Origin of the sequence: Brachyspira alvinipulli ATCC 51933 (assembly GCF_000518245.1) — a bacterium.
Classification (GTDB): Bacteria; Spirochaetota; Brachyspiria; order Brachyspirales; family Brachyspiraceae; genus Brachyspira; species Brachyspira alvinipulli.
Map to the genome: position 1 here is coordinate 105,568 of NZ_KI912404.1, position 115,343 is coordinate 220,910.

Genomic DNA, 115,343 nt, shown 5'->3' on the forward strand with positions numbered 1-115,343 from the left:
TATTACTCTAAAATCAGGATGAGCTTTTATTTTTATTCCCGCTATAACACTTTCTACATATCTTCTGTCATCAAGAAGAGGAGCAAGAGAAGCCCAAGTTTTCTCACTCATTCTGTTTCCTTCATCTAGTATTGCTACTCCGCCTTTAATCATAGCTGTAACTAAACTTGAAGCATGATAACTTATTTTATTATTTTCTGATATTACAGGTATAATAATTAAATCTTCCGGTCTTGTATCTACTGTACATTGAAATATATAAACATCTCTTTTAAGGAGTTCTTTAGCTACATAATATGAAAGTGTAGTTTTTCCAGCACCAGGCTTTCCTACAATTCTAGGGTTTAGAGGTATATCATCATCGGATATTACATTCCAAGAAGCCATTATTTGTCTTACTAAATCATTCTGTCCAGTCCATTTTATATTTAAATTATCAGGATGGGATAATGTTAGCTCGACATTTTCTATTTGCACTTTTTCCATTTTTACCTCTAAAATTAAAAATTATATTTGTAGTTTTTAATGATATTATTAATTTTATAAAAAGTCAAATATTTATAAATTAAAATATTTAAAGTTTAATTTATAAATATAAATTTCGCTTGCAATGTTATTTATATCATAGTATCATATAACTATAATATTATGTAAATACGGTGTTTGTTTTTAAATGTTTAATAAAAAGAAAAAAAATCAAGAAAATAACGGCATAAAAAAGAAATCTAAATTAAAAAGATTTATAGTAACTATTTTAATTATTTCACTTCTTGTTATATCAGCAGTAGGTATAGTAGGAATATACTTCGTTGGAGGGGTATATAAAGATTGGGTATCAAGAAGAACTCAAAGTATGGCTATGCTTGAGGAATATTATAATATAATAGTTATTAGAGGAAATGAGAAAAGAATAAGGTATTTTAATCCGTTAAATCCTTTCGGTGATTCTCCTCCTACAAAAATATATGATAGAAACAATATATTAATAGGGGAATATATGCCTCCTGCCTATGAGGTTGTTAATGTTGATGATATTAACCCTCTTTTAGAACAGACTTTGCTTTTGATGGAAGATCAGAAATTTTATTCGCATCATGGTATAAACTATTTCAGAACTGTATATTTGGCTATTCAAACCGTAATAACTAGAAAAATAGTTGGAGGAGGTTCTACACTTACGCAGCAGCTTGCTAAATTGCTGTTTACAAAGAGTGAAAGAACTGTTGAAAGGAAACTGTTTGAAATGTTTGCGGCAAGAGAGATAGAGGATAAGTATACCAAAAAAGAAATTCTTGCCATGTATTTTAATACTGTTTATCTTGGTGATGGGAACTACGGTTTTGAGGCAGCATCTCAGTATTATTTTAATAAACCTTTAAGACAATGCAGACTTCTTGAATATGCTATACTTGTAGGAATGCTTCCTAATCCTACATATTATTCTATAGTAAATAATCCAGACAACAGCAGAAGAAAAGTTGAGCAGATTTTATCAAGACTTGTTAAAAATAATATTATAGATAAAAATACTATGAAAGAAGAGCTTGAATTATTTGATAAACAATATACAAGCATAAGCGGTCAGGTTAAAGGTGCTCAATGGAAAATGACTGTAAACAGAACTCCTTATGTTAATGAATATGTAAGACAGGAGCTTTTAAATTATTTTAATAAAGATGAATTGGCTTTATCTGGATTAAAAATATATACAACTGTTAATGAAAGATATTACAGAGAAGCTGATGCTGTAATGAAAGAAAAAATAAGAAATTTGCAAACAACTACATCCAACCGCAGTTATCAGGGTGCTATGGTATCAATAGATCCTAAAACAGGCGGAATACTTGTTATGATAGGCGGTGACGGATATACTTTACAAAATCAGTTTAATAGAGCAGTTCAGGCAAAAAGACAAATAGGCAGTGTTATAAAGCCTTTTATATATTTGTATGCTTTTGAAGGAGGTGCTCAGCCTTTTTCATCTATGATGGATACAAATTACAGTTATCCTCAGGGACCTGGAAAACCTGCTTATTCTCCTAGAAATTTTGACAGGAGATACAGAGGAGAAATTACTTTAGAAACTGCTTTATCAAAATCAATAAATACAATAGCCGTTAAGCTTTTAAATGATATAGGATTATCATATTTTATAGAGCATTCCAGAGAGTTTTTTGGAGAAGATGCCTATATACCTAATGCATTATCTATAGGATTGGGTACTATAGAAATGAGTCCGCTTAATTTAGCATCAGCTTATGCAGCTTTAGCTAATGATGGTATAAAATACGATGCCTATATAGTGGATAAAGTTATAGATATGGATGGTAATGAACTTAGCGTAACAGCTTTAGTTGATAGAACACCTCATAAAATAAGTTCAACATCCCCTTCATCATATTACTTTTTAAATACAACACTACAAAAAGTTATAGCTCCTGGAGGAACAGCATATAGAAGTGCTAATACTTACGGATTTAATTATCCTTCATATTCTGCTAAGACAGGTACTACAAGTGAGCATAGAGACAACTGGTTTGCTGCTTATAATGATGAAATAGTTACTATAACTTGGATAGGAAGTGATAGAAATGATGTACTTCCTAATAATGTTACAGGAGGAGCTACAACTGCTTTAGCTACATTTCAATATCTTAATGCTATAACTCCTGCTTCAAAGAGAGAATTTAACTGGCCTATACCGGAAGATGTACTTATTGTAGAGATATGTGAAGATTCAGGACTTCCTAGAAATCATACATGTGTTAATACAAAGCCTTTGACTTTTGGAGGAAATGTAGATTTATCTTCTCAATGTCCTATAGATCATATAAGAAGCGGTACTACAAGAAGAGAATTAGAGACAAACGATATTATTACAGAAGAAGAGGAAAAACTTTATTATACTCCTTTAGATGAGGAAGTAGAAAACAATACTACTCAAAATAATAATGACGGCAATAATAATATATATTTACTTCAAGATGAAGAGATAAATGATCCTAGTTTAGGCAATATAAGAAATTAATTTTTTATTATTTTATTATGAAATTATGCTTCTAATTTTTTTATTTTATAAAAAATGATATTTAAAAAGTTTATTATTATTGATATAATATTTTATCTTATTAATAATATTATTGTTTTATTATATCAATATAGTTGAGGGATATTTTTTTATATTCAAGGGAGCAGCATGGTTAATTTTTTTAAAAGCCAATCTACAGAAGCAAGACGTGACTTAATACTTCATGGTTCTATTACAAATACTCTTATAATGCTGTCCATTCCAACTTTAATGATGAGTTTAGTTCAGTCATTAATACCTTTAATGGATGGGTTATTTTTAAATAATGTTACAGGTACTGTTATAGCAAGCAGTGTTAATTTTTCTGAGCCTATAATTAATATGATGACAGCATTATCTCAGGGGCTTGGTGTTGCTGCTATGGCTATAGTTGGACAGTATAATGGTCTTGGGGATTTTAAAAATGCCAAAAAAATAGCTACTCAAATAGTTGTAACAGGTGTTTTATTCGGTATTGCTATGGGACCTACTCTTTACCTTGTAAGCATATTGGTATCTATGAATTTGCAGCCTGGTGTTAAAGAAAATGTATTTCAATATTTGTCATTATATAGTTTCGTTATGCCTATGACATTTTTGGCAGCTTTGTATAATGGTATAAAAAATGCCAATGGTAAACCAGAAGCTACTTTTATAAGAAGTGTAATATTATTGCTTTTAAAAATAGTATTTAATTTTATATATGTTTATTTTATGCATTTAAAGATTGTTGGAAGTGTTCTTGCTTCATTTTCAACTTATACAATAGTTACAGCTTGGATGTATTATGATTTATTTATTAAAGATAGTGATGATAAATTATCATTAAAAGATTTTAAATTTGATGTTACTATTTTAAAAGAGCTTATGTTAATAGGAGTGCCTTCAATGCTTACAACTTTTTTAAGCAATTTAGGCTTTTTCCTAATTAATACAGAAGTTGAAAGATATGGTGCTGCTATATTAAACGGACAAGGAATAGCAAATAATATTACAACAGTATGTTTTAATTTGCCTGCGGCATTCGGTTCAGCTGTGACTACTATGGTTAGTATGAATATAGGGGCAAAATATGCTGATAAAGCAAGAAAATCATGCTATACCGGAATATTGATGAGTGCTATTACGGCTATTATACTTATAGCTGTTGTTATTCCGCTTACTCCTTATATAACTGTTCTTTTTACAAGGGAGGCAGAGGATTTAAGGGTTGCTAATGGTTCTTTACCTATATTCGCATTAGGAGTATTAGGTTTTGGGGTTACTATGGTAGTGCAGGGAGCTTTAATAGGACTTGGAAGGACTAGGGTGCCTCTTTTAATTAGTATACTTAGAATATGGTTTTTGAGATTTATATTTATAATAGTAACTACGAAATATTTATCATATTGGGCTGTATTTTGGGGCAATTTATTTTCAAATACAATGGCTGGAATAATAGCCTTGATTATAATATCAAAAACCCCTTGGCGTTCTGTTATTAATATAAGAACTCAAAACAGTATTATTTTAAGAACTAGACTATTTATAGATGAGTTGGGTGCAAAACTTTTTCCTCATAATATTGGTAAGAGAAAAGATTATATTCAAAAAATGAGAAATAAGTTAAGTAAAATTAAAGATCCTGTACAGCTTGTATTATTTAGAGAAAAAGAGTTTGAAAAAATAGAAAAAATGAAAGAACGAGAAGAGAAAGAAAAGAAAAAAGAAGAAATGAAAAGATTAGAGAGAGCTGAGTGGAGAATGCAGTTAGAAGAGATAAAAGAAAGAAGAGAAAAGATGAATAAAGAATATGAAGAATACAGAGAAGAAAGAAGAAAAGAAAAAGAAGCTCATAGAATAAAAGTAAAAGCTCAGGTTCAGGAGAGAAGAGAAGCTAGACATAGACTTAGAGAAGAGAGAAAAAGAGAGAAAGAAAAGAGAAAAGAAGAACTTAAAAATAAGAAGAATAATAAAAATAATCAGGATAGTAATGGATAAGATTATGAATACAACTTTAATAATGCTTATAGCAGGAAGTTCAAAAAGATTTGGAGGAAAAGTAAAAAAGCAGTTCATAAAAGTTGATAATAAGCCTATTTTTATACATACTCTTTGTTCAATGCTTAAATTTAATTTTAAGAATATAGTATTAGTAAGTTCTGAAGATGAAATTAATAATATAAAAAAAATAATAAAAAATTGCAATGATATAAAAAGCTCTGTGAAAAAGAATATTTATTATATATCAGGAGGAAGTGAAAGGGTTTATTCTGTATATGAAGCAATGAAATTTTTAAATAACTCTATAGAAGATATAAAAACAGATTATGTGTTTATACATGACGGTGTTAGGCCTCTTGTAAGCAAAAAAGAAATTAAGTCTTTATATGAATCTGTTTTAGAGTTTGATGCGGCTATACTTGCTTCTAAAGTTGTTGATACTATAAAAAAGGCCGATGATGATAAGAAAATAGTATCAACTATAGATAGAACTTATCTTTACAGAGCTGCTACTCCTCAGGCTTTTAAATTTGAAAATTATATGAATGCCATAGAAAAATATATGAATGATAAAAATAAGAGTTTAGCTACTGATGATGCTGAAATATACAGCAAATATTTTGGAGATGTGAGAATAGTTGAATGTTCTTCTAATAATATAAAGATTACTAATAAAGAAGATTTAAATATTTTTATTAAATTAAAGTTATAATTTGCTTTTTTTTTTATTAAATGGTAAAATTTTCTAAATAATTTATTAGGGGTTCTTATGTTGTGTGATATATGCGGTAAGGAAAACGCTGTGTTGCATATTAATGAAAAGATAGGTAATAATAGCTATCAAATACATATATGCAAAAATTGCGAAGTTAATGGTAATATTATAGAAAAATGTCTTGAACTTGAGTTTAATAATATCGATACCATATTCCCAAATTATAAATCTATACCTTCTAAAAAGAAAAGGAAGAAAGTATCTAGCTCTAATAAATTATGCAAAGTATGCGGATATTCTTTAGATGATTTCATAAAGACAGGAGTACTTTCATGTCCTAAATGTTATGAACATCTGAAATCTGATATTAATAAGGTTGTAAAGAAAATACATAAAGAAAATAAGCATATTGGAAGAGTATCTAATAAAAACCTTACATATAGAGATATAGAAATAAAAATAGAAAAATATAGAGAAGAGATAGAATTATTAATAAAAATAGAGAAATATGAAGAAGCTGCTTTGATAAGAGATAAACTTGAGAATCTGCAAAAAGATTTAATATCTAAAAAAAACAAGAGCGAAAAAAAAGATGTCCATTAATAATATAGCAAATTGGATATATGAAAAAGGTACTGATGATAATATAGTCTTATATTCAAAAGTATCCATTTATAGAAATATCGATAATATGAGATTTTTTTATAATATGGATAAGGATGATTTTGAAAAAGTAAATACTATACTTAAGCCAAATATAAATGATATTAATTTGGGATTGACATATTCTAGAATACTAGATCTTTCAGCATTAGATATACGAATATTAATAGAAAATCTTACAGTTCCAAAAGAAAGAAATCTATTAAATGCTTCTTTATATACAGATATTAATGGTTATATTTCAATATTGATTAACTCCAATCAACATTTGGAAATCCAAACTATTGCAAGAGGTCTTGAATTAGAAAGATGTTTTGATTCGGCTTATAAAATAGAAAACATGCTTGATAAAAAAGTAGACTTTGCTTATGATAAAAAATTCGGATATTTGACAAGTTCTCCTAATATAATAGGAATATCTATGAATTTGGATGTATGTATGGCCGTTCCTTGCATTATATGGAAAACTCCTGACAATATAGAACATTTGACTAATGAATGCTATAAATTAGGTTTTGATGTTACTATAAAAAATGGTTTGATTAATATTAAGAATAATATTATGCTTGGAGTTACAGAAAAGTTTATACTTGATAGTATTATTAATAAAGTCAAAGAAATATCAGAAAAAGAGAAAAAAATTAGAAATAGAATAAAAAAAATAGATAGTGTGAAAATAGAAGACAGAGTATATAGAAGCAGAGCTATATTATCAGCGGCAAGAACATTAAAATATAGAGAATTAATAAATCATAGTTTATGGCTTAGGGTAGGGCTTTATTATGGAATGTTTGATGATATAGAATTGGATTCTTTATACTATATGTTTTTCTTGGGTAAAAATAATCATTTGAAGCAATTACATAAAAAAAATAATCATTATAGAAATATAGATGAAATTAGAGCTAATACAATAAGAGATATAATGAAAATATAAAAGATAATTATAGTATTTTAACCATAATTATCTTTTATTGTTTGTTTATTGTTCTGTAAAATTTAATTCTTTAGTGTAAGGGAATTTGAAGCTCATTCCATATACAGTGAAAGTTATATTCATATTAGCTTTACATTTGAAACTTTTATTTTTAAGAGCATCAAATGCAGTTGTAAATACATCTGCGTAATTAGCTTTGAATTTTAAATTTACATCTTTTGTTTGTTTAGAAGGTATTTTTAAAGTTTCTACTGTATTTCCACTTGCAAAAACTTTTCCGGAAGTATTTACCAAATCAACTTGCAGTTTATCTACAGGAACTTCAAATGACAGATTATTTTTTACTTCTAAAGTAACATTTAAGCTTATATCTTTTAATGTTATTTCAGAAATAGAAGCACTTTTTACCTTTATATCTGGTTTGTTTTCTTCGATATAACTTCTTGTTATTTCTCTTGCACTTGATTGTAAAGTTTCACATGATATTATGAAAATTGACAAACTAATAATTGAAAATAATGGTATTAAGATTTTTTTTGACATGATATTTATCCTTATTTCTTTTTATTTAAAACATTAATATTAGTAAACAGTCAAATAAAAAGAGGTTCTAATAGAACCTCTTTTTATTTTTTCATAAACCTTTTATATTTCATCCATTAGTCATCCCATTTCTGTCCTACTAATTGTCCGTCAGAAGATATAAACAATTCCATCATATTATTAAGTTTTATTTTGTAATTTCCCCATTCTTTTTCTACATCTATCATCATAGCTTGAGGATGAGTTCTTCTTACTGTATTAGCTACAGCTTGAGGCAATACGCTTAAAGGAACTCCATTATATTCTCCGTCTATATTAACCCAGTTTCCGTTAGGTAAAAAATCTATAGTAGCACCATTTGATAATTTAACGTCAAATTTTCCATCATCTCTTTCAACTTTCCATATTTGCACACCAGGATAAACTCTCTGTATAAAACTTCTTGCTTTTTGAGGTAATGATGAAACAGGAACTACCCAATCAGCAAAAAGGCTTGAAGTAGAAATGATAGTTAATGATATTAATAAAGCAAATATTTTTTTTGTCATAGTTAATCTCCTTAATTTATTTTTTCATAAATAATCTCATGTAAATTATCTTTACAATTATGAGTATAGCAGAAAAACAATTAATGTCAATAGAATTTACTTTATTTTTACAATTTTTTTACAAAATATTGGTATTTGTACAGTTTAATAAAACCTATACAACATAACTTTTTTTGTATAGTCTAAATTATTCATTTTTTTCATAATAAATTAAAAATTACTAGGGCGTAAAATATGTTATTAATATGATAATTTGAAATGGATAGATTATCTTTATTTGAATATATACTAAAAATATTTTATATAAAATTTTATTTTTACAATTGTTTTTTATTTTCGTTTTAATAGTAAAAAAAATAAAAGAAGTTAGTGTTAGAAAAATGAAAAAGAAAATTTACTTATCAATACCAATAATAGCTGTAGCATTAATAATAGCAGTATCTTTTTATAGAAGCAGAGAAAAATATATAACAGCAACTATAGTTATAAGCGATACAATATTAAATGTAACAGCACAAACATCAGGAAAAGATATAGATATATTGACTCAGGATATAACAAATGAGATTAATAGAATAGATAATATATTAAATCCATATAATACTTCCAGTGAAATAGCTAAAATTAATTCAGAAAGTTTAAAAGGTAAAACAGAAATTGAAATATCAGATGAAATGGCACATATATTTGAAACGGGTTTAAGATATTCAAAAATTAATCCGTCATTTGATATCAGTGTAAGACCATTAATAGAGCTTTGGGGATTTGGGGTAAAAGAAAATCAAACAGTTCCTTTGAAATCTGAAATAGATAAAGCTTTGAGTAATATAGATTATTCATCTGTAAGTTTGATAACTAATAATGACAATAAAAAAATATTAAAATTATCAAAACCATTAACATTTGATTTCGGTTCTTATGGTAAAGGTTATATAATAGAAAAATTAAAAAGTATATTTAAAGAACATAATATAAATAATTATTTAATAGATTATGGCGGAGATACTTATGCTAATGGAGTTAATAGCAGAGGAAAGCCTTGGGTAATAGCTATAAGAAATCCTAGAAATGATGCTGATGGTTATTTAGGATTATTGGAATCAACAAATACTACTATAGTTACAAGCGGTGATTATGAGAGATATTTTACTCAAGATGGGACTAATTATCATCATATAATAGATGCTGAAGTCGGATATCCTACATATAATAGTATATCTGCTACAATAGTTCATACAAATGCCGAAGAAGCAGATGCCTTATCAACAACTGCATTTTTAATGGGAACTAACTTTTTTACAAATGAGGCATTTAGATATAAAGAAGCGTATATAGTAACTCCTGAAGGTGAATTATATATAGTAACTAATGAAAATTTTTAAAATATAATTTTATAATTGATTAAATTTTATTTATTAGATTTTTATAATGAAATTTGAAAGCGATAAACAAGCACTGATATTTTTAAGCAAGTTTATCGCTAACAAATAATAAGAAATTATTATTTATTTAAAACTTTATACAAAAATTCTTTAATTCTATCATGTTTAGGATGAGCAAAAAATTCTATAGGTTCTTCATCTTCTAATATTTTACCATCATTCATAAAAAGTATTCTAGTAGCAACATTTTTAGCAAACCCCATCTCATGTGTAACTATAAGCATAGTCATACCATCTTTAGCCAAATCTATCATAACATCCAAAACTTCTTTAATCATTTCTGGGTCCAAAGATGATGTAGGCTCATCAAAAAGCATTATTTCCGGCTCCATAGCCAAAGCTCTAGCTATTGCTATTCTTTGCTTCTGTCCTCCGGAAAGCTGATTCGGATATGCATTCTGTTTATCTACAAGCCCCACTTTATCAAGAAGTTCTATAGCTTTTTTCTCAGCTTTTCTTTAGGTATTTTTTTTAATTTCATAGGTGCTAAAGTGATATTTTCCATAACTGTTTTATGCGGAAATAGATTAAAATGCTGGAAAACCATACCTAATTCTTGTCTCATCAAGTTAATATCAGTAGATTTATCCATAATACTCTTTCCATTAATTAGAATATCACCTTCTGTAGGCTCTTCCAATCTATTAATACATCTTAAAAAAGTAGATTTTCCGCTTCCGGAAGGTCCTATTATAGCGATTATTTCACCTCTTGAAACATTAACATCTATACCTTTAAGAACTTTTAATTTTCCAAATTGTTTGTGTAAATTTTTTATTTTAATCACTTTCTCTTAACCCCTTTTCTACTTTTCTCATAAACATAGCAAATGCAGAAGTTAATATTAGATATATGATACCAACAGCAATTAAAGGCTCAACACCTCTGTATGTTTGACTTGTAATAATATTAGCAGATCTTAATAAATCGATACCGCCTATAAAACCAACTATTGAAGTTTCTTTAAGCAATGCTATAAATTCGCTTACAAGAGGAGGAAGTATTTTTTTACAGCCTGAGGTATTATTATTTCTTTCATAGACATAGAATAACTCATACCTAAAGCTCTTGCTGCCTCCATTTGTCCCTTATCCAAACTCTGTATACCTGCTCTTATAATTTCAGCTACATAAGCACCGGAATTTATACCAAAAGCAATACCCGCTATAATAAGTATAGGAGTATCTCTTAAGCTATCAATAAAAACAACATTTGCCCATATCATAAGCTGCACAACTACCGGAGTTCCTCTAATAATATGAACATAGGCAAATGCAAGTCTTCATATAGGATTAAAATTAGATAATTTCTTTATATTTTTAAAAGGATGGAATGATGAAAGTTCCATTAAAGCTATAAAAATTCCTAGTACAATACCAATAATAGCCGAAAAAGCTGTGGTTCCTACAGAAAATATTAACCCCTTTATCATATAAATATATCTACCGTTAGATATAAATATTTCTTTAAGAAGTTCTAAATATTCCAGCATAAAATCCCTCTATTATAAAATCCCTATATACAAAAAAATATAATATCTTCTTTTCATATTCTTAAATACAAAAAGAAGATATTATTATATATGATATTAAAAATTATTCTATATTAAAAATATTTTTCTAATAGGGCATCATAAGTTCCATTATCTTTTAAAGTTTTCAAAGCCTCATTAACTTTTGCTAATAACTCATTATCATCTTTTTTCATAGCTATAGCATATTCTTCTGTAGCAGAATCTGTTTCAACTAATTTTAATTCTGGGTTTTGAGCAGCATAATTTTTAGCAGGCTCATAATCTAAAACAACAGCATCAACTTTTTGAGCTTTTAATGCTATAACTGTTTCTGAAGCAGCATTAAATTTTTGAATATCTACGTTAGGAAGTTCGCTTACTAAAAGATCTCCAGTATAACCTAATACAACTCCTACTTTTTTTCCAGATAAATTAGTAAAATAAGTAATATCTTGATTATTGCTGTAAACTAACATAGCTTGTTTAGAATTATAATAAGGATCTGAGAAATTAACAAATTTTCTTCTTTCATCAGTTGCAGTCATTCCAGCTACTATTATGTCTATTTTTTTTGATTCTAATGCAGGCAATAAACCGTCAAATTTCATATCTACAAATTCTATTTCAACACCTATCAATTTAGATATTTCTGTGATTAAATCAACATCGAAACCTACTATTTTGTCTCCTTCTCTATATTCAAAAGGTTCAAATTCTGCATTTGTACCTATGTATAATTTATTCTTTTCTGCTTGCTTTTTTTGACATCCTATAACTGCTAAAATAATAATCGATGCTGCTATAAGTACTTTAATAAAATTATTTTTAAACATATTATTCACCCAGTTTTGTACAATTACAATACAAAAAAATATAATTTTTATGTTCCTTCTATTCTATATAATAATTGAAAAAAGTCAAGATAAAGATATATAGATTATTTTTATAATACTTAAACTAGATTTAAAAACAAATGATTTTTATTTGATAATAATTATTATAAAAATATTCAATTTGTATATTAACAAAATATGGTACATAATATATAATTTTTACTTAATTATTGATATTTATGTTAATAGTTTATAGGAGTGCTAATGAAAGGTTCTGCGGTAGCAATAATATTTATAATTATTAATTTAATAGCTATCAGCATATTTATGATAGTATCTACTAAATCCATAAGAGAATCTATACTAGAAGAAGAAAGATTATCTAGGGAGTCATTGAATAATATAATAGAAATATATTATAGAAAAAATATGGCATCTCAAAACTATTATAATGCTGTTTCTGTCATACCTAGAATAGATATATATACATTGCATGCTTTAAGTAATTATATAGAAAGGATAAAAACTATAGAATCAGATTCTACATTAATAGAAAAGCCATTAACTTTTCAGGAATATCAGTACATTCAAGCTAGAATAACAGAAAATATAAATAAAATAAATTATACAGCAAGAAATTATCCTGTACTTAGAACAAATGAAAACTATGTATCTGCTTTAAATGAAATGAAGCCTATAATAGAAGATGAAAAAAAAGCCATCGCATTATATAATGATTATGTTATTGAATATAATAAATTAACTACCACTCCGCCTTCTAGTATAGTAGCTGGTATAATGGGAAAGTTTCCTTTTTTAATATTTGAAACTGGTACAAATATTATATCTCAAACAGCACATATTTTTCAATAAGAATAATAAGTTTTACCATTGTTGATTTGAAAGGACTATGTAAAATATCATGGAAAATAATATTAAAGATTTAGAAAATATAAAAAGAGTTACACAAAAAGAAATAGCAAAAAGACTTGGAATAAGCAGAACAACAGTTGCCCGTGCTATCAATGGAAGTGAATTTATTAAAGAGGAAACTAAAACAAAAATATTGGAGTTAGCATCTCAATTAAATTATGAAAAAAATTATATAGGAAGTTCTTTAGCCAATAAAAAAGAAAAAATAGTATATTGTTTGGTTGCCGATTCATTTAATGAGTTTTATACAAGTGAAATAATAAGAGGCTTGAATGAGGTATCCAAAGAATACCACATGTACAACTATAATTTAAAAATAATAGCAACAGAAATACATTCCCCTAACAAGCAGGTAGATGTATTAAATGATATATTAAAAAATGATGATAATATAGATGGATTGATCATTACTCCTTTAAATAGAGAAATTATATACGACATTCTGAAACCTTATTTTAATAAAATAAATATAATATCAATAGGCAATAGGTTAAGTGAAAATATACCTCATGTTGGTCCGGATCATATAAAGCAAGGTATGATAGTTGCTGGTATATTATCTAATCTTTTGAGAGATAGTGAAAAGATTCTTGTAATAGATAATGGAGATGATAAAATATCTTCTGGAATGTATTTAGAAGGGTTTTTAAAAAAAATAATGGAATATAATTTAGAAATTGTAGGTCCTATATTCTGCGGAAATATAGAAGATAGTGTTCATACGATAAAAGAAATTTGTTCTAAAGAAGATATAAAAGGTATATATATAAACAGATATGCTCAAGAAATATTTGATATTATAGATAAAGATGTATTAAAAAATAAAAAGATAGTGTCTCATGGTATGGCAAGTAGTATAAAATCTTTAATAAAATCTGGTATAATATCTTTTACAGTTATGGAAGAGGTTTTTTTAGAAGGGTATAATGCCGGCAAGATTATGTTTGAAATGATTTATAAAAACAATATAGAGGCTAATTGGAAAGTTTCAGATTCTAAAATAATATTCTTAGAAAATTTATTATAATTATAAAATTCACTTGATAAAATTAACATATTATGATAGAATAATGCAATTAATATTTTATAATGTTATATTTGTTTATTTTTCAAGTATAAATGAAATTAATTAAAATTAAGATAAATAAAAATTAGGAGATTGCCACAATGGACCAACAGATAAGATTAGTAGAAGCAAAACATAAAAAAGAAGCTATTTTGCCTTTTGAAATAGGTGATACAGTAAAAGTATGGGTTAAAATCATAGAAGGTGACAGAGAAAGATTACAGGCTTATGAAGGTACTGTTATATCTATACGCGGTAAAGGAATTAGCAAAAGTTTCATAGTAAGAAAAATATCTTATGGAGTAGGAGTTGAAAGAATATTTTTATTGAATTCTCCTAGAATAGATCATGTTGATATCATACGTAAAGCTAAAGTAAGAAGAGCTAAGTTGTATTATTTGAGAAATAAAGTAGGTAAGAAAGCACGCTTAGTAGAAAGATTAGGAGTTAAAATCCCTAAACATTCAGATTTGATTAAAAATACTGCTGAAGAAAGTAAAACAGAAGTAAGTAGTTCTTCAGAAGAATAATATTTTTTAATAAATATTTATTGAATTTTTTAATTATTAAAGGAGAAATTTATGGGTTATAAAATAGTTGCCAAAGAGCAATGGTCAGAAAAAGTCTTTATGATGAAAGTTGTAGCTCCGGATATAGCTAAGCATCGTAAAGCAGGTAATTTTATTATTTTTAGATTAGATGAAAAAGGTGAGAGAGTACCTCTTACTATAGCAGATGCTGATCCAGAGGCAGGAACTATTACTATAGTAACTCAAAGTATTGGATACTCTACTACTAAACTTATGGGACTTAAAGTTGGTGATGAAATAATGGACGTTATAGGGCCATTAGGACAGCCTACTCATATTGAGAAAAAAGATGGTATAGTATTAGGTGTCGGCGGCGGTGTTGGTATTGCTCCTTTACATCCTATAGTTGAGGCACATCATAGTGCAGGAAATAAGGTTATTTCTATTTTAGGTGCAAGAGATAAATCACTTATTATTATGGAAGATATGATGAGAAAAATCTCAGATGAAGTTCTTATTTGTACTGATAATGGAAGTTATGGTGAAAAAGGCCTTGTAACTGATATGATTACTAGAATATATGAAAGAGGAGATAAAATATCTGAAGTTATAGCTATTGGTCCTGCTATCATGATGAAATTTGTTACTATACTTACTAAAAAATATAATCTTCCTACTGTTGTTAGTTTGAACCCTATTATGATTGATGGTACTGGTATGTGCGGATGCTGTAGAGTAAAAGTAGGAGATCAAACTAAATTTGCATGCGTTGAAGGTCCTGAATTTGATGGTCATTTAATAGATTTTGATCTTCTTATGAAAAGACAGGCTATGTACAAGAAAGAAGAGCATGAATGTAATTTGAAATTAAGCTAATTTAAATAAATATTAATTTATTTTAAAAAGTTATAATCTATTCTAAAGAATAGGTTATAACTTTTTTATTTAACTAAAATTAAGGTAGTTATCAATTTTTTTGTATTGAAAATTAAAAATTATATGATAATCTTAATATCTAATTATTAAGGATGAAATTATGAAGTTTAGTATAACGCCTAGTTTGAAGAAGGTTGATTTAAAAAATTTTGATTGGGAATGTCCAAATTTGCAGGTTACTTTAGATATTAAAAATGATAATTTTTTTAAAATTAAGATAAAGGAACTAAAAGTTAATATTATTAATGATAAAAACAGAAAAAAAACAGAAAATATTTGGGTACATTAATTCCAGCGATATAGTGGTTAATGCCAAAAGCAATACTATGATAATTTTAGATTTAATTTTGTACAATAAGGAATTATTATCATTTTTAACAGCATCATTGTATAATAAAGACCCTTATGTAAAAGTTGATATTGTCTATCGTTTATCTCCTATACCTTTTAAATTAAAAATGGAAAAGCAAATTAATATATTTGATTTTTTCAAAATTTAGTTTATATATTATAATTGAAAAAAAAGAAAATTATAATATACTAAAAACATCTTTATTATTTTAAGGAAATTAATTATGGCTTTTTTTGATTTAAGTTTAGAAGAACTTTATAAATATAAAGGCAGTACTGAAGAACCTAAAGATTTTGATGAGTTTTGGGAAAATAATTTAAAAGAAAACAAACATGATGCTGAAGCACAATATACTTTAATAGATACACATTTAAAATTATTTGATGTATGGAGTGTAAGTTTCAGCGGATTTGCAAAACATAGAATAAACGGATGGTATATAGCACCAAAGTATGCAAGAGAAAAAAAAGAAAAGTTAACATGTATAATGCATTATCCAGGATACGGCGGAGGAAGAGATTATCCTAATAAGCATTTGCTTTTTCCCTCTGCTGGATACAGCATATTTGTAATGGAGGTAAGAGGTCAAGGAGCGGAGGGCGGAAACGGAGCTACTACTCCAGATCCTATAGGTTCTACACCACATGCTGACGGATTTCTTACAATGGGTATATTAGATAAAAATGATTACTATTATAAAAGAGTTTTTATTGATGCTGTTAAATCTATTGAAGCTGCAAAACAACATGAACTTACTTCAAAAATTGCTGTAAATGGTACAAGTCAGGGCGGCGGTATAGCACTTGCTGTTTTAGGACTTTCTTCTCTTACTAAAGAAAATATTGAAGCTGCTATGATAGATGTTCCTTTTTTATGTGATTATAAAAGAGCATGCACCATCACAGATACTCTTCCTTATAATGAGATAGCAAGGTTTTGCAGAACTAATAGAATGCATGAAAAAAAAGCTTTTGAAACTTTATCATATTTTGATGGGGCATTATTTGCCAAGAGAGCTAAAGTTAAAGCTTTATTCTCTGTAGGATTGATGGATTTTATATGTCCTCCTTCTACTGTATTCGCTGCTTATAATAATTATGCGGGTGATAAATCTATTAATGTTTATACATTTAACGGACATGAGGGCGGAGACAATGAGCAAAGTGAAAGAAAACTTGAATTCTTATCATCTTTATAAAAAATAAAATAGTATTTTGTTATTAAAGCGGTAAATTATGATAATAAATGAATTGGTATCTATATTAGTTCCAGTATATAACATAGAAAAAACAATAGAAAAAAACATAAATATTTTAATAGAAAAAGTTTCTCCTTTTTTTATGAATTTTGAAATAATTATTTCTGATGATGGAAGCAGCGATAATTCAAAAGAAGAAATAAAAAAAATATGTTTAAACTTTCAGAATAATAATACAAATAAAAATTTGAAAAATATAATAGGTGTTTTTGCAAGAGAAAATCAGGGTAAAGGACATGCTTTAAAAAGAGCATGCGAAGTTTCTAATGGAGAGTATATAATATTCTGTGACGGAGATATGGAAATAGATCCTTCTCAATTAGAAAATTTTTTTGTTATTATGCAAAAAGAAAATGCTGATGTTGTTATAGGCTCTAAAAGACATAAAGATTCTGTGGTTAATTATTCTAATATAAGAAAATTAATATCTTTTATATATTTCATGTTTGTAAAAATATTTTTTCATCTTCCAATACAGGATACTCAAACTGGATTAAAACTTTTTAAAAGAGATGCTATAATCAATATTTTCCCAAGAATATTAGTTAAAGCATTTGCTTATGATTTGGAAGTGTTAGTAGCATGCAATTCAAATGGAAAAAAAATAGTATCTGCTCCTGTAATAGTTAATCCTAACAGACATTTCGGATTTATTAAGTTTCCTATTCTTTGGAGAACATTTATCGATACATTAGCTATATTTTACAGACTTAATATTGTTCATTTTTATAAAGATTTATTTTCTGAATTAAAAGAAAAGCCATTAGTAAGTATTATAATACCTTTAAAAAAGATTAATGATTATGTAAAAGAAGAAACAGAATATTTGCTTGAACAGATATACACAAATTTTGAAGTTATAATATTGCCGGATAAATATACTGAAGATGAAATAAACATAGAATTATTTAAAGATGAAAGAATAAAAATAATACAAACAGGAGAGCTTCCTCCAGCTATAAAGAGGTCTATGGGCGTAAAAAAATCTTCGGGTACTATACTTGCTTTTTTGGATGATGATACATATCCGGAAAAAGATTGGCTTTTGAATGCATTGAGAGCTATTGAAAGTAGTAAAGTTAATGCTTTAGGAGGACCTGCTGTTAATACACCAAAAGATAATTTTTCAAAACAGATAAGCGGCCTTATTTACAGTTCAACACTTATGAGCGGAAAGCATAAAGCAAGATATATACCTGATAAAGTTCAGTATGTTAATGATTATCCAAGCTGCAATTTTATAATAACAAGGGAGCTTTATGATAGGGTAGGTGGATTTGATAGTGAGTATTGGCCAGGAGAGGACACTATACTTTGTAATAATATAATGAAAGCGAATGAAAAAATATTATATACTCCGGAAGCATTGGTTTATCATCATAGAAGGGATTTATTTTTTGGACATTTCAAACAGTTAAAAAATTATGCTTGGCATAGAGGATATTTCGTTAAAAGATTTGGGGGAAACTCTTTAAGTTTATCATATTTTATACCGTCTATGTTTTTACTTTATACTATTTTCGTACCTTTTGCATTGTATTTTAATTTACCTCAAATATTAAATAATTATATTCCTAGTATAAATAAAAATATATTTCTAGCTTTATTATTGTTTCCACATAGTTTTTATGCTTTATGTCTTTTGGGAAGCTGGGTTAGTACACTTTCTCCCATAAGAGGTTTTTGCAAAGCTGTAGGAATATTTTTATCCCATCTGACTTACGGAGTTTTCTTTATAAAGGGATTTTTAAGAGGATTTATAAAAAATTAAATTCTATTTTTATAATGATACTGCTATTTTATCATTATTTATATTTAATTATATCATACTTAAAATATTGTATTGGCTTTTAATAATTTTATGTAATAAAATATTTTTTATATGTTAATACAAAAATAAATATATTATTGTATTAACAAATTTAATTACGTAGAAAATTAACTGCCCAATTAGCCATAAGTTCTGAAGGCATATTAAGGAAGCTTTCATCAATTTCGAATTTACTGTTATGATTAGGAATTTTTTTATCTGTTACAGTAGAAAATACGGCAAAACATCCTTTAACTTCTTTTAGATAATAAGAAAAATCTTCTCCACCCATACTAGGCTTATAATATTTATCCCAAACAGAATCTTTTGAAAATATATTCTCAGCGGTATTTCTTACGCTGTTGGTTATATCCCTATCATTAAATGTTACGCATGCATATTCTGTTATTTCAATTTCGCATTCTCCTCTCATTGATTCAGCAATAAGTTTAGATTTTTCTTTTATTCTATCAATAAAAAAATCTCTTATATTATTATCGAATGCTCTTATAGTTCCTTCTATTTCAACTTCATCAGGTATAATATTAAAAGCATTTCCTCCTTGTATTTTGCAAAGAGATAATATAACAGTATCTCCTGCATCTATTTCCCTGGTAATTATTGACTGTAAACCGTTTATTATTTCAGCAGACATAACTATAGGATCAATGCCTGACTGAGGATATGCTCCATGAGTTCCTTTTCCCTTTACTCTTATTATTATTTTATCGGTAGAAGCCATTATAGGACCTTCTTGTATTATAAAAACTCCGCTTGGCGTATTAGGAGCAAAACTTCCTACATGCACTCCGAATATGGCATCAGCATCTTTAACTGCATTCTCTTCTATCATTATTTTTGCACCAGTTCCTATTTCTTCTCCCGCCTGAAATAAAAACCTTATATTTCCTGAAATTTTATCTATATTGTCATTAAGTATTTTGCATGCACCTAAAAGTATGGCTGTATGTGCATCATGTCCGCAGGCATGCATATTGTTATTGCATGATTTATATTCAAAATCTGTTTCTTCTTTTATAGGCAAAGCATCCATATCCGCTCTTAAAGCTACAGTTTTTATATTATCTTTTTTATTATCATTATTAATATAAGCTATTATACCAGAATCTTTTTTATTTGTTGTATATTTTATATTTTTAAAATTATTCAGTTCATTTATTACAAATTCTCTTGTCTTAGGTAAATCTCCGCCTAATTCCGGTATAGTGTGCAAATATCTTCTGCATTTTACTATATAATCTAATATTTCTTTTGAGTCGTATTTAAGCATAAAAAAATCCAAATAAATTAAAATTAACGCATACTTTTATCATAAGGTATTCCTGAAGCTTTAGGAGCCTGTGAATTTTTAGATGTAAATGCAAGTACTATTATAGTTGTTATATAAGGTATCATTTTATATATACTATTAGGTATAGGTAAATTAGCAAGTATAGGTATTCCTGAATATGCTGATGCTAAAGTTTTCATAAGTCCGAAAAAGAAAGCAGCATAAAGTATTCTTATAGGCTTCCATTGTCCAAATATAAGTACAGCCAAAGCTAAAAATCCGTAACCTGCTACAGTGGCATTAAAGTTTGTAGAAGTAGGAATAACAAATACTAATCCGCCTAAACCTCCTAAAGCACCGGATATAGCAACACCAATATAACGCATTTTGTAAACATTGATGCCTACTGAATCTGCAGCTTGAGGGTGCTCTCCGCAGCTTCTAAGTCTAAGTCCGAACCTTGTTTTATATAATAAAAGCCAAGATAAAGCAAGTATTATAAATCCTATATATGTTGTTATATAAGTATTTTTGAATAACAAACTTCCTATTATTGGTATATCCCCTAATATAGGAACAGAACTTATTCTGAAATTATTTACAAAACTTATTTGCTGAACTACTTGAATAGCTCTTGTAATATATATAGCAAATGCAGGAGCAAATATATTTAAAGCTGTACCGCTTATAACTTGATCTGCTCCCATACTTATAGAAGCATAAGCATGAAGAAGAGAAAATATCATACCTGATAAAGCTGCAATGATCATAGCTATAAATAATGTAATAGTTGGAGGAAAATAACTTCCGAGTCTGCTTATAAAAAATATACTTGTGAAAGCTCCCATTATCATAATGCCTTCAAGGGCAATATTAACAACCCCACTTCTTTCTGAAAACATCCCTCCTAAAGCTACAAGTAAAAGAGGTATAGAAAAAAACATTGTCTGTTGTACTAGAAAATAAATTGTGTTCATCAAATTCTCCCTGTATAATTAATTACTCATTAGCATTTTTTTCTTTACCATTATTAAGTTTTTTATGCAAAAAACTAACTATAGATTTAAAAAGCAAAGCAAAAGCACTGAAATATATAATAGCAGAAATTATCATCTCTATAACTTCCGGAGTAAAATCATATATCTGCATATAAAATCCGCCTACAGTAATATGTGCTATAAAAAGACCAGCAATTAATATTCCTATAGGGTGTGAAAGTCCAAGTAAAGCAATAGGGATCCCCATAAATCCTTCCTCTGCCAATATATCAACAACTTCTATATGTTTACCCATAGTTGAAAGATATAAAAGTCCTCCGCCAAGTCCAGCTAAAGCTCCTGCTATAACCATAGAAAGAATAATGTTTCTTTTTTCGTTTATACCGGCATATTTACCAGCATCTTTATTGAATCCGCATGCTTTAAGCTCGAATCCGAATGTAGTTTTTGAAAGTATTATATACATAATTATAACTGCTATTACAGCAATTATAAATCCTCCGTTGGCATTTGAGCCTTTAAATATCATGTTTAGTCCCATTACAGGAATGATTGCAGATTCAGGTATATTCTGAGATTGATTTTTAAGCATATCATAAACTGTAAGTGTAACAAGATAATTAACTAAATACATACCTATATAATTCATCATAATGCTTGAAATAACTTCATTAACATTGAAATGAGCTTTTAAAAATCCTGTCAAATAAGCCCAAATACCTCCTGCTATAAATGATGCAATCAAAGCTATAACCCAATGAAGAACAGGAGGAAGAAATGTACATTTTACAGCAACTAATACTGCAGCATAAGCACCTACTATAAATTGTCCCGAAGCTCCTATATTAAAAAGTCCATTTTTAAAAGCAAATCCTACAGAAAGTCCTGTAAGTATTAAAGGTGTGGCAGTGTATACAACCTGTCCCATTCCTCTAGTTCCTCCGGAAAATCCTCCTGAAAGTATTGTCATAAAAGCGGGAAAAGCATCATGAACATTACTTATAAGAAGTATTATAAGTCCCAGAAGCAGCCCTATAACAATAGCAAGAAAAGAAGAAAATATATTAACAAATCCTTCTTTCTCTAAAATACCAGCCAATTTGTTTTTGAAATCCATTAAGTACTCCTTTTATAACAATACATTATTAATAATTAAAATTTTAAAATGTTATATTCGAACCATATACAAAATAAAAAAATTTATTATTTAATACACTAGTAATTTTATTTAATTAGTATGCTTTTTATATTTAGCAGATATCAAGTTTATTATAAACTCACTTTAATTTATGCACTTCTTTTAGAACCTGCCATGTATAAACCTAATTCATTAATAGTCAAATCTTTATTATTAACATTAGCTACAATTTCACCTTCATACATAACAAGTATTCTATCGCTTAAATTCATAACCTCATCAAGCTCCAAAGAAACAAGTAAAACAGCTTTTCCATTATCACGCTGCTTTATCAATTCTTTATGTATATATTCTATAGCTCCTACATCTAATCCTCTAGTAGGCTGAACAGCTATGAGTAAATCAGGGTTTCTGTCTATTTCTCTAGCTATTATAACTTTTTGCTGATTTCCTCCTGACATGCTTCTTGCTATAGTTTTTGCTCCTTCTGCACTTCTTATATCAAATCTTTTTATTAATTCATTTGCATAATTTTCAATTTCTTTAAATTTTAAAAATCCTTTATTTTGGAATCTTTCTGTAAAATATGTTTGCAATATAGTATTTTCACCTAAAGTATAATCGAGAACAAGCCCATGTTTATGTCTGTCTTCCGGAATATGTCCTATACCGCTTAATGTTTTTTTTCTTATAGATAGATTAGTAATATCTTTACCATTTAATGTAATAGTTCCGCTTGACATATCCATTAAACCTGTTAAAGCATATATAAGTTCACTTTGTCCGTTTCCATCAATACCGGCAATACATACTATCTCTCCGGCATGCACATCAAAAGAAACATTTTTAACTATATTTTTTTCACTTTTATTATGAACAGATTTAACATTCAAATTTTTTACAGAAAGTATTATATCTTTAGGATTAGCTTCAGTTTTTTCTACAACTAAAGATACTTTTCTTCCAACCATCATTTCTGACATTTCTTCTTTAGTAGTGCTTTTAACATCAATGGTGCCTATATATTTTCCTTTGCGAAGTACAGAACATCTGTCAGCAGCTTCTTTAATTTCATTTAATTTATGTGTAATAAAAAGAATAGATTTGCCTTCTTTTACTAATGATTTCATTATTTTTATAAGTTCTTCAATTTCTTTAGGTGTAAGTACAGCAGTAGGTTCATCAAAAATAAGTATATTATTATTTCTATAAAGCATTTTTAAAATTTCTACCCTTTGCTGCATGCCTACAGTTAAATCGCTTATCAAAGCATCAGGGTAAATTTCAAGCCCGTAAGTTTTACTTAATTCCATTACCCTTTTTCTTGCATCATCAACTTGAAGTATTCCATTTTTTACAGTTTCAACTCCAAGCATTATATTTTCCAAAGCAGTAAAATTATGAACAAGCTTAAAATGCTGATGCACCATACCAATACCTAAAGCATTAGCAGTATTAGGATTATCAATATTTACTTCTTTTCCATTAACTTTAATAATACCTTCTTCCTGTTTGTATAATCCAAAAAGTACACTCATTAAAGTAGATTTTCCAGCTCCATTTTCTCCAAGCAATGCATGTATTTCTCCACGTTTTAATTGAATAGTTATATTATCATTTGCTACTATTCCCTTAAAACGTTTAGTTATATTAAGCATTTCAACAACATATTCTGATAATTGATTTTCCATATTTAGAAGTCCTATAAAAAAATAGAGATACTGTCAAAAGCAGTATCTCTATATATAACAAATATTATTGTATAAAGTTAACTTTTACCACATCCAAAGGCAGATAAGTAACATCCTTAATTGTTTTTTCTGTAAGAACTTCTATTTCACCGCTTACAAGTTTATTATAAATTATATCATAATCATCTTGAGTAAATTTTTGAAATCTTGAAGTTGCCATAGGAAGTCCTACACCATGAACTTTTGCATCAAGTATTACAGATTTTCCTCCAGGGAATTTTCCATTATAAAAGTCATCTATAGCATTATAAACAGAATCTCCAAGCATTTTCATAGCAGAAGTAATAACAGTAGAAGATTCAGTACTTTGATCTATATCTACTCCTACAACATAAGCATTATTTTGCTCAGCAGCACTCATAACAGCGTTTCCAGCACCACCTGCAGGAGCGAATATTACTTGAACACCGCTTTGATACCAAGAATTAGCTAAAGTCTGATTTTCAGGAGTAGGGTCGAAGTTTCCTAAATAAGTATAATTTGCTACTATTCCTCCAAGAGGTAAATTTAACTCTTTAGCAGCATAATTTGCACCTTGTAAAAAACCGTATCCAAATCTCATAACAGCAGGAACAGCCATACCAGCCATAACACCTAAATTAGTAAATCCTTCTTTTACTATAGCATATCCAGCTAAAAATCCTGCCTGCTCTTCAGCATAAAGTACAGAATAAACATTTGTTTCTATTCTAAAATCACTGTAAGTACCATCTTGAGGTGTACCGTCTAAAAGTACAAAATTTACATCAGGATGAGTATCTTGAGCCTTATAAACAGCAGGTTCAAATAAATAACCAGGTGTTACTATTAATTTTGCTCCAGCAGCAACTGCTAAATCTATAGCATCAATGTATGCATCTGTGTTTTTTTGAGCAGGCTGATAATATTTATGCGATATATTTTTTTCTAGTGCATATTTAGTTAAGCCTTCCCATGAACCTTGATTGAATGCTCTGTCATCTATAGTACTAACATCTGTAATTAATGCCAGTTCATATCCTCCAGACTTTCTATTTTTTCCGCCGCATGAAATAATAAATATTATTAAAATAGCAGTTAAAATAAGATTTTTTTTCATGTTATCTCCTTTATTTAAATTAATTATTTATTTTTATTAATTATTCAATATATTCTACTTTTACAATATCAAGAGGAAGTTCATTTATATTTGTAACATCTTCACCTGTTAAAATTTTTATTTTATCTCCTACAAGCTGATTATATATATAATTATAATTATCTTCTGTAAAAACATTAAATTTTGAAGTTTTCATAGGTAAGCCTATTCCATTAACTTTTGCATCTAATATTATGTTTTGTCCACCATAAAAATTATTATTATAATATGAAGCAACAGCATTATAAACAGATTCTCTTATCATCTTCATAGCAGAAGTAATAACTGTAGGTGATTCAAAACTTTGGTCAACATCCACTCCTACAACTAAACCATTGTTGCTTTCAGCAGCACGCATAACAGAATGAGTTGCAGCACCTGCCGGAGCAAATATAACCTTTACGCCACTTTGATACCAAGAAGCAGCCAAATCTTGGTTTGCTGGTGTATCATCATAATTGCCAGTATATGTATATTTTATATTTAGCGAGCCTTTTGGAATTTCTAATTCTTTAGCAGCATAATCAGCACCTTGAATAAATCCATATCCGAATCTTATAACTGCAGGATGATCAACTCCTCCCATAACGCCTAAATTAGTATAACCTTCTTTTACAACAGCATATCCTGCTAAAAAACCTGCTTCTTCTTCAGCATAAAGAATAGCAATTGAGTTTTCTCCGGTTTTATAATTTGTATAAGTTCCGTCCTGAGGAGTACCGTCTATTAATATAAAATGCACATTAGTATATATATCCTGTGCTTTATAAACAACAGATTCAAACATATATCCTGGTGTTACTATTAATTTAGCACCTCCTGCAACCGCAAGTTCTACTGTATTCATATAAGAATTAAAATCTTTATCAGGTACTCTGTAGTATTTATGAGTTATGCCGTTTTTTTCTGCATATTCTTTGACACCTTCCCAAGAACTTTGATTAAAGGATTTATCATTTAGAGGACCTAAATCTATTAAAACTCCTATTTCAAAACCTGTTGGTGCTTCATTCTTATTATTTCCGCAAGAAAATAAAAATATTGAAGCTGCTGCAATAATAAATAAAATAATAATTTTGTTATACATTTTTTACCCCTACTTATTATATTTATATATTTTATCATTATTTATTAAAATTTTAACAGATTCAATAACAAAATTTATAGCATCTTCAATTGTATTTTCGTTATTATTTTTTTTATGTTCATGATTATGAAGAACAAACATAGCAGCACCAGTACGTACATTTTTAGCAGCCCCTACAGCAAAAAATGTTGCAGATTCCATTTCTGAAGCTAAACATCCTGTTTTTATATAGCTTTCATATTTATATATTAATTCTTTGTCTACAGCCATATTTTCAGGATTATGCTGAGCATAAAGAGCATCCTTACATTGAACAACACCTATATGTGTTTTTAATTTAGTTTTCTTAGTGGATTCTATCATAGCTTCCAATACGTCAATATTAGGTACGCATGGAAATTCTTTAGGTATATAATTATCCATAGTGCCGCCCATTTTTACAGCACCATTAACTACAATAATGTCTCCAGCATTTACATCACTATTCATTCCTCCGCAGGTACCAATTCTTATAAACGTATCTGCTCCAATTTTGATAAGTTCTTCTAAGGCTATAGCGGTAGAAGGGCCTCCAATACCATGAGAAACTACAGAAACTTTTATATCATTTATATATCCGGTATAAGTTACGTATTCTCTATAATCAGCCATTAATTTTGCATTATTTAATTTGTTTGCTATTAGAACACATCTTTTAGGATCCCCAGGCATTATAACATATTTACCTACATCTCCTTTTTTTAATTTTAAATGATGAACAAGATTATAATTTTCTTGATAATAAGCCTTTGGAAACATTATTTATCCTCTATTATTAATCATCTTTTATTATCTTTTTCATTTAATAATACTACAGCTTCTAATGCTGTTAATATCATATTTTCTATATTGTCGCTGTATTGTAAACGTGTATCCATTCTATCTATCATTGTATTTTCGACAATATGCATTATTCCTCCAGCTCTAACTTTTCTTAAAGAAGCACATGCAAATATGGAAGCACATTCCATTTCTGATGCTATTGCTCCGCATAATGTATAATATTTAAGGTTGTTTTCAAACTTTTCTCTGAAAAATGAATTTTGAGGTTCAAGTTCTCCGTAAAAACAATCTTTACTATGAACTACGCCTATATGATAATTATGCTTTCTCTTTTTTGCGGCATCTCTTAAAGCAAATACTATATCTGTATTAGCAATTGCAGGATATTCTATAGGTATATATTCTTTTGAAGTTCCTTCATCTCTTATGGCAGCCTGTGCTATAGCTAAATCATTAGGTTTTACTTTTAAGCTAAGTCCTCCGGCAGTACCTACATGTATAAATGTGTCAGCACCTACTTCTATAAGTTCTTCTACAGCTATTGAGGCAGAAGGTCCTCCTATTCCTGTAGAAGTTACAGATACATCAACATTTTTATATTTGCCTGTTGCTGTAACATATTCTCTGTAATCAGCTTTTAATTCAACATCATTTAAAAATTCTGCTATATATTTTACTCTTTTAGGATCTCCTGGAAGAAAAGTACATATTTGGCAACATCACCTTTTTTTAATTTAGTGTGATACTTAAGAAGTCCTTTTTGAAAAGCGTCTTCATCATAAAATGGCATTGGATCTTTGACTTCTTCCATAGTTTCTATAACTCCTAACAAATAATATAATTAACTTTTAATTCAGTTATTTTATTGTTTCTGCGATTTTACTATGGCAATTCCGCTGCTTGTTCCGATTCTGCTTGCACCAGCATCAATCATTTTTAAAGCATCCTCATAAGTTTTTATTCCGCCTGATGCTTTAATTTTTACTTCTTTGCCTACAGCACCATGCATAAGTTTTATGTCATGTTCTGTAGCACCTCCATTAAAAAATCCAGTGGAAGTTTTAACAAAATTTGCTCCGCATTCTTTGGCTATTTTACATGCTAAAACTTTTTCTTCATCTGTAAGAAGAGATGTTTCTATAATAACTTTTAAAACACTTGCAGAACATGCATCGCGTACTTTTTTTATATCACGTTCAAATAAATCTATTTTTTTGCTTTTTAAAAATCCAATATTCATAACCATATCTATTTCATCAGCCCCACTGTCTACAGCAAATTTGGCCTCATAAGCCTTTGCTTCTTTCATCATAGCACCAAGCGGAAATCCTACTACAGAACAAACTTTTACATTAGAATGAATTAAAAAATTATAAGCTACATTAACATAAGCAGAGTTTACACATACAGAATGAAATCCGTATTCCTTTGCTTCTATACATAACTTTCTTATTTCTTCTATTGTTGCTTCTGGTTTTAACATGGTATGATCGATTAATTTACTTATATTATTCATTTTATATACCTCATACTATTATATGATATAGAATATTTATAATTTGTCAAATTTTATAATTATGAAATTTCGATATAATTTAATGACTTATATATTATTTTTTTATTACAAATGATATTTTGTTATAATATTATTGTATGATATAATTTTAATAGTATCTCATTATAAGGTATAAAAATATGGATTATAAAAAATTAAATGATATCATAGTCTCTATGAGAAGAGATTTGCATAAAATACCAGAAGTAGGAACAGATCTTCCTCAAACAAAAGAATATGTAATAAATAAATTAAAAGAATTAGGTATTGATTATAAAGAGTCATCAATAGATTCAGGGCTTGTATGCGATATAGGAGATTTGAACAGTAATAATATAGCTGCTATAAGGGCTGATATGGATGCATTGCCTATAAAGGAGGAAACAGATTTTGAATATGCATCTAAGAACGGAAATATGCATGCTTGCGGACATGATGTGCATACAGCCTGTCTTTTAGGAGCAGCATATTATTTACTTGAAAATAAGTCAAGATTAAAGGGTAGAGTAAGATTGATTTGAGGAATTAGCAAGAGGGGCACATAATATGCTTAATTCCAAATTATTAGACGGAGTTAATGCCATAATAGGAACACATGTAGGTACTTTAGCATCAAATGTTCCTAGCGGAGAGTTTGTGATTCAGGATGGGGCTTTAATGGCTTCTAATGATAGGATATTTATTAAAGTTATAGGAAAAGGCTCTCATGGTGCTTATCCTCATTTATCTGCAGATCCAATATTAACTGCAAGTCAAATAATACAGGCAATATATAATATAAAAAGCAGAGAAATATTGGCAACAGATCCTATAATTATTTCGATATGCATGGTTCATGGCGGAAGTCAGTATAATATAATACCTTCAGAAGTAAATATAGAAGGAACTTTCAGAACTTTTAGTGAACAAAATAGATCATATATAACAGAAAGAATAAAAGAAATAGCAGAATCTATTGCTGTTTCTAACAGAGCTAAAGCAGAAGTTGTAATAAAACGCAGAGGAGCGCCTGTTATTAACGATGTAAAAATAGTAAAACAATTAAATGAAGTTTGTGATGAATTAGGATTTAGAAAACATAATAATCATGTTTTATCTATGGCGGGAGAAGATTTTGCTGATTATCTTGAAACAATTAAAGGTTCATTTATATTCTTTTCTACAATGACAGAAAAAAATATAGCTCATCATAATAGTAAATTTGAAGTAGATGAATCTAAATTGTATCAGCCTTCCGTTTTGATGAGTGAATGGGCTATAAAATATTTAAGTGAATTTTAATATTATTATTCATCATCAAATATAGGTTTTTCGATGATTTCTATTGTTTTGTTTAATTTGTCTGCTTTTCCAAAATAAGCATGTACATAAGGAATGGATACCACATTTCCATTTTCTTTTAATTTGATATCAAATACATAATTGGAAGGCAGACTATAAACATCAACGATTTCTCCATATAAATTATTATCTAGATCTATGACTTTATATCCTATAATTTCTGCCTCATAAAATGTATCATCATCAAGTTCCGGAAGATATGAAGAATCTACAAATATATCTAATCCTATCATTTCTTTTGCTTTTTCTATAGAGTCTATATTTTCAATAGCCAAAACAAAAGCTTTATTTTTCTTTTTAACATTTAGAAGATTAAATGTTTCATTATTAATAATAATAGGTATATTTTTGTTTAAAACAGGAAGAGAGGTGAAATAACTTTTATCAGCAAAAGCTATTTCAACCTCTCCTTTTAAACCATGTATACCTGTGATTCTTGCATAAAAAATAATCAATTGTCAATAATCTCAAGCATTACACGTTTACCACTTTTCATGGAAGCTGCAAAAAGAATAGTGCGTAATGCATGAGCAATACGACCTCTTTTACCTATAATTTTACCTATGTCGCTTTGGTTTACTTTCAATTCCAGAATCGTACTCTTCTCACCCTCAATAACTTTAACACTTACACCTTCAGGCTCATCTACCAACTTTTTAGCCAAATACTCAATAAGCTCTTTTTCTTCCGTCATAGCACACTCCTTTATATATTATAAGACGTAAATTAAGCCTCGCTTGATTCAGGCTTAGCTTGTTTACGATGTTTGCGTCTTTTTTCAGGATTTTTCAATGCTTTTCTCTTTTTGCGTTCAAGAGGAGCACCTTTATCTTTCTCCATCAAACCTTCTTTTACAAGAATACTTTTTACTACATAAGTCGGCTGTGCTCCGTTAGAAAGCCATTTTTTTACACTATCAACATTTAACTTATATAGGACATCTTTAGCTTTAGGGTTAAACCAACCTAACTCTTCAATAAAACGACCATCGCGTGGAAAACGAGCATCTGCTGCTACAATACGATAATGAGGCTCATGTTTGCGACCTATACGTTTTAATCTTAACTTTACCACCTTTTTTTTCCTCCAAGTTTATTACATTAATTTATTTAAATCATCTATAGACATACCCATACCCTCTAAGGATTTTGCGAGCTTATCCATCTTTTTAGTGCTGCCCATCATGTTTTTCATCATAGTAAATTGTTTTATCAACTGATTTACATCATAAACACTTTGACCGCTTCCTTTAGATATTCTCATCTTTCTTGAATTATTTAAAGGAAATAGGGCTAGTCTTTCTTTTTTAGTCATTGACTGTATAATAGCCTTATACTTTTTAAATTTTTCTTCCTCACGGTTTAATAGTTCTGTATCTATATTTGCCATTCCAGGAAGCATAGAAGTCATTTTACTTATACCGCCCATTTTGGCAGTAGCTTCTATCTGTTTTAGGAAATCGTTATAATCAAAATTATTTTCTATAACTTTTTGAAGCATTTCCTGTGCTTCTTTTTCGCTTATAGCGGCACGGGCTTTTTCTACTAATTTTACTATATCTCCCATACCAAGTATCTGACCTGCTACTCTTTTAGGATCAAATACATCTATATCTTCTAAATGCTCACCTGTTCCCACAAATTTTACAGATGAACCTGTTGCATATCTAAGAGATAATGCAGCACCGCCTCTTGTACCTGAGTCAAATTTGGTGAGTATTACCCCATCTATTCCTATGTTACTTTGGAAATTTTTTGCAACATCATAAACACTTTGACCTGCTGTAGAGTCAACAACCAATAACTTTTCTGTAACATTAGCAGAGTTTACAACACGTCTAAGTTCAAGCATCATTTCATCGTCTATTTCCAAACGTCCGGCTGTATCAACAAGTATCATGTTGTACTGCTCTTTTTTGGCTATAGCAAGAGCTTTTTTGAGTATTTTATATGCTTTTTTCTCTTTAGTGTCTATATGATATGGAACTCCCACCTCTTTGGCTAAAACTGCAAGCTGTTCCATAGCTGCTGGTCTGTGAATATCAAGACCTACAAGCATAACACGTCTTTTATCTTTATAATATTTAGCTAATTTGGCAGAAGTTGTAGTTTTACCAGAACCTTGTAAACCGAAAAGGAGTGTGATAGTAGTTTTTTCAACAGGCTCTAGTTTTAACCCGCTTTCGCCTTCGCCTATCATATTGACTAATGTATCATGTACATCTGCTATGAATTGATTAGCAGGATCTACACCTTCTAATTTTTCTTTTCCTATAGCTCTATTAGTAGCTTCTTCTAGGAATTTATTAGCAGCTTCTAAGGATACATCGGCAGATAAAAGTGCTTCTTTAATAGTTATAAGGCTGTCTGTTATATCTTTATCAGACAAAACTTTTTTATCGCGTATTTTAGAGAATACGCCGGATATAGATTTTGTTAAATTACCAAACACAATAAAAAAATAACCTTAAATATATTATTTCCAAACCATATTATACACAATATATTTAAAAAGTCAATATTTTCAAAATTAAGTTTGTATTATGTATCAAATTTATGCTATTTTGTAGCACCGCCTGTCATTCCGCGTACTAAGAATTTTCTAAATATTATTGCTAATAAAGCAGGAGGAAATATTGCTAAAAGTCCGGCTGCTGTTGTTATTCCATATTGTATGCTATCTTTTGACACAAATTCAGACGCAACTATTGATATCGGTTTTGTTGCGGCAGAGCTTGCTAATATAAGAGGTATTTGAAATTGCCCCCAAGACATTAAAAAAACAAGCAAAAAGGCAGACATAATAATCGGAGCAGATATTGGAAGCATTATTCTAAATAATACATCTAATTCATTGCATCCGTCTATATATGCCGCTTCTTCTATATCTGAAGGTATTGTGTCAAAATAGTTTGAAATCATCCAAGTATTTATAGGTAAAAATGATGTTACATATATAAGTGATAGAGAAAATAAATTATCAAGCAGTGACATCAATGAGAACATTCTATAAAGAGGTATGATAGTTGTAAATGCAGGAATAGCCATAGATATAAGTATTATTGTTTTTATAACCTTTCTGCCTTTAAATTTCATTTTTGATATTGCATAAGCACATAGTATTGAACAAGGCAAACATAAAAATATTGTTATGAAAGCAGTTTTGATTGAGTTAATTATGCCTACAAAAAACATTTTTGATTGTCTGTCAGATGCAGTAAATAGTTTGACATAATTATCTATTGTAGGTTCTTTCGGCAGAAAAGTTGATGTGTTTTTAAACATTTCATATTCTGGAGTAAAACTTACAATTATAGCCCATATAATAGGACCTAATACTATTATTACAAAAAATATTACAGATATATAGTACAATAAATTTACTCTTTTCTTTTTTATTTTCATTGTTTATTCACTTTTATTTTTTTATATATATTCAATTTTTTTAGACATAGCTCTTATATAAAGCATACCTAAAACACCTGCTGTAATCATAACTAAATATGTTAAAGAACTTCCGCGTCCGAAATCCAAAAATGAAAAAGTTATCATATAGTTTTCCAGCAATATAGTTTTTCCTAAATTACTGTAACCGGATATTGATATAACTTCATCGAATACATTAATAGCAGATATGGATGTAAAAGTTAATATTATTCCTAATGCTGGCATTAAAAGAGGTAATGTTATTCTTGTAAACATTTGAAATCTATTAGCTCCGTCTATACTAGCAGCATCATATACTGAATCTGGTATGGCTCTTATTGATGATAATAAAACTATAGTGCAAAATGGTATATTACGCCATGCTATAACTATTCCTACAATAAGCATTAAAGAATATCGATTTGATAAATATTGTATTGGTTCTTCTATAAGGTTAAGATTATACAAAATTTTGTTTAAAAATCCGTAACCAGGATAAAATATCCATTTCCAAAGTATGCCATTTACTACAGGAGGCAATGCCCAAGGTATAACAGCTATAGCCATTAGTATATTTTTTAGTTTACTGTCAACATCTAAAATTAATGCAGATAAAAGTCCGAACAATACACATATAATTATAACTATAATCATTATCATTATACTGTTTTGTAGAGAATACCAAAAATCAAATGATTTTAAAGTTGCAATATAATTATCAAATCCTATAAATGCTGTATCCTTTGGTGCTGTTAATTTCATTTTTCTTAAACTATAAAAGAATGTTACTATTATAGGATATAATACAAAAACAGACATTATTATAAATGCCGGTAATATTAATATATATGGTAAAACTTTACTCTTTTTCATAATCCAAAAATATTTTGTAATTTTTATACAAATATACTTAAACTATTAAAATTTGTCAAATCAATAATTCTTTGATAGTTAATAAAATAATAAAAAAGGGTACTACTAAAAAGTAATACCCTATTAAAATTACATTTATGAAATTATCTAGCAACTAATTCTTTTATTTTTGCATCCATTGCATCAAATGCTTGTTCCGGAGTTTTTGTTCCTAAAACCATTTCATTAACAGCATTAAATATAGCTGTAGTCATTTCTGAATAGTAGCTAGGAACGCCTTTTGGGAATGGACTTGATATTAAAGTAGATTCTTCAAGTAAAGCACCTGTATTTTTAAGTTTGCCTTCATTGATAAGTTCTTCCATAACAGAAGTTCTTGTAGGCATAGTGTTTTGTACATAGTTTAATTGTTTTTGTATTTCCGGAGAATTAAACCATTTTACAAATTTCATAGCAGCTTCTTTATTTTTGGATAATTTTATAACTCCTACTCCTTCAGGAAGAGCAAAAGTTTTTGGAGAAGGTCCTGTAGCACCTGGAAGCAATATTGGTATAACATCTCCTACAACTTGAGATTCGTTTGTATCTTGTACTCTGCTTACAAATGAAGTAGGTCCTACTATAAAGCTAGCCTCTCCGGAATTTATTCTTCTGTAAGCATCCATACCTGTAGAAGTTTTACAAGCAGGGTCTATTAAATTATCAACATTTACCATTTGATTAATAAATTGTAAAGCACCAAGTACAGCATCTTTATTTAAAGTACCATCTTCATTAAATACTATACCGTATTTTGAATAAGCCATCCATATTAATGAAGTAGTACAAGATTCATCAGCATTTAAAGGCATAGAAAAAGGATATTTACTTACACCAGCAGCTTTTATAGCTTTTAAAGCAGTATAAACATCATCCCAAGATTTTGGAGCTTCAGCAATGCCGGCAGCTTCAAAATGTTTTTTATTATAATAAGCTAAGCGGAAATCATTAGCATAAGGAAGAGCAAGAACTTTTCCATCTATTATGAAAGGCTGTATTGAAGGCATAGCATCAATTTCTTCTTGTGTTAATTCTATAGGTTCAAGCCAATCAGCACTGTTGAATTCTCCTACCCAAGACCAATCAACTTCTACAACGTCAGCAGCAGCAGTTCCGCCAGCAGCGGCAATTGATATTTTATCTCTTATATTTTCCCAAGCTATAACATTCATATTAACAGTAATTCCTGTTTCTTCTTTGAAAGCATTAAGCATTTCATCAGAAGGTACTGCCCAATCTGGTACCATTACTGTTATTGAATTTTCAGATGATGTTTCTTGGGTTTGGCAAGAAACAATAAAAATTGCTGTCAGTGAGATGGCAATTAATAAAGCAATAATTTTTTTCATTTATTTACTCCTATTTTGTAATGATAGAAAAATATACTATATTAGTTATTAAAGTCAAGTAATTAGATAATTAAATTAAAATTAATATTAATATTTTGTTGAACTTTTAATTTTTTTGTATATGCTTTATAATATTATATATTTAACCATAATAGTGTTGCGGATTGTTGTTATGAATAATCATATTCTATACATTGTAATTGCATGCATATTTTTAGTGATATTATTTGCTACTATTTTTATGATCAAAAATATATTCTCTAAAAAAGAAAATAATTCTCTAAAAAAAACTTCAAAAAATGTAAAAAAAAGAATGGAAGAGCTTAGAGAGAAAGTTTCATCTAATGTGAAAGACTTGGATTCTTTATATGAACTTGCTTCATTAGAAGAAGAATATGGTGATTTACAAACAGCTTTAGAAGAATATGAAGCTCTTATAGATGCCAGATATTTTTCTGATGATACTGCAGATGAAATAGAGATATATAAAAAACTTGAAAGCGGATATAGTCAATTAAATAACAAAGAAAAAGTTTTGAAATATATGCTGATAATATCAAAATTAGAACCTAATAATATTTATTATTCAATTAAGATAGCAAGTATTTTAGGTAAAGAAGGTAATTATCAAAGAGCATGTGATTATTTCAATAAGGCGTTAGTTTCTAAAAATGAATTTGAAATAGATGAACTAAAAATAGCGAGTTTATCTTTTTTTATGGTTAAAGATTATAAAAAATCTATTTTATTTTTGGAGGAACTATATAAAAAGTCTTTTAATGCATTTAAAAATGATAAAAATAAAGATAGAAGCAATATTAATAATTTAGAGAAATTATTATTATCTATGTATATATCTGCTGATGAACTTAATAATGGTATTTCATTTGCTGAAAAGATATTAGCTGATGATTTCATGAGTGATGTGCATAAAATATATGTGAATAAGATTTATATGTTTATGCTATATAAATTATCTGATACTGAAAAATTTAATAAATTATATAATGAATTGATATCTGTTTATCAACTAGATAAAGGAAATAGAAAATATGCAAGTATTATATTCGATTTCGGATTTTATGCATATTTTTTAAAAGATATTGAAACATCTATAAAATATTTTAGTATATTAAAATCATTTAATATGCTTGAATTTAGCGTGTATTATTTAGATCAAGTATTAAACTATTTAACAGAAGTAAATAAAGCATATGGTCAGTTAAGTAAATTAAGAAGTGCAATGGGATTAAATGATGAAAAATATAAAAATGAAAGATATGATAAATATGTAGACAAAGAAGCTATGGCTACTTGGGAAAAAGTTTTAGGTTTATGGGAAGCTTCTTTTTTGAATCTTGATTATATAACTTCATTAACAGAAATAGAAAAAACTATGGATATTGATAAGATATTATTAGATTTTGACGCTAATAAGAGTTCTTATGATAATGCAAAAACAGGAAATATAAATGAAATAGATAAGATATATAAATTAACTTATACTAATTTTAAAAAATTATGCCAGAATATAGTGCAAACAAAATTATCTTATTCTATATTACAGGAATATTCTGATAATGTTATCAATTATGAATATGGAGATGAAGTTAATTTTTTAGCTTATCATATTAATAAAGGTAAGAAAGATTTGACTTTAATATCTTTCAAACGTTGGAAAAATACTGAAATTGGAGAATTAATTTTAAGAGATTTTATGCTTATGGTTAATGAGTCAGGGGCAAAGAGCGGAATATTAGTTCTTCCAGTTAGATTATCAAATAGTGCTAAAAGCTATGCATTGCATAATGATAAGATAACAGTTTATTCCAGAAGTCAGTTTAATTCTTTTTTAAAGACTAAATTCGTATAATTTGGGGATAAGTTTTATATGATGGACGCTTATACTTATATTTTTATAGTACCTGTATCTATTATATTAGTAATAGGTATTATCATATTTTTTAATTCTGTGTTAAAAAAAAATGATTATTATAAACCTAAAAATATAAAGAAAAAAATGGATGATCTTGAGAAAAAAATTAAAGAAAATCCATCCGATTATAATTCTCTTTATGAGTTAGCCAAACTTGAAGAACAGCATAATTTTTTAGAAAATGCTTTAAGTAAATATGAAAAATTAATAGAAGTTGACTATTTTGAAGGAGAAGAAGTAAATATATATAAAAAATTAGAGGATATACATAGAAGGTTAGGTAATGAAGAAGAAAGTTTCAAGTATGTTCTAAAAGTATCTCAATTAGATGATAAAGATAATTATTATTCATTAAAGACAGCCACCATCTTAGGAAAAGAGGGAGCTTATAGTTTAGCTTGTAAATATTTTAATAGGGTTCTTAATAATAAAAGCGATTTTGAAATAGATGAATTAAAAATAGGTTCATTATGCTATTTTGTAGGTCATGAGTATAAAAAAATGATTACTTTGCTTGAAGAGCTGCATAAAAGATTAAGCAGAAATATAAGCAATATTGAAGAAGATTATGAGGAAATGGTATTAGTAGAAAAAATACTATTGTCATTATATATAGCTACAGATGAAATAAATACAGCTAGAAATTTGGCAGAGCATATTTTGTCTTTAAGAAGTATTAATAATGATAAGTCTTATAAATTTTTTATTAATAGAATGTATTTGTATATATTATATAAATCAGATGATAATGCTGCTTTTGAAGAGCTGTATAATAAACTTTCAAATGAATATAAAATAAGTGATATTGAAAAAGAAAAAACCAATATTATTTTGGATTTCTCTTTTTACAGCTACTTCATAAAAGATATTAACAGTGCTATTCATTATTTTGAGCATTTAAGATTATTTGAAGCACCTGAATTTGCTTCTTATGATTTTAATAATATTCTAAAATATTTATTAGAAATATCAAAGGCTAATGAACAATTAAAAAAATCAAGAGCTTCAATGCAGTTAAATAATGATGAAAAGTTTAAACATGAGAATTATGAAAAATATGTTAGTAAAGCATATATTGATATTTGGGAAGAGAGTGTTAAATTATGGGAAAGTTCTTTTAATAATATTGATTATATATTTCAATTAGTAGAAATAGAAGGAACTATGGATATTGCAAAAATATTATCAGAATGCAATATAGATGAGAATACATCTTCTGTAGAAAATAAAACTGTTAAAAAAGTTGATAGAATATATGATATAACTTTAGCATCATTTAAGAGTATATGTTTTGATATAGTACAAAATAAATTATTATATTCTGCTGTGCAGGAATATAATGAAAATTCAATAAGTTATGATTATGGTGATGAAGTTAATTATTTAGCTTTTGCTTCAAATAAAAATAAGAAAGATTTAACATTAATATCTTTTAAACGCTGGAGAAATACTGAAGTTGGAGAATTGATATAAGAGACTTTCTAATGCTTATTGATGAAGCTGGTGCTAATAATGGTATATTAATATTGCCTGTAGAGCTTACAAGCACTGCTAGAAGCTATGCTTTACACAATAATAAGATAAAAGTTTATACTAGAAACCAATTTAATTATATGTTAAGAGACAGTAGATTTTAACATTTATTTTGTTATATTTTATATACATATTATTGATTTAATAGTAAGGATAGTAGAAATGAGTTACATTTATATTGTTATTGCAGCTGCATTCATATTGTTGCTGATTTCTTTTTTACTTATAAAAAAAATTCTAAGTAATAAATCTTCTAAAAAAGTTTCAGGAAATATTAAAAAGAAAATTGAAAAATTAAAAGCGGCTTTATCAGAAAATCCCAAAGACTATGTATCTATGTATCAATTGGCATTGCTTGAGGATGAGATAGGTGATGATGCTAATGCTTTAAAAAAATATGAGGAACTTTTGAATGTTTCTTTTTTTCAAGGTAAAGAGGAAATTGATTTCTGTAAAAAGGTCGAGGGCTATTATGATAAAATAGAAAATAAAGAGATGTCATTTAAATATGCTATAAAGATTACTAAGCTTGACCCTAATAATATTTATTATTCAATAAAAGTTGCATCTATACTTGGAAAAGAGGGTAGTTATTTATTAGCTTGTGATTATTTCAATAGAGCGCTTCTTTCAAAAGGTGAATTTGATATAGAAAGTATCAAGATTGCAGTTTTTTCTTTCTTTAAGATAAAAGAGTATAAAAAATGTATTGTATTTTTAGAAGAGCTTTATAAGAGAATGGCTAAAGATAAAAATAACATTGGAAGTGATGAATTAAATAATTTGCAAAGAAGTTTGATATCAATGTATATACTATCTGATGAACTTAATATAGCTAGAAATTTTATTGAGCAGGTTCTTATAGAAAACAATAATGAAAGTCATTTATATTTTATTGATAAAATGTATTTATATATATTGTATAAATTAGTTGAAAATGAGAAGTTTAAGGAATTGTATGATAAAATGTATATTAAATACAAGATTAAAGATTATAATAAAAATTATTATAGTTTAATATTGGATTATTGTTTTTATTCATACTTTTTGAAAGACATGACATTTGCCATAAAATCATTTGAAGCTATAAATAGTTTTAATTTGCCAGAGCTTAAAGTTTATAATATTAATGGCATATTAAAATATTTGTCAGATATAGACAGGGCAACTTCTCAGCTTAATAAACTTAGAAGTGTAATGAAATTGGATAATTCAAAAAATGACAATTATGAAAGATATGTAGAAAAAGAGGATATTGAGAATTGGGAAAAATCTATTGATTTGTGGGAAGGATCATTTATAGATATAGATTATATATTATCATTAATGGCTGTAGAGAAAACCATTGATATAGAAAAAATATTAGAGGAATTAAAAATAGATAGTAATCCAAGCAATGAAATGGATTTAAAAATAATAAAAAAGGTTGATAAAATATATAATTTAAATAAAGTAGATTTCAAAAAATTATGCCAAAATTTAATACGTTCAAGATTGGCTTATTCTATAGTGCAGGAATATACTGATAATGTTGCTAGCAGTAATTATGGAGATGAGGTGAATTATTTAACTTATCATGTTAAAGGTAATAAAAAAGATCTTACATTAATATCATTCAAACGTTGGAAAAAAGTAGAGATTGGAGAATTAATGATTAGAGATTTTCTTATGATGGTTAATGAATCCGGTGCTAAAAACGGTATTTTAATAGTACCAGTAAAATTAAGCAATAGTGCTAAAAGTTATGCTTCTCATAATGATAAAATAACAGTTTATTCTAGAAATCAATTTAATAATTTACTTAAAGATGAAAATCTTTAATTGTGATAAAAAAACAGCAATAGCATTAGTTTTGCCATTGCTGTTTTTTTATATTTAACTCACTTTATTTAAATATTATTTTAACATTTCTCTATTAACTAACTCATTTGCAGGAACATAGTCATTAATAATTTGTGAGAATACCAAAGTATCAACGAATCCGCCTCTCTCTATTGATAAGAATAAATCATTATATTCACTTTCAGGCATACCTAATTTTTTCATAGTTACAGCTTTATAGAATACTGCATCATTAGCGAATCTTGTTCTAGGATATTCTGTTATTACTCTGTCAAATAAAGATATAGCTTCTTTAAGCTGATTTTCATCTGTAGAATAAGTTTGATAAAGCATACCATTCCATAATAATGAAAGAGGTTTGAATTTTTCTATAGAAGTTAAACCAGCAACTTTCTTGAAACATTCATTAGCTTCAACAATATGATTTTTAGCTACAACATTGTTTGATTTTCCTTCTTTTGCTAAGAAATAATGAACGATTCCTTTAAATTGATATAAATGACCTACATCAACATCTTCAGGTAAATTATTAAAATCCAATTTATTTATATAGTTCAAAGCCTGAGTATATTCTTTATTAGCGATCATAACTCTTATTTCTCTAATCATCAAAGGGTCATCATTAGAAGTCCAAGGGCTATAGAAATTGTATATAGTAGCTTTTAAAGGTCTTCTTTTGCTAGGCTGTTTATCAGTACTGCTGCCGCTATTTCCTTTAGAAGGCTTAGAACTTGAACTGTTATTTGCTTGAGTATTATTATCTATTTGAATATTATTATCTTCAGGCATATACATATCATCTGTAGGAGTAGTAGTCTGAGTACCGTTATTAGTTTCTACTATTACATCATTACTAGATGAGTTTTGATACTCTTTTTCTATTTCATTAATATAATCTTCTTCTAAATTACTGTTTTGCTCACTTGGCTTTTGACATGAAAGTACAAAAACTGATAAAATCATTATAAAAACTACTAAACACTTCTTTAACATTGTTTGCTCCAACTATTTTTTATATTGTTGTCTAATTTGTCGGAAAATACTAAAAAAGCGTTAGAACATTATTATTGGTATTATTTATAATAGGTATATAAAAATATCAATTATTTATAATTTTCTATATTTTTATAATAATTTTTTTGTTTATATTCATCTGAAACATTATCTATATAATTGTTTATTTTTTTGTCAGCATCAGCAAAATATCTGTCATAAGCCTTTTTACAGTAATTGTCATGCTTAGATTTTATTCCAGTAGGAGGATTCTCAAACTTGTAAACTCCATTAACCCTCCAGAAATTTAATATCCCTATACTAATAGCATCAACAGGACATCTGAAAGCACAGCTAGTACACATTACACATTTATTTTTGAATTTGATGTTTCCTTTTTCATCATTATAAATGTTGTTAACAGGACACTTTTTAACGCATAAATTACAATGAGTACAAACTTTTTTTACTTTGAATAAATTACCATTAACTTTCATAGCAGGGTGTTCTATTCTAAATAAAAATGCTATTAATCTTCCGAATGGGAATTTATTTAATAAATGCTCTTTACCATCTAAAACTTCATTAGCCTCTATAACACATAAAGCCTTAACAGTTTTCCACATCTTAGCGGCAAACTCATCGGTATGTCTGAATATTATATTATAAGGCATTATATAATGATATTCATTAGTAAGTATATAACCCTTTGGTTTTAATCTTGCTATTAAAGGCTCTGAAGAAATATTATTAATTGTTAAAGGCTCTCCTGAAGTTTTTATAATAAATATTTTTTTATTATCTAGTTTTGGAAATAATTTTATTAAATCAAAAATAGGATAAGGTGCATTGAATCCATGTATAGGATAAGCAAGACCTACATAATCATAATCTTTAGGATTAGGCATATTATCAAAATTATCGCCTACATTATAAAGTAAAGTTTCAACACCGTTTTCTTCAAATATTTTTTTATATTCTCTAGCTGCCTTCTCAGTGTTTCCAGTTCCTGAAAAACAATATATTACAGCTTTTTTATTTTCATAAATACTCATTTTATTATCCATAATAAAAATTATTTAATCATTTTAGTTAAATCTGTGATAAAGTTAGAAAATAATTTTACTTTTTTACTTTCTTGAACATCACTTTCTGTTAATATATAACAACCATCTGTATCAACTTCAGCAATAGCACGACCTTTTTTAGTAGGCTTTTTTATAGATAAAGTATCATCTTCATCAAGGGTAATAAACAGAACTTTTATATCTTTTGTAACAGAAGATTGCATAAGCTTTAATTTCCAATAACCAGTTTGAGCTATTCTTTCTCTTAAAGTGACTTTTATAGACAGTACAGCAATTATTTTACTATCTTTATTATCATAAATTATGATATCAACATCTGGTAAATGTAGTCCATATTCCCCATAATCTATACACAGATTCCTTTTTAATAAGTCTAAAGTCTTATCTTTAATATTTTTCTTTTTTTCTAATTTATTTCCATTAATTATAGACAATCCTAATTTTTTAATTTCATCAGCAATAATATATTCAATAATTTTTTCAAGATTTTTACCTTTGAAAGCTCTCCAAGACTGTTCAGTATCTTTTATACCATTTTTTAAAGCATCTTGCTTATGATTTTCTTCAGCGTCCATCAAAATTTCTGAAATATGTCTATAAACTTTATCACCATAGACTTTTTTCTTATCTTTATAAATAGTTATTAAATCTTCAAATTTCATAATTTCTCCATAATTAAAATATATTCTGTAGGATAAACTAATTTATCTGTAGAGGAAGTTTTAGCAAATCTTCCTGTAATAGAATCTCTAGTAGAAGGAAGCATTTTCGATGGAATTTCTCTATGTATAATATTACAAACTTTAAAACCTATATTTATCATTTGTTCACAAAATATCTCAGCATTTAATATATCTACATTTTTAAACTGGGTATTACCTATTACAATTGCTGCTTTTCCTTTATATTTTAATATTCTTTTCATTTCAATAAAACTTTCAAGCATATCAGCATAATAATTTTTTATCTCTCTTATCTTTTTTTTATTATTTGAAAATTTGTGTATAGTTTCAATAACTATACTACTTTTTAAATCTACTGCATCAATATCAACTCTATTTTTATATCCACTGCCTATAAATTTTTCTCTAAACTCAGGTAAAGTATTTAAATATCCCAACCATAAAGATGGAAGTTGATGTAAATCTGCATATTCATAACTTGTTACATAGGGGGGACTTGTTACAATAAAATCAGCTTTTTCATCTTCTAAAGGAATAAATCTGGAATCAGAACATTTTATTTTTCTATATTTATTTATATCTGAAATAAAACTTTTATCAAGCATAGTATTATACATTTCATGCCTTTTTATCATTCTTTTTGCTTGACTTAAAAATAAATTATAAGAATCCTGTTCTTTTTTCTTCATATCTCTTGTAGGCTTTATGCTTTTTTGAAGCCATATAGAAGCTGTTTTTAATATTTGCGCAAATGCTAAAAGATAAAAATCTCTTATATCTATATTTTCTATTTCAAATATAGAATAAAAAATTAAGGATAATTCTTTTTTTTGTTTAGGTTTAAACCAATAATCTATTCTATCATTATTAGGAACAATATTTTTTGCTTTTATTAAAATATCTTCTTCAGCAAAGATACTATAGTTTGTCAATTTTTCTTCTAATTTTAGATATTCTTTTTTTAATAATTCAATATCAAGCGGAGTAGTTTTTACTTTTGATATAAGATATGCTATTTCATTTATATCAACTCCACATGCATATCTTTTATTAACAAGACTTTCAACAATAGTAGTACCGCTACCCATAAAAGGATCAACAACAACTTCTTTTTCTTTTGTATATGTATTAATTAATCTTGAAACTAATTGAGGGATAAATTTAGCAGGATATGTGTAATAATTATGTGTAATATATGCTGTATCTTTTATAGTTTTATCAGAAAAAGACCAAGAATAATCTAAAGGAATAGAACTTAAGTCTTTTATATTGTAAGATTCAATATTATTAAATGGCATAAAGGTATTATTATACATAAAATTAATCAGCCTTTTATTTTCATAAATACTCATTTTATTAACCTATTAAATTTTATACACTAATTATACTAAAGTGAATATATTTTGTCAAAATTTTATTTTTAGTTTACCAGCAGAATTTTATAGTTTATTTATATATTTTATAAAATCAACTAATTAAACAGATGCGTTTCTATTGGAATAAGTTTTAAGTTCAGAAATATATAATAAAAATGAGGGTTCCCTCTCCAGGGGCAGCCCACAAGCCCGATACCCAGCAGCATATTCACTGCCTTCAAACGAGTTTTATTTAATGCCAGACTCAAAAACTGACAATATATAATATAAAATATAAAATATTATATTAAATAGTTAATTAAAATTTTCAAAATAAAAAAAATATTTCAATTCTTTTAGTTTTTTCACTTATAGCATTTTTATATACTTTTTAATATATTTAATTATTTATTTTTTTATAATGTGCTTTAAAATCCTCATCGAAATAATAAAGCATATTCTCATCTTCCTTATGTGAATCATACCAAACTTGAGCAAAATAAGGATTCTTTTTCGCAAGCATATCAAAGTTCCATTGATAATCAGGCATACATTCCATACACCAATGACCAGCCTTTATAACTGTAAATGGTGAAGCTTCAAATTCATGTCCTTCAGCACAAGCCCATTTTAATTTTGTATGTAAGTCGCCTTTAATCATGCTAGTACTTAAAAGTTTTCCCCCTCTGAACTCGGCAGCTTTTTTAAGATCTTCTATATCAATCTCACTGTCTTTTTTGCTTTCATCATAACCATGATTAAGAAGTTTAGCATTATTTATATCAAGCAAAGCTTTATAATCTATATAATTTCCTTCAAAGTCTTTATTTTCAAATAATAAATTAAAATCTTCCCATTTTTTTGGCAAATTATCAAAATTTTCTAAACTTCCAAATGTAGCTATAATCTTACCGTCCTCTCCGTTTTTTCTCCAATATATAGGCGAATTAGGGTGCGATAATAGTCTTTGTATAGCGAAGAATGATATTATTCCTGCTGGTACTAATTTACCGAATGCATAATACCAATGTGTTTTACCTATTTCATTCCAATAATCTATAACTGATTCTTTTTGATAAGAAAATAATTCTTCAAGTTTGTATCCGTCATAATACCAAAGTCCATGGAAATTTCTTGTAGCATTCCAATTAGGTTTCATGTATTTTTTTGTGGATCCGCCTATTAATTTAAATCCATCATTAAATGTATCATAACCAACTAATCTATTTTCAGCCTTGCTTCCTAAATTGAAGCAGCCTTTCCAGAAATAATCATTTAAATTTCCTTTTATATCTTCTTCAATGATTCTTTTCATTAATAAACCGCTGTCTCTTGCAGTTGCCCATTCAAGCGGTGCATTATAGCAAGTATGGAACATTAAACCATCGCTCATATTATCAGTAAGCATTCTGCTGTGAAGCATTGCTGTTTGTCTTATTATAGCTCTATGTTCTAATGATGAATCAAGAACATATCTTTCACCCTTTAATTTAGAAAAAGAATATGCATCATAAGGGCTTATTAGTAAAGGATCTCCAACTCTTCCCCAAGGATGTTTTTCATTGCGGTTTCCATAAAGAGCCACTGTTGATATATGAACAAGTTTAGGGCGTTTTTCTTTAGGCATTGATTCAATTAAATCAACTAAATGCATTACTCCTACATAATTTGTTAAATGTGCCAGCTTTGGAAAACTATCTGATTTAGGAGGAATAACTGCTGCCAGATTAAGAACATAATGACAATCTTTAATTAATTTTTCGCAGTCATCTTTCTCATATATATATCCAATTATAATTTCTATTCTTTTACCATATTGTTTTTTAAATTTGTATGCGGCTTTTTCACTTTCTTTTCTAATTAGAACCTTTACAACTTCAACATCTTCTATTTCCATTAATTGTTTTAAAGTTTCAAGCCCCATATTTCCTGTAGCACCGGTTAATGCTATATTATACTTCATTTTATTACCCTTTATTTATAGTTTTTTATATAGATATTTTGATAAAACTTTATTTATTTTCTTTAGTTTCGTCTATGAGTTTTATAAGTTCATTGCTTCTTGAGGCTATGCTTTCTTTTAATGCTGATAGAGTATCTTTTCCTGCTTTACTATTGGCTATCTCTCTTTTTAGAAGGTCTGCTATATTAAGGCATGCTAATATTGCTATAGTATCTCTTGGATAACCACTGCCGTAATGTTCTGCTATATCGTTCATACTTTCATTTACGAAATCTGCAATTTCTTTTAAATATTCTATATTTTCTTCATTAGATTTGATATTTAAAGTTCTGCCGTATATTGTAACCTCTAAAGAATTATCCATAATTATTTACCTGTTTTTATATTATTTTGATTCATTATCGAAAAAGAAGTCTTCTTCATCATCGTCACCAAACATATATTGATCATCTTCATTTATATCAAATTCATAACTATCTTCTTTGTTCTCATTTGATTCTTCAGATTCTTGATTTTCTTCTTTTATTTCTTTTGCTGCTTTATGTTCATCTTTCTTTATATCATCATCCCAGCTTGAATCTGATGCATTAGAAAATGGATCTTCATCTTCTGTTACTTTAACATTTGATGCTACTTTGACTTCTTTTACTGTTTCATGCTTTTTTACTTCTTTTACTTCAGATATTTCGGAAGAGTTTTCTTTATATTCTTCATATTCATTATCAAATATATCACTGTCATTGTCGCTAAATGGATCCATATCTTCTTCTATATTTTCTACAACATTAACTTCTTTATTTACTTCTTTTTCTATTACTTTTACTTCTTCTTTAATATTATTTATTTCTTCTTTTTTAACTTCAGCTTCTTTTATTTGATTATGAGTTTTTTGTGTATTATTTGATTTTCTTACACTATCTATTTTTTCTATAAGAATGCTTAGATTTTCTTTTAACTGTTCATTTTCTTTTGTAAGAGTTTCTATAGCTTTATTGGCATTTTCTAATGCTTTTTTTATATTATCATTTTCTTCTATTAATGTTTCAGAATCCTTTTCAATGCTTTCCAAATTAGATTTTAAAGAATCTCTTTCTATTCTAGTTGCTTCCAACTGTTTTATTAGATTATCTTTTTCTTCTTTTATAGAGTTATAATTATCAGTTACATTTCTTTTATCAGCTTCAAGTATTGTTTTTTCTTCTTTTATAGAAGAGAGATTTTCTTTTATTTGATTTAATTCATTAATAGCTTGTTCTTTTTCTTTTGTTAATTTGTCTATTATTTGTAATAATTCTTTATTATCTGATGATACTGTTTGGTATTCATCTAAAAAATCTTTAATTTTTTCTTCTAAAATAGCAAACTCTTTCAATTTTATACTCCAAAAAAATGCTATTTAAAATTATATCACATATAAAATCAATTGTCAATTTTTTATTTATATGATAGAATTGTAATATTAATAATAAAACAATGATAAATATTAAATGATATGAAGAAGATTTTTATAATATTATTTTTTATATGTTTTTGTATAAACATATATGCCCAATCTCCATACACGGAAAAAGAACAGAAAATGTTAAAGAACATAGTAACCATTTGGCCTTATATAGGTTTAGAACCTGTAAGACCTACAGAAAGTTATATGCCTTTTGATTATATACATGAGAGCCATAAAAGAGAAAGCGTAGTAAAAACAGCATATTCATCAAGACTTTTATATGAACTTTCTACTATAGAATTGCACATGAATACTTTAATAGGGGTAAATTTAAAAAGCGGTCATTTCAGCATGCCTAATATGTATTTATCTCTTGGTAAAAGTTTTCATTTTGATTGGATGTTTTCAGCTACTCCATTTGTAACTATGACTTCTAAATTTGATGTATTTAGTAAAGATCATGCTACAGGAAGTATTGGATTATATGATGCAGGTATAGAAACTGTAACATTAACTAGAATACTATTATCATTTAGGATGAAGGCTGTTAATGATATAAATGGAAACACATTTATGCTTCTTCCTTCTGTTGTAGACAGTGAGTCAGCTGCATTTGCTCCGCATTGGTATTTGCCTAGGGTAAAGAATGAGATGGGTTTTAGGGCAGGATTTATAGGGTACTATTATGAGATATCATATTCTCAAGGGTATTCAGAAGATTCAAATCCTTTAGCTGTTTTATTAAAGATAAACGGTGATTATTTTAGAGCACAGTTTTTATATCAATACAATAAAAACAATTCTCTTTCTCCTGAAAAATACGAAAACTTCTACTATAATGATTATACTCATCATTTAGTTCAATTATCAGCTATGGGTAGACTTCCTTTGCTTGACAGACAATTATGGGTTAATATGCTTGGTGAATATACTTGGAGAGACAATGATGCTCATTATTTAAGATTTGAGCTTGGTGTTGAATGGAAGATGCTTAATCTTGCTATTAGACCTCTATTTTATATACCTGTTGATTATGATGATGACAGACATTACGGCAGACAATTTGACAAGAGCAGGGATTTATTCTGTTTGGAATACAGTGCTTATGTTAAATTTGATCCTGTATATTTTGGTTTTCAAGGTTCTACTGACGGAAGATATTATATTGCCATGAAAGCTGTATTTTAATTTTATTATAATCGCACGGTTAATAAAATTTCTAATATATATAAATTATTATTATAGTTTTATTTCATTAGAAAATAATTTTAATCGTGCGTTAAATAGATTTTAAATCTAATAATCACTAGGGCGGGTGTGCTTTTCTTTTACGATAGAAAAAATTATATAGACAGAAATTTATAATTAAAGTTAAAAATTTTAAAGGGCGGGGTATGTAAATAAAATTCAAAACTTAATTACATCTACCTGCTATATTGATTTATAATTTTAAGTGTAACTGTATCAAAGTATTAACCGTACACATAGTGAAATAACTGTAAATACTATTTAATTAGTATTTGATATTTTATTATACATACAATAGATTAAAAGTTAAAAATATGTCTTTTTTGCAACTTTGACGAAATCGGCACAAAAAAGTTGATAATTAAATTAAAAGATATTATAAAAAATAATTAAAATTACATTTGCCCGCCCTCTAGGTTTATAATTTTATTTTGTTATTTTTGTTTTGTATTTACTTACTGTTTGATTAGAAATTATAGCACCCGCCAAAGTGTTTTAAAAATTTATAGTGTATTAAACCGCACGCTAAACAAAACTAAAAATATAAAACTGATTATTAATGCATTTTTATTATATTTAAATTTAGTTAACCGTGCGTTAAATAAATCAATTTAAATAAAAAATATTTGATGTATTGACATAAAAATTAAGTAATATATCATTCAAATAAAATATTAGTAATGGGGAATAATAATTGAGAAATTTAAATCTTGATGATGAAATATTGCATGAATATTTGCTTGATGATTTTAATACAGAAGATAGTTCTATAATAAGAAATGAATTGCAAAAAAGATTATCTGAATATGATGTGAGAGAATTAGAAATAGGATGCGGCAATGGTAAGTTTATAGTTGAGCTTGCTATGAATAATAAAGATAAATATTTTTTAGGAATTGAGTATTCATATAAGGCAGCAAAAAAAGCTGTATCAAAAGCATATAAAAGAAATATAAAAAATCTTACTATTATATTTGGAGAAGCCAATAAAGTAATAGATGAATATTTAAAGGATAAGTATTTTTTTGATAAGATATATTTAAACTTTCCAGATCCATGGCCTAAGAAAAAACATTCCCATAGGAGAATTTTTACAAAGGACTTTTTAAATAAAATGTATCCTTTACTTAAAGATGATGGTATATTCTATTCTGTTACAGATGATGATAATTATGCTCTAGAAATAATGAATCCAATATATAAAGAGGCTAGTAATTTTAATAATATTTTAGATAATGACTATGTTCATAAATTGGATGGATATGGGGTTGCTTTGTATGAAGAGAAAATGAGAGCTATTGGGCATAATATATATTTCTTTGCCCATTGTAAGAAATAATAAAAAATATTATAGAGTATAAAAATATTTTTTAGGTTTAATTTTGATGAATATGTTTATTAAAGTAATATTTTGTTTGTTTTCATTCATATTATTTGCATCATGTAATAATGAAGAATCGTATAATAATAAAGTTATAGTAAGCATAATAAAAGAAAGCAATACAAGAAATTTTAATTCTATAGAAAAAGGCTTGCTTGATCAGATAAATTTAGATAAATTAGATGTTCATATAAACTTTTATACATCGGATGGTAGCGATACATCTGCTATAGAGATTGCTAATAAGGTAAGGGATGATAATTCAACTATAGCCATAGTAATAGGGGAAAATGCCACTTTAGTATCTATGAATGTTATAGTTCCGCAGTCAATTATATTTGCAGGATGTTTTGACTATATATCATTAGAATCTATAAAGAGGAGTAAGATTCAAAATAATAATATAACAGGTGTTTATGGTGTTTTGGATATTACTAAATATTTGAATATAATATCTACAGAAGGACTTAGAAACCTTGGATATTTATATTCAAGACATTCTAGGATTTCTGCCCATGTATCTGAAGAACTTATGGATTATTGCTCTGAAAACAATATTAATTATTATCCGTTAATAATTGAAGAAGATTATGATATTAATGATATAGAAAGAATAATCGCTTCAAAAAATATAGATTATTTATATTTAGCTAGAGAAAAATATATAAGTGATAATATATATAATTTAGATATTATATGTGATAAATATTCAATTCCAATTATAAATACAGATTTAGAATATGCATTTAATGTAGATATATTATTTTCTTTAGATTTTAATTATTATTATTTAGGCAGACAATTAGCTTTACTTTTGACTGAAGTTATTGATAATTCTGGAAGTACAGATGGCATTGATTTTGTGAAAGCAGAAGATTCTCATGTATTACTTCTTAATAAAGATGTTGCTAGGTCTCGTAATGTAAATTTTACAGAGGATTTGTTAAAAAACAGTTCTATTATAATAAGTAATGGTAATATTATGAGAAGATAAAATTGTATTATGTTAATTTTACTTGACAAAATTGATGCTTTATAGTATTATATTTAAACTTTATATTGTATAATAGCGACAATTATATTAATTTTTATTAATTGTCTTTAATAAATTTTTAAGGAGAAAATAAAATGGCAGTACCAAAGCATAGAAAGTCGAAAGCTAAAAAAAGATCAAGACAAGCAGCTAATGATAAAAGATTTTTAGGTTCTTTATCAATATGCCCTCAATGCGGAGCAGAAAGAATGCCTCATAGAATATGTCCTGAATGCGGATTCTATAAAGATAGAGTAGTAAAGGCACCAAAAACTCAAAATGCAGGATAATTAGGAAATATTATGAATTTAGCCATAGATGTAGCCAGTGGAGAAAAATCAATTGAAGAACTAGTATTAGGCGCTATTAATGCTTTGCCGGAAAATAATGATATTAATTTGATACTAGTTGGAAATGAAAGATATATAGTAAAGGCATTATCAGAAGCTAAATATGATCATCATCGTGTTGATATTAAACATACAGATGAGATTATAGATATGAATGAAAGCCCTGCTAATGGAATAAAGCATAAGAAAAATGCTTCAGTTTTGTTAGCGGCACGTTTAGTTTCTGATAAATTAGCCCATGGTTTTTTCTCTCCCGGAAATACTGGCGCTACTTTGGCAGCTGCATTGACAGAAATTGGACGTTTAAAAGGGGTTATGCGTCCTCCTCTTGTATCAACTTTGCCTAAATTAGGCGGTGAATTCTGTATGCTTGATATGGGAGCAAATGTTGATTGTACACCTGATTATATAGTACAGTTTGCTGTTATGGGACGTGTATTTGCTAAGCGATATTTACGTATAAATAATCCTAGAGTAGGTTTACTTAATATAGGTGAAGAAGATTCTAAAGGAAATGCTGCTAGTAAAAAAAATTTTGAACGTTTGCAAAAAATGAAAAAAATCAATTTTATAGGTAATATAGAGCCTAATGATATGCTTAAGTCGGATGCAGTGGATGTTGTTATAGCAGATGGATTTGATGGAAATATAGTTTTAAAAACTATAGAAGGCACAGCATCTTTGGTTGTAAATGTATTAAAAAATGAAATAAAGAAAAATCCTGTTAGTGTTATGGGCGGACTTATGATGAAGCCTGTATTTAATAATTTAAAAACTAAATTAAGTTCTGATTCTTATGGTTCTGCTATACTATTAGGTTTGAATGGCGGAGCATTTGTAGGTCACGGAAAAACTAGCGGTATAGGCGTAAAAAATGCTGTACTTAATATGTATAGATTTTTAGATGCTAAAATTAATGAAAAAATATCTAAAGAACTTTATGATTCAGGAGTGAAAAGAAGAATATTTTAATATATAGATATAATAATTTATATCTAATTTTTTTAATTAAAGGAATTTTATAATGGTATACATAAAATCTTGTAAAGGCACTTATAAAAATCAAAAGACTAATATGGCAGCATCAGATTTAGCTTTGATTTCAATAAATGAGGTAATAAACGGATTTGATACTGATAAAATAGATGCTATTATATGTGCTACAGTTACTAAAGATTATGTTTATCCTTCAACAGCATGCATACTAGCTGGAAAAATTAAAGCTAGTAATGCTTTTTGTTTTGATATAGAAAGCGATTTTACTGGTTTTTTATCGGCATTGAGATTAGCTTATGCCTTTATAAAAAGCAGCAGATATAAAAATATTTTAGTTGTTGCTACAGAGTCATTTTATATATGTGATGATGAAAATAGATTTGATGATGCTAGCGTGGCAGCACTTATTACTAATGAAAAAACAGACATTCAAATAGATTTTATTGATTCTGTAACAGATGGAAATGCCCTAGAAAATTGCTATATACCTATGGGCGGAACAGCTAAGCCTTATACAAAAGAAGGTGTCTTAAATAAAGAACATTTTATATCTATAAAAAACAATACAGTTTTTGAAGATGAAGCTAAAAAAGCAGCATTATATGTTAAAGATGTTCTTTCAACAAATGGTATAGAACCAAATATATATATACCATCTTATTCTACTCAAAATGCTTACAATGTTTTTGTTGATGCTTTGGCTGTGAATAAGGATATGGTTTATTCTAAAATGGAAAATGCTCATTCATCTTTAAGTGCTTCATCTGGAGTAGCATTATCTATGGCTTTAGAAGATGGTGCTATAAAGAAAAATAGTAAAGTTGCTTTATGCAGTTATGGAAGCGGTTATACTAGATCTGTAGCTGTTATTTCTATAAATTAATTTATAATAGTGTAGTAATTTACATTAATTTTATTAAATGAAGGATTAATAACATGAAATTAGGTAAATTTCGTTTTGGTGGAGTTCATCCGCATGATAGTAAAGATACTGCTAATATTGTTTCATCAAATCTTTCACAATCATCTAAAACAGTATTAATATCTATGGCACAGCATATAGGTGCACCTGCTAAAATGCTAAAAAATAAAGGTGATAAGATAGAAAGAGGTGAACTTATTGGAGAAGCTAGCGGATATGTATCTGGTAATGTTTATTCATCTGTGACTGGTACAGTAGCTTCAGCAGAGATAGCTGCTCCTCCTCTTGGAAGGGGGGCTAATGCTTTACTTATTAATGTTGATGCTAATGCTGTTAATTTGGCTTATTCTGAAGATACTAATTATATGTCTTTATCATCCGAAGAAATGTCCAAAAAAATTCAAAAAGCCGGTATAGTTGGTATGGGAGGTGCTACTTTCCCAGCACATGTTAAAGTTGATGGTGCTGCTAAGGGCGGATGCGATACTTTAATTATTAATGGTGTTGAATGCGAACCATATATCACAAGTGACTATAGACTTATGGTTGAATATACGCAGGAATTGTTTAAAGGTATTGAAATTTTAAGAAAGATTATACCTTCTGTTAAAAGAACTGTAATCGGAATAGAAGCAAATAAGCCTTTAGCTATAGAAGAGATGACTAAAATTGGAAAAACCTGCAATGTAGAGGTTATGGCTTTAAGATTAAGATATCCTCAAGGTGCTGAAAAAATGCTTATAGATGCAGCAACAGGAAGAACTGTTCCTGTTAGTAAATTACCTATGGATGTTGGAGTTTTAGTAGTTAATATAGCTACACTTTATGCTATATATGAGGCGGTTGCTAAGGATAAACCTCTTATAGAAAGACTTGTTACAGTTTCAGGAGATGCTATAAAAGAACATAAAAATTTATGGCTTCCTTTAGGTACTCCTATTTCTCATGTTGTTGAGGAATGTGGAGGAATTACAGAAGAAAATGTACTTGTACTTGCAGGCGGTCCTATGATGGGTGCAAGTGTTCCTAGCTTAGATCAATGTGTTAATAAGGGGACCAACTCTTTGCTTTTCTTAAATAAGGATAAAATGCCTAAAGAAGTAGAATATCCATGTATTAAATGCGGAAGATGTGCCCATGCTTGTCCGCTTAAATTATCTCCTACTGAGATAGCTCATACTGCTAAAGCCAAAGTTAAAGATAAATTGAATGATTTAGATATAGCAACTTGTTTTGAATGCGGATGCTGTTCTTATATATGTCCTTCAAAAATACCTTTAACTCAGTGGATTAGATTTGGTAAAGATTTATTAAGAAGATGATTTAAGGAGATAATGATGAAATTTTATACAGAATCTTCTCCGCATATAAAAGATGGAGATACTACTAATAAGATAATGTTAAGAGTTATTATAGCTCTTTTACCTGCTGTTATATATAGTATTGTGTTATTCGGAGCTAAAGTTATAGTTTTATATTTAGCATCTATTATTACATGTATACTTTCAACTGTAATAGTAAAAAAGATAAGAAAAAAACCTTTACTTCCTGATTATGCAGTAATTATTACAGCTATACTTTTAGTTATGACTCTTCCTCCTTCATCTACAGTAACTATGGTAGTTATAGGAAGTGTTGTTGCTATAGTATTTGCTAAAGAAGTTTTTGGAGGTTTAGGTTCTAATATATTTAACCCTGCTTTGGTTGGAAGAGCATTTTTACAGGTTGCTTTTCCTGCTCAAATGACTATCTATGCAGCTCCTACAAGAGTTCCTTTTTTTGATTTATTTTCAGAAGGTTTGCATAATTTAGTAAATACAGTTACGGGCGGTACACAAACTATAGATATGATGAATGCCTTAACTCAAGCTACTCCATTAACATTTATGAAATTTACTTATAATGCTAATATAAGTACTTCATTAGCTGAGCAAATAGGATTTGAATCTCATTACTATTTACAAATGTTATTAGGAAGTACTGCCGGAGCTATAGGAGAAACTTCTTTCTTGCTTCTTTTAATAGGCGGAATATTCCTGCTTGTTACTAAGACTATAGATTGGAGAATTCCTTTAGGAATGTTTATATCATTAGTAGTTGTTAGTTTAATTCTTTGTTTGGGTATGCCTGGCAGATTCCCATCTCCTATATATCATGTACTAGCAGGCGGTTTTGCTTTAGGTGCTTTTTTTATGGCTACAGATATGGTTACATGTCCTTCAAGCCATTTAGGTGCTTGGATATATGCTCTTTTAATAGGTGCTGTGCTTGCGATATTAAGAGCTTTCGGATCATCTCCTGAATATATGATGTATTCTATACTTATAGGAAATATGTTTATGCCTTTAATTTCTATACTTACTCGTCCTATGCCTGTAGGTAAAAAAGAGTTAATTGCTATAAATAAAGCTAATCTCCAAAAAGAAGGAGGAAAATAATAATGAAAAAAGAAGTTGGTTATACTGCAGTTATTTCTGTTACTATTACAGCATTATTAGCAGGCTTTTTACTTTCTTTTGTATATTCTTCTTTTGAGAAAGATATATTGGCAAATAATGAAAAGACTGTATTAAATGGTGTTAAAGCTGTTATAGAAGGTGCTGATGAATTGGAAGGACCTTTAAAAGAAAATTCTTCTTATGATTATTATATTGGTAAAAAATCTGATGGTACAGTAGTTGGTTATGCAATGCTTGCTTCTGCAGGAGGATATAACGGACAGAATAAGGTTTTAGTTGGTTTTGATGCTAATGCTGAAGTGATCACTGGTATAGTTGTAACAGAACAGGCTGAAACTCCAGGACTTGGTGCTAAAATTACTGAAGTTAGCTTTAGAGATCAATTTAAAGGTAAAAGTACTATAGTGCCTTTGACTGTTACAAAAGGTATAAAACCTGAAGAAGCTGGAGAATATGAGATAGCAGCAATAAGCGGAGCTACAATATCATCTACTTCTGTTGTGACAGCGGTTAATAGTGCTAAAGATGAAGCTGTAAGTTTATTTAAGAATGAATAATTAAGTTATAGTTATATATAATAAATTAGGCTTGTAAAATGTTAATTCGTTTTATAAGCCTTTTTTACATATATGTTATATTTGTATATTTAATGTATATAATTACATTAAAATATAATGATATATATACAAAAATAATATTATTTGTAAAAATATATTGAATTTTTTATATTATATTTTATAATATGCATAAATTCAATAATATATTGGTAGACTACTATAAAAAAAGTATTCTTAATAATTTCTATTTTTATATTTACAAGTTTATCTGTTTTTGCTGAAGGTTTCTTTGAATTTGGTGTTTCTGTACCTTTTGGACTTTCAACTGGTATGCCTATGGGACAATCAGATAAAAATAATTCTTTCGGATTGGAAGGTGGATTTGATGTTTTAATTGGATACAGAGCAATATTTAGCGAAGCTGTTGGAATGAGTTTCTATGCTGATTTAGGATACAGCTATGATACTTTCAGAATGGCTGGAGCTCCTCAAGGTACTGATATAAGACAGATAGATGGTTTGAATTTACACAGTCTTAAAGTTGGATTTTTACCTAAAGTAAATATATATGATAAATACTCTATAGGTCTTGGTTTGGGTGTAAAACTTCCATTGGGCGGAAGCAGATATTCAAGAAGATTAGATGGTACTACAGGTGCTTTAATAAGTACTACAGAAACAACTAGAATGTTCTTAAGAGATTTACAAAATAATTATTCATCTCTAAGTGTAATTCCTTATATTAAATTAACTTTTGATTATACTATGTTTAATACAGCTAAATCATCAGCTGACTTAGGATTATACTTAGGTTATGATATAGGACTTAGACAAGGTAGTTCTGGAATTGACAGTATAGATTTCGGTCTTCAGTTCTCATTAAGATTTAGACCTTATGGTGAAGATTATTAATTTGTTTTTATAAATTGAAGTTTACAGAAAAGACTTATATTTTTTATAAGTCTTTTCTTTTTTAAATATTTTCATAATTAATATTGTTTTTTGAGCAGAATATTTTAGCTGTTTCAATATTTTCTTTTGATAATGATATAAGACATTTTATTATTAATTTTTTATCTTCTTTTCCAGCAAATGAATAAGCTTTTTCAAAATAATTATAAGCCTCTTCATTGAATTTATTATAAACATTATCCATTTTATCAAATTGTATATCTATATATGCCAAACTATTATGTGCCAATGCATGATTGTTATTTAATTTTATAGAATTATAAAAACATTCTCTTGCTTTATTATAATATTGTGAAGCATTTTCTTTATCATTAAGAGTAAAATATATATTAGCTAATTTTGTAATGGTATAGCCCATACTGTCATATATTGAAGCATTAGTTAAATCATCATTTATATTTAAATCCAATCCTTTTTGATAATATTTCAAGGCTTCATTGAGCAGTTCTGTAGCTTTATCAGTATTTCCTTTTTTAAATTCATTGTTGGAATGTTTAGTTTTTGAAAATCCTATTCCATTATAGGCATTTAAATATTGCGGATTTATTTTTAATGCATTTTTATAATCCTCAAATGCTTCATCATAAAGTTTTAATCCTACTTTACTCAATCCTCTGTTATAATATGCATCGAGTGAGGAATTATCAATATCAATAACTTTTGTATAATAATCAATAGCTTTTTTGTATTCTTTTAAAGAGTCATAACATATTGCTATATTAAAATAAGAGTCCGGATTATTAGGATCTAAATTTGATGTTTTAGTGAAATCATCTATAGCTTTATTATATAAATCTATTTCCATTGATGATAAAGCTCTATTATAATAAGCATCAGAATAAGATGGATTTATCTCAATAACTTTTGAATAATATTTAATAGCATTCTCATATTCTTCTATAGCATCATAGGATAAAGCTATATAATAATAAGCATATATATTTTCATTATCTATTTCTGTTACTTTTTTAAAATTATTTATAGCTGATTCATAATTTTGAAGTTTGTAATATATCAATCCTCTTTCATTATAAGCATCAATATACTCATTATCTAAATCAATAGCTTTGTCAAAATCTTTTATAGCTTCTAAATACTCATTCAAATAAGAATATGTAATACCTCTAAAATAAAAAAATTCACTTTCTTTGTCATATAATTCTATAGCCTTATTAAAATCTTTTAAAGCCTCTTCATATAAATGCATTCTCCCTTTTAATAAAGCTCTATTATTATATATATAAGCATCATTTGGTTCTAATTCTATAGCTTTATTATAATCTTCTAAAGCCTCATCATACATTTGCTTTTCATTTTTTATAAGTCCTCTGTTATTATAAGAGTAAGTATCATTTGGGTTTAATTCTATTGATTTGTCATAGTCTTTTAATGCTTCATCATATAATTCTAAAGCTTCTTCTGCCAACGCCTTATTATAGTAAACATAATAAACACTGTCATCAGTTTCTATTATTTTATTATAATAATCTATAGCATTTTTATAATTTCCTAATTTATATTCAAGAAGTCCAAAATCATTATAAATATTTACTATATTTTCAGGTTCGCATTCTAAAGCTTTTTGATAATCTTCTTTAGCTTCATTATATAATTCTAAATTACTTTTACAAATACCTCTATAATAATATGCATCATAAATTTCATCATCCAGCAATAAGGTTTTATCAAAATTTTTTATAGCCTCTTCATAGTTTTCTAAATAAAAATATCCTAACCCTACATAATATCTTGCTTCTACATCATTTTCATTAAATTCCAAAACCTTTTTAAAATCTTCAATTCCTTCTTCATATCTGCCCAAATATGATTTAGAATGTCCTCTATTATAATAAGCATTTGTTTTTTCAGGTGAAAGTTCGATTACTTTATCAAGGTCTTCAATAGCTCCTTCATAATTTTTGAGATTATATTTTGATATTGCTCTATTATAATAAGCATCAACTAAAGTATTATGAGTGCTGTTAATTTCTTCATCGTCTATATTTCTTTCTTCTTCATCTTCATTATTGTTTTCATATGGACCGCTATATATAATAAATTCATTATCCGAATATGCGATAATATCTTTATTATAAATATCTATAATTTCATCTAAATATGATATAGCTTTTTTATAGTCATTATTATTGAAAGCCTCATGTGCTAAATTAAATAACATTTCAATATCTTTCATATTTTCACTATTATTCATAAAATATTATCTCTCTTTAATACAGTTCATTTATTGTTTTTATTATATATAAAAATAATAATAATTACTATATATAATATGAATTTTATTGTTTTATAATAAATTTAGATAGTTATTACTATGATATTATAATGTTATAGTTAGTATTATTCATTGAACTTTTTTATTTTTTAATATAAATAATAAATATATTTGACAAAGAGATTTTTTTAAATATAATTTATAACTGTAGGATTTGTGTTTTTAAGGAGGGTTTTTATGGCAGGAAAAGGCCGAGTTACAATAGATTCTGAAGCATGCAAAGGCTGTTCAAATTGCATATCTGTTTGTCCAACTAAAATATTATATTTAGATAAAGAAAATATGAATTCATGGGGATATTACCCAGCGGCTGTTACTGATATGGAAAAATGTATAGGCTGTGCTAATTGTGCTATGATGTGTCCGGATATATGTATAAAAGTTGAAAGATTGGACAAAGAGGAGGGTAAATAATGGCTAGAACATTAATGAAAGGAAATGAGGCTATGGCTAGTGCTGCTATTGCTGCAGGATGTAAATGTTTTTTTGGGTATCCTATTACTCCGCAAAATGAGATACCAGAGTTTATGTCTAAAGCTATGTATGAATCCGGCGGAGCATTTGTACAGGCAGAAAGTGAAGTTGCTGCTATTAATATGGTTTATGGTGCAGGAGGAGCTGGGGTTAGAGCTATGACTTCTTCTTCTTCTCCAGGTATAGCATTAAAACAGGAGGGTATATCTTATTTAGCTGGTGCGGAAGTACCTGCTGTTATACTTAATGTTATGCGCGGAGGTCCTGGACTTGGAAGTATACAGCCTGCTCAAAGTGATTATCTTATGATGACTAAAGGCGGCGGTGATGGTGATTATAATTGTCCTGTTCTTGCACCTGCTAATTTGCAGGAGGCTGCTGATATGATAATGGAAGCATTTGACATGGCTGATTATTATAGAACGCCTGTTTATGTTGCTGCAGATGGATTTATAGGACAGATGATGGAACCTGTAGATATAGTATATAAGCCGAAATATAAGATAGAAGAAAAAACTTGGGCAGCATGCGGAAAAAGAGGAAGAAGAGAAAAAAATAATATAATAAATTCTCTTTATTTAGAGCCTGAACTTCTTCATGAGCATAATGTACATTTGCAGAAAAAGTATGCACAAATAAAAGAAAAAGAGGCTAGAGCTGAAAAATATAATACAGAAGATGCTGAACTTATATTTGTTTCTTACGGCACTATGTCAAGAGTTGTAAGAGGAGTTGTTGATAAACTTAGAGAAGAAGGCAAAAGGGTAGGTATGATACGTCCTTTAACTTTATGGCCTTTCCCAGTTGCAGCATTTAATAATCTTAATTGCAAAATGTATGTAAGTATAGAAATGAGTATGGGACAGATGCTTGATGATATAAGACTTGCATCTGAATGCAAAGTTCCTGTTAAGTTTTATGGAAAAGCTGGAGGAATAGTGCCTTCTGCACATGAAATAATAGATAATGTTAGAAATTTTGCCGGAGGTATTATATGATAGTATTTGAAAAATCTAAAGGATTAACTGATGCAAGAACACATTATTGCCCAGGATGTATGCATGGAACTTCTCAGAGAATAGTAGCTGAATGTTTGGAAGAACTTAATGTATTAGATAGAACAGTTGGTGTAGCTTCTGTTGGATGTTCTGTACTTGCTTATAAATATTTTTCATGTGATATGCAGCAGGCAGCACATGGAAGAGCACCTGCAGTTGCTACAGGAGTTAAAAGAGCAGTTCCGGATAGTATTGTATTTACTCTTCAAGGAGACGGAGATTTAGCAGCTATTGGTACTGCAGAAATAATACATGCTGCTGCTAGAGGAGAAAATATTACAGTAATATTTTTGAATAATGCTATTTATGGTATGACAGGCGGACAAATGGCACCTACTACATTAGAAGGACAAAGAACAACAACCACTCAGTCTGGAAGAGATTTTCACAGAGCCGGAAAACCTATAAGGGTATGTGAAATGCTTGCTACTTTAGAAGGAGCTACTTTTGTTGAGAGAGTTGCATTAGATAGTCCTGCAAATATTAGAAAGGCTAAAATGGCTGTTAAAAAGGCTTTTGAAAATCAGATTGCAGGAAAGGGTTTTTCTATAGTTGAGATGCTTACAAGCTGTACAACTAACTGGGGAATAGCTCCTACAGAATCGCATAAATGGATAAGAGATTATATGATTCCTCATTATCCTCTAGGTAATTTTAGAAATGACGGTTAAAAAAGGAGATATTATATGAGTACAGAAAGAATAATTTTTGCAGGATTTGGCGGACAGGGAGTTATGTCTATGGGACAGATGATAGCTTATGCCGGAATGATAGAAAATAAACATGTTACTTGGTGTCCTTCTTATGGACCGGAAATGAGAGGAGGTACAGCTAATTGTTCTGTAGTTGTAAGCGATGAGCTTGTTGGTTCTCCTTTGATTTCTCATGATGCTTCTGCTGCTGTTATAATGAATCTTCCTTCTTTAACTAAGTTTGAAAAGGATGTTTTGCCTAATGGTATACTTCTTATAAACTCATCTTTAATAGAAAAGAAAGCTTCTAGAGATGATGTAAAAGTAGCTTATGTTGAAGCTAATAAAATAGCAGGTGATATAGGAAATCCAAAATCTGCTAATATGGTTATGCTTGGTGCTTTACTTACACTTCATAATATAGTATCATTTGACAGTGTACAGCAGGCATTTTTGAAAGTATTTGGTGAAAGAAAGAAAGAGTTTTTGCCATCCAATGAAAAAGCTTTGAATGCAGGAAGAGATGCTGTGAAAGATTTAGTATCTTGAAATTTATATTCTAATTAAGAATAAAATTTAATTTTTAATAAAAAATCATAAGTGTCTGGTGTTTTTTTACTTACCAGACATTTTTATATTTTTTACATATAAATAAAAAATAGTCTTGAGTATTATAAAATATATTCAAGACTTTTTAATGAAAATTAATTATTGCTGTTCATTTAATTTATTATAATAATTTAATAATCAGTATTATAAATAATTATTATTCTTATTATTCCATAAACAGCTATTACAGCATGATATACAATAAAAACTATAAACATTGTTTTACTATTAGAAATGATATTATTTATAAAATCTATATTAAATTTAGAAAATAAAGTTATAATAATATCTTTTATTAAAATAAGAAAATCAAAAGCTAAACTAAATATACAAGCAAATAAGACAATTAGTACAGTTTCAAATATTTTCTTAATTTTTACCATTTTAGGTTTATAATAAGAATTAAATACACCTAACTCTCTCTCATGGTGTTTTTTTTCACTTCTAAAAAAAGGTTTTTTATGATGATAACAATAGTTAAAAAAATCATTACGATAATTATAAAAATTGCTGTTTATAAATAGAGCAATACGTATTAATATAATAATTAATAATAATTTAGCAAATATTATAATATTGATATTAGCATAATAAAATTCAGGCATAAAACACCCCTATAAATATTATTTATTATAATTAATATTACATAATATATCAATGACAAAAATTGACGTTATTATAAAAATTGAAATAATTTAATAATTTTCTAAAAGTTTTATTATTTATTATTTCTTTAACTAACTTTGAAAAGGATGTTTGCCTAATGGTATATTTTTTATAAACTCATCTTTAATAGAAAAAAGCTTCAAGAGATGATGTAAAAGCGGCTTATATTGAAGCTAATAAAATAGCAGGTGATACATGAAATCCAATATCTGCTAATATTGTTATGCTTGGTGCTTTGCTTACAGTTCATAATCTAGTATCATTTGATAATGTATAGAAGGCATTTTTAAAAGTATTTGGAGAATGTAAGAAAGAGTTTCTTCCAAGTAATTAAAAGGTACTTATAATACTGTAAGAGATGCCGTTAAAAATTTGCTTTCTTAAAAGTTAAAGTCTATAAAAAATTTTAACTAAAAAGTAATTAATTATATATTTACAAAAAATTAGAATTCAGGTTTTTATAATATAGGGTATATTTATATATAATAATTAGTTAAATTACATAGTTTATTTAATAATAATGTTAATTTATAGATATTAATTATTGTTATTAAATTTTGAAATATATTTGCTAAAAAATCAATTTTTTGTATATTTAAATAAATAAATTTTGTTTAAAGGTACACAGGAGTAAAAATGAAAAAAACTATATTAATGATTATATTATTTATAACAACAATCAGCGGAAGTCTTATGGCTAAAAGCGGATGGGGTGTTGATTTATCTGTTCCTTTAGGTGCTGGTATTGGTTTTTATCTTGAAGAGGGAAAGCAAAGTGAAATAATTAAACCAGATGCAGGATTTGAATTTGGGGTTTATTTAAAGCCTAATTATTATTTTGATTTAAGTATTTTATCTTTGGGTATATCATTGGATTTAGGATATCAAAGAGATGTATTTGCATTTAAATCTGATTTAAATAAAGGAAATCTTACATTCGATAGTTTAAGTTTAGGACTTATGCCTAAAATAGATATTTTATTTATGTCTATAGGTGTAGGTGCGGGTGTTAAATTCCCTCTTGGCGGAAGCAGTTATTCTAAAGAAAACAGCGGAGGAGAGCAAAGATATTCATATAATTTAAAAGAACTGCAAAATCAATTTTATAATCTTTATATACCATATCTTAAAGCAAGTATAGATTTTCTTTTATTATATAATATTACTTTAGGTGTTTATCTTTCTTATGATTTCCCATTAATGGAGTATAAAGATTCTATTCCTAAAGTAAGTTTCGGCGGACTTGATGTAGGCGGACAAATTGGAATAAGATTTTAATAAAAATTAATAATAAAAAAAACATGCTTAAATTATTTAGCATGGTTTTTTATTTTTATAAAAATATTAATCTATTATTCCGTAAGCTCTAACAGGAGAACCCTCTCCATTTTTTATTTTTAAAGGTGCAGCACTAAAGAAGAAACTTTTATTTTTTACTTTATCCAAATTTACTAATGATTCTATAACGCATATATTATTTGAAAATAAAATTTTATGAGTTAAATTGTTAGTTTCCAAAGAATCAACGGAAGGAGTATCAAGTCCAACAGTTTTTATTTTTAAATCTACTAATTTTAATGCTAATTCTTCATCTATATAAGGCCATAAATCAAAATATTCATCTGTACCCATCTTATTTTCCCATCCGGTTCTAAAAATAATAATATCATTTCCTTTTAATTTATTAAAATCAAAATCAGAAGGGAACTTAATTGTTTCTTTTTTATTTGTAGGTACATCTACACAGTATGCTTTTCCCACATAATGAGTAAGATCAATATTTTCAGTGCTTGGTTTGCCATTAATGCAATGTAAAGGTGTATCAACATGGGTTGCTGTATGCACACTCATTGAAATATTAGTTACATAAAATCCAGCTTCTGCTATAGAATCTGTATTTTTTACCATTACTTCAGGATTACCAGGATAAGATGGAATTTTATTGTATATTGTAGTAGAAAAATCTATAATCATAACTTCCTCCTATTTATTACTATGATCATGTCTTTTTTTATTTCCTGTATTGCTGTTTTTATTGGATCCAGCAAGAGAGGCAAATATTACTCTTCCTGCTTCTTTAGGAAGTACATTATCTATTTCTATATCAACATTTTTTCCTATTAAATGTTTTGCATTATCAACAACAATCATAGTGCCGTCTTCCAAATATCCAAGTGCCTGCTTATCTTTACCTTCTCTTATAAGATCTATTTTTATAGTTTCACCCGGTAAAACAACTACATGCAAAGAGTTAGCTAAATCATTGATATTTAATATATCAACTTCATGTATAGATGCTACTTTCATTAAGTTAAAATCATTTGTGATAACTTTAGCATCCATTTTTTTAGCAAGTTCTATAAGTTTTAGATCAACTTCTTTTATATTTGGAAAATCTATATCTGTTATTGAAAGCAGTATATTTTTAGAAGATTTCATTTTATTTAATATTTCTAAAGCTCTTCTTCCTCTTATTCTTTTTTGAGGATCTCTTGCATCGCTTAAAAATTGAACTTCTTTTATAACGAATTCAGGTAGTATAAGAAGTCCATCAAAAAATTTTTTCTCAGCTATATCATATATTCTTCCATCAACTATAACAGATGTATCTAATATTTTTGCAGTTTTTGTTTTATCAGGCTTTGTTAATTTAAGCATATTTGATATATTCGGTATAAATGCCGAAATAATACCAAATGTTAAATAACCTTCTATAAAAAGAATAATAAGTTTTTCATTTAATGATAATGATATTCCTATTATATTTATAGCTGTTAAAGTTAATATTACAGTTACTATGGTTAAAAAAAACGATATAAAAAAAGCTAATGCTATTTTAGATGATTTCTTTCTAATAAATAAGAATTCAAATAAAAATACTAAAATAGAACTAACTAAAAATATTAATAGAGTTCTATAATTAAAAGATTTAAATTGAAAGTAATCTATTAAAGCAATTAAAAAAGATACTGCAAAGTACGCTATTCTCCACATAATTTTCCCCTAATTTATATATTGTGATATATATTATTTTTTAATGGAATAAACTAATAAGATGAATATAAAAAATTATTCTTCAGTAGTATCCTTCTTCTTTTTTTTATTATTTTTAATATTTTCTTTTACTATTTTTTCCTTTTCTAAAGGTTTAGTTTTAAATTTTTTAGCAGATTTTTCTAAAGCATTAGATACTATATCTTCAATTTCATCTTTATCTTTTTTAAGTGCTATACTAATTTCATTAACAATAAACATATAAGCTTTTTCATATAAACGTTTTTCACTAGCAGACAGCTCTTTTAACTTATTTCTTGTGAATAAACTTCTAGCAACTTCTATCGTATCTTTAATATCTCCGCTCCTAAGCTTCTCTTCATTTTCCTGATATCTTATTTTCCAATTATTTTCTATATCATGTATTTTCGTCTGCAAAACGTTTAAAAGATTTTCAGCTTCAGCCTTTGATATTATCTTGCGTATACGATATTCTTTGACTCTATTTATAGGTACTTTTAATGTTATATTTTCTCCTTCACATTCTAAAACATAACATTCTACTAGGTTCGAATTTACTTTATTATCAGATATACCTATAACTTTACATATTCCATACATAGGATATACCACATAAGTATTTATTTTATACATAATAGCCTTTAAAATTAAGTCAAATTCTTTATTCTAAAAAAATATAATAATATACCTCCATACATTATATATCAACAAACCAAAAAATCAAGTACAAAAATTGGTATAAACTTTATAAAAGTTTATACCAATTTTATATACAAAATATTATTCCTAATTACATTTTTCTAAGAGCTATACTGAGAAAGAAGGCAAAACCTCCCCATATAGCTAATAAACTAAGTACCATAAATATAGCAGAATCAAATCCCATAATTTATCTCCTTTATGTTTAATAATAATTTTATTTACCTTGTGGTATATTAGGTTGTCTGTCTTTAAATTTAGCAAGTAATATTCCAACTATAAATGCAATAACAGGCATTGACCATCCTAAAGATACTAAAGCCCAAATTGGATAATTACCATAAGGAGTTTTGAAATCATTTATTAATTTCAATGATAACATTACAGCCAAAAATACTGGTGTCAAGAATTTTAAGCAGAAATCCCACCATATACCAACTCTAAATTCACTTACAGTATTGATACTTTCTTTAAATGAACCTAGTTTATATACCCAAGCTATTAATATAATTTCTATCAAACCGCTTACTACAATATTATAGTTATTTATGAAGGCATCAACTATATCAAGTATTGAAAGTCCGCTTCCTGTAGCATATACCATAGATATAGCACCTTGTATTATAATAATAACAATACTTACTTTTTTTCTGTTGAAATGGAATTTATCTATAAACGAAGATATAACAACTTCAGCAAGAGATATAGCAGAAGTAAGTCCTGCAAATGCAAGTACCAAGAAGAATACAAGTCCAAATAATCCATTCAAACCAGGTAAAGAATTAATAGCTTCTGGGAATACCATAAATGCTAAACCTATACCGCCGCTTCCAGCTACTTCAGCTACTTCTTTTCCTTGTGAATGAGCCATATATCCTATTATACTAAATACTGTTATACCAGCAAATAAACTGAAACTTGTATCAGCAAAGCCTGTCATAAATGCATTATTTGCTATATCAGAATCATCAGGCAAATAGCTTGAATAAGTTATCATTATACCAAAAGCTACAGACATACTATAAAATACCTGACCATAAGCATCTATCCAAATTTTAGGATTAGTAAGTTTAGAAAAATCTGGTTTAAACATATAATCAAGACCAGATAAAGCACCAGGTAAACTAATACCTCTTACAAGAATAATTACCACCAATACAGCTAATAAAGGCATAAATATTTTATTAGCTTTTTCTATACCATCTTTAACACCGCCAATAACTGAAACTAATATAATAATCCATACTATAATTAATGGTATAGCTACTCCAAAATTAAAATTACTAAGTGAAAAGCCGGATTGAAGTTTTAAATATTCATTAGTAAAAAATCCAGCAGTATCAGTTCCCCATTTTAAACCCTGAATAGAAAATAATCCGTAAGATAATGACCAAGCAATAATAACAGAATAATAAATAACTATTGCAAAACATGTAAATACCTGCAGCCAGCCTAACCATTCCCAAGAAGGATTTAAAGCCTTTAAAGCACCTGGAGCACTTTTATGTGTTTTATGACCTATAGAGAATTCTAATATCATTATAGGTATTCCAGCTGTAAGCATAGCTAGAAGAAACACTATCATGAAAGCTCCACCACCATTAGATGCTACCATATACGGGAAACGCCATATATTACCTAAACCAACAGCAGAACCAATAGCAGCTAATATAAAACCTGCCCTTGTACCCCACTGTCCTCTGTGATGATGATGACTCATCTTTCCTTTCTCCTTTTTATTGATTTTCTATATGTTAATTTTGTATAATATATGAAAAAGCATAAAATAGCAATACTTTTTATAGAATTTTTTTTCACATAAATAAATAATAGTAATATAAAATATAGAACTTTATATATAAATATTTTTGTATTATAAAAAATAGAGGATATATAATAAATTAGTATTATATATCCTCTAAAATAATATTATTATAATTAAAACTTAAAGAACTTCATAGCTTCTTGTAATGAATTAGCTTGATTTACTAAATCCCTTGAAGCACTTTCAGCATCTCCTACTAAGGCATTATTCATTTGAGTAGCACCATCCATTTCTGATACTGCTCTATTAACTTGTTCAACTCCAGCCTGCTGTTCCACTGCTGCTGAACTTATACCTTTCATTATATTAGCAGTTTCATCTATTTTTGCTCTTAGATCATCAAATATTTCTTGTGATTTATGTGCAGTTTCTGTAGCCTTATTTATTTTATCATAAGCATTATCAACTAAATCTGTAATGTCTTTAACGGATGACTGAGTGGTTTGAGCTAAGTTTCTTACTTCGCTTGCAACAACAGCAAATCCTTTTCCTTGTTCTCCGGCACGTGCTGCTTCTACTGAGGCATTAAGAGCAAGTATATTAGTTTGGAAAGCTATATTTTCTATAATTTTAGTAATATTTCTTATTTTTGTGCTTGCTTCATAAACTTCTTCTATATTGCTTGTTGTTTGTATTATAATATCTCCTGCTTCATCTATAGAAGTTTTTGAAGATATCATCATATCATTTCCAGTTAATGAATATTCTGTAGATGATTTTATTGTAGAAGCCATTTGCTCCATAGAAGCTGCTGTTTGCTGTAAACTTGCTGCCTGAGCTTCCGTTCTTCTTGACAATTCCACATTTCCTTTAGCTAATTTTTCTGAAGCATTCATAATACATATAGAAGCATCATTAACTTCTTTTATAGTTTCTACTAACTTATTTCTCATATTCATAAATGAATTTGATAATATACCTATTTCATCTTTTCTCTTTTTTATTTTGTTTCCGCTTGAAGTTAAATCTCCTCTTTCTATTCTTTGTGCTTCTTCAACGACAATAGATAAAGGTTTTGTTATAGAACGTATAAATATATTGATGAATACAGCTATAGACATTATTGTTATTATTCCAAATACAATACCGCTTATAATAGCTTTTCTATTTTCTGCAAATATTTCTTCAGAAGTCATAGTCATAGAAGTAATCCAAGGAACATATTTCATTCTAGTATAAGACCCCATCATTTTATGATTATTAGCTGTATAAGTAACTACACCTTTGGATAATTTTTTATCGAATGCTTCTTTATAAACGGAAGGAGCATCGCTATTAACTTTATTATAGTCTGTGTTCATTAATACTTTTAAATCAGGAGATATTACATCTAATCCTCCTGTTTTTCCTAATTTTATTCCTTCTATATAATTTTTATAAAATTCTCTCCAGTTAAAAACAGTATATAAATAACCTACTTCTTCAGAACCGTTCTTTACAGGAGTTGCAAAAATAAATGATAATTCCCCATTAACTACAGAAGGAGCAAGTCCGTTTCCATAGCTTACGCTTCCATATCCATATTCTTTATTTTTTAATTTATTCCAAACATTAATATTACTATCTGTAAATTTTGAACCAACCCATTTATCATAGTCACTGTCTGCTATAATTATACCATTTTTATCAACCATTCCTATATGTATAGCACAAGCATTTTTTTCTCTAAAAGTTTTTAATGTTGTTTTAACTCTATCTATTCTAGTTGGGTCTTGATTCACAAGGTACTCTTCTACTATAGGTATAGATGCATAAGTTTCAAGTATATAAGATTGCGTTCTAAACCAAGCATCAAATACTGATGAATATCCCATTACTGTTGTTTCAAATCCTTCGAATCTGCTTTTAGATATGCCATTTCCAGCTATTGTAAGTGATATAATTAGAAGTATTGTTATTAATATAGTTGTAACAATACATAAAATAACTGGGACTTTAACCGCTAGGCTGTTAAAATGTTTCATAATTCAATCCACTCCAATGTATAAGTCTAACAATATGTACAACAAATAATTTAATAATTATTTTTTTATTTTCAATTATTTTTTTTATAATTTCATACAATTGTAAAGTTAAAAATTGGTTTTGTGAAGAAAATATACGATATTAATATATTAGTAAAATTAATTGTTAAATAATTGCAATATGTAAAAATATATGGAAAATAAAAATAATTATTGATAAGTAAAAAAAATCCGAAAAATATTTATGATACAAAATTTTAATTTTATGGTACTAAAATGAAAATATTTATAAACGGTAAAGAATTATCAGTAATGTTAGAAAATGAAGAAAATGCTTATGAAGTATTAAAACCTATAGAAGAATGGTGTAATTCTAATGATTTTCTCATTAATAAAGTTATTATAAATGACAGAGAGCTTCAGCCTTATATAGATGAAGAGTATGAAACTATACCAATAGATACAATAAACAAAATAGAAGTTGAAGCATTGAGTCATGCTGAATATTCTCTTTATTCTATTATGTCAATAATGGAATATCTTGAAAAAGTATATAATACTGTTCCAGAATCTTTAAGTCAGAAAGATATTGAGGCTTTAAAAGATGGAATATCTTGGATACTTGATTCAATACCTAGAGCTATATTTTTATTTAATATGAGCTTGGATTCTTATGGTATCATACATATATTAAAAATGCTTGAAGTTAAGTTAGAGAGATTGAATTCTTTGAGCGATAATTTAGAAAAGAGTATAGAGTTCTTTAAAGATGATTTTAAACCTTTTTTGGCAGAAAAAATGATGCCTGCTATGGAGCTTGTTATAGAAGAAGCTAAAATAAATACTATAGCTTTATTTGCAAATAATATAACAAGCAGTAATGCTTTATACAAAATAGGAAGTTTGCCTAAATTTTTACCTTTAATATTGGATATATTAGAATCTATTGTTAATAAATTGCAGTCAGGAAATGATAAAGATGCATTTATATATGCAGAAAAATTTTCACGCATAGTAAGTTTTTCATTCAGCATACTTTCAAATGTAGCTTCACTATATTCTATAGATTATTCTCAAATCACATTGAATTTAGTACCTCTTTCCGATGCTATTAATGATTTTAATGAAATGATGAATAATGTTTTAGAAGCATTTGCTAATGAAGACTATATATCAATAGCAGATTTATTAGAATATGAGATAAAAGAAAGGATAGAAAATATTATGAATTATATACCGCTTGTAGAGGAACATATTGAAAAACTCAATGTTTGATTTTGGAGAGAGTGATAATTCTTTTAAGCCTATGGCTGAGAGAATGCGTCCTCTTTCAATAGAAGAAGTTTTCGGTCAGAAGCATATATTAGCTGAAGATAAAACTTTGAGAAAAATGATAGATAAAGATAAAATAACATCTATGGTTTTTTTCGGTCCTCCAGGTGTAGGAAAATCAACTGTAGCATCAATAATAGCAAAAAAAACTAAAAGTGAATATATCAAACTTAATGCTGTACTTTCAAATGTTTCTGAAATAAGAGAAGCTATCAAAAAAGCAGAGAAAAATTTAGAAAATAGAAAAAAGACTATTCTTTTTATAGATGAAATACATAGATTCAATAAAAGTCAGCAGGATGCCCTTCTTCCAGCAGTAGAAAATGGCGGTGTAATACTTATAGGAAGCACTACGCAAAACCCATATTTTTATCTTAATAATGCTTTACTTTCACGTATAATGCTTTTTGAGTTTAAGAATTTAGATGATAATGACATTAGAGAAGCTATAGAAAAAGCTATCGAAGATAAAAGAGGGCTAGGGGAGGCAGATGTTGATGTTGAAGATGAGGCTGTTAATTTAATAGTTCGTTATTCGCATGGGGATGTTAGGAAGGCTTTTACTTATCTTGAAGCTTCATATTTGGCAACTCAAATAGATGAAACTAAAGAAAAACTTACAATTACAGAAGAAATAGTAAAAGATGTTACAAGCAAACAGTCTATAACTTTTGATGAAGATGAGCATTATAATACAATAAGTGCTTTTATAAAAAGTGTACGCGGAAGTGATGTTAATGCTGCTGTTTATTATTTGGCTAGAATGCTTGAATCTGGTGAAGACCCTAGATATATAGCAAGAAGATTATGCATATTGGCTTCAGAAGATATAGGACTTGCAGAACCTAATGCTATGAATATTGCTGCTTCTCTTGTAAGCATTATTGATTTTATAGGTATGCCGGAAGGAAGAATTCCATTAGCAGAAGTTACAATATATTTAGCATTATGTCCTAAATCAAATTCGGCATACAACGCTATTAACAAAGCAATAAAGGATATAAGAAATGGAGAATTATATTCCATTCCTAATTATTTAAAAGATAATAATTCAGCATCATTTGATAGAAAGAGTAATGAAGAGTATAAATATCCGCATGACTTTCCTTATCATATAGCAAAGCAGGATTATTTAGAGAAAGGTATAAAGAAAAATTATTATGAGCCTGTAGATATAGGCGAAGAACGTGAGCTTAAAAAACGTTATGAATGGATTGAGAAACATATATAAATTTAAAATTGATAGCCACATGTATCACTTAATTTATTATTTCTTAAATTATTAAATTTTGTTCCTATAAAAATTGAAAAATTGTAATAAAAATATAGACTAATTTTACAAATTGTATATAATTAAATAATCACATGTTTTATTAATGGAAATTTTAATGAATACAAAAACAATAAAATTAATTTTATGTTTAACTATATTAATATTTTTATTGTCATGTTCAAATGATAATGGTAAAGAAAATATTATTATATTTTCAACTACTAGCCTAAGAAATCCATTAGTAAAAATATGTAATAATTATCAAGCAGAAACAAAAAATAAAATAGAATGTATATTTGATTCATCAGGAAGATTAAGACAACAAATACAAAATGATGATTATGCAGATATATATATTTCTTCTTCTATTAATGATATGAACATATTAAAGGATATAGAACGTTTGCATAATGATACTATAATTAATTTATTTAGCAATAAAATAGTTTTGGTTATGCCTAAAGATTTGAATATAAATATTAATTCTTTTTTAGATTTGACTAATGATTCGGTAAAAAAAATAGCAATAGGGGAGTCAATGACTTCTTCAATAGGACGTTATACAGAGGATATATTAAATAATTTGGGTATATACAATAAGATTGCAGATAAATTTATTTTGGGAAAAGATGCTAAGGAGATAATTGATTTAATAAAAAATGATAAAATAGACTGCGGAATAGTTTATAAAACAGAAGCTGTATTAAATGATAATGATTTAAAAATAGTTGATGAAGCTGAAGATTATACAGATGTAGTTTACAGTCTTGCTGTATTAAAAAACTCCTCAAAAGAAAAAATATCAAGAGAGTTTGTAGAGTATTTATGTTTGGAAAAAAGTCTTAATATATTCAAAGAATATGGATTCAATATTATTAAATAAATTTATATATAACTAAATAATATTATATTTTTTATTGTTGAATAAATAAAACCATTTATATAGTTAATCATGCTTAATTAAGCTTTAATTTTTTAGTTAATTTATTACTTATACTTTTAGTTCCTGATTCTCCTACAGATGTTAAAAAGAATTTTTTATCCGATAATTTTTCATCTATAACTTCATTTATCAATTTCAAATCTACACTGTCTATATATTTATAAATATCCTTTAATGAAAGGTATTTAGAAGAATATAATTCATTTCTTGCATTTTTATTCATTATGGACTCAGCATTAAATTTACTGAAAGCCATTGAACTTTTATAACTTTCTTTAGCTTCTTCAAGTTCTTCTTCTGATATCCTTTCTTTAAGAAGTTTTTCCATTTCATAATATATACTTTCTATTGTTTCTTTATATCTGTCTAAACTAGTAGAGCCATGTATTTCAAAAGTACCACCATTTATAAAACTTGAATTATAACTGTATATACTGTAGCAGAGACCTTTATTTTCTCTTATAGCCTGAAACAGCCTAGAATAAGCACTTCCACCGAATATATCACTTACTATATTCATAGCATATCTTTTTTTGTTATCGCATGCATTGTATGATGGTTTTACTAATGAGAAATAAACTTGATGAAGTTCTTTTTTTTCTTTGCTTATTGTTTTGTAATAAAAAGGCAAATCTCCATTAACAGTTTTAGATTTTTTTTCTAATTTCATATTCGATAATCTTTTTACAGCATATTCTGCATCAAAATTACCTGCTATTGATATTATTAAATTATTAGAATTAAAATGTTCTTTAAAATAATTGAATATTTTATCCCTACTTATTTTTTTTATATTGCTTATATTTCCTCCTATAGGAAAACTCATGGATGTTCCTTTGTATGCTGCTGCAAAAAACTGATTAGCTGTTATTTCTTCAGGAGCATCATTTGACATTTTTAATTCTTCTATAATTACTTTTTTTTCTTTTTCTATATCATCTTCTCTAAATGCTGAATTCATTATAACATTTTCTAAAGTGTCTATTGCCCTGTCAAAATATTTAGATATTATATTTATATAAAATGTTGTTAAATGTCTTGAAGTAAATGCATTAAATATTCCGCCTACACCTTCTATATAGCGTATTATATCTTTTGCTGTAAGATCATGAGTGCCTTTAAATAGCATATGTTCTATAAAATGGGTATATCCGTTTTCTTCTTTAGTTTCATTAGCACTTCCTGTTAAAAATACAAATCCTATTGATACAGTATCAAGCATAGGCATTCTTTCAAGTACAAGTCTTGTGCCGTTTTTAAGTGTTATTCTTTTTACCATATTGTTACCATATAAAATTATTGATTATTATTATACACTAATTCTAGAATTTTCGACAATATTAATTATAAAAATGAAATTATATTATATATAATAAAAAATAATTATAAAATATCACATATAGATTTTATAATATTAACTTTTTTTCTCTCCCTTTCGCTTAAAGGAGCATATTTTGATTTGTACATAACATCATTAGCAAGTACTATAAATTGCTCTTTTATCATCTCTGCTGCTTCTTTTGGTGTTTTACCAGTACCTTTTATAGCTAAATCATCATTATTAATAACAAAATGATCATCTGCTATTTTGGTTAAATAGCCTTTTAAAGGAGCCTTAAAATGAAAGTCATCTACATTGCTGAAATTTAATTCTACTTTTTGTTTCTGTGCCATTAATTTATACCTGCCTTTTTTGCATAATCTTCATTTGTTAAACTAAATGTTTTTTGTGTGAATATAATATCATTGGTATTGAAAGCATATGGTGTTCTGCCTTTAAGTTTACCTACACCATTTGATATAGCTTGATCTATAATGATATAAAGTTCTTCAGCATGTCTTTGTTGATATTTCATAACATCGGCAATAACTATTTCATAAGCAGTTTGTCTTGTAGGAGCTCCTGTATCACCTATAATATGATATGAATTACCATCCAAAGAGTCTATCCATAAATAACTGCCTTCATTATCATAAATCTCAAAATCTATATTAACCTTTTGAGACCAAAAAGACATAGAGGCATGAGCATACATTAATCCATCAATATTTTTATCTCTTAATATAGAAAAAACATCACCATCAACTGCAAGCGTACCTGTAGCAGCTACATAATCAGCCCCTAATACGTAATGATACTCACTAGGAAGGGCAGAAAATTCACTATCTCCTATGGCCTCTTTTAATGTTACAAGTTTAATCATTTCATTTTGAGAATTAAAATTACTGATAAAACTGTTTAATACAAAGTCTGTGTAAATCTCTGTATTCAAATATTTAAGTCTGTCATAGTACTGATTTGTCATGCTTTTAGGGAATGTAAATGAAGCAACAGCAATAGTTCTAGGTTTGCTTATAACTTCATCAACTCTTACATACGAATATTTACTTGCACATGAAATAAATATAAATAAAACTATTATGGCTAATATATAAATTTTAATTTTCATTTTCCAATATATTTCCTATTCTTCTGTTTCTTTTACATTATTTTGTATATTTTCTTCTCTATAACTTACAACTTGTTTTATTAGAGCTCTTACAGCTATATCCGAATCAGTGGAAGAAAGCAGATTAAGAGATCTATCTACTCTGCCGTCATCATAATCCTTTAAAGCCTCTATAGCAGCCATTCTTACCCATTTATTTTTACTAGATAAACTTTCAAGTATAGGGTTTAAAAGTTCTTTAGCTTGAAGACGTCCAGCAACTTTTAATCCTTCTATTTGAACTTGTAAATCTGTGTCAGAAATGGCTCTTTTTATTCTGTCTATAGCTTCAGCATTTTTAGCATCTAGTTTTCCAAGACCAAGAACCGCTAAACAGCGTACATTGAAATCAGGATCTTCTACACTCGCACGTAAAAAATCACTATAGGCAATTTCCGCCTCTATATTTCCAAGAAGCCATACAGCCTCAGCTCTTACTTCTCTGCCGCCATTTTGTGCAGCATTTATAACTTCTAATATAACCTCTTCATTATCCGGATTTTTAGCAAGTTCTTTTTCTGCTTTATGTACATCATCAAGTCTGCGTAAAGTAACATCCTTTTCAGAACATGATAAAAATAATAAAGAAATTATTATAAAAATTAAAATATTTATATTTCTGTTTATAATCATTTATTACAACCACTTGTTTTTGATTTTATTAATTTCTTCTTTAGCTTTTTCTACATTTTCTATAGAGCCTTGTGCAAATGTCTCTTTTCCGCCTCCACGTCCTCCTGCAGCAGCAATAATATCTTTTATTATATTATTTGCTGATATCTTTTTTTCTTTTAAAGCACTTCCTGTCACTTGTACAAGTATAGAGTTAGATGATTCGGTTTTACTTATCATTATACTAATACCATCTTTTACTCTCTCTTTTATAGTGTCAGCATAAAGTCTAACATCTTTTATATCTTCATTAAACTCTAAATTATAGAATCTAATTCCATTTAAATCTTCAAAATTATCCATAAATGAAACAGCAGAAGCACCTGAAGTTTTAAGCTGTTTAATTTCTTTCTGCAGTTTTTTTACTTCATTTTGAAGATTTTCTGCTCTTACAGTAAGTTCATCTGTTTTTGAAGCATTAAGTATATGTGCTAAATTTTTCACTTTACTGAATAATTTACTAGCTTCATGAGCAGCTTTTAATCCTGTGATAGCTTCTATACGTCTTACACCGCTAGCTACAGAACCTTCACTCACTATATGGAAATAACCAACTTCCGATGTATTTGTCAAATGGCTTCCTCCGCAAAGTTCTACAGAAAAACCATTTCCTATATCTAGTATTCTTACAGTATCGGGATATTTTTCTCCGAATAATGCTTTTGCTCCGCATGCTATAGCTTCTTCTTTAGGCATGTATTTTATTACAGCAGGCATTGACTTAAATACAACCTCATTAACCTGATTTTCTATACTTATTAATGTATCTTCAGAAATTGAATCAGGGTGGGTGAAGTCGAATCTCAAATATTCATCATTTACAAAACTTCCAGCCTGATTAACATGGCTTCCTAATGTAAGCTCTAATACCTTTTGAAGTATATGTGTAGCTGTATGATTTTTTCTTATAGCACATCTTCTGTCGAAATTAACAAATAATTTTATTTCTTCGCCTACGCTTAAAAAATGACTGCTGCAGTCTGCTATATGTATAATAGTATTTTCTTTCTTTTGAGTATCTATAATTTTTATTATTTCTTTTTTGCTGTTTTCTATATATCCATTATCCCCAATCTGTCCTCCCATTTCTCCATAGAAAGGTGAAACATCTGTGATTATAACAGCATTTGAAGATGAAGTTTTATCTTTTTTGGCATTATCTTCATATACAGCAATAATTTTAGCATTTACGCCGTTTATAAGATTATCAGTTTCTTCACCTACATATTTAGTTTCATAATTTTCAACATATCCGAATTTTGATTTTTTATCTTCTCCGGCTCCTCGGCTTCTTTTTTTCTGCTCTTCCATAGCCTCTTCAAATCCAGCCTTATCAACTGTAAATCCGTGATCATTAGCTTCCTCTTCTGTTATATCAATAGGAAGTCCGTAAGTATCAAATAACATAAATGCATCTTTACCTGATATTACTTTACTTTCTTTATTTTCTTCCATTACAGCATAAAGTTTATTCATACCTGCTGATATTGTGTTTATGAATTTATTTTCTTCATCTTTTAATATTCTTTTTACATTTTCTTCTTCTTTAGGAAGATAATCATATATTTCTTTATATACATTAACTACAGAAGATGTAATTTCATTTAAGAAAGCACCTTTATGTCCTAAATCGCTTGCAGTTTTTAATGCTCTTCTTAAAAGTCTTCTAAGTACATATCCTCTTCCCTCATTAGAAGGAGTACAGCCTTCAGATATTACAAATACCAATGCTCTTAAGTGATCTGCTATTAAATTTATTTTAGTTTTATTTTTATCTTCATATTTTACATTTAACTTTTTTGCTATAGCATCAACTATAGGCTTCATTACATCAGTTTGATAATTGCTTTCTACACCTTGAGTAATATAGCATAATCTTTCAAGTCCCATTCCTGTATCTATACCAACATTAGGAAGAGGAGATAAATTACCGTCAGTATCTTGGAAGAATTCATTGAATACTAAATTCCAAAACTCTAAATATCTTTCACAATCGCATCCAACATAACAATCAGGTTTGCCGCATCCTTTCTCTTCACCCATATCAATATAAAGCTCACTGCAAGGTCCGCAAGCTCCGGAATCTCCAGCAGGTCCCCAGAAATTGTCTTTTTTACCAAGTCTTACTATCTTTTCTTTAGGTATTCCAATATGTTCATTCCAAATCTTAAAAGCATCGTCATCTTTTTCATATATAGAAACATATATTTTTTCAACGGGAAGTTTAATCACCTGAGTAGAAAATTCCCAAGCAAATTCTATAGCCTCTTTTTTAAAATAATCGCCCATAAAGCAGAAATTACCAAACATTTCAAAAAATGTATGATGTCTTGCTGTTTTTCCTATATTTTCTAAATCAGAAAGTCTGAAGCATTTTTGTATAGATGCAACTCTTGAATATGGTGCTTTTTTTATTCCAGCATAATATGGTTTGAATTGAAGCATACCAGCAGTTGTAAATAAAAGGCTAGGGTCATCTATTGGTATAAGTGATGATGATTTTTCTATAGCATGTTTTTTACTTTTAAAAAACTCTTTAAATTTTTCTCTTAATTCCAAATGTGTCATATTCTAATCTCCATATATAAATTATCTATTAAATCACATTAATATTGTTATAATCATAAGTATATGTTTTATTAATGATATACTAAATTAATTATGAATGCAAGTAAAAACACAAAAATAGTTAACATAACTAAAGATGATTGGTATAAAAAAGAGGCCGCATTTAATGATTTTATGCAGCCTCTGACTTGTTCTTTTGTAACTTACTATTCTATTATTATTACATAAGTCATTCTAGCACGTTTAATTGTTATTGTGAAAGACTTATCATTTCCATAAGACTTAACAAACTCATTATAATCATCTGTATTAGAGATAGTTATTCCATTTATAGCCTTTATAACATCTCCAGGTCTAAGTCCTGATTGATATGCTTTAGAGTTTTGAGTCATATTAAGTACAACAACACCTCTTTCATTGCTTCTAATTTGAAGTCTTTGAGATATTTCAGGAGTAATATTAGAAACATCTAATCCCATCCAAGAACGAGTATTACTTTGTCCATTATTTGGTAAAGTTCTGTTTGGAACAACTTCTTCATCGTCAACTCTAGCTTGGATTGTAACTTTAGTAGTTCCTTCTCTTCCATTTCTTAAATATTTAACAGTAACTTCTTTTCCTACTTTTGTAGTTGCTACCTTGTTGAATAAATCTCCTGATTTGGTCATTTTTTCGCCATCAAACTCTGTAATTATATCTCCGTCCTGTAAACCGCCTTTAGAAGCAGGGGAGTCAGGTATAACTTCACTTACATAAACACCGCTGTTCTGTTTAACATTAAGACCTCTTGATAGATTTTCATCAATATCTTGTAAATATATACCTAAATATCCTCTTGTAACTTTTCCGTTCTCTTTTAAGTCAGTCATTACAGAAGTAGCAAGATTAATAGGTGTAGCAAAACCTATACCAATGCTTCCGCCAGAAGTAGAGTATATTAAAGTATTAATACCTATAACCTGACCATGAATATTGAATAAAGGTCCTCCTGAGTTACCAGGGTTTATAGCAACATCAGTTTGTATATATCTTTGATATTTATTGGCTCCTACATCGCTTCTACCTTTAGCACTTACAATACCGAAAGTTACAGTATTATTAAGTCCGTAAGGGTTTCCTATAGCAATGGCAAACTCACCAGGTTCTATAGCATCACTGTCTCCTAAAGCAACATAAGGGAAAGTTCTATCATTAGAATCTATTTTTAATAAAGCCAAATCATAAGCTTCATCATATCCTATTAATTTAGCAGGAAGCTCTCCATCTTCTCCATAAAGAGTTATCATTATCTTAGTAGCACCTTTAACTACATGGTAATTGGAAAGTACATAACCTTCTTCATTAATTATGAATCCGCTTCCTAATGATTTTTGACTTCTTCTTTGTCTAGGCATCTGATCCCCAAAGAAAAATCTAAAGAATTCATCAGCATATCTGTCTTCTTCAGTTTGTCCTGCTTCAATTTCTGTGGATATATTAACAACAGCAGGCATGTTTTTATCAACTACTTCCCTTATAGCACCTTCAACAGCTAAAGCACCGTCTAATGAACCAGAAAAAGCTGTTTTTTCTGGTGCTGCCTGAGCATGAACCAAAAATTCATCTTTTTTATAATTTTTTTCATATGAAAAAATGAAAAATGAAATAATTATACCAACTAAAGTGAATGTAAGTCCAAGATTTAAAAAGAACATAAAAGAACGTTTTTTTTGCTCCATATATGCATAACCTCCTTCGATAAAATATTTGTTAACCTTTTTTAAATTACTAAAAATTATATGATTTGTCAAATTTATAACAGTTAAAAACTGATATTATAAAATAAAATTATATGAAATGTAAATCCTTTAAGAAAATTCAATACTAATTTTAGTATACAATATAAACCACCAACAAAAAAATAAAGTAAAAAAGATTATTTATAATCATTATTATCATAAAATATTTCAGGTTCGCCTTTAGGTCTTGTATTCCATCTAGTATGAACCCAAAGCCAGTTTTCAGGATGTTTAGCAATTATCTCTTCTAGTTTTTTTGTGTATCTTTGAACATTATGTCTTAATGTCTCTTCTTTTGTTTCCTTTTCCTCTATGTACATAATATCATATACTATGATTTTATGATGTCCGTATCTATCAGGCAAATCATAAAGTATTGCCATAGGAAGTTTTGTTTTCATAGCTATTGCAACAGGACCTACGGCTGTGGCGCATGGATATCCAAAAAAGTCTACAAATATACCTTGTGTGTAATTTTGATCTGATAAAAATGCTACAGGAGTATTTTTATTTAAAGCATGGAATATATCTCTTAAATCGCCCCATCTTGATATACATGTCATCCCTCTCTTTTCTCTCCAAGATTTCATATATACATCTAATTTAGGATTATCAAGAGGTCTTACTATAACGCTAGGATCATAACCTTTTATGGCAAAATAGAAAGCTATATATTCCCAATTTCCTATATGCCCGGTTATAGCTATTATTCCTCTATTTTTTTCATGCATAGCCTTATCAAAAATATCCTGACCTTCTATTGTTATTCTTTTCAAAATTTGTTCATTGGACATTCTTGATGCTTTTATAAATTCTGCAAAAGTCATAAGCATTGATTCTATAGAACGTTTTGCAATTTTTTTTCTTTCATGAAAACTTTTTTCTGGAAAAGCCTGCTTCAAATTTATTAAAGCTACTTTTCTGCTTTTAAAAGCAAATATATACATCAAAATACCCATTAATTTTGCAAAAAGTACAACAGCAATATAGGGCATAAATGATATTATTTCCATTAGTATACGTAATGGAATATATTCAAGCATAACAACTTTAGGTGATTTATAAGCCAAAATGAAACCTCACACTATTTTTTCTCTTCTTCTGTATCATCAAACAAATCTTCATCTTCTGCAGATTCTTCAAATTCATCATCTTCAGAATTATTCTCTTCCTGCTCTTCACTTTCAGAAACATCTTCATTTTCTTCTATGTTCAAATCTTCAGCATTATTTTCTGTTTCAACATTTTCGCTATCATCATTATTTACATCATTATCATTTATATTACTTTCATTATTTTCAACTGATGCAGCATTCTCTTCTTTTACAGTACTTTCATTTACAGCAGCTTCTTCTACTATAGGCTGTTCTACTTCATCTCCGCCTTCAATTAAGATTCCAGCACCAGATAATTCCCCTTGAGTAATCAAATAATTAAAACCCGCTACAAAGTAATAAGCTTCTGTTAATGCTTTCATTACATTGTATCCTTGTATTCTTTTTTTAGTTTTTCCTATTTCAGCAGAAAAAGTTAATATGTCATTCGGATTTTCTATTATTCTTTCTCTTTCTTCTTTATCTAATAAAAGTTTATCTAATTTTCTTTTAAATGGTGTGATTATAGAAACAAAAGTATTTCTTAAATTCTTAGCTAAGTATGAACGCTGACCATTCTTATCTGAAAGCATTGATACTCTCTGTTCAAAACGCATAGTTTTATCTGCTTCTACTTTCTCTATAGTTTTGCAAAGCTCACTGTATTCATTTAATCTTGAATTAGTATCTGATAATGATAAGAATATATTATTAAAATCATTTTTATAATCTGTTCTAACTTGATTATCATAAACTAAATTATATCTTACTTTATTAGATACAAATACAGCTGAATATTCCCTATCTAAGAAATCTATTAAAACTTTTATTCTGTATATTTTGTCTTTAGTTGAAACAATGAAAAAAGGATCTGCTTCATATTCTATACCATTATCTTCTTTTTTGAATGATACGCATTTATTTATAAGTTTAACACCTATAGATTCAACTTTGCTTAGTTTATCTTCTTCAGAATTTTCTTTATTCTTTCCTATATTCTCCTTTGCTTCCTCTATTTTTATCTCTTTCATTTTTTCTTTATCTTTTTTGAGTTTTGTATAATATCCCAATATATCAACATCAGTAATATTTAAATAGCGGTTAAAATCATTTATAGTTTCAAGCCTTTCTTTTGAAGCATATTGTAATAAAGCAAACAATTTAGGATAATATTTTGAATATACAAGTTCTACGGCTCTTTTAAATGCTGAAATCCTTGAATTAACTATTCCTTTACTTATATTATCAACCATAGCATATGCAAACATAGCTTTTTCACCAGCTAGTTTCATTCTTGAAGAATATGCATGAAGAACATATAAAGGTCTAAACATTGCTTTTATCTCTTTAACATAGCTTTCAGCAGCAACATTAGTATTTAATTCTTTAAATGGTCTTAAAAAATCTTTATATAGTTTTTCATCATATTGATCTTTTATTCTTTCTAAAAGTTCTAAATCATCTAAATCTTTAGCAAATTGTGATATTATTTTTTCATGTTTTATTTTGGAATCTACATTTGAAGATTCTACAGGATTTAATGCATTAAAAATAAGAGTATCCATTTCAAGTAAAGCAGCTATTACATTTTTATCGATGAAATTTAAGAATTTCGGATTAACATTTCCGCCTACAAAAGTTATAACACCAGCACTAAGAGCATTAAACCATAATTTAACATTGAAAAATATGCCATTATCTTTTTTTAAGGTAACAGTATTGCTGCTAGAAGCTGATGTTTTTGATTTTGATTTATTATCATAAGATGAAGATTTACTTGATGAAGCATCAGATCTTCCTTTAGAATCTGATGATGAACCTCCAACTAAGGTATTACTTCTTCTTGATCCTCCAATTACTCCTGTATTCGGCTTCTTTTTTTCTGCTATTACCTCTCCGCCAGCATCAACAAACTTATTAAACAAGTCTTTCCTTGTATTTTGTTCAAGATTATCTAATTTTAATCTGTCTCTAGTGTTGTCTATTTCACCCATAGAAAAATAGCTCCCTTATTAAAAATTATATTTTATTTTTCTCTATGTATTATAGTAGCAGTGCCTTGATTTTCTGCCATAATAGTCATGCTTGATATTTGTACATGACTTTTACGAGTTAATACATACTCTATATTATCGGCTATATCTTCAGCATATAAAGGATTAAATCCTTTATATACATTATCTGCTTTTTCTTTATCTCCTTTAAATCTTACAGTAGAAAATTCTGTATTAACGGCACCAGGTTTAATATTTGTTACTTTTATAGGCTTATCTATTAATTCGATTCTTATACTATCTCCAAACATCTCAACAAATGATTTTGTAGCACAATATACAGCACCTCCGTTATATCCTTCATCGGCAGCAGTAGATGATAAATTTACTATATGTCCATATTTGCTCTTTAATATAAGAGGAAGTATTAATCTAGTTAATACTATTAGTCCTTCACAATTAACTCTAACCATCTGTAATACATCTTCTAGATTATTATTGTAATATACATCTTTGCCTAAAGCTAAACCTGCATTATTTATAAGTATATCTATATTTTTCCATTCATCTTCAAGATTATTTATAGCATTAATTATTTCATCAGTTTTTGAATAGTCAATTTTTATTACTTTTACTTTTATATTATAATTTTTTTCAAATGATGATTTTAATTCATTAAGTTTATCTATTCTTCTAGCAGTTAAAATAAGATTAACACCATTAGAAGCAAGCATTTTTGCTACAGCCTCTCCAATACCTGCACTTGCTCCTGAAATAAATGCTAATCTTCCGCTGATATTTTCTATATACATTAATGACTCCCAAATTTTTATTTTTAATTATATATTTTGAATACTATATTGCAATAGCATATAAAAAATATTTTTTTGTATGCTATTATTTATTAAAAATAAAGGGAGTATATTGTATAAATATACTCCCTAATTAATTACATAACAATTTATTATTCTCTAGTTCTGACCATACCAGCTACATCTTGAGCAGTATATTGCATACCAACTTCATTAAGGTATTTAGTTACTAAAGCATCCATTTGTTTTTTCAAACCTTTAGAATAAAGCTCCATAACTACGGTACAATTTTGCTGAGAATCCCATTTGCTTTCTACAACAGATGCACCTCTTATTCTTCCGCCAACTCTCTCTTGTATTACATATTCATCTATCATACCTTTTTCTGTTGAACTCAATGATTCTACATAGGAGCCTACTATTTTAGCAACTATTTTATTTTTTGCATCTAATTCTGCAGCTTGTTTTGCAGCTAATTCTCTTCTAAATTTATCAGAAGAGTCTATGTCTGGAGATGGAGAACCCATTCCCATTACTCTAAATGTATCATCATTAATCCAACCTTCCGGATTGCTTCTGCTTACACCTGTTCCGCAGGATATTACAAATAGAGACAGCATCAATGCAATAATATAGTATTTTGAATATTTTTTCATAGATTCCCTCCTTTTCTTCTCTCTATAAATTAATTATACATTTTTAAAATTATATTGCAATAGTGTTAACATATCGGAAATATAATAAAAACAAATAAAATTTATATTATTAATTTACCATTCTGGAAATATCCTCTGCTGTATACTGCATTCCAACTTCATTTAGATATTCACTGACTAAATTATCCATTTTATTTTTAAGTCCTTTTCCATATAATTCCATAACAACAGTGCAGTTTTGCTGAAAATCCCATTTGCTTTCTATAACGGATAATCCTATTACTCTCTCTGCAACTCTTTCTTGCATAACATTTTCATCTATCATATCTTTTTCTGTTGAATTCAATGCTTCTATATAAGGACCTACTATTTTAGCAACTATTTTATTTTTTCCATCTAATTCCGCAGCTAGTCTTGCATTGACTTCTCTTTCAAATTTATCTGATATACCCTTTGAAGGAGAACCTTTTCCCATTACTCTAAATATGTCATTATTGACCCATCCTTCCGGTTTATTTCCACGGATACTGGTTCCGCATGAAATTATAAATAATGAAGCAGCAAGCATTATAATTAGTATTTTTTTTATCATAATAAATGCCTCCATGATAATATATTCTAATTATAAATTTAATATCTTAATTATGAAAATTATATATATTTAATAGTATATTTCAATATACATTATTAGAAATTTTAAGATTATAATTGACATAAAATAAACATTATATATAATTATTACTTAATATTTCTAAATAAAATCAAGGATCTAAAATGAAACTCAAACATACAATAAATTTCATTAAAAAACATACAGTAGCTATTTTTGTGAAAGTTGAAAAAGAAGAGCCTAAAGTATGTACTTTTAATGAAGAATACATAAAATTATTCAATAATTTAGTTAAAGATAAATATTATACAACTTCTACACCATTTGCATTTGCTTTCGCAAGTAATACTAGAGTTATTTTTATTACCTATAAAGAAGTAAAAAATTATATGTATGAAACTTGGAAAAATGCTGGAGCTTCTTTAATAAAGATAATGAAAGATTTGCATATTGATGATATAGAAGTTGATATGGCAGAATTATTTTCAGAAATAGCATCTGAAGAATCTTATATACAGTTTTGTTTAGGGATCATACTTTCTTCATATAGATTTGATAATTATTTGGGAGATAAAAGATTAAAAGAACAAGCAGTTATAAAAAATATTCTTTTGGTTTCAGAACATAAAAAAGATACAGAAAATGCTATATTAAAGGCGAGTCAGATAGCAGACAGTATATTCTGGGCTAGAGATATGATTAATGAACCAAGTAATGTTATAAATTCATTAACATTTACAGACAGAGCTAAAAAACAGGCTGAAAGCAGAAAGATTACAACTACAGTATTAACTGAAAAAGAATTAAAAGCAGCTAATATGAATGGAATACTAGGCGTTAATGCAGGAAGTAAAAATCCTCCTAGAGTATTTATAGCACAATATAAAAAAGCCAAAGCTAAGAGAAGTATTTTATTAGTTGGAAAAGGAATAACTTTTGATACAGGCGGAATGTCATTAAAACCAGCTGATAGTATGTATGGAATGAAAGATGATATGTCAGGAGCAGCTGCTGTATGCGGAGCATTATTTTTAATATCTGATATGGGATTGGATGCCAATGTTACTGTAATATGTCCTTTAACAGATAATAAAACAGGAAGCGGAGCAATAAATCCAGGAGATGTATTAAAAATGCATAATGGTGTTACAGTAGAGGTTGTAAATACTGATGCTGAGGGAAGATTAATACTTGCTGATGCTTTAGCTTATGGAATAAAGAAATATAATCCGGATTATGTTATAGATATAGCTACTTTAACAGGTGCTTGTTCTATAGCTTTAGGTAAACATGCTACAGGTTTAATGTCTAATGATAAACTTTTATCTGATGTAATTAAAGAAGCCGGAAATGATACTTATGAAAGAGTATGGGAACTTCCAATGTTTGATGAATATAAAGAACAAATAAAATCTGATATAGCAGATATAAAAAATACAGGCGGAAGAGAAGCCGGAACAATTACTGCAGCACAATTCCTTTCTTATTTTACAGAAGGTTCAAAATGGGCTCATTTGGATATAGCATGCACTTCTTACAGCAATACAGATAGTAAATATATAACTAAAGGCGGTACAGGAGTAGGGGTTTATCTTCTTGCTAAAACAGTTGAAAAACTTGTTGATATAGAAAAGTTTTGATAATTTTAATATTTGATTAATAAATAAAAAATAATCATAGTATAATAAAAAATGCTATGATTATTTTTTTATTTAAACTTGAAATTATTTACATAACATGGTATAATAAATGTTCAAATTATAAAAAATGGGAGTGAATATGCCTTCAGGAAGAAAAAGACTTCGTCAAAAGATGGCTACGCATAAACGTAAAAAACGTTTACGCAAAAATAGGCATAAAAAGAAATAATATATAATAACATTATACTCAATATAATGTTTTCATCTCTTTAATTTATAGTTATTTATTGGGAAAGAATAGTATGTCAACCAATGTAAATACTCTTATAGAAGTATGTGTAGGGCTTCATTGCTCTATGAATGGTAGTTATGCTCTTTTAGAGGCTATTCGTTCTCATTATGACTTACAGATAGGTGTACCATCTGCTGATGGTATGCTGCTTAGAGAGATGGAGTGTATGCATGATTGCCATAATGCTGTGCCTGTACTTATTAATGGTATGGAATGTACAAAGTCGTCTTTTAAAAGTATTATAAAGTACATAGAAGCTGTACATGTAAGAAAAAGATGAAAGAATTTGTGTTGCATAGCCAAAATTGTATAAATAATATTAAGTTATACAAAGATAGTTTTGGGGATTATTTAATAAATGAAGTACTTGCTGAAAGTATATTAAAAGAGCTTTATAATTATCCTATTCTTACTAGAGATATTTTTCAGCATTCTTTATATGAAATCCTAACAGAAAATAATAGCAATAAAGAAAATAATATTCTAATAAATGCCTGTTCATTTGATTATTTAGTTTTTAAAGATAAGTTTCTAATAAAAAATAATCCTCATCTTATTTTAGATGGTTCTGTTTTTATAGCTAAAATACTTGGAATAAAAAATATAGATATAGTATTGAAAGACTATTATTTAGAAGAGAAAGATATATTATTGAAAGCTATTGTAGAATTTGAAGATTCAAAATTTGCAAATGAAATAAAAATTTCTCTATATGATGAAGAATTATATTATCAGGAAAACAAAATTAGAATAACTCCTTCTTATTTAGAGAATAAAAAATATGTATTTGATTTAGAAACCATAGCCCAATTTACATATTTAGCACATATAGGAGATTTAAGTTTCAAAAATTATGGTTCTTCAAATATTAAAGGAACTTATATATTGTCTTTGTCTGGGGATATTATATATCCTAACATATATGAATTTGAGATAGGAAAACCATTTAAAGATATAGTAAAAGCTGCCGGAAATTTCGATAAAGATTATAGTATAAAATGTGTATTTACTAATGGTTTTTTAAATCCGCCTATGGATATTGATACTTTTTTAAAAATGAACTTGGATTATGATATTACACTTGGAAACGGAGGCATATGTTTTATACGTGAAGACAGATGCATAATAAGAGTTGTATTAAAAATAGTTAAATTTGCTAAAACTATATCATGTAAAAAATGCATGCCTTGTAATTATGGTTTTGATTTATGCGAATATTATATTAATAGAATACTTTTAGGGAAATCTATTTTCAGTGATTATTCAAATTTGAAAGATACTGTTAATATGATATATAATTTAGCATCTTGTTTATATATAAAATCTTTGGCTTATTGTATATTATCAACTATAGAAATGTTTAAAGATGAATTTCTTTATGCCGTAGAAAATAAGATAACCTTATATAGTTTTATATAAAAAATCATTATTTGAGAGATTTTATTATGATAATAAAATTCACTGTAGATGGTAAAACAGTTTCCGCCCAAAGAGGATATACAATATTGCAAGCCTTATCATATGTAAATATTGATATACCTCATTTATGCTCATACAAAATGAACAGTACAAGTACTTTTGATAAAGAAGATAATTTGCTAAGATGCAGATTATGTGCTGTTAAAGTTAAGAAAAAAAATGAGGAAACTTATAATATAAAATATGCCTGTGATGAAATAGTAGAAAACGGCATGAGTGTTCTAAATAATGATGAAGATATAATAAAATATAGAATAGCGTTATTAAATGCTATACTTTATATGCATAAACCTATATGTGAAAGCTGTAATGCTGATTATATTTGCAAATTAAAAAAATATTTAGATATTTATAATGTTTCTATAGAACCTTCAAATGATGCCTCTAATGATAATAATGTAGAAGATATAAAAAAAATTGTAAAAGAAATAAATTTACCTAAATATATTAAAGCAGATTATGAAAGATGTATTAATTGCGGAATATGTGAAGATTATAAAACTATAAATGGATATTCTTCTATGATAGTTGATTTTTGTCCTACACATGTATTTTCTACAGAGAGGGCTATAGACGATAAAATTAAAGAAGATATAAGTAAAACTAAAAGTATAAGAAGTTTTTGTATAGGATGCAATTATTTATGCGATGCAGATTATGTATATATTAGCAGTAGTATAAAAGATATTAATTCTCCTTCAAAAAAGAAATATGCTTTATGTGATTATGGCAGAAAAATGGATTACTATTCCAATAATACATTTGAATTACCTTTAAATAATGGAATTCAATGCGATTTTAAAAATGCAAAAAATATGTATTATGAATTTATGTCGAATATAGATGTTAATTCATGTTTAGCTATATATTCAAGCATGTACCCAATAGAAGATATAAATGCTTTTGATGAACTTATTTATTCTACAGGTATAATAAATACTGTAATAAAAAAAAATACAATGTCTACTAATTCAGAAGTTATAAGAGATAATTATACGAATATTAATAATCATTCTATTAAAGAATTAAAAAATAAAGAATATAATTATAATTTTGATTTTAATGATAATAATTTTAATAAATTCATAATACTTGGAGATGCCATTGATGATATTAATGATGAAATAATATCTTTTTCCAAGAAAAATAAAGGAAATTATATAGTATTTAGTCCATGTTTTTCTGTATTGTCTTATAATGCATATTTAGCCTTTCCTATATCTGGTCTTGGAGAGTTCAGTGGACATTATATAGATAAACATGGTAAGAAAAAAGAAATGTCATCTTTTTTGAAAAGTAATAAAAACAGATTAAATTTAAGAGATTTGTTAAAATATTTGTATTTATGAAAATTTTGTTCTATACTATATATTAGGAGGTTTACTGATATATTAGCTTAAATTTTATTTTGTTTTTATTATATAAAAGGAGATTTTTTATGGCAAAAACAAGGGCTGATATACTCCATAATGATAAAAATTACGATATCATTATTGTAGGCGGAGGTGTTATAGGTGCAACAATAGCATTAAAGACATCACGTGTAGGAATTTCAACTCTTCTTTTAGAAAAACATGACTTTTCTTATGGTGCTTCTTCCCGTACCTCAAAGATGCTTTCAGGCGGATTTAATGATATGAACAGCAGAAATATAATATCTACTGCTTTTAAAGTGAAGGAAAGAAATAATCTAATGTATAAAAGCTCTTTCGATTCATTTGGGATCATTAATCCTATATATGATCATGGCGGAAGTGGTATATTTAGGGAAGAAATAAAAGCTTCATTGTATGATATTTTATCTTTGTTTGGAAAAACTAAAAGGCATGTATCCCATAGTAGAAATGCAACATTAGAATGTTTGCCTGATTTAATAAATAATGATGTAATAGCTTCTATAGAATATTATGAAGGTTTATTAGATGATTCTAGATATGTAATGGAAATACTTTTAAAGGCTGAGAGTTATGGTGCTGATATATTAAATTATGCTGAGGTAAAAGCTTTTGAATATAATCAAAAAGAAATACAAAGTGTTATATTCAGCGATAATATTACTAGAAAAATTTATAGTGCTTCAGCTAAGACAATATTAATAGCAGCAGGAGCTTGGGGAAACAGTATAAGTTCTTTAGTTCCAAACGGATATTTTGAGAATAGGGTTTCTTATGTTAAAGGTACTCATTTAGTTATTAACAGCGATTCTATTCATATTAATAAGGCCGTTGTACTTCCTAAAATAAAATCAAGACCCAATATATTTTTAATGCGTTGGAAAAATGCCACTATAATAGGACCTACAATAAAAAAATATAATTCTGATTTAGACTGTATATATTCAACCAGTGATGAGGCAGAATATTTGCTTGATGTTTATAATACATATTTTAGTTCTATAGTTAATAAGAATCATATAGTAACAACTCAATCTGGGATGATGCCTGTAAACCCATCAAATATAAAAATACATGCACATCCTAATTACAGACTATTTATGGTTGAAGGAGGAAATTTCACTACATCATCTTTGGTTGCTATTAAGGCTTTAATAAAGATGTATGGAAAACCTTATAAATGGTTTAGTAATCAAAAAATAATGACAAATAAATTAGAAAAGAATATTGAATGGGTATTAAATGAAGGTATGGTGAAATTCTTAATAGATTATTATGGTTCTGTTGATTTAGTTTTGAGGCTTAATGATTTTTGTAAGGATGACTCTTCTTTGCTTGTTGAAGTTGGACTCGATTATAGAATCAATAGAGGATTAATAAAATATTTTATAGAAGTTGAACATGCTTTGCATTTAGATGATATTATGATGAGAAGATTAAGATTTATTCTAACTGAGAATGACTGCGGAACATTGATTGCAGAGCATATTGCAGAAGAGATGGCTAATGTTTTAGGATGGAATAAAGAAAAGGTTGAATGGGAAATAAAGAGATACAGAACAGAAATAAAAAGAGCTAGAATTTCATTATTTTAATATATAAAAGAGCAGGACTATAAATATTAAGTTCTGCTCTTTTTATAATTATATTAAATCTTTAAAACCTTTTAATATATTAAGTCCAGTGCTTCCGCTTTTTTCCGGATGAAATTGTATTCCATATACATTATCATTTTTTACTACAGCTGGTATATTTATTTCATATTCACTGTCTGCGATTATGCTTTCTTCACAGTTTTTTCCATAATAAGAATGTACAAAATATACATATTCCATATTGTTAATATATTTAAATATTTTATCTTCTTTTTTTATATTTAGATTATTCCAACCCATATGTGGAACTTTTAAATCTTTATTTTTTAAATCTTTAACTATAGGGCATATACTTCCTTTTATTAATCCAAGTCCATTATATTCTCCGTATTCATAGCTTTTATCAAAGAACATCTGCATACCCAAACATATACCTAGAATTAATTTTCCTTTTTTGGCTTCCTCTATTATAGTATTTTTGAGTATTCCGTTATTTATTTTTTCTAATTTTGCTATAGCATCTCTGAAAGCACCTACTCCCGGTAATATAATTGCATCAGCATTCTTTATGATTTTTTCATCATCTGTAAGCTTTGTATCTATTCCTACATAATCAAGAGATGACATTAAAGAAAATAAATTGCCTACTCCGTAATCTATTATAGCTGTCATATTAATATCCTAGTTATTGATTAATAAAAATTATTTAGGTTATTATACTGAAATAAAATATAAAAGTCAAAATACTATTGATTATTTTCAATCATTCCCTTTGTAGATAATACTTCATTTTTATATTTTTCATCTATTTCGCAGGCTTGAGATAAAGCACGTGCTACGCCTTTAAAAATGGATTCTATTATATGATGGGTATTTTCACCATGAAAAGTTTTTATATGCAAAGTTATATTCATAGAATTTGTAAATGCAGTAAAAAATTCTTTTACAAGTTCTGTATCGAAATCTCCTACTTTTTCATGTTTTAAATCGCTGTCAAAAACTAAATGGCTTCTTCCGCATATATCAACTGCTACCAATGTTAAAGCCTCACACATGGGCATACAGAAATTACCGTATCTTTTTATTCCCTTCATATCTCCCAAAGCTTCAAAGAAACATTTTCCCAAAACTATACCTACATCTTCAACTGAATGATGATAATCAACATCTATATCGCCAATACATTCTGTATTTAAATCGAATCTTCCATGACGTGCAAATAAATCAAGCATATGATTAAAAAATCCAATATTAGTGTTATTAGTGTATTTACCAGTTCCATCTATATTTAATTGTATTTTTATTTTTGTCTCATTAGTGTTTCTTTCTATAGCTGAAGTTCTCATATTTTTTAATCTCCTAAATATTATTTTATATTATAATAATAATGCTTTTAATTTTTTTCAATATCTTTAAAAAACTTTTATAGATTTGATATATAATTATTATATAGGAGTTAATTATGGGGACTTTAGAAAATTTTAATGTTCATAATTTAAATGATTCTAATAATAAGATGACTAAAGAGCAGGTGAGGGATAAAGTTCATAAAGATAAAAATATAGAAAATGCTATTAAAAATGGAGTTGAAAATTATTTAGATTCTATAATGAAGCAGTTATATTCAGATACAGCAAATTCTGAGTATGAATATTTAAGCGAATATACTCTTATTACAACAGAAATTTTTGAAGATGGTTATGTTATTTCTGATGTTCATATAGATGTTAATATGATTATATATGATTATTCAAGTAAAAATGACGGAAAAATGGAAAGATATATAGCTTTGAATAATAATTACTTAATGGGACTTAATTTAAAATTTAAATTAAAAAACATAAATGATGATATAGAAGATATTGAAGTTAGATACTTTAATATATATGGCTTCACAGATAATTTAAAAAAATAAGCTGATAACTTATTATAGTTACCAGCCTTTTATAAGTAATAAAATATTAAGATTTGTTTTTTTTCTTTAAAGCGAGTATAGAAATAAACTCAAAAGCTATATTAGCAGCTAAATAAGAAGTGATTTCAGAACTATCATAACAAGGAGCAACCTCAACTATATCAAATCCAACATAATTAACATTAGATAAAGCTCTAATCATAGTTAAAGTTTCATAAGAAGTAAATCCGCCAACTTCAGGAGTTCCAGTTCCAGGAGCATAAGCAGGATCAACAAAGTCTATATCAAATGTTAAGAAAGTTTTATTATTTCCAACTCTGTTTAATATTTCTTCATTTAGTTTTTCAAAACCCATTTCTCTTACTTTATGTGCAGGTATAAGTTTTAAACCAAGCTCAGCAGCTTTTTTAAACTCATCAGGATCATATAAAGAACCACGCATTCCTATTTGTATAGATTTATTAGGATCTATTAAATTTTCTTCAATAGCACGTCTGAAAGGTGTTCCATGATTATATTTCTGTCCGAATACCAAATCATTTATATCAGCATGTGAATCAAAATGTATTAATGATACAGGGCCATGTTTTTTAGCTATGGATCTTAATTCTGCTAATGTTATACAATGATCTCCTCCAAATGAAATTGGTATAACATCATTCTTTAATATTTCATCCATTTCGGATTCTATATTTTTGTAAGTTTCTAAAATATATCCCGGAATTATATTAATATCTCCGTAATCAGCACCATTTAATTCTTTTAATACATTAACTTCAAATATAACATTATTAGGCTTAATCATTGCTGATATTTGTCTAATAGCACTAGGTCCGAATCTTGCACCGGTTCTATATGAACAAGCTGTATCAAATGGTATGCCTACTATAGCAAAATCCAAACTGGATAAATCTGAAACTTTAGGAAGTCTCATAAAATTTCCTGTATTACAGAATCTAGGTGAGCTTAATGCACTTAATGGTTTATTTTCCATAAAAATATCCTTAAAAAGAAAATTGATTATAAAACAAATTATATTATAAAATATATTTTGTCAATTATATATTTATGGAAATAAATCTGCATGCTCTTTCTGCTGCATCTTCTATTAAAGTTTTGGCATTATTAATAGCTTCTTCAATTGTAATAGACTTTTTAAATACAGGCATTATAGAACGTATGCCAAATTCATATACTTCTTCAGCATTTTCCAACATAGAGCCAACTACAGCAATTACAGGTATATTATTAGCTCTTCTAGCTACACCTACAGGAACTTTTCCTTCCTTAGTTTGCCCGTCAATAGCTCCTTCTCCTGTTATAATTAATGAAGCTTCTTTTATTTCATTTTCAAAATCTATTATATCAAGTACAGCATCTATTCCTCTTTTTAACTCAGCATTGCAGAATGCAACCAATCCTCCTCCAAGTCCTCCTGCAGCACCGGCTCCTTCCAAATAATCTATTTCTTTGTTAAATTTAGTTTTCACAATTTTTGCTATGTTCTTAAGTCCGTTATCAAGTATATCAAAACTTTCTTCGGTAACACCTTTCTGCTTACCATATACTGCTGTAGCTCCGTTTTCTCCATAAAGCGGATTTTTAACATCGCATGCCACGCTTATTTTTATATCGAATATTCTTTTATCTACATTACTGTCATCTATATCAGCAACTTTTATCATATTTTCAGCAATAGCTTCAAGTTCATTATTATCTTTATCTAAAAACTTATATCCTAATGCATTAGCCATACCTATGCCGCAGTCATTAGTAGCACTTCCTCCAATACCTATTAATATTTCTTTTATATTATTATTCAAAGCATCTTTTATAAGCTCTCCAGTTCCATATGTAGAATATTTCAAAGGATTTCTTTTTTTATCATCAACTAAAGTAATTCCGGATGCTTCTGCCATTTCTATTACAGCTTTATCTTTATTAATAAGACCATATTTTGCTTCTATTACTTTACCTTCTGGGTTTTTTACATTAACTTTTTTTGTATTACCGCCTGCAGCATAAAGTATAGAATCAACTGTTCCTTCGCCTCCGTCAGCAACTGGTATTTTTTTTATTTTTGCATCTTTAAATACCTTTAATACTCCTTTTTCTATACAATTGCATACTTCTAAACTGCTTGCACTTCCCTTGAAAGAATCTGGTATTATTATTATTTTTTTCATTATATTATCATCCTAATAATTAATTATTCACATTGTAATTGTGATAAAATATTTTTATAATATTCAAAATTTTGTTCAATATTATCCGTTGCTGCTGTAATAGTTTGTATAACCAATCTATTTGAATTTTTTCCGAAAGTAGACAGCTGTAATGAATCGAAAGTTTCATTATCCTTTAATATTCTAAAAATACTATGATTGGCCGTTACTCTTGACCATATTAAATAAGCATTATCATTTAATTTTTCTAATTCTATTATTTTATAAGAGTCCATTTTATATTTTTTATTTTTTATATTGAATTGATTTTGAAATTCGTTTATATAATCGGCAACTGAATTTATTTCTTTACTTTTTATCCATCTCAATGTCATACTAGTATCAGTTTTTTTGGTATTTGAAATTGAAGAGGCATCTATTTTTACAAAGCCATTTTCAAATTTAAATGGTATTTGATTATTAATAAATATTTGCCAATTATTTGGGTGAAGTATTGTTATGCCGTATACACTAAAAACAGATGTATTTTCTATTGTGTTATTTCTTTCAATAATGTTTTCCATAGTTATTTGCCAATTTATATTAAACAGATGCAATTTTTATTTTAATTGCATCTGTTTTTTTATTTATATATTTTATTTATTATTTACCATATTTGATATAGAATCTTCCATAACAGAAGAAGTTTCAGCACCAGAATATATTATAGAGTCTATTCTAGTATGGAATTTTGCTACTACTTCCTGAGGACATTTTGTAACAAGACTTACTAATACAAACAATATAGAATTAACTACTAATGCCCATATAAGAGCTGAGAAACCCAAAGGAGGAGCTACAAAGAAAGTAAACACTATAGCTGTTATTAATCCTGCTATAGTACCGATTATAGCACCTTCTTTTGTACTTCTTTTCCAGAATAATCCGCCTATAGTTTCAGGCAATATCTGAGCAAAAAATGGTGATGACAATTTATATGCATAATCTGTAATTGAAGCAGGTCTTATAGCTACTATTACCAAAGTTATTATCATCAAGCAGAATAATACTATTCTTCCGAATGTTACAACGTCTTTTGAAGAAGAAGCTGCATCATTTTTAAATTTATGTAAATAAATATCTCTTGAAGCTATAGCAGATGCTGACAATAATAGAGAGTCCGCAGTAGATACACCAAAAGCAAACAAACATAATAAAGAAATAAATGCTACTATAGGAGGTGCATACTGTGTTGATAATACAGCAACTACATTATCTGGTTTAGGGAAATTAGGTCCCAATATAGCTGGAGCCAATATAGCACCTATTAATACTATAGGAGTATAAACTAAAACATAAGATATAGGCATAGCCCAAGACATTTGTCTAAAATTATCTTTATTTGCTGCTACGAATGTTCTCATAAATATATGAGGCCATACTACAGTTGCTATAGCTCCTGTAAGTGCATTACCTATCATTCCTTTCCAGTCAAATGCTCCTCTAGGTCCAGGCATAGATAAAATAGGAGCAGTTTCAGGATTCTGCATTATTATTTCTACAGCTTGAGCAAATCCTCCATCTGGGAAATGTTTAATAGTAAGATATGAAATTAATACTATTAAAGTACCGAATCCAAGTATCATGTGGAATGTATCCATCCAAGCTACTCCTCCCATACCGCCACCGATAATGTGAAGAGATACAACTATAGTTCCAACAGCAACAGCTATAACATAAGGAACTAAACTATTAGTTGTTACTACTACTGCATCACCTATAGCTATAAGCTGCATAGCAACATAAGGAACAATGAATATGATTAATACTAAAGCTATTAAAATTCCGTAAAATTCAGAATAGAATCTTGATCTTAAGAAATCAACAGGTGTACTAAATCCATATTCTTTACCTAATAACCATAATCTATAACCTAGTATTACAAACATCAAACCAGCAACCATACCGCCTGTATTAGAATAGAATCCTATACCATCCTTATAAATACCTGCAGGCGCACCGTAAAATGCTAAAGCAGAAAATACGGATATAGATGTTGTACACAATAATATAAATGGATTTAAACCTCTATTGGCAGTAAAAAAACTTTCAGATGATTTACTTGTAGTTTTAAAAGTTTTAAATCCATGAAAAACTATAAATATAGAGTATATTAATATACCTATAGAAATGAGAACTGAATTTATCATAATATTATACTCCTAATCAACTATTTTTTTGAATAATCAACGTGTTTTTGTGTTTTGAAGAAAGCATTAAAATATAATCCCCATACTACAGATGCAGGCACTGGCAAAAATAATAAAACACAAAGCTGCAGCGGAAGCCATCCGAATAATATAGGATTTGGTATCATTGTTACTATTACATAATCAAATAAAAAGTAACATATATTAAATAATACAAACAATATTTTGATACTTTTTTTCATATTGTATATCCTCCATTTTTATTTATAGTCATAAAATCCTTTTCCAGTTTTTCTTCCCAAATCTCCAGCTTCTACTTTTTTTACTAGAAGAGGGCATGGTCTGAATTTAGAGTCTTTAAATCCGTCATATAAAGTATTCATAACAGAAAGAACAGTATCCAATCCAGCAAAATCAGCAAGTTCTAAAGGTCCCATAGGAAGATTAGCACCATATTTCATAGCATTATCAATATCTTTAGGTTCAACTCCCTCCATAACCAAAAACATAGCCTCATTCCACATTGGAACAAAAATTCTATTAACAATAAATCCTGGAAAATCTTTAGCAGTTACAGAAATTTTATTCAATTTATCTGATACATCTTTAACAAAATTAAATGTTTCTGATGATGTATTAATACCTGGAATAATCTCAACTAATTTCATTACCGGAGCTGGAATGAAAAAATGCATGCCTATTACTTTATCTGGTCTATTTGTTACAGAAGCTAAAGAAGTTATTGATAATGTAGAAGTATTAGAAGCTAATATGGTTTTTTTATCACATATTTTATCAAGCTCTTTAAATACTGATTTTTTTATCTCAATGTTTTCATTAACTGCCTCTATAACCAAATCGCTGTCTTTAGCATCTTCATAATTAACACTAATTTTTATTCTTGATAAAGTTTTATCTTTTTCTTCATTAGAGCATTTATTTTTTTCTACCATACGGATTAATTGTGATTCTATTTTCTTGTATGCATTTTCAACTAGTTCTTTTTTGATATCTATAAGAATGGTATTAAAACCGCTGTAAGCACATACTTGGGCTATACCGCTTCCCATTAGACCAGAACCTATTACAGTAATCACTTTTTCCATAATTTAAATTCTCCTTAAATTATTGAAGATTTCTAAATATAGCAGAAATTCCTTGACCTCCGCCTATACACATAGTAATCAAACCAAGTTTAGCATTTCTTCTTTTCATTTCATGCATCATTTTAACTGTTAATATACATCCAGTAGCTCCTACAGGGTGTCCATGTGATATAGCTCCACCATTAACATTTACTATGCTCTCATCCAATCCAAGATCTCTTATAACAGCTAAACTTTGAGATGCAAATGCTTCGTTTAATTCTACTAAATCCAAGTCTTTTACATCCATATTAAGTTTTTTTAATAATTTTTTAGTAGATAAAGCAGGTCCGAAACCCATTAATTCTGCTTCATTACCAGCAACAGCATATCCTACGAATTCCATTAAAGGTTTTGCACCTAATTCTTTAGCTTTTTCTTCTGTTGTCATAACTACAGCAGCAGCGCCATCATTAATACCTGAAGAGTTTCCTGCTGTTACAGAACCACCTGTTTTGAAAGCAGGTTTTAATTTAGCAAGTTTTTCTAAAGTAAGACCTCTTTTAGGATGTTCATCTGTATCTATAATAACAGTTTCTTTTTTGTTAACTACTTCTACTGGTATGATTTCTTCTTTGAACTTTCCTTCATCCTGCGCTTTTATCATTTTTTCTTGGCTTGATAATGCAAATTTATCCTGATCTTCTCTGCTTATATTATATTTATCAGCAACATTTTCTGCTGTCATACCATTATGATAAGGTCCTAAAGGCCAAGTTAATATATCCAATAAACCATCCTCTAATTGCTGATGTCCCATTCTGTATCCATTTCTTACATTAGTTACATAATAAGGAAGTCTGGACATATTTTCTGTACCGCATGCAACTACAACTTCAGAATTTCCTGTTAGAATTTCTAAAGAACCGTCTACTATAGCCTGTAAACCGCTTCCGCATTGCCTATTAACGCTGTATGCAGTTGTTTCTTTTTCTAATCCTGCTTTAAACATAGCAGCTCTTGCTATAAATCCGCTGTCAGCTATTTGACCTACATTACCAACTATAACTTCATCTACTTTTTCTTTTGCTATTTTAGCTCTATTAACAGCTTCTTTAATTACTATTCCGCCTAAATCTATTTGATTTATAGAGCTAAGTCCTCCCATAAATTCACCTATAGCAGTTCTTACACCGCTGATTAATACTATTTTTTTACTCATATAAAACTCCTTTATAATATCATTCCGCCGCTAACTTCTATTATCTGTCCGTTTATATAAGAAGCTTCATCGGAGGATAAAAATGCAACCATATTGCCTACATCTTCAGGTGTTCCAGCTCTTCCTGCAGGTATTTTGCTAATCATTATATCCCATACTTTTTCAGGAACAGAACGTGTCATGTCTGTTTCTATAAATCCAGGGCATATAGCATTGCAAGTTATTCCTTTTTTTGCTAATTCTCTAGCTGCAGTTTTTGTAACTCCAATAACACCAGCTTTTGATGCAGCATAGTTAGACTGACCAATATTACCTAGCCAGCTCATAGAAGAAATATTAATGATTCTGCCGTATTCTTTTTCTCTCATTATTTTAGCAGCTTCTCTTGTCATGTAGAAAGTTCCTGTTAAATTAACAGCTATTACATTATCCCATTGTTCATCAGTCATTTTATGAAGCATGCTGTCTTTATTAATTCCGGCATTATTAACAACTATATCAACTTTACCATATTCTTTAATTGTAGTTTGGAATATATTGTTTACATCTTCTAGCTTAGCAATATTACCTATAAGGCATAATGCTTCTCCGCCCTCTTTTTTTATTTCTTCTACGCATTCTTTGGCATTGTCAAGAATAACATCTGTAACTACAACTTTAGCTCCTTTTTCAGCAAGCTTTTTAGCAATTCCTTTACCTAATCCTCTTCCGGCACCTGTTACTATTGCAACTTTTCCGTCTAAAATTTTACTCATATATTTTTCTCCTTGATTATTTTTTCATTTTATCTTTTAAATTGAATTTACCCTTATTAAATAAATCCAAATCCATAGTTTTTAAATCTTTAGAAATAATAGGTTTGAAATCCATTTGATCTAATATATCTTTTTGTAAATCCATACCAGGGGCAATTTCTATAAGAACAACACCTTCTTTTACAACTTCAAATACAGCTCTCTCAGTTACAAAAACAACTTTCTGACCTTTTGCTCTTGCAATCTCGCCGTTAAAAGATATTTGACCTACATTGGCAACCATCTTTCTGATTTTTCCTTCTTTGACTATTGTTAATTTATTATTTTCAAATGAGTATTCACATTCAGAAGCAGTAAAAGTAGCACAGAATACAACTTTTTTAGCATTCTGTGTTATATCTATAAATCCGCCTGCACCTGTGCATCTGTCTCCCATTTTAGTAGAATTAACATTTCCATATTGGTCTAATTCCCCAGCCCCCATAAATGTAACATCCACTCCAGCACCATTATAATAATCCATTTGTTCATGGTGAGTTATCATAGCATATAAGTTTTTACCTATACCAAAATCTATTCCGCTTGCCTGAACTCCTCCGTATATTCCTGATTCAACTGTGATCATAATATCATCAGAAACACCTTCTTCATTACATATTTTTCCTACAACATCATTTGGTATTCCTGTTCCTAAATTTATTATATTGCCTTCAGCTATTTCCATACATGCTCTGCGTCCTATGAATTTTCTAACACTGAATTCTAAAGGCTCTATATTGCTTTGAGGGCTTCTTAATTGTCCTGAATATGAAGGGTCAAAATACCAAGATGAAGTTTGTCTATGATCTTCAAAAGGATTATCACAAACAACAACATAGTCTATGAACACACCAGGTACAGTAACACTTTTTGGATTTAATGTTCCTGTAGCAGCTACATTTTTAACTTGTGCTATAACTTTTCCTCCAAATCTTTTAGTAGCAAGTACAGCAGGCAATACTTCCAATTTCATTGCTTCTTCATCAGTAGTCAAATTACCCATTTCATCGCATACTGTTCCTCTTATTAAACAGTAATCTATAGGTATTGATTTATATAATATATATTCCTGATTATCTATCATTATGATTTCTGATGTATTTTCATCCAATTTTTTAGTTCTATCATTCATTTTTCCGCCTTCTATTCTAGGATCAACGAATGTTTTTAAACCTACTTTTGAAATTTTTCCTGGAAGTCCACAAGCCATACTTCTATAAAGCTGAGCTATTTGTCCTTGTGGCATACAAAAAGCCTCTACTTTATTATTTGCAATCATTTCCATCCATCTAGGTTGTAATCCCCAGTGAGAACCTATAATTCTTGTAACAAAACCCTCATGGGCAAAATGTTGTATACCATCTTTTCTGTCACTTTGTCCGCAAGAATGCAGTAAAGTAAGATTACTAGGATGTTTAGTTTCTAAAAATCTTTTTTCTAAAGCTTTAAGTACAGATTCAGAAGCACTTACTAATGTCATACCTACTGGACACACTGTTTTATTATCTTCAAATAATTCCGCGGCCTCTTGTGCTGTTATAAAATTGTTTTTTAGCATATCACTTTCCTTTTTATTCTGTTTTTTTATTATTAAAAAAATTTTTTATTGCATTTTTATCTATTTTTCCATTTATTGTTTTTGGCAAATCATTTACAAATTCAATCTCAACAGGAATTTTGTATTTTGCTAGATTATTTGCTAGTATATTGTGTAAATCTTCATAACTATAAGAATAACCGTCATTTAATTTCACCATAGCAACAGGAACTTCTCCATATTTTTCATCAATTTTAGCTACTACTGCAGTTTCTAATATTCCTTCTATTTTGTATATTTCATTTTCAACATCAAAACTGCATATCTTTTCACCGCCTCTATTAATCATATCTTTTTTTCTATCAACTACATACAAGTATCCGTCTTCATTCAAATATCCTATATCTCCAGTTTTAAGCCATCCATCTATTATATTGTTTGATTCTAAATTATAATAATTCTCCAATACAACAGATCCGCTTACGTATATTTCTCCCTTCTCTCCATATCCGCATTCTTTTCCTTCTTCGTCCATTATTTTTACATTGAATCCAGGTATAGGAATTCCAGATGATCCTATATATTTACTGTCAGCAGCTCCTATTGGAAAAATTGTTCCTGGAGATGATGTTTCTGTTAATCCATAAACTGTATGAAAATCTGCATGAGGAAGCCATTTTTTTATTGTTAAAATGTTTTTTGGTGCCATGTTGCTGCTTCCACATGCAAAACTTTTTAAACTTGGAAGATTAGGAAAATCATCTTTTATTTCTATCAAAAGAGAAAATACTGTAGGAGAGGCATGAATAAATGTTATATTGTTTTTTAATACACATTCTAATACCTCTTTAGCATTAAATGTCTTTTTCAAAAATAAAAGACCTCCTGCATATATAAATAATCCAAATAAAGCTATTATTCCTGTTATATGATAAATAGGAGTTGCTATGATTGAAATATCTTTATCATCAATATTTAAAATTCTTTTGTATGATATTATTGCATGTACTAGATTATAGTTTTTTAATAATACGGCTTTGCTTTTTGATGTTGTGCCTGATGTGAACATAATTATAGCATTTTCTTCTAATTTTCTTTCTTTATTATCAGCTATATTATTGAAATTCAAATTTGAAGAGTATATACTGCTGAAACCATAATTATTTGCTTCATTATCGCATTTTATTGTTTTTAGATTTTTTTCATTTCTAAAATAATCTATATATTTATTTCCGGCAACTACACATGCTATATCCAATTTACTGTATAATGATATTATTTCTGATTCTTTATATTTTGATGGAAATATAACGGCAATTGCAGATAATTTTGATATAGACATAAGTGTAATACAAAATTCTATAGAATTAGATATTAATATGCCTACTTTATCTCCTTTTTTTATTCCTATTTCTTTTTCTAAATAATATGCGAATTCATCTGTTAATTTTAATAAATTGCTATATGAATATTCTTTTTCATTGCTGTCTATAATAGCTAATTTATCTTTGAAAGATTTGGCACTTTCCAATAGAATATCATACATGCTGTTTGCTTCATCTTTGTATGTGTATATGTTTTTATCAGCAATTTTTATATATTCCATTCCTTTTTTGATATCATCATTCCAAAAAGATTTACCGCATATCATAGTAGAGCCTCGAATATATTATTAAATCGATTAGAATTCTAATTGATTTGTATATAATATAGTCAAAAAAAATATTCTTGTCAATAAAAATTAAAATTTTAAAAATTATTTTGACAATTTAATTATTTATTAGTATAATGAATTCATAATAATTTTGAGGAATTTTTATATATGGACAATAATAGTTTAAAGCTTGTGGTTGTTTTATCAAAAGCTCATAATGCATATATAAAAAAGGTTAAGGCAAATATAAAATCTTTAGGTTTTTCTGGAAGTGAATTTGGGGCTTTGGAATATTTATACAATAAAAAAAGTGTTGTGAGTGTACAAGAATTATCTGAGAAAATATTGCTTACAACAGCAACCACAGCATATACTATAGAGAAACTTATAAAAAGAGGATATATCTCCAAAAAAGAAGGTTCATTTGATAAGAGGTTTGTAGAGATTTCTTTAACTAAGTCTGGTAAAAAAATTATGCAAGAACTTTTTCCAATACATTCAAGCTTTTTAGAAAAATTAAATCCTTTGACAGAGAAAGAAAGTGAAGAGCTTATAGTTTTATTAAAGAAATTAGGTAAATCAAACAAATAAATTTTTATTAGTTTAAATATATTTTTTTATTAAATTTATTAGTATATAATATAGTTCTATATCATATTGCTCATAATAGTTTAGCATTGAATGTAGTATACTATCTGAAATGCATGAAAATAGATCTTCTATATTACATATCATTTTTTTTATGTTTTCTTCATTTAATTTTATTTCATTATCATCATAAAAATTTGGTGTTATATTTTTTACAATTGTTATCTTATTGTCATTTACAAAATTTTCTTTTAGAACATTTTCTATTATATTTTGATATGATATAAAATTATCTATATTGAAATTATCAAAACCTATATAGTTCTTTTTTTCTGTATTGGAGGAATATAAATTATATAAATCAGAATTTTCTATATTTTGAAATAAAAAATTTATAAAATGTTCTATGTCTTCCTTTTTTATTTTATTAAATGGAATATTATTGATAGATGATGATTTATAATAGATATTATAGTTATTATTAAGCATTGTTTCTTCTATAGCTTCATTATTAAATATTATGTCATTTTGTGATTCTGCTGTATCATTTGGAATCTTTTTATTTTTCTTTTCCTGTTTTAATAATTTTTTATATATATTCATATATTCATAATATTTATCTTTTTGTCCAATACTCATATACAGTTGTGCTATTGATTTATAGGGTTCTGCTTCATTATATTTTAAGTCTATAGATCTATTCAAATTAAATAAAGCTTTTTTATGATTTCCTATCTTGAAATATGAGTTGCCTAGCCATAATCTATTTAAATAATTATCTTTATCATTATTTAATTTTATTGATTTTTCTAAATATTTTATAGCTTCATCATATTCACTGTCTATATAATTAATATATCCAATCCAGTAAAATGCTAAGTAGTTATTATCATTATTATTTTTTTCATTTATATCTATAGATTCCAACAGATGATGTACGGCATTTTTATAGCTTTCTAATCTAGCATAACAAATTCCAAGGTATAAATGATTTAAATATTCATTGCTTTGAACTTCTGTAAGTCTTATAAAACATTCAGATGCTTTTTCTATATCTTTATATTCTATGGCAATATTTCTAGCTTTTTCAAAACATTCTTTTGATAATGAATCATCTTCTATAACTTGATATAATTCTCCTATAGTAAACCAAGTATCAAATTCATCATCTTTTAATCTTATAGATTCATTTAAATGATTTAATGCCTTATCGTATATTTGAAGCAGAAAATATGTTGATCCTGCATAGTATCTTATAAGATAATCATCATCTTTTAATGATATAGATTTCTCCAAATGCATAATAGCGGTATCATAATTTTTTAGTTTTATGTGACAGTATCCAAGATATCCGTACACTAGATAATCTTCTGAACCTAATGACATAGATAAATATATTAAAGCATTATTATAATCGTTTTTCTTGGCATAACTAATACCTAGCCATAATGTATAATATTTGTTTGATGAATCTAAATTATAAGCATCTACAAAACATTCCAAAGCCTCTTTATATGAATGAAATACATCATAGCATCTTCCCATATAGTATTTATATATAGCTTTGTTTCTAGGATTTTTTTCTAAATATAGTACCTTTGTAAAATTCATCATTGCAATATCATATTTTTGCAATTTATAGCTGCAGTATCCCGCTTTGAATATGGCCTCTATATTATTAGAATCGATATTATCTAATACATTATTGCATAAGGTAAATGCATCATCATAATTTTTATCATTTATATATTCATCTATTTCTTGAAGATATCTGTTTATATTTTTCATAATCCACTTATTATAAATGATTATTAAGAAATTTAAACCTATAAAATTTTATCGTTTTTTATAATATACAATTTTTTATTGAAATTACAACCATATTGTATGTTTTATAAATAGATTAAAATAATTTTTACAAAATGTTATATTTTAAGCATAGTAAAAAATAATGAATAATCTAACATTTTTGAAGTATTTATGTACTAGTAAAAGAAATTTATTATTTTTAGCCATAGACTAACTTAAAAGTAATAACTATATAAAAAAATTAAAAAGGATAATTAAATGGACAATATAAATTTTGATATACAAAGCACTAAAGATAATTACTTCAAAAGTTCAGAAGAAGCATATATAAAACCTCCAAAGAAAATACCTTTCTTTTTAAAACTTCCTATGTGGATAGCAAAAAAGAAAGTGAAAAAAGATTTACAGCTTCCAAAGATTTTGGCTTGGAATCCTAAAACTGCAATAAGTTCAGGTGTAATGGAGGCACTCATAATTCATGATGATAAAGAAGTACATAAAAGGCTATTGAAACTCATAAGGATACAAATTTCAATAGATGTTGCATGTCCGTTTTGTATAGATATGAATAGTTTTGAATATGATAAAGACAGTGTAACAGAAGAAGAAATAAAATATTTACAAAATAAGGATATAGATTTCTGCCCGACTATGTCAAATAAGGAAAAGATTGCTTTAAAATATATTTCAGCCATAACAAAAACGCCTGTAATAATATCCGAAGAATTAATCACAGAAGTAAAAAAAGAGTATTCAGAGCGTGCAATATTAATATTAGCTTCTACTGCGGCACAGGTTAATTATTGGGCAAGGCTTATAAGGTCTTTGGGAGTTCCTACTGCAGGGTTTACAAATATATGTAAAATTAATAAATAAAGCATAAAAATATTGACTGCAAATTAGAAATTTACTATACTTAACATATTATATCAAAGGTTTTTATATATGAGTAATGTAGAGCAAATTTATATATTAGGAAATGAAAAAAATAAGTATTATTTAAAAAATTATTCCTTTTATATTCCAAACTATCAAAGAGGATATAAATGGAGTAAAAAGAACATAGAAGATTTACTTAATGATATTAATTCTATAGGTAAAGATAATAAAAAAGATTATTGTCTGCATAATTTAACTATCATAGAAATTAATAAAGAACATTCTTTGTATAATTTAACAGTTGAAAACGAAGATAAAAATGAAAATAAATATGAAGTAGTTGACGGACAGCAAAGACTTACAACAATATACCTGCTTTTGAAATATTTAGGTTCCGAAGAAATATATAATTTAGATTATCAAATAAGAGAAGAAACAAAACATTTCATTAATAATAAGCTAGAAACAATTATTAATGATATATCTAATTATGATAGTTGTATAGCTATTTTTAATAGTGTAAAAGATACGGAAATAGATATAAAAAAAGAAGATGATGCAATTGAAAAAAGCTCATATAATAAACAGGATATTTACTTTATTTGCGATGCCTTATTTTGTATGCATCAATGGTTTACAGATAATACAGATAATGAAATATATGATAATCTTCAAAATGTATATTTCTATAAGCATGAATTAACAGGTATTAAAGGTGAAACTGTATTTGCCAACTTAAACAGCGGAAGAGTGCCTCTCACAGATATAGAATTAATAAAAGCTGATTTGATAATAAATATAAGTGAAGAAAAAAATAAATCATTAAAAAATGACATACTTTTAAATGAAATAAGAAGCAATATAGGAAGATTATGGGACGAAATGGAAAGTTTTTTAGCTCAAGATGAAGTATGGTATTGGATAGCTGCAAATAATAAAATTGCAAATAAATTATCTTTATTATTTGATTTAATAAATATAAAAACTTTTAGCGACTATAAAAAATGTATTAAAGAAAATAATAAAACAAGTAATGATATACTAAATAAAATAAAAGATTATTATTACACTATAAAAGATTGGTATTATGATAATGACATGTATCATTTGGTTGGTATTGCTGTAAATATAGGCTTATCAATTAATAGATTATTTGAAATAATAGTAGACAGCAAAGATAAATTAAAAAATAAAAAGGAATTGAAAAATGAAATCATTCAGTCAATTATCGAAGAATTAAAAATATATGATACTGATTCTATTAAAATAAAAGAAACTCAATACGAAAAATTAAGTTACCAAAATAATAGTAAAGATATAGAAAAAATAATGCTTTTATTAAATTGTTTGGAAGGTTATAATTTTAATAATAAAACATTCAATAAAGGATTCAGATACAGATTCGATTTGCATAATAAAGAACAGTGGTCTATAGAGCATATATTCCCTCAAAATGCTACAAAAGAAAATTATAAATCATATATTTTAGATTTAATATGTTTGTTTGAAGAAAATAAAGAAGAAAATAAAGAAGAATTAAAAAATATTTGTGGTATATTAGGTATTGTCAATAATAATAATGAAAATATAGAGGAACTAAAAAATTTAATTATAGAAAAACTTAAAAAAACTATTGATGAAAAAAAAGAGAATGATGATGAAAAAGAATACATTGATATTAATAAAATTAATGAAATTAATAAAATTAGTAATAATATAGTATTTGATATACAAAAAATAGGCAATTTAGCTTTACTTTCAAAAAATATAAACTCATCTTTGCAAAATTATATTTTTGAAGAAAAGAGAACTATATTGCTAAAAAAAATATCTGAAGAAAATATTTTTGTTCCGCCTTTAACTTTAAAAATATTCTCTAAAAATTTTGACGGATCAGAGAGAACAAAAGCATATTGGACTCCTAATGATTTTGAGGCATATCTTGAATATCAAAAAAATAAATTAGAACAATTATTAGATTTATAAAAATAAGTAAGGACAAAAAATGAAATTAAGCGAATTATTAAAAAATGAATTAATAATACCAGAAATACAAAGAGATTATGTTTGGGGCAATAATGAAATAGTATTGAGAAGGTTTTTAAAAAATATATTTAATAATATTATTAATGAAAGAAAATAAAAAAGTATTAGATATAGGATTTTTTTACGCATATAAAGTTTATCAAAATGAAAAAATATATGCTCTTATAGACGGACAGCAGAGAATAACTACATTAGTATTACTTTATTGGTATTTAGGTATAGGTAAAGATTATATAAAAAAGTTTAAATTCAAAGTAAGAGAAAACTGCAATAATTTTTTAGAAAAACTACTTGAAGAAAATATATCAAATATAGAAGCAATAAATGGAGGAAGCATATCTGAAAAAATAAAAAACTGTATATGGTACTTAAGTATATGGGATAATGACCCTACAGTAAAATCAATGCTTAAAGCTCTTGATATTATAGAGAATGAATTTAATAAAATTACAGAAAATAAAGAATATATAAAAAATAATATAGAAAATAAGATTATTTTTACATGTATTACTAATGATGACAGAGGACTTGAAAAAGAATATATATTATTAAATGACAGAGGAGTAGTACTTGAGGAATCAGAAAAATTGAAAGCTATATTAGTTGAAAATATGAAAAATGAAAATGAAAAATATAAATATCTTAAAAAATGGGAAAAGGATTGGCAGGATATTTTATGGGAATGTAAAGGAGATAATGTTTATAATACAGATAATATTTGGAATGCTGTTTTATACTGGGCTAGAGATATTTTTGTAATAGAAAACAATATTTACAAAGAAAAGGATAATAATATAAATAAAAAAAATGATGATAATAAGAAAATAAATTTTGATTTTGATTTAATGAATATCAAAGGAAAGAATGATAAAGGAGAGAATTATAAAGATATATTATTAAAAATATTTGATTGGATTATTCCAGCATTAAAAATAATTAATAAAAATGAAAATAAGGATTTATTTCAAAAAAAATGTCAATTTGATTATGAAAATAAAGTCATTGATATAGATACAATAATTGCAGGAGGTGAGAAAGAAAGTTATAAATTGGGTAATGGACAAAGAGCTTTATTTTACGGATTATTATATTTAGTAAAAAGTAAATATAATATAGAAAATGTTGAAAGTATTAATAGTATTGAAGATAAATACTTAAAAATAAATGAAAATGATGAAATTTTAGAAAAAACAAGAGTATTTAGAAATTTAATACAAAATTCTGATATTAATTCTAATAATTTACAAAATGTATTAGAATCATTAAAAGTATTGTCTAACTTTGGCAAAACAATATCTGATTTTCCTAACGAATTATTAAACAACAATAAAGAAATTACTTATATAAATAATGAACAAAGATACGAAGAAGCTTTGAAACTAGAGATTTTCAAACTAGAGATTTTCAAACAATATCCTAAACATAAAGATACTATATTGAAAATTGAAAATGACGTTTTATTTAAAGGAAGAATTAAAAATATATTTTTGCTAGCATATTCAGAAAATTCAGAAAATAATAAAAAGTTTATTAATAATTACAACCTTCAAACAAAATTTTTTAAAGAAATATTTTTTGATAAAAAAGAGGATAAATTAAAATTAAAAGGAAATATAATTTGTGAAACAAAATTAAACTTATTTGATAATTTACTAAAACAGTATAGAGAAATATATGATATAAAAAATCAAATATGGGGTGAACTTTTATTAGATGAAAATATATATATTTATGATGAACATATGCATATGGTAAAACTTGAAGTACAAGAAGATTGCGGATTTTTATATTTGGTATATCTATATCATATATATTATATAAATAATAAAAGTAATGAAACACTTACTATAGATAATTTCTTGCATGATAATAGAAAAAATAATTTAGATGCTATGATTGGAGAATTAAAAGACATAAATAAAATAAAAGATATTGAATCTCCAATAAAACAATTATATATAATATATTTATTATATGATATGAAGAAAGAATGTCTTTTTCAAAGATACACTAAACATTTTGGTGTACTAGAAGGTAGCGAAGGGTATTACGCTATTCCAGAAGATAAAAAAGGAGAAAAAGATAAGTCTCCATTTAATAACAAATTTCTTTTCCAAACTTATAATATATGTTGGAATGTTAGAGGGGCACAGCCTTATATTAAATTTTACGATGAATTTATAAATGATGAATATTTATTAGAATTAATAAATATATAAATAACAATGAACATAGAAGTTAAAGTAACAGCGGGAGCTAAATCCAACAGTTTTAAATTCGAGAATGGGGCCTATTCCATTCGTATTATGGCTAAGGCTATAGACGGTAAAGCTAATAAGGCTATAATTGATTTTTTGGCTGATGAACTTAATATCAAAAAAAGAGATGTTGAAATATTAAAGGGCGAGAAAAGCAGCAAAAAACTTATTTCTATTAATATAGATGAGAAAAATCTTCAAAAATATTTTAATAAATAGTTAATTTTTTAAATTGCTATTGATTTTTTATATTAATTCTATATATTAATATCATAATAAATCAGGGGACTATATATGGCTAATAAATTTATATGTTTTTTAGCATTGTTTATCATCATTTCATGCGGTAATAATACTAATACATCATCAAAAAATAAAAATACTTCAGATATGGAAGAATCAAAATTTTATCTTCTTACCGGAAATATATCAGGTGAAGAAGCATCAATGTATTTATATGTTAATGAAAAAAAGAATACTATAAGCGGATATTATTATACAAAAAATAAAAAAGCAATGATTACTGGAAAAATAAATAATAAAAAAATTAATTTACAAGAGATTGATCAAAATAATAATATACATGCCAATATAG

At 27.6% G+C, this 115,343-nt stretch carries 112 protein-coding genes and 2 pseudogenes (2 of these 114 only partly in view); 51 read left to right on the plus strand and 63 right to left on the minus strand.

What is annotated here, in order from left to right:
- On the minus strand, positions 1-486 hold the 5' portion of the coding sequence (locus tag T324_RS0110635; RefSeq protein WP_028330238.1) for an AAA family ATPase. It extends 375 nt beyond the left edge of the window; only the first 486 of its 861 coding nucleotides appear in the window; it begins with the start codon at positions 484-486; the stop codon falls past the left edge of the window.
- A gap of 187 nt (positions 487-673) precedes the next feature.
- Here T324_RS0110635 and T324_RS0110640 point away from each other — a divergent pair, with 187 nt between their 5' ends.
- The 5 genes from T324_RS0110640 to T324_RS0110660 all read left to right on the plus strand — a co-directional run bounded on the left by T324_RS0110640 (position 674) and on the right by T324_RS0110660 (position 7,365).
- A complete protein-coding gene (locus T324_RS0110640; RefSeq protein WP_028330239.1) occupies positions 674-3,028 on the plus strand; it encodes a transglycosylase domain-containing protein in 2,355 nt (784 codons plus the stop codon).
- Between the two features lie 168 nt (positions 3,029-3,196).
- Positions 3,197-5,047 (plus strand): MATE family efflux transporter, encoded by a 1,851-nt coding sequence (locus T324_RS0110645; protein WP_028330240.1) that lies wholly within the window; start codon positions 3,197-3,199, stop codon positions 5,045-5,047.
- Positions 5,048-5,051: 4 nt separating this feature from the next.
- Positions 5,052-5,762, plus strand: coding sequence for an IspD/TarI family cytidylyltransferase (locus tag T324_RS0110650; RefSeq protein ID WP_156920165.1), 711 nt, complete (start codon positions 5,052-5,054; stop codon positions 5,760-5,762).
- A gap of 57 nt (positions 5,763-5,819) precedes the next feature.
- Positions 5,820-6,368, plus strand: coding sequence for an excinuclease ABC subunit B (locus tag T324_RS0110655; protein WP_028330242.1), 549 nt, complete (start codon positions 5,820-5,822; stop codon positions 6,366-6,368).
- On the plus strand, positions 6,358-7,365 hold the full coding sequence (locus T324_RS0110660; protein WP_028330243.1) for a guanido phosphotransferase: 1,008 nt from the start codon (positions 6,358-6,360) through the stop codon (positions 7,363-7,365). The genes T324_RS0110655 and T324_RS0110660 overlap by 11 nt, the downstream gene beginning before the upstream one ends.
- Positions 7,366-7,410: 45 nt before the next feature.
- Here the strand turns inward: T324_RS0110660 and T324_RS0110665 are convergent, their stop codons facing one another.
- Together T324_RS0110665 and T324_RS0110670 are read right to left on the minus strand one after the other, a co-directional pair.
- Complete coding sequence (locus tag T324_RS0110665; protein WP_028330244.1) at positions 7,411-7,908, minus strand: LEA/WHy family protein; 498 nt, start codon at positions 7,906-7,908, stop codon at positions 7,411-7,413.
- Between the two features lie 116 nt (positions 7,909-8,024).
- Positions 8,025-8,456, minus strand: coding sequence for a PepSY-like domain-containing protein (locus T324_RS0110670; RefSeq protein ID WP_028330245.1), 432 nt, complete (start codon positions 8,454-8,456; stop codon positions 8,025-8,027).
- 380 nt (positions 8,457-8,836) lie between these two features.
- On the opposite strand from T324_RS0110670, the gene T324_RS0110675 reads away from it, so the two are divergent.
- Positions 8,837-9,838: an FAD:protein FMN transferase gene (locus T324_RS0110675; RefSeq protein WP_028330246.1), complete on the plus strand. Its 1,002-nt coding sequence runs from the start codon at positions 8,837-8,839 to the stop codon at positions 9,836-9,838.
- 119 nt (positions 9,839-9,957) lie between these two features.
- Here the strand turns inward: T324_RS0110675 and T324_RS17210 are convergent.
- The 5 genes and pseudogenes from T324_RS17210 to T324_RS0110700 form a co-directional block, all read right to left on the minus strand.
- Positions 9,958-10,685, minus strand: a pseudogene (locus T324_RS17210) (amino acid ABC transporter ATP-binding protein).
- Positions 10,678-10,869 (minus strand): hypothetical protein, encoded by a 192-nt coding sequence (locus T324_RS18545; RefSeq protein WP_028330247.1) that lies wholly within the window; start codon positions 10,867-10,869, stop codon positions 10,678-10,680. The pseudogene T324_RS17210 and the gene T324_RS18545 overlap by 8 nt, the downstream one beginning before the upstream one ends.
- A gap of 14 nt (positions 10,870-10,883) precedes the next feature.
- Positions 10,884-11,123 (minus strand): ABC transporter permease subunit, encoded by a 240-nt coding sequence (locus T324_RS18550; RefSeq protein WP_245580703.1) that lies wholly within the window; start codon positions 11,121-11,123, stop codon positions 10,884-10,886.
- 57 nt (positions 11,124-11,180) lie between these two features.
- Positions 11,181-11,390 carry a hypothetical protein gene (locus tag T324_RS18555; RefSeq protein WP_028330249.1) on the minus strand — a complete coding sequence of 70 codons (210 nt, stop codon included), beginning with the start codon at positions 11,388-11,390 and terminating at the stop codon, positions 11,181-11,183.
- 113 nt (positions 11,391-11,503) lie between these two features.
- Positions 11,504-12,244 carry a basic amino acid ABC transporter substrate-binding protein gene (locus T324_RS0110700; protein ID WP_028330250.1) on the minus strand — a complete coding sequence of 247 codons (741 nt, stop codon included), beginning with the start codon at positions 12,242-12,244 and terminating at the stop codon, positions 11,504-11,506.
- 264 nt (positions 12,245-12,508) lie between these two features.
- Here T324_RS0110700 and T324_RS0110705 point away from each other — a divergent pair, with 264 nt between their 5' ends.
- From T324_RS0110705 to T324_RS0110740, 8 genes are all read left to right on the plus strand, one after another.
- A complete protein-coding gene (locus T324_RS0110705) occupies positions 12,509-13,117 on the plus strand; it encodes a LemA family protein (RefSeq protein WP_028330251.1) in 609 nt (202 codons plus the stop codon).
- Positions 13,118-13,166: 49 nt separating this feature from the next.
- Positions 13,167-14,204 carry a substrate-binding domain-containing protein gene (locus T324_RS0110710; protein WP_051436839.1) on the plus strand — a complete coding sequence of 346 codons (1,038 nt, stop codon included), beginning with the start codon at positions 13,167-13,169 and terminating at the stop codon, positions 14,202-14,204.
- Positions 14,205-14,344: 140 nt separating this feature from the next.
- The gene (rplS, locus tag T324_RS0110715; protein WP_028330253.1) at positions 14,345-14,773 is read left to right on the plus strand and encodes a 50S ribosomal protein L19; all 429 of its coding nucleotides are present in this window, start codon (positions 14,345-14,347) and stop codon (positions 14,771-14,773) included.
- A 51-nt stretch (positions 14,774-14,824) separates the two neighbouring features.
- A complete protein-coding gene (locus T324_RS0110720) occupies positions 14,825-15,649 on the plus strand; it encodes a sulfide/dihydroorotate dehydrogenase-like FAD/NAD-binding protein (protein ID WP_028330254.1) in 825 nt (274 codons plus the stop codon).
- Positions 15,650-15,809: 160 nt separating this feature from the next.
- Complete coding sequence (locus tag T324_RS17220; protein ID WP_028330255.1) at positions 15,810-15,998, plus strand: hypothetical protein; 189 nt, start codon at positions 15,810-15,812, stop codon at positions 15,996-15,998.
- A complete protein-coding gene (locus T324_RS17765; RefSeq protein WP_028330256.1) occupies positions 15,955-16,209 on the plus strand; it encodes a hypothetical protein in 255 nt (84 codons plus the stop codon). Before T324_RS17220 ends, T324_RS17765 begins: the two co-directional genes overlap by 44 nt.
- Before the next feature lie 75 nt (positions 16,210-16,284).
- Complete coding sequence (locus T324_RS0110735) at positions 16,285-17,259, plus strand: acetylxylan esterase (protein WP_028330257.1); 975 nt, start codon at positions 16,285-16,287, stop codon at positions 17,257-17,259.
- 37 nt (positions 17,260-17,296) lie between these two features.
- A complete protein-coding gene (locus T324_RS0110740; RefSeq protein WP_028330258.1) occupies positions 17,297-19,090 on the plus strand; it encodes a glycosyltransferase in 1,794 nt (597 codons plus the stop codon).
- 151 nt (positions 19,091-19,241) lie between these two features.
- On the opposite strand, the gene T324_RS0110745 is transcribed toward T324_RS0110740, so the two are convergent.
- The 9 genes and pseudogenes from T324_RS0110745 to deoC all read right to left on the minus strand — a co-directional run bounded on the left by T324_RS0110745 (position 19,242) and on the right by deoC (position 28,849).
- Positions 19,242-20,420, minus strand: a complete 1,179-nt coding sequence (locus T324_RS0110745) for a M20 metallopeptidase family protein (RefSeq protein WP_028330259.1) — start codon at positions 20,418-20,420, stop codon at positions 19,242-19,244.
- 23 nt (positions 20,421-20,443) lie between these two features.
- Positions 20,444-21,397 (minus strand): ABC transporter permease, encoded by a 954-nt coding sequence (locus tag T324_RS0110750; RefSeq protein WP_028330260.1) that lies wholly within the window; start codon positions 21,395-21,397, stop codon positions 20,444-20,446.
- Positions 21,398-21,419: 22 nt separating this feature from the next.
- Positions 21,420-22,535 carry an ABC transporter permease gene (locus T324_RS0110755; protein WP_028330261.1) on the minus strand — a complete coding sequence of 372 codons (1,116 nt, stop codon included), beginning with the start codon at positions 22,533-22,535 and terminating at the stop codon, positions 21,420-21,422.
- Between the two features lie 170 nt (positions 22,536-22,705).
- Positions 22,706-24,247: an ABC transporter ATP-binding protein gene (locus T324_RS0110760; RefSeq protein ID WP_028330262.1), complete on the minus strand. Its 1,542-nt coding sequence runs from the start codon at positions 24,245-24,247 to the stop codon at positions 22,706-22,708.
- A 64-nt stretch (positions 24,248-24,311) separates the two neighbouring features.
- Positions 24,312-25,385 carry a BMP family lipoprotein gene (locus tag T324_RS0110765; protein ID WP_028330263.1) on the minus strand — a complete coding sequence of 358 codons (1,074 nt, stop codon included), beginning with the start codon at positions 25,383-25,385 and terminating at the stop codon, positions 24,312-24,314.
- A gap of 40 nt (positions 25,386-25,425) precedes the next feature.
- On the minus strand, positions 25,426-26,511 hold the full coding sequence (locus T324_RS0110770) for a BMP family lipoprotein (protein ID WP_028330264.1): 1,086 nt from the start codon (positions 26,509-26,511) through the stop codon (positions 25,426-25,428).
- A gap of 9 nt (positions 26,512-26,520) precedes the next feature.
- Positions 26,521-27,309 carry a nucleoside phosphorylase gene (locus T324_RS0110775; RefSeq protein ID WP_028330265.1) on the minus strand — a complete coding sequence of 263 codons (789 nt, stop codon included), beginning with the start codon at positions 27,307-27,309 and terminating at the stop codon, positions 26,521-26,523.
- A 20-nt stretch (positions 27,310-27,329) separates the two neighbouring features.
- Positions 27,330-28,144 (minus strand): annotated as a pseudogene (locus tag T324_RS17225) (nucleoside phosphorylase).
- Between the two features lie 51 nt (positions 28,145-28,195).
- A complete protein-coding gene (gene deoC, locus T324_RS0110795) occupies positions 28,196-28,849 on the minus strand; it encodes a deoxyribose-phosphate aldolase (protein WP_028330268.1) in 654 nt (217 codons plus the stop codon).
- A 179-nt stretch (positions 28,850-29,028) separates the two neighbouring features.
- Here deoC and T324_RS18785 point away from each other — a divergent pair, with 179 nt between their 5' ends.
- Positions 29,029-29,409, plus strand: coding sequence for a M20/M25/M40 family metallo-hydrolase (locus T324_RS18785; RefSeq protein WP_281171812.1), 381 nt, complete (start codon positions 29,029-29,031; stop codon positions 29,407-29,409).
- 25 nt (positions 29,410-29,434) lie between these two features.
- Complete coding sequence (locus T324_RS17230) at positions 29,435-30,169, plus strand: M20 metallopeptidase family protein (protein WP_281171813.1); 735 nt, start codon at positions 29,435-29,437, stop codon at positions 30,167-30,169.
- A gap of 5 nt (positions 30,170-30,174) precedes the next feature.
- Here T324_RS17230 and rimM read toward each other — a convergent pair whose 3' ends face one another.
- The 7 genes from rimM to T324_RS0110835 all read right to left on the minus strand — a co-directional run bounded on the left by rimM (position 30,175) and on the right by T324_RS0110835 (position 35,915).
- Entirely contained in the window at positions 30,175-30,684 is a 510-nt protein-coding gene (rimM, locus tag T324_RS0110805) for a ribosome maturation factor RimM (protein WP_028330269.1), read from the minus strand.
- On the minus strand, positions 30,681-30,923 hold the full coding sequence (locus tag T324_RS0110810) for a KH domain-containing protein (protein WP_008726607.1): 243 nt from the start codon (positions 30,921-30,923) through the stop codon (positions 30,681-30,683). The genes rimM and T324_RS0110810 overlap by 4 nt, the downstream gene beginning before the upstream one ends.
- Before the next feature lie 32 nt (positions 30,924-30,955).
- Positions 30,956-31,303 carry a 30S ribosomal protein S16 gene (rpsP, locus tag T324_RS0110815; RefSeq protein ID WP_028330270.1) on the minus strand — a complete coding sequence of 116 codons (348 nt, stop codon included), beginning with the start codon at positions 31,301-31,303 and terminating at the stop codon, positions 30,956-30,958.
- A 21-nt stretch (positions 31,304-31,324) separates the two neighbouring features.
- Positions 31,325-32,680, minus strand: a complete 1,356-nt coding sequence (locus T324_RS0110820) for a signal recognition particle protein (RefSeq protein WP_028330271.1) — start codon at positions 32,678-32,680, stop codon at positions 31,325-31,327.
- A 107-nt stretch (positions 32,681-32,787) separates the two neighbouring features.
- Positions 32,788-33,633 carry a carbohydrate ABC transporter permease gene (locus T324_RS0110825; RefSeq protein WP_028330272.1) on the minus strand — a complete coding sequence of 282 codons (846 nt, stop codon included), beginning with the start codon at positions 33,631-33,633 and terminating at the stop codon, positions 32,788-32,790.
- 21 nt (positions 33,634-33,654) lie between these two features.
- Positions 33,655-34,527 carry a carbohydrate ABC transporter permease gene (locus T324_RS0110830; RefSeq protein ID WP_028330273.1) on the minus strand — a complete coding sequence of 291 codons (873 nt, stop codon included), beginning with the start codon at positions 34,525-34,527 and terminating at the stop codon, positions 33,655-33,657.
- A gap of 143 nt (positions 34,528-34,670) precedes the next feature.
- Positions 34,671-35,915, minus strand: coding sequence for an extracellular solute-binding protein (locus T324_RS0110835; protein ID WP_028330274.1), 1,245 nt, complete (start codon positions 35,913-35,915; stop codon positions 34,671-34,673).
- Positions 35,916-36,087: 172 nt separating this feature from the next.
- Between T324_RS0110835 and T324_RS0110840 the strand changes: the two genes are divergently transcribed.
- From T324_RS0110840 to T324_RS0110850, 4 genes are read left to right on the plus strand one after another with little or no spacing between them, the layout of a single operon-like run.
- On the plus strand, positions 36,088-37,788 hold the full coding sequence (locus T324_RS0110840; RefSeq protein ID WP_028330275.1) for a tetratricopeptide repeat protein: 1,701 nt from the start codon (positions 36,088-36,090) through the stop codon (positions 37,786-37,788).
- Between the two features lie 18 nt (positions 37,789-37,806).
- Entirely contained in the window at positions 37,807-39,324 is a 1,518-nt protein-coding gene (locus tag T324_RS17235; RefSeq protein ID WP_245580690.1) for a tetratricopeptide repeat protein, read from the plus strand.
- An 11-nt stretch (positions 39,325-39,335) separates the two neighbouring features.
- Positions 39,336-39,488: a hypothetical protein gene (locus tag T324_RS18565; RefSeq protein WP_245580691.1), complete on the plus strand. Its 153-nt coding sequence runs from the start codon at positions 39,336-39,338 to the stop codon at positions 39,486-39,488.
- A 58-nt stretch (positions 39,489-39,546) separates the two neighbouring features.
- Positions 39,547-41,205: a restriction endonuclease gene (locus T324_RS0110850; protein WP_028330276.1), complete on the plus strand. Its 1,659-nt coding sequence runs from the start codon at positions 39,547-39,549 to the stop codon at positions 41,203-41,205.
- A 75-nt stretch (positions 41,206-41,280) separates the two neighbouring features.
- On the opposite strand, the gene T324_RS0110855 is transcribed toward T324_RS0110850, so the two are convergent.
- The 7 genes from T324_RS0110855 to T324_RS0110885 form a co-directional block, all read right to left on the minus strand.
- A complete protein-coding gene (locus T324_RS0110855) occupies positions 41,281-42,219 on the minus strand; it encodes a tetratricopeptide repeat protein (protein WP_028330277.1) in 939 nt (312 codons plus the stop codon).
- A gap of 110 nt (positions 42,220-42,329) precedes the next feature.
- Positions 42,330-43,268: an EFR1 family ferrodoxin gene (locus tag T324_RS0110860; protein WP_028330278.1), complete on the minus strand. Its 939-nt coding sequence runs from the start codon at positions 43,266-43,268 to the stop codon at positions 42,330-42,332.
- A 26-nt stretch (positions 43,269-43,294) separates the two neighbouring features.
- The gene (locus T324_RS0110865) at positions 43,295-43,969 is read right to left on the minus strand and encodes a BsaWI family type II restriction enzyme (protein ID WP_028330279.1); all 675 of its coding nucleotides are present in this window, start codon (positions 43,967-43,969) and stop codon (positions 43,295-43,297) included.
- On the minus strand, positions 43,966-45,306 hold the full coding sequence (locus T324_RS0110870) for a DNA methyltransferase (RefSeq protein WP_169730114.1): 1,341 nt from the start codon (positions 45,304-45,306) through the stop codon (positions 43,966-43,968). The genes T324_RS0110865 and T324_RS0110870 overlap by 4 nt, the downstream gene beginning before the upstream one ends.
- Positions 45,307-45,745: 439 nt before the next feature.
- On the minus strand, positions 45,746-47,308 hold the full coding sequence (locus tag T324_RS0110875; protein ID WP_028330281.1) for an NAD-dependent epimerase/dehydratase family protein: 1,563 nt from the start codon (positions 47,306-47,308) through the stop codon (positions 45,746-45,748).
- Between the two features lie 49 nt (positions 47,309-47,357).
- Positions 47,358-47,672, minus strand: a complete 315-nt coding sequence (locus T324_RS0110880) for a cell division protein ZapA (protein WP_028330282.1) — start codon at positions 47,670-47,672, stop codon at positions 47,358-47,360.
- A gap of 21 nt (positions 47,673-47,693) precedes the next feature.
- Positions 47,694-48,680 (minus strand): hypothetical protein, encoded by a 987-nt coding sequence (locus T324_RS0110885; protein WP_028330283.1) that lies wholly within the window; start codon positions 48,678-48,680, stop codon positions 47,694-47,696.
- Positions 48,681-48,800: 120 nt separating this feature from the next.
- Between T324_RS0110885 and T324_RS0110890 the strand changes: the two genes are divergently transcribed.
- The 10 genes from T324_RS0110890 (at position 48,801) to T324_RS17240 (ending at position 58,610) form a co-directional block, all read left to right on the plus strand.
- Positions 48,801-49,940: a hypothetical protein gene (locus T324_RS0110890; protein WP_028330284.1), complete on the plus strand. Its 1,140-nt coding sequence runs from the start codon at positions 48,801-48,803 to the stop codon at positions 49,938-49,940.
- A gap of 754 nt (positions 49,941-50,694) precedes the next feature.
- The gene (gene trmB / locus T324_RS0110895; protein WP_028330285.1) at positions 50,695-51,339 is read left to right on the plus strand and encodes a tRNA (guanosine(46)-N7)-methyltransferase TrmB; all 645 of its coding nucleotides are present in this window, start codon (positions 50,695-50,697) and stop codon (positions 51,337-51,339) included.
- A gap of 46 nt (positions 51,340-51,385) precedes the next feature.
- A complete protein-coding gene (locus T324_RS0110900; RefSeq protein ID WP_038375225.1) occupies positions 51,386-52,375 on the plus strand; it encodes an ABC transporter substrate-binding protein in 990 nt (329 codons plus the stop codon).
- Between the two features lie 134 nt (positions 52,376-52,509).
- Positions 52,510-52,704: a 50S ribosomal protein L32 gene (rpmF, locus tag T324_RS0110905; RefSeq protein WP_014489261.1), complete on the plus strand. Its 195-nt coding sequence runs from the start codon at positions 52,510-52,512 to the stop codon at positions 52,702-52,704.
- A gap of 12 nt (positions 52,705-52,716) precedes the next feature.
- A complete protein-coding gene (gene plsX / locus T324_RS0110910; protein WP_038375227.1) occupies positions 52,717-53,736 on the plus strand; it encodes a phosphate acyltransferase PlsX in 1,020 nt (339 codons plus the stop codon).
- 52 nt (positions 53,737-53,788) lie between these two features.
- A complete protein-coding gene (locus tag T324_RS0110915; RefSeq protein WP_028330288.1) occupies positions 53,789-54,643 on the plus strand; it encodes a 3-oxoacyl-ACP synthase III family protein in 855 nt (284 codons plus the stop codon).
- A 53-nt stretch (positions 54,644-54,696) separates the two neighbouring features.
- Complete coding sequence (rsxC, locus tag T324_RS0110920) at positions 54,697-56,004, plus strand: electron transport complex subunit RsxC (RefSeq protein ID WP_028330289.1); 1,308 nt, start codon at positions 54,697-54,699, stop codon at positions 56,002-56,004.
- Positions 56,005-56,019: 15 nt separating this feature from the next.
- Entirely contained in the window at positions 56,020-57,120 is a 1,101-nt protein-coding gene (locus tag T324_RS0110925; RefSeq protein ID WP_028330290.1) for an RnfABCDGE type electron transport complex subunit D, read from the plus strand.
- A gap of 2 nt (positions 57,121-57,122) precedes the next feature.
- Complete coding sequence (locus tag T324_RS0110930) at positions 57,123-57,698, plus strand: RnfABCDGE type electron transport complex subunit G (RefSeq protein ID WP_028330291.1); 576 nt, start codon at positions 57,123-57,125, stop codon at positions 57,696-57,698.
- A gap of 330 nt (positions 57,699-58,028) precedes the next feature.
- On the plus strand, positions 58,029-58,610 hold the full coding sequence (locus T324_RS17240) for a hypothetical protein (RefSeq protein ID WP_051436840.1): 582 nt from the start codon (positions 58,029-58,031) through the stop codon (positions 58,608-58,610).
- 61 nt (positions 58,611-58,671) lie between these two features.
- Here T324_RS17240 and T324_RS0110945 read toward each other — a convergent pair whose 3' ends face one another.
- Complete coding sequence (locus T324_RS0110945; protein WP_028330292.1) at positions 58,672-60,882, minus strand: tetratricopeptide repeat protein; 2,211 nt, start codon at positions 60,880-60,882, stop codon at positions 58,672-58,674.
- A 258-nt stretch (positions 60,883-61,140) separates the two neighbouring features.
- Between T324_RS0110945 and T324_RS0110950 the strand changes: the two genes are divergently transcribed.
- From T324_RS0110950 to T324_RS0110965, 4 genes are read left to right on the plus strand one after another with little or no spacing between them, the layout of a single operon-like run.
- On the plus strand, positions 61,141-61,377 hold the full coding sequence (locus tag T324_RS0110950; protein ID WP_028330293.1) for a 4Fe-4S dicluster domain-containing protein: 237 nt from the start codon (positions 61,141-61,143) through the stop codon (positions 61,375-61,377).
- A complete protein-coding gene (vorB, locus tag T324_RS0110955; RefSeq protein ID WP_028330294.1) occupies positions 61,377-62,435 on the plus strand; it encodes a 3-methyl-2-oxobutanoate dehydrogenase subunit VorB in 1,059 nt (352 codons plus the stop codon). The genes T324_RS0110950 and vorB overlap by 1 nt, the downstream gene beginning before the upstream one ends.
- Positions 62,432-63,166: a thiamine pyrophosphate-dependent enzyme gene (locus tag T324_RS0110960; RefSeq protein ID WP_028330295.1), complete on the plus strand. Its 735-nt coding sequence runs from the start codon at positions 62,432-62,434 to the stop codon at positions 63,164-63,166. The genes vorB and T324_RS0110960 overlap by 4 nt, the downstream gene beginning before the upstream one ends.
- A 15-nt stretch (positions 63,167-63,181) precedes the next feature.
- Positions 63,182-63,736, plus strand: coding sequence for a 2-oxoacid:ferredoxin oxidoreductase subunit gamma family protein (locus T324_RS0110965; RefSeq protein ID WP_028330296.1), 555 nt, complete (start codon positions 63,182-63,184; stop codon positions 63,734-63,736).
- 191 nt (positions 63,737-63,927) lie between these two features.
- Here T324_RS0110965 and T324_RS17245 read toward each other — a convergent pair whose 3' ends face one another.
- Positions 63,928-64,401, minus strand: a complete 474-nt coding sequence (locus tag T324_RS17245) for a hypothetical protein (RefSeq protein WP_038375228.1) — start codon at positions 64,399-64,401, stop codon at positions 63,928-63,930.
- A 697-nt stretch (positions 64,402-65,098) separates the two neighbouring features.
- Between T324_RS17245 and T324_RS0110975 the strand changes: the two genes are divergently transcribed.
- Positions 65,099-65,740, plus strand: a complete 642-nt coding sequence (locus tag T324_RS0110975) for an outer membrane beta-barrel protein (protein ID WP_028330297.1) — start codon at positions 65,099-65,101, stop codon at positions 65,738-65,740.
- 66 nt (positions 65,741-65,806) lie between these two features.
- Here the strand turns inward: T324_RS0110975 and T324_RS0110980 are convergent, their stop codons facing one another.
- The 6 genes from T324_RS0110980 to T324_RS0111005 all read right to left on the minus strand — a co-directional run bounded on the left by T324_RS0110980 (position 65,807) and on the right by T324_RS0111005 (position 71,965).
- Positions 65,807-66,436, minus strand: coding sequence for a cyclase family protein (locus tag T324_RS0110980; protein ID WP_028330298.1), 630 nt, complete (start codon positions 66,434-66,436; stop codon positions 65,807-65,809).
- Between the two features lie 9 nt (positions 66,437-66,445).
- Complete coding sequence (locus T324_RS0110985) at positions 66,446-67,456, minus strand: PIN/TRAM domain-containing protein (RefSeq protein WP_028330299.1); 1,011 nt, start codon at positions 67,454-67,456, stop codon at positions 66,446-66,448.
- 75 nt (positions 67,457-67,531) lie between these two features.
- The gene (locus tag T324_RS0110990) at positions 67,532-68,110 is read right to left on the minus strand and encodes a CarD family transcriptional regulator (protein WP_028330300.1); all 579 of its coding nucleotides are present in this window, start codon (positions 68,108-68,110) and stop codon (positions 67,532-67,534) included.
- A 157-nt stretch (positions 68,111-68,267) separates the two neighbouring features.
- Positions 68,268-68,363, minus strand: coding sequence for a MetS family NSS transporter small subunit (locus T324_RS18065; RefSeq protein WP_156920166.1), 96 nt, complete (start codon positions 68,361-68,363; stop codon positions 68,268-68,270).
- A 30-nt stretch (positions 68,364-68,393) separates the two neighbouring features.
- Positions 68,394-69,896, minus strand: coding sequence for a sodium-dependent transporter (locus T324_RS0111000; protein ID WP_028330301.1), 1,503 nt, complete (start codon positions 69,894-69,896; stop codon positions 68,394-68,396).
- 218 nt (positions 69,897-70,114) lie between these two features.
- Complete coding sequence (locus tag T324_RS0111005; RefSeq protein ID WP_028330302.1) at positions 70,115-71,965, minus strand: methyl-accepting chemotaxis protein; 1,851 nt, start codon at positions 71,963-71,965, stop codon at positions 70,115-70,117.
- Between the two features lie 276 nt (positions 71,966-72,241).
- Here T324_RS0111005 and T324_RS0111010 point away from each other — a divergent pair, with 276 nt between their 5' ends.
- The 3 genes from T324_RS0111010 (at position 72,242) to modA (ending at position 75,453) form a co-directional block, all read left to right on the plus strand.
- Positions 72,242-73,240, plus strand: a complete 999-nt coding sequence (locus T324_RS0111010) for a hypothetical protein (RefSeq protein WP_028330303.1) — start codon at positions 72,242-72,244, stop codon at positions 73,238-73,240.
- Complete coding sequence (locus T324_RS0111015; protein WP_028330304.1) at positions 73,233-74,528, plus strand: AAA family ATPase; 1,296 nt, start codon at positions 73,233-73,235, stop codon at positions 74,526-74,528. Before T324_RS0111010 ends, T324_RS0111015 begins: the two co-directional genes overlap by 8 nt.
- A 157-nt stretch (positions 74,529-74,685) precedes the next feature.
- Complete coding sequence (gene modA / locus T324_RS0111020) at positions 74,686-75,453, plus strand: molybdate ABC transporter substrate-binding protein (RefSeq protein WP_038375230.1); 768 nt, start codon at positions 74,686-74,688, stop codon at positions 75,451-75,453.
- A gap of 73 nt (positions 75,454-75,526) precedes the next feature.
- On the opposite strand, the gene T324_RS0111025 is transcribed toward modA, so the two are convergent.
- The 11 genes from T324_RS0111025 to T324_RS0111080 all read right to left on the minus strand — a co-directional run bounded on the left by T324_RS0111025 (position 75,527) and on the right by T324_RS0111080 (position 88,168).
- Positions 75,527-76,792 (minus strand): M16 family metallopeptidase, encoded by a 1,266-nt coding sequence (locus T324_RS0111025; RefSeq protein WP_028330306.1) that lies wholly within the window; start codon positions 76,790-76,792, stop codon positions 75,527-75,529.
- A gap of 104 nt (positions 76,793-76,896) precedes the next feature.
- Positions 76,897-77,187 carry a hypothetical protein gene (locus T324_RS0111030; RefSeq protein WP_028330307.1) on the minus strand — a complete coding sequence of 97 codons (291 nt, stop codon included), beginning with the start codon at positions 77,185-77,187 and terminating at the stop codon, positions 76,897-76,899.
- Positions 77,187-77,963 carry a hypothetical protein gene (locus T324_RS0111035; protein ID WP_038375231.1) on the minus strand — a complete coding sequence of 259 codons (777 nt, stop codon included), beginning with the start codon at positions 77,961-77,963 and terminating at the stop codon, positions 77,187-77,189. The genes T324_RS0111030 and T324_RS0111035 overlap by 1 nt, the downstream gene beginning before the upstream one ends.
- Positions 77,964-77,978: 15 nt before the next feature.
- Positions 77,979-78,635, minus strand: coding sequence for a HEAT repeat domain-containing protein (locus tag T324_RS0111040; RefSeq protein WP_028330309.1), 657 nt, complete (start codon positions 78,633-78,635; stop codon positions 77,979-77,981).
- 3 nt (positions 78,636-78,638) lie between these two features.
- The gene (gene alaS / locus T324_RS0111045; RefSeq protein ID WP_028330310.1) at positions 78,639-81,242 is read right to left on the minus strand and encodes an alanine--tRNA ligase; all 2,604 of its coding nucleotides are present in this window, start codon (positions 81,240-81,242) and stop codon (positions 78,639-78,641) included.
- A gap of 206 nt (positions 81,243-81,448) precedes the next feature.
- A complete protein-coding gene (locus T324_RS0111055) occupies positions 81,449-82,960 on the minus strand; it encodes a DegQ family serine endoprotease (protein ID WP_028330311.1) in 1,512 nt (503 codons plus the stop codon).
- 197 nt (positions 82,961-83,157) lie between these two features.
- Entirely contained in the window at positions 83,158-84,090 is a 933-nt protein-coding gene (locus T324_RS0111060; RefSeq protein ID WP_028330312.1) for a lysophospholipid acyltransferase family protein, read from the minus strand.
- 14 nt (positions 84,091-84,104) lie between these two features.
- On the minus strand, positions 84,105-86,108 hold the full coding sequence (locus T324_RS0111065) for a hypothetical protein (protein ID WP_028330313.1): 2,004 nt from the start codon (positions 86,106-86,108) through the stop codon (positions 84,105-84,107).
- Between the two features lie 32 nt (positions 86,109-86,140).
- Positions 86,141-86,920 carry an SDR family NAD(P)-dependent oxidoreductase gene (locus tag T324_RS0111070; RefSeq protein WP_028330314.1) on the minus strand — a complete coding sequence of 260 codons (780 nt, stop codon included), beginning with the start codon at positions 86,918-86,920 and terminating at the stop codon, positions 86,141-86,143.
- Between the two features lie 152 nt (positions 86,921-87,072).
- Positions 87,073-87,576: a hypothetical protein gene (locus T324_RS0111075; protein ID WP_028330315.1), complete on the minus strand. Its 504-nt coding sequence runs from the start codon at positions 87,574-87,576 to the stop codon at positions 87,073-87,075.
- A gap of 109 nt (positions 87,577-87,685) precedes the next feature.
- Positions 87,686-88,168, minus strand: coding sequence for a hypothetical protein (locus T324_RS0111080; RefSeq protein WP_038375232.1), 483 nt, complete (start codon positions 88,166-88,168; stop codon positions 87,686-87,688).
- 182 nt (positions 88,169-88,350) lie between these two features.
- On the opposite strand from T324_RS0111080, the gene T324_RS0111085 reads away from it, so the two are divergent.
- The 5 genes from T324_RS0111085 (at position 88,351) to T324_RS0111105 (ending at position 94,586) form a co-directional block, all read left to right on the plus strand.
- On the plus strand, positions 88,351-89,826 hold the full coding sequence (locus T324_RS0111085; protein WP_028330317.1) for a leucyl aminopeptidase family protein: 1,476 nt from the start codon (positions 88,351-88,353) through the stop codon (positions 89,824-89,826).
- A gap of 302 nt (positions 89,827-90,128) precedes the next feature.
- Entirely contained in the window at positions 90,129-90,398 is a 270-nt protein-coding gene (locus tag T324_RS0111090; RefSeq protein ID WP_028330318.1) for an NAD(P)H-dependent oxidoreductase subunit E, read from the plus strand.
- Complete coding sequence (locus T324_RS0111095; protein ID WP_028330319.1) at positions 90,395-91,537, plus strand: NADH-ubiquinone oxidoreductase-F iron-sulfur binding region domain-containing protein; 1,143 nt, start codon at positions 90,395-90,397, stop codon at positions 91,535-91,537. Before T324_RS0111090 ends, T324_RS0111095 begins: the two co-directional genes overlap by 4 nt.
- 26 nt (positions 91,538-91,563) lie before the next feature.
- On the plus strand, positions 91,564-92,946 hold the full coding sequence (locus T324_RS0111100; RefSeq protein WP_028330320.1) for a 2Fe-2S iron-sulfur cluster-binding protein: 1,383 nt from the start codon (positions 91,564-91,566) through the stop codon (positions 92,944-92,946).
- An 89-nt stretch (positions 92,947-93,035) separates the two neighbouring features.
- Complete coding sequence (locus T324_RS0111105) at positions 93,036-94,586, plus strand: FAD-dependent oxidoreductase (RefSeq protein WP_028330321.1); 1,551 nt, start codon at positions 93,036-93,038, stop codon at positions 94,584-94,586.
- A 48-nt stretch (positions 94,587-94,634) separates the two neighbouring features.
- Here the strand turns inward: T324_RS0111105 and hisH are convergent, their stop codons facing one another.
- Entirely contained in the window at positions 94,635-95,258 is a 624-nt protein-coding gene (hisH, locus tag T324_RS0111110; RefSeq protein ID WP_028330322.1) for an imidazole glycerol phosphate synthase subunit HisH, read from the minus strand.
- A gap of 74 nt (positions 95,259-95,332) precedes the next feature.
- A complete protein-coding gene (gene hisB, locus T324_RS0111115) occupies positions 95,333-95,932 on the minus strand; it encodes an imidazoleglycerol-phosphate dehydratase HisB (protein WP_028330323.1) in 600 nt (199 codons plus the stop codon).
- 116 nt (positions 95,933-96,048) lie between these two features.
- Between hisB and T324_RS0111120 the strand changes: the two genes are divergently transcribed.
- Complete coding sequence (locus tag T324_RS0111120) at positions 96,049-96,501, plus strand: hypothetical protein (protein ID WP_245580693.1); 453 nt, start codon at positions 96,049-96,051, stop codon at positions 96,499-96,501.
- 46 nt (positions 96,502-96,547) lie between these two features.
- Here T324_RS0111120 and speB read toward each other — a convergent pair whose 3' ends face one another.
- The 10 genes from speB to T324_RS0111170 all read right to left on the minus strand — a co-directional run bounded on the left by speB (position 96,548) and on the right by T324_RS0111170 (position 107,165).
- Positions 96,548-97,495, minus strand: coding sequence for an agmatinase (gene speB, locus T324_RS0111125; RefSeq protein ID WP_028330325.1), 948 nt, complete (start codon positions 97,493-97,495; stop codon positions 96,548-96,550).
- A gap of 64 nt (positions 97,496-97,559) precedes the next feature.
- Positions 97,560-98,687, minus strand: coding sequence for a glycerate kinase family protein (locus T324_RS0111130; protein WP_028330326.1), 1,128 nt, complete (start codon positions 98,685-98,687; stop codon positions 97,560-97,562).
- A gap of 23 nt (positions 98,688-98,710) precedes the next feature.
- The gene (locus T324_RS0111135) at positions 98,711-99,250 is read right to left on the minus strand and encodes a hypothetical protein (protein ID WP_028330327.1); all 540 of its coding nucleotides are present in this window, start codon (positions 99,248-99,250) and stop codon (positions 98,711-98,713) included.
- A gap of 72 nt (positions 99,251-99,322) precedes the next feature.
- The gene (locus tag T324_RS0111140) at positions 99,323-100,876 is read right to left on the minus strand and encodes a sodium:solute symporter family protein (RefSeq protein ID WP_028330328.1); all 1,554 of its coding nucleotides are present in this window, start codon (positions 100,874-100,876) and stop codon (positions 99,323-99,325) included.
- A 20-nt stretch (positions 100,877-100,896) separates the two neighbouring features.
- Positions 100,897-101,118, minus strand: a complete 222-nt coding sequence (locus tag T324_RS0111145) for a hypothetical protein (RefSeq protein WP_028330329.1) — start codon at positions 101,116-101,118, stop codon at positions 100,897-100,899.
- An 18-nt stretch (positions 101,119-101,136) separates the two neighbouring features.
- Positions 101,137-101,982 (minus strand): 3-hydroxyacyl-CoA dehydrogenase family protein, encoded by an 846-nt coding sequence (locus T324_RS0111150; RefSeq protein WP_028330330.1) that lies wholly within the window; start codon positions 101,980-101,982, stop codon positions 101,137-101,139.
- 19 nt (positions 101,983-102,001) lie between these two features.
- A complete protein-coding gene (locus T324_RS0111155) occupies positions 102,002-103,183 on the minus strand; it encodes a thiolase family protein (protein WP_028330331.1) in 1,182 nt (393 codons plus the stop codon).
- 11 nt (positions 103,184-103,194) lie between these two features.
- Entirely contained in the window at positions 103,195-103,938 is a 744-nt protein-coding gene (gene fabG / locus T324_RS0111160) for a 3-oxoacyl-ACP reductase FabG (protein WP_028330332.1), read from the minus strand.
- 16 nt (positions 103,939-103,954) lie between these two features.
- Positions 103,955-105,535 (minus strand): acyl CoA:acetate/3-ketoacid CoA transferase, encoded by a 1,581-nt coding sequence (locus tag T324_RS0111165; RefSeq protein WP_028330333.1) that lies wholly within the window; start codon positions 105,533-105,535, stop codon positions 103,955-103,957.
- 13 nt (positions 105,536-105,548) lie between these two features.
- Entirely contained in the window at positions 105,549-107,165 is a 1,617-nt protein-coding gene (locus T324_RS0111170) for a class I adenylate-forming enzyme family protein (RefSeq protein ID WP_028330334.1), read from the minus strand.
- Positions 107,166-107,336: 171 nt separating this feature from the next.
- Between T324_RS0111170 and T324_RS0111175 the strand changes: the two genes are divergently transcribed.
- Positions 107,337-107,759, plus strand: a complete 423-nt coding sequence (locus tag T324_RS0111175; RefSeq protein ID WP_028330335.1) for a MarR family winged helix-turn-helix transcriptional regulator — start codon at positions 107,337-107,339, stop codon at positions 107,757-107,759.
- 12 nt (positions 107,760-107,771) lie between these two features.
- Here T324_RS0111175 and T324_RS0111180 read toward each other — a convergent pair whose 3' ends face one another.
- Positions 107,772-109,544 carry a tetratricopeptide repeat protein gene (locus T324_RS0111180; protein WP_028330336.1) on the minus strand — a complete coding sequence of 591 codons (1,773 nt, stop codon included), beginning with the start codon at positions 109,542-109,544 and terminating at the stop codon, positions 107,772-107,774.
- Positions 109,545-109,823: 279 nt separating this feature from the next.
- Between T324_RS0111180 and T324_RS0111185 the strand changes: the two genes are divergently transcribed.
- The 6 genes from T324_RS0111185 to T324_RS0111210 form a co-directional block, all read left to right on the plus strand.
- Positions 109,824-110,441, plus strand: coding sequence for a carboxymuconolactone decarboxylase family protein (locus T324_RS0111185; RefSeq protein ID WP_028330337.1), 618 nt, complete (start codon positions 109,824-109,826; stop codon positions 110,439-110,441).
- 69 nt (positions 110,442-110,510) lie between these two features.
- Positions 110,511-112,430: a DUF262 domain-containing protein gene (locus T324_RS0111190; RefSeq protein ID WP_028330338.1), complete on the plus strand. Its 1,920-nt coding sequence runs from the start codon at positions 110,511-110,513 to the stop codon at positions 112,428-112,430.
- A 19-nt stretch (positions 112,431-112,449) separates the two neighbouring features.
- Positions 112,450-112,587 (plus strand): hypothetical protein, encoded by a 138-nt coding sequence (locus T324_RS18070; protein ID WP_156920167.1) that lies wholly within the window; start codon positions 112,450-112,452, stop codon positions 112,585-112,587.
- Positions 112,574-114,709, plus strand: coding sequence for a DUF262 domain-containing protein (locus tag T324_RS0111200; protein WP_028330339.1), 2,136 nt, complete (start codon positions 112,574-112,576; stop codon positions 114,707-114,709). Before T324_RS18070 ends, T324_RS0111200 begins: the two co-directional genes overlap by 14 nt.
- A gap of 6 nt (positions 114,710-114,715) precedes the next feature.
- On the plus strand, positions 114,716-114,967 hold the full coding sequence (locus T324_RS0111205; RefSeq protein ID WP_028330340.1) for a DUF167 domain-containing protein: 252 nt from the start codon (positions 114,716-114,718) through the stop codon (positions 114,965-114,967).
- A 75-nt stretch (positions 114,968-115,042) separates the two neighbouring features.
- Positions 115,043-115,343: the start of an RsiV family protein gene (locus T324_RS0111210; RefSeq protein ID WP_028330341.1), read on the plus strand. 743 nt of this gene lie beyond the right edge of the window; the window shows 301 of its 1,044 coding nt (coding positions 1-301); its start codon is at positions 115,043-115,045; the stop codon falls past the right edge of the window.

Coding starts and splice junctions, on each gene's coding strand:
- T324_RS0110765 (WP_028330263.1), bottom strand. CDS start 25,385: ATGAAAAAAAATCTTATTTTAACTGCTATTTTAATAATATTTATTATT.
- T324_RS0111030 (WP_028330307.1), bottom strand. CDS start 77,187: ATGGCACAGAAACAAAAAGTAGAATTAAATTTCAGCAATGTAGATGAC.
- T324_RS17235 (WP_245580690.1), top strand. CDS start 37,807: ATGATGGACGCTTATACTTATATTTTTATAGTACCTGTATCTATTATA.
- T324_RS0111090 (WP_028330318.1), top strand. CDS start 90,129: ATGTCAACCAATGTAAATACTCTTATAGAAGTATGTGTAGGGCTTCAT.
- T324_RS0111010 (WP_028330303.1), top strand. CDS start 72,242: ATGAAAATATTTATAAACGGTAAAGAATTATCAGTAATGTTAGAAAAT.
- T324_RS0111005 (WP_028330302.1), bottom strand. CDS start 71,965: ATGAAACATTTTAACAGCCTAGCGGTTAAAGTCCCAGTTATTTTATGT.
- T324_RS0110710 (WP_051436839.1), top strand. CDS start 13,167: ATGGAAAATAATATTAAAGATTTAGAAAATATAAAAAGAGTTACACAA.
- plsX (WP_038375227.1), top strand. CDS start 52,717: ATGAATTTAGCCATAGATGTAGCCAGTGGAGAAAAATCAATTGAAGAA.
- T324_RS0110835 (WP_028330274.1), bottom strand. CDS start 35,915: ATGAAAAAAATTATTGCTTTATTAATTGCCATCTCACTGACAGCAATT.
- T324_RS0111175 (WP_028330335.1), top strand. CDS start 107,337: ATGGACAATAATAGTTTAAAGCTTGTGGTTGTTTTATCAAAAGCTCAT.
- T324_RS0110755 (WP_028330261.1), bottom strand. CDS start 22,535: ATGGATTTCAAAAACAAATTGGCTGGTATTTTAGAGAAAGAAGGATTT.
- rplS (WP_028330253.1), top strand. CDS start 14,345: ATGGACCAACAGATAAGATTAGTAGAAGCAAAACATAAAAAAGAAGCT.
- T324_RS18555 (WP_028330249.1), bottom strand. CDS start 11,390: ATGCTGGAATATTTAGAACTTCTTAAAGAAATATTTATATCTAACGGT.
- T324_RS0110675 (WP_028330246.1), top strand. CDS start 8,837: ATGAAAAAGAAAATTTACTTATCAATACCAATAATAGCTGTAGCATTA.
- hisH (WP_028330322.1), bottom strand. CDS start 95,258: ATGACAGCTATAATAGATTACGGAGTAGGCAATTTATTTTCTTTAATG.
- T324_RS0111165 (WP_028330333.1), bottom strand. CDS start 105,535: ATGCTAAAAAACAATTTTATAACAGCACAAGAGGCCGCGGAATTATTT.
- T324_RS18785 (WP_281171812.1), top strand. CDS start 29,029: ATGGATTATAAAAAATTAAATGATATCATAGTCTCTATGAGAAGAGAT.
- T324_RS0110775 (WP_028330265.1), bottom strand. CDS start 27,309: ATGTTTCCAAAGGCTTATTATCAAGAAAATTATAATCTTGTTCATCAT.
- T324_RS0110705 (WP_028330251.1), top strand. CDS start 12,509: ATGAAAGGTTCTGCGGTAGCAATAATATTTATAATTATTAATTTAATA.
- T324_RS0111150 (WP_028330330.1), bottom strand. CDS start 101,982: ATGGAAAAAGTGATTACTGTAATAGGTTCTGGTCTAATGGGAAGCGGT.
- T324_RS0110850 (WP_028330276.1), top strand. CDS start 39,547: ATGAGTTACATTTATATTGTTATTGCAGCTGCATTCATATTGTTGCTG.
- vorB (WP_028330294.1), top strand. CDS start 61,377: ATGGCTAGAACATTAATGAAAGGAAATGAGGCTATGGCTAGTGCTGCT.
- T324_RS0111085 (WP_028330317.1), top strand. CDS start 88,351: ATGAAACTCAAACATACAATAAATTTCATTAAAAAACATACAGTAGCT.
- speB (WP_028330325.1), bottom strand. CDS start 97,495: ATGGAAAATAAACCATTAAGTGCATTAAGCTCACCTAGATTCTGTAAT.
- T324_RS0111185 (WP_028330337.1), top strand. CDS start 109,824: ATGGACAATATAAATTTTGATATACAAAGCACTAAAGATAATTACTTC.
- T324_RS0110655 (WP_028330242.1), top strand. CDS start 5,820: ATGTTGTGTGATATATGCGGTAAGGAAAACGCTGTGTTGCATATTAAT.
- T324_RS18550 (WP_245580703.1), bottom strand. CDS start 11,123: ATGATATGGGCAAATGTTGTTTTTATTGATAGCTTAAGAGATACTCCT.
- T324_RS17230 (WP_281171813.1), top strand. CDS start 29,435: ATGCTTAATTCCAAATTATTAGACGGAGTTAATGCCATAATAGGAACA.
- T324_RS0111055 (WP_028330311.1), bottom strand. CDS start 82,960: ATGGAGCAAAAAAAACGTTCTTTTATGTTCTTTTTAAATCTTGGACTT.
- T324_RS0110890 (WP_028330284.1), top strand. CDS start 48,801: ATGAAGAAGATTTTTATAATATTATTTTTTATATGTTTTTGTATAAAC.
- T324_RS0110870 (WP_169730114.1), bottom strand. CDS start 45,306: ATGTATAATAATACCTTTATGCCATTTAATAATATTGAATCTTACAAT.
- T324_RS0111095 (WP_028330319.1), top strand. CDS start 90,395: ATGAAAGAATTTGTGTTGCATAGCCAAAATTGTATAAATAATATTAAG.
- T324_RS0110990 (WP_028330300.1), bottom strand. CDS start 68,110: ATGTATAAAATAAATACTTATGTGGTATATCCTATGTATGGAATATGT.
- T324_RS0110665 (WP_028330244.1), bottom strand. CDS start 7,908: ATGTCAAAAAAAATCTTAATACCATTATTTTCAATTATTAGTTTGTCA.
- T324_RS0110880 (WP_028330282.1), bottom strand. CDS start 47,672: ATGGATAATTCTTTAGAGGTTACAATATACGGCAGAACTTTAAATATC.
- T324_RS0110950 (WP_028330293.1), top strand. CDS start 61,141: ATGGCAGGAAAAGGCCGAGTTACAATAGATTCTGAAGCATGCAAAGGC.
- T324_RS0110750 (WP_028330260.1), bottom strand. CDS start 21,397: ATGAACACAATTTATTTTCTAGTACAACAGACAATGTTTTTTTCTATA.
- T324_RS0111145 (WP_028330329.1), bottom strand. CDS start 101,118: ATGAAAAAAAGTATCAAAATATTGTTTGTATTATTTAATATATGTTAC.
- T324_RS0110720 (WP_028330254.1), top strand. CDS start 14,825: ATGGGTTATAAAATAGTTGCCAAAGAGCAATGGTCAGAAAAAGTCTTT.
- T324_RS0111200 (WP_028330339.1), top strand. CDS start 112,574: ATGAAAGAAAATAAAAAAGTATTAGATATAGGATTTTTTTACGCATAT.
- T324_RS0110960 (WP_028330295.1), top strand. CDS start 62,432: ATGATAGTATTTGAAAAATCTAAAGGATTAACTGATGCAAGAACACAT.
- T324_RS17240 (WP_051436840.1), top strand. CDS start 58,029: ATGCCTATGGGACAATCAGATAAAAATAATTCTTTCGGATTGGAAGGT.
- T324_RS0111180 (WP_028330336.1), bottom strand. CDS start 109,544: ATGAAAAATATAAACAGATATCTTCAAGAAATAGATGAATATATAAAT.
- T324_RS0110760 (WP_028330262.1), bottom strand. CDS start 24,247: ATGGAAAATCAATTATCAGAATATGTTGTTGAAATGCTTAATATAACT.
- T324_RS0110740 (WP_028330258.1), top strand. CDS start 17,297: ATGATAATAAATGAATTGGTATCTATATTAGTTCCAGTATATAACATA.
- T324_RS0110650 (WP_156920165.1), top strand. CDS start 5,052: ATGAATACAACTTTAATAATGCTTATAGCAGGAAGTTCAAAAAGATTT.
- T324_RS0110640 (WP_028330239.1), top strand. CDS start 674: ATGTTTAATAAAAAGAAAAAAAATCAAGAAAATAACGGCATAAAAAAG.
- T324_RS0110840 (WP_028330275.1), top strand. CDS start 36,088: ATGAATAATCATATTCTATACATTGTAATTGCATGCATATTTTTAGTG.
- T324_RS0111120 (WP_245580693.1), top strand. CDS start 96,049: ATGGGGACTTTAGAAAATTTTAATGTTCATAATTTAAATGATTCTAAT.
- T324_RS0111105 (WP_028330321.1), top strand. CDS start 93,036: ATGGCAAAAACAAGGGCTGATATACTCCATAATGATAAAAATTACGAT.
- T324_RS0110745 (WP_028330259.1), bottom strand. CDS start 20,420: ATGCTTAAATACGACTCAAAAGAAATATTAGATTATATAGTAAAATGC.
- T324_RS0110965 (WP_028330296.1), top strand. CDS start 63,182: ATGAGTACAGAAAGAATAATTTTTGCAGGATTTGGCGGACAGGGAGTT.
- T324_RS0111170 (WP_028330334.1), bottom strand. CDS start 107,165: ATGATATGCGGTAAATCTTTTTGGAATGATGATATCAAAAAAGGAATG.
- T324_RS17765 (WP_028330256.1), top strand. CDS start 15,955: ATGATAAAAACAGAAAAAAAACAGAAAATATTTGGGTACATTAATTCC.
- T324_RS0110930 (WP_028330291.1), top strand. CDS start 57,123: ATGAAAAAAGAAGTTGGTTATACTGCAGTTATTTCTGTTACTATTACA.
- T324_RS0111075 (WP_028330315.1), bottom strand. CDS start 87,576: ATGAAAAAATATTCAAAATACTATATTATTGCATTGATGCTGTCTCTA.
- fabG (WP_028330332.1), bottom strand. CDS start 103,938: ATGAGTAAAATTTTAGACGGAAAAGTTGCAATAGTAACAGGTGCCGGA.
- rpmF (WP_014489261.1), top strand. CDS start 52,510: ATGGCAGTACCAAAGCATAGAAAGTCGAAAGCTAAAAAAAGATCAAGA.
- T324_RS0110875 (WP_028330281.1), bottom strand. CDS start 47,308: ATGAAGTATAATATAGCATTAACCGGTGCTACAGGAAATATGGGGCTT.
- T324_RS0111190 (WP_028330338.1), top strand. CDS start 110,511: ATGAGTAATGTAGAGCAAATTTATATATTAGGAAATGAAAAAAATAAG.
- T324_RS0111155 (WP_028330331.1), bottom strand. CDS start 103,183: ATGAGTAAAAAAATAGTATTAATCAGCGGTGTAAGAACTGCTATAGGT.
- T324_RS0111205 (WP_028330340.1), top strand. CDS start 114,716: ATGAACATAGAAGTTAAAGTAACAGCGGGAGCTAAATCCAACAGTTTT.
- T324_RS0110945 (WP_028330292.1), bottom strand. CDS start 60,882: ATGAATAATAGTGAAAATATGAAAGATATTGAAATGTTATTTAATTTA.
- T324_RS0110980 (WP_028330298.1), bottom strand. CDS start 66,436: ATGATTATAGATTTTTCTACTACAATATACAATAAAATTCCATCTTAT.
- T324_RS0111015 (WP_028330304.1), top strand. CDS start 73,233: ATGTTTGATTTTGGAGAGAGTGATAATTCTTTTAAGCCTATGGCTGAG.
- T324_RS0111025 (WP_028330306.1), bottom strand. CDS start 76,792: ATGGTAAAAAGAATAACACTTAAAAACGGCACAAGACTTGTACTTGAA.
- T324_RS0110855 (WP_028330277.1), bottom strand. CDS start 42,219: ATGTTAAAGAAGTGTTTAGTAGTTTTTATAATGATTTTATCAGTTTTT.
- alaS (WP_028330310.1), bottom strand. CDS start 81,242: ATGACACATTTGGAATTAAGAGAAAAATTTAAAGAGTTTTTTAAAAGT.
- T324_RS0110825 (WP_028330272.1), bottom strand. CDS start 33,633: ATGAAAATAAAAAAGAAAAGAGTAAATTTATTGTACTATATATCTGTA.
- T324_RS0111100 (WP_028330320.1), top strand. CDS start 91,564: ATGATAATAAAATTCACTGTAGATGGTAAAACAGTTTCCGCCCAAAGA.
- T324_RS0110810 (WP_008726607.1), bottom strand. CDS start 30,923: ATGACGGAAGAAAAAGAGCTTATTGAGTATTTGGCTAAAAAGTTGGTA.
- T324_RS0110975 (WP_028330297.1), top strand. CDS start 65,099: ATGAAAAAAACTATATTAATGATTATATTATTTATAACAACAATCAGC.
- T324_RS0110925 (WP_028330290.1), top strand. CDS start 56,020: ATGAAATTTTATACAGAATCTTCTCCGCATATAAAAGATGGAGATACT.
- T324_RS0110660 (WP_028330243.1), top strand. CDS start 6,358: ATGTCCATTAATAATATAGCAAATTGGATATATGAAAAAGGTACTGAT.
- T324_RS0111130 (WP_028330326.1), bottom strand. CDS start 98,687: ATGAAAAAAATAATAATAATACCAGATTCTTTCAAGGGAAGTGCAAGC.
- T324_RS0111135 (WP_028330327.1), bottom strand. CDS start 99,250: ATGGAAAACATTATTGAAAGAAATAACACAATAGAAAATACATCTGTT.
- T324_RS18070 (WP_156920167.1), top strand. CDS start 112,450: ATGAAATTAAGCGAATTATTAAAAAATGAATTAATAATACCAGAAATA.
- modA (WP_038375230.1), top strand. CDS start 74,686: ATGAATACAAAAACAATAAAATTAATTTTATGTTTAACTATATTAATA.
- T324_RS0111035 (WP_038375231.1), bottom strand. CDS start 77,963: ATGAAAATTAAAATTTATATATTAGCCATAATAGTTTTATTTATATTT.
- deoC (WP_028330268.1), bottom strand. CDS start 28,849: ATGAATAATATAAGTAAATTAATCGATCATACCATGTTAAAACCAGAA.
- T324_RS18065 (WP_156920166.1), bottom strand. CDS start 68,363: ATGGGATTTGATTCTGCTATATTTATGGTACTTAGTTTATTAGCTATA.
- T324_RS17220 (WP_028330255.1), top strand. CDS start 15,810: ATGAAGTTTAGTATAACGCCTAGTTTGAAGAAGGTTGATTTAAAAAAT.
- T324_RS0110915 (WP_028330288.1), top strand. CDS start 53,789: ATGGTATACATAAAATCTTGTAAAGGCACTTATAAAAATCAAAAGACT.
- T324_RS0111000 (WP_028330301.1), bottom strand. CDS start 69,896: ATGAGTCATCATCATCACAGAGGACAGTGGGGTACAAGGGCAGGTTTT.
- hisB (WP_028330323.1), bottom strand. CDS start 95,932: ATGAGAACTTCAGCTATAGAAAGAAACACTAATGAGACAAAAATAAAA.
- T324_RS0110770 (WP_028330264.1), bottom strand. CDS start 26,511: ATGTATAACAAAATTATTATTTTATTTATTATTGCAGCAGCTTCAATA.
- T324_RS0110830 (WP_028330273.1), bottom strand. CDS start 34,527: ATGAAAAAGAGTAAAGTTTTACCATATATATTAATATTACCGGCATTT.
- T324_RS0111070 (WP_028330314.1), bottom strand. CDS start 86,920: ATGTATATAGAAAATATCAGCGGAAGATTAGCATTTATTTCAGGAGCA.
- T324_RS0110735 (WP_028330257.1), top strand. CDS start 16,285: ATGGCTTTTTTTGATTTAAGTTTAGAAGAACTTTATAAATATAAAGGC.
- T324_RS0110700 (WP_028330250.1), bottom strand. CDS start 12,244: ATGTTTAAAAATAATTTTATTAAAGTACTTATAGCAGCATCGATTATT.
- T324_RS0110900 (WP_038375225.1), top strand. CDS start 51,386: ATGAATATGTTTATTAAAGTAATATTTTGTTTGTTTTCATTCATATTA.
- T324_RS0110865 (WP_028330279.1), bottom strand. CDS start 43,969: ATGAAATTTGAAGATTTAATAACTATTTATAAAGATAAGAAAAAAGTC.
- T324_RS0111140 (WP_028330328.1), bottom strand. CDS start 100,876: ATGATAAATTCAGTTCTCATTTCTATAGGTATATTAATATACTCTATA.
- T324_RS18565 (WP_245580691.1), top strand. CDS start 39,336: ATGCTTATTGATGAAGCTGGTGCTAATAATGGTATATTAATATTGCCT.
- T324_RS0111065 (WP_028330313.1), bottom strand. CDS start 86,108: ATGGGTGAAATAGACAACACTAGAGACAGATTAAAATTAGATAATCTT.
- rsxC (WP_028330289.1), top strand. CDS start 54,697: ATGAAATTAGGTAAATTTCGTTTTGGTGGAGTTCATCCGCATGATAGT.
- T324_RS0111040 (WP_028330309.1), bottom strand. CDS start 78,635: ATGATTATAAACAGAAATATAAATATTTTAATTTTTATAATAATTTCT.
- T324_RS0110645 (WP_028330240.1), top strand. CDS start 3,197: ATGGTTAATTTTTTTAAAAGCCAATCTACAGAAGCAAGACGTGACTTA.
- T324_RS0111080 (WP_038375232.1), bottom strand. CDS start 88,168: ATGATAAAAAAAATACTAATTATAATGCTTGCTGCTTCATTATTTATA.
- T324_RS0110985 (WP_028330299.1), bottom strand. CDS start 67,456: ATGTGGAGAATAGCGTACTTTGCAGTATCTTTTTTAATTGCTTTAATA.
- T324_RS0110670 (WP_028330245.1), bottom strand. CDS start 8,456: ATGACAAAAAAAATATTTGCTTTATTAATATCATTAACTATCATTTCT.
- T324_RS17245 (WP_038375228.1), bottom strand. CDS start 64,401: ATGCCTGAATTTTATTATGCTAATATCAATATTATAATATTTGCTAAA.